Source organism: Bosea sp. OAE506, assembly GCF_040546595.1.
Lineage (GTDB): Bacteria > Pseudomonadota > Alphaproteobacteria > Rhizobiales > Beijerinckiaceae > Allobosea.
This window is the reverse complement of the sequence record NZ_JBEPOB010000001.1, coordinates 2012427-2123055: the sequence shown is the minus strand read 5'-3', so window position 1 is coordinate 2123055 and position 110629 is coordinate 2012427. Positions and strand designations below refer to the sequence as shown.

At 68.6% G+C, this 110629-nt stretch carries 111 protein-coding genes, 2 tRNA genes and 2 pseudogenes (2 of these 115 only partly in view); 40 read left to right on the top strand and 75 right to left on the bottom strand.

Annotated elements, in window-relative coordinates:
* Positions 1-2345, top strand: partial view of a hybrid sensor histidine kinase/response regulator gene (locus tag ABIE41_RS10310; RefSeq protein ID WP_192644378.1) — the 3' portion only. 1204 nt of this gene lie to the left of the window's left edge; only the last 2345 of its 3549 coding nucleotides appear in the window; the start codon falls outside the window, past its left edge; it ends in the stop codon at positions 2343-2345.
* 25 nt (positions 2346-2370) lie between these two features.
* Here ABIE41_RS10310 and ABIE41_RS10305 read toward each other — a convergent pair whose 3' ends face one another.
* Positions 2371-3627, bottom strand: a complete 1257-nt coding sequence (locus ABIE41_RS10305) for a class I SAM-dependent methyltransferase (protein WP_192644377.1) — start codon at positions 3625-3627, stop codon at positions 2371-2373.
* A gap of 213 nt (positions 3628-3840) precedes the next feature.
* Here ABIE41_RS10305 and ABIE41_RS10300 point away from each other — a divergent pair, with 213 nt between their 5' ends.
* The gene (locus ABIE41_RS10300; protein WP_192644376.1) at positions 3841-4254 is read left to right on the top strand and encodes a DUF2177 family protein; all 414 of its coding nucleotides are present in this window, start codon (positions 3841-3843) and stop codon (positions 4252-4254) included.
* Here ABIE41_RS10300 and ABIE41_RS10295 read toward each other — a convergent pair.
* Genes ABIE41_RS10295 through ABIE41_RS10280 form a run of 4 tightly spaced genes read right to left on the bottom strand, consistent with a single transcriptional unit; the run spans position 4251 to position 7337 of the window.
* Positions 4251-5276 carry an SAM-dependent methyltransferase gene (locus tag ABIE41_RS10295; protein WP_192644375.1) on the bottom strand — a complete coding sequence of 342 codons (1026 nt, stop codon included), beginning with the start codon at positions 5274-5276 and terminating at the stop codon, positions 4251-4253. The genes ABIE41_RS10300 and ABIE41_RS10295 overlap by 4 nt on opposite strands.
* A gap of 8 nt (positions 5277-5284) precedes the next feature.
* The gene (locus ABIE41_RS10290) at positions 5285-6091 is read right to left on the bottom strand and encodes a DUF1295 domain-containing protein (RefSeq protein WP_192644374.1); all 807 of its coding nucleotides are present in this window, start codon (positions 6089-6091) and stop codon (positions 5285-5287) included.
* Complete coding sequence (locus tag ABIE41_RS10285) at positions 6088-6717, bottom strand: ChrR family anti-sigma-E factor (protein ID WP_192644373.1); 630 nt, start codon at positions 6715-6717, stop codon at positions 6088-6090. Before ABIE41_RS10285 ends, ABIE41_RS10290 begins: the two co-directional genes overlap by 4 nt.
* A complete protein-coding gene (locus ABIE41_RS10280) occupies positions 6714-7337 on the bottom strand; it encodes a sigma-70 family RNA polymerase sigma factor (RefSeq protein ID WP_354191879.1) in 624 nt (207 codons plus the stop codon). Before ABIE41_RS10280 ends, ABIE41_RS10285 begins: the two co-directional genes overlap by 4 nt.
* 174 nt (positions 7338-7511) lie before the next feature.
* Between ABIE41_RS10280 and ABIE41_RS10275 the strand changes: the two genes are divergently transcribed.
* Positions 7512-8864: an NAD(P)/FAD-dependent oxidoreductase gene (locus ABIE41_RS10275; protein WP_192644372.1), complete on the top strand. Its 1353-nt coding sequence runs from the start codon at positions 7512-7514 to the stop codon at positions 8862-8864.
* Positions 8861-9664, top strand: coding sequence for a DUF1365 domain-containing protein (locus ABIE41_RS10270; protein ID WP_192644371.1), 804 nt, complete (start codon positions 8861-8863; stop codon positions 9662-9664). Before ABIE41_RS10275 ends, ABIE41_RS10270 begins: the two co-directional genes overlap by 4 nt.
* 92 nt (positions 9665-9756) lie before the next feature.
* Here the strand turns inward: ABIE41_RS10270 and ABIE41_RS10265 are convergent, their stop codons facing one another.
* From ABIE41_RS10265 to pdxH, 7 genes and pseudogenes are all read right to left on the bottom strand, one after another.
* A complete protein-coding gene (locus ABIE41_RS10265) occupies positions 9757-10629 on the bottom strand; it encodes a hypothetical protein (protein WP_192644370.1) in 873 nt (290 codons plus the stop codon).
* Positions 10630-10826: 197 nt separating this feature from the next.
* Positions 10827-11150, bottom strand: coding sequence for a hypothetical protein (locus ABIE41_RS10260; protein WP_354191878.1), 324 nt, complete (start codon positions 11148-11150; stop codon positions 10827-10829).
* A 40-nt stretch (positions 11151-11190) separates the two neighbouring features.
* The gene (locus ABIE41_RS10255) at positions 11191-11487 is read right to left on the bottom strand and encodes a GNAT family N-acetyltransferase (protein WP_192644369.1); all 297 of its coding nucleotides are present in this window, start codon (positions 11485-11487) and stop codon (positions 11191-11193) included.
* Positions 11488-11622: 135 nt separating this feature from the next.
* Positions 11623-11892: a hypothetical protein gene (locus tag ABIE41_RS10250; RefSeq protein ID WP_192644368.1), complete on the bottom strand. Its 270-nt coding sequence runs from the start codon at positions 11890-11892 to the stop codon at positions 11623-11625.
* A gap of 216 nt (positions 11893-12108) precedes the next feature.
* The gene (locus ABIE41_RS10245) at positions 12109-13017 is read right to left on the bottom strand and encodes a TIGR02301 family protein (protein ID WP_354191877.1); all 909 of its coding nucleotides are present in this window, start codon (positions 13015-13017) and stop codon (positions 12109-12111) included.
* Between the two features lie 15 nt (positions 13018-13032).
* Positions 13033-13810: pseudogene (locus ABIE41_RS10240) on the bottom strand (SDR family NAD(P)-dependent oxidoreductase).
* 14 nt (positions 13811-13824) lie between these two features.
* A complete protein-coding gene (gene pdxH, locus ABIE41_RS10235; RefSeq protein WP_354191876.1) occupies positions 13825-14439 on the bottom strand; it encodes a pyridoxamine 5'-phosphate oxidase in 615 nt (204 codons plus the stop codon).
* Between the two features lie 127 nt (positions 14440-14566).
* On the opposite strand from pdxH, the gene ABIE41_RS10230 reads away from it, so the two are divergent.
* From ABIE41_RS10230 to fabI, 3 genes are all read left to right on the top strand, one after another.
* Positions 14567-15028, top strand: a complete 462-nt coding sequence (locus ABIE41_RS10230; protein WP_192644365.1) for an RT0821/Lpp0805 family surface protein — start codon at positions 14567-14569, stop codon at positions 15026-15028.
* A gap of 136 nt (positions 15029-15164) precedes the next feature.
* On the top strand, positions 15165-16079 hold the full coding sequence (locus tag ABIE41_RS10225; RefSeq protein ID WP_192644364.1) for a DnaJ C-terminal domain-containing protein: 915 nt from the start codon (positions 15165-15167) through the stop codon (positions 16077-16079).
* Positions 16080-16168: 89 nt separating this feature from the next.
* Positions 16169-17011: an enoyl-ACP reductase FabI gene (fabI, locus tag ABIE41_RS10220; RefSeq protein ID WP_192644363.1), complete on the top strand. Its 843-nt coding sequence runs from the start codon at positions 16169-16171 to the stop codon at positions 17009-17011.
* Between the two features lie 7 nt (positions 17012-17018).
* Here the strand turns inward: fabI and folK are convergent, their stop codons facing one another.
* The 3 genes from folK to folP are packed head-to-tail and all read right to left on the bottom strand — an operon-like array spanning position 17019 to position 18740.
* On the bottom strand, positions 17019-17534 hold the full coding sequence (gene folK / locus ABIE41_RS10215; protein ID WP_192644362.1) for a 2-amino-4-hydroxy-6-hydroxymethyldihydropteridine diphosphokinase: 516 nt from the start codon (positions 17532-17534) through the stop codon (positions 17019-17021).
* A complete protein-coding gene (folB, locus tag ABIE41_RS10210) occupies positions 17524-17898 on the bottom strand; it encodes a dihydroneopterin aldolase (protein WP_192644361.1) in 375 nt (124 codons plus the stop codon). Before folB ends, folK begins: the two co-directional genes overlap by 11 nt.
* The gene (gene folP, locus ABIE41_RS10205) at positions 17895-18740 is read right to left on the bottom strand and encodes a dihydropteroate synthase (protein ID WP_192644360.1); all 846 of its coding nucleotides are present in this window, start codon (positions 18738-18740) and stop codon (positions 17895-17897) included. Before folP ends, folB begins: the two co-directional genes overlap by 4 nt.
* 152 nt (positions 18741-18892) lie before the next feature.
* On the opposite strand from folP, the gene ABIE41_RS10200 reads away from it, so the two are divergent.
* Positions 18893-19489, top strand: a complete 597-nt coding sequence (locus tag ABIE41_RS10200) for a histidine phosphatase family protein (protein WP_192644359.1) — start codon at positions 18893-18895, stop codon at positions 19487-19489.
* A 6-nt stretch (positions 19490-19495) separates the two neighbouring features.
* Here the strand turns inward: ABIE41_RS10200 and ribB are convergent, their stop codons facing one another.
* From ribB to ABIE41_RS10180, 4 genes are all read right to left on the bottom strand, one after another.
* Positions 19496-20773 carry a 3,4-dihydroxy-2-butanone-4-phosphate synthase gene (ribB, locus tag ABIE41_RS10195; RefSeq protein ID WP_192644358.1) on the bottom strand — a complete coding sequence of 426 codons (1278 nt, stop codon included), beginning with the start codon at positions 20771-20773 and terminating at the stop codon, positions 19496-19498.
* Between the two features lie 107 nt (positions 20774-20880).
* Positions 20881-21999 (bottom strand): chorismate synthase, encoded by a 1119-nt coding sequence (aroC, locus tag ABIE41_RS10190; RefSeq protein WP_192644357.1) that lies wholly within the window; start codon positions 21997-21999, stop codon positions 20881-20883.
* Between the two features lie 72 nt (positions 22000-22071).
* Positions 22072-26094 (bottom strand): Pls/PosA family non-ribosomal peptide synthetase, encoded by a 4023-nt coding sequence (locus tag ABIE41_RS10185; RefSeq protein ID WP_354191875.1) that lies wholly within the window; start codon positions 26092-26094, stop codon positions 22072-22074.
* A 241-nt stretch (positions 26095-26335) separates the two neighbouring features.
* Positions 26336-27265 carry a histone deacetylase family protein gene (locus ABIE41_RS10180; RefSeq protein WP_192644356.1) on the bottom strand — a complete coding sequence of 310 codons (930 nt, stop codon included), beginning with the start codon at positions 27263-27265 and terminating at the stop codon, positions 26336-26338.
* 226 nt (positions 27266-27491) lie between these two features.
* Here ABIE41_RS10180 and ABIE41_RS10175 point away from each other — a divergent pair, with 226 nt between their 5' ends.
* Positions 27492-28088, top strand: a complete 597-nt coding sequence (locus ABIE41_RS10175) for a L,D-transpeptidase (protein WP_192644355.1) — start codon at positions 27492-27494, stop codon at positions 28086-28088.
* Positions 28089-28116: 28 nt separating this feature from the next.
* On the opposite strand, the gene ABIE41_RS10170 is transcribed toward ABIE41_RS10175, so the two are convergent.
* Together ABIE41_RS10170 and ABIE41_RS10165 are read right to left on the bottom strand one after the other, a co-directional pair.
* Positions 28117-28959, bottom strand: a complete 843-nt coding sequence (locus tag ABIE41_RS10170; protein ID WP_354191874.1) for a metallophosphoesterase — start codon at positions 28957-28959, stop codon at positions 28117-28119.
* Positions 28960-29437: 478 nt separating this feature from the next.
* Positions 29438-30817: an aspartate aminotransferase family protein gene (locus ABIE41_RS10165; RefSeq protein WP_192644353.1), complete on the bottom strand. Its 1380-nt coding sequence runs from the start codon at positions 30815-30817 to the stop codon at positions 29438-29440.
* Between the two features lie 230 nt (positions 30818-31047).
* Between ABIE41_RS10165 and ABIE41_RS10160 the strand changes: the two genes are divergently transcribed.
* Positions 31048-31572, top strand: a complete 525-nt coding sequence (locus ABIE41_RS10160) for an RING finger protein (protein WP_192644352.1) — start codon at positions 31048-31050, stop codon at positions 31570-31572.
* A 7-nt stretch (positions 31573-31579) separates the two neighbouring features.
* Here ABIE41_RS10160 and ABIE41_RS10155 read toward each other — a convergent pair whose 3' ends face one another.
* Entirely contained in the window at positions 31580-31981 is a 402-nt protein-coding gene (locus ABIE41_RS10155; RefSeq protein ID WP_192644742.1) for a MarR family winged helix-turn-helix transcriptional regulator, read from the bottom strand.
* A gap of 186 nt (positions 31982-32167) precedes the next feature.
* Between ABIE41_RS10155 and ABIE41_RS10150 the strand changes: the two genes are divergently transcribed.
* Positions 32168-32944 (top strand): DUF1499 domain-containing protein, encoded by a 777-nt coding sequence (locus tag ABIE41_RS10150; RefSeq protein ID WP_192644351.1) that lies wholly within the window; start codon positions 32168-32170, stop codon positions 32942-32944.
* A 3-nt stretch (positions 32945-32947) separates the two neighbouring features.
* Here ABIE41_RS10150 and ABIE41_RS10145 read toward each other — a convergent pair whose 3' ends face one another.
* The gene (locus tag ABIE41_RS10145; RefSeq protein ID WP_192644350.1) at positions 32948-33862 is read right to left on the bottom strand and encodes an MBL fold metallo-hydrolase; all 915 of its coding nucleotides are present in this window, start codon (positions 33860-33862) and stop codon (positions 32948-32950) included.
* Positions 33863-33988: 126 nt separating this feature from the next.
* Between ABIE41_RS10145 and ABIE41_RS10140 the strand changes: the two genes are divergently transcribed.
* Positions 33989-34615 (top strand): biotin transporter BioY, encoded by a 627-nt coding sequence (locus tag ABIE41_RS10140; protein WP_354191873.1) that lies wholly within the window; start codon positions 33989-33991, stop codon positions 34613-34615.
* Positions 34616-34710: 95 nt separating this feature from the next.
* Here ABIE41_RS10140 and ABIE41_RS10135 read toward each other — a convergent pair whose 3' ends face one another.
* A complete protein-coding gene (locus ABIE41_RS10135; protein WP_192644349.1) occupies positions 34711-34848 on the bottom strand; it encodes a hypothetical protein in 138 nt (45 codons plus the stop codon).
* Between the two features lie 138 nt (positions 34849-34986).
* Between ABIE41_RS10135 and ABIE41_RS10130 the strand changes: the two genes are divergently transcribed.
* Positions 34987-35640: a hypothetical protein gene (locus tag ABIE41_RS10130; protein WP_192644348.1), complete on the top strand. Its 654-nt coding sequence runs from the start codon at positions 34987-34989 to the stop codon at positions 35638-35640.
* 78 nt (positions 35641-35718) lie between these two features.
* Here ABIE41_RS10130 and ABIE41_RS10125 read toward each other — a convergent pair.
* Positions 35719-35795, bottom strand: a tRNA-Pro gene (locus ABIE41_RS10125).
* Between the two features lie 204 nt (positions 35796-35999).
* Here ABIE41_RS10125 and ABIE41_RS10120 point away from each other — a divergent pair.
* A tRNA-Gln gene (locus ABIE41_RS10120) sits at positions 36000-36074 on the top strand.
* Positions 36075-36399: 325 nt separating this feature from the next.
* Here the strand turns inward: ABIE41_RS10120 and ABIE41_RS10115 are convergent.
* The 4 genes from ABIE41_RS10115 to ABIE41_RS10100 all read right to left on the bottom strand — a co-directional run bounded on the left by ABIE41_RS10115 (position 36400) and on the right by ABIE41_RS10100 (position 41210).
* Positions 36400-36726: a hypothetical protein gene (locus ABIE41_RS10115; protein ID WP_192644347.1), complete on the bottom strand. Its 327-nt coding sequence runs from the start codon at positions 36724-36726 to the stop codon at positions 36400-36402.
* A 750-nt stretch (positions 36727-37476) separates the two neighbouring features.
* Positions 37477-38814, bottom strand: coding sequence for an HlyD family type I secretion periplasmic adaptor subunit (locus ABIE41_RS10110; protein ID WP_192644346.1), 1338 nt, complete (start codon positions 38812-38814; stop codon positions 37477-37479).
* Positions 38811-40547, bottom strand: coding sequence for a type I secretion system permease/ATPase (locus ABIE41_RS10105; protein WP_192644345.1), 1737 nt, complete (start codon positions 40545-40547; stop codon positions 38811-38813). The genes ABIE41_RS10110 and ABIE41_RS10105 overlap by 4 nt, the downstream gene beginning before the upstream one ends.
* 180 nt (positions 40548-40727) lie before the next feature.
* Positions 40728-41210 (bottom strand): transposase, encoded by a 483-nt coding sequence (locus ABIE41_RS10100; protein ID WP_192644344.1) that lies wholly within the window; start codon positions 41208-41210, stop codon positions 40728-40730.
* Here ABIE41_RS10100 and ABIE41_RS10095 point away from each other — a divergent pair.
* A protein-coding gene (locus tag ABIE41_RS10095; RefSeq protein ID WP_354191872.1) for an IS3 family transposase occupies positions 41209-42308 on the top strand; the annotation gives its coding sequence in 2 pieces (ribosomal slippage) (positions 41209-41461 and positions 41461-42308; 1101 coding nt in all). The two genes, ABIE41_RS10100 and ABIE41_RS10095, sit on opposite strands and share 2 nt — an antisense overlap.
* On the opposite strand, the gene ABIE41_RS10090 is transcribed toward ABIE41_RS10095, so the two are convergent.
* Entirely contained in the window at positions 42221-42727 is a 507-nt protein-coding gene (locus ABIE41_RS10090) for a hypothetical protein (protein WP_354191871.1), read from the bottom strand. The two genes, ABIE41_RS10095 and ABIE41_RS10090, sit on opposite strands and share 88 nt — an antisense overlap.
* 53 nt (positions 42728-42780) lie before the next feature.
* On the opposite strand from ABIE41_RS10090, the gene ABIE41_RS10085 reads away from it, so the two are divergent.
* A complete protein-coding gene (locus ABIE41_RS10085; protein WP_354191870.1) occupies positions 42781-42924 on the top strand; it encodes a hypothetical protein in 144 nt (47 codons plus the stop codon).
* Between the two features lie 125 nt (positions 42925-43049).
* On the opposite strand, the gene ABIE41_RS10080 is transcribed toward ABIE41_RS10085, so the two are convergent.
* The 3 genes from ABIE41_RS10080 to bigR are packed head-to-tail and all read right to left on the bottom strand — an operon-like array spanning position 43050 to position 44181.
* Positions 43050-43490 (bottom strand): DUF6691 family protein, encoded by a 441-nt coding sequence (locus tag ABIE41_RS10080; RefSeq protein WP_192643781.1) that lies wholly within the window; start codon positions 43488-43490, stop codon positions 43050-43052.
* Positions 43487-43894, bottom strand: coding sequence for a YeeE/YedE family protein (locus ABIE41_RS10075; RefSeq protein ID WP_192643782.1), 408 nt, complete (start codon positions 43892-43894; stop codon positions 43487-43489). Before ABIE41_RS10075 ends, ABIE41_RS10080 begins: the two co-directional genes overlap by 4 nt.
* On the bottom strand, positions 43891-44181 hold the full coding sequence (gene bigR, locus ABIE41_RS10070; RefSeq protein WP_192643783.1) for a sulfite-sensing transcriptional repressor BigR: 291 nt from the start codon (positions 44179-44181) through the stop codon (positions 43891-43893). Before bigR ends, ABIE41_RS10075 begins: the two co-directional genes overlap by 4 nt.
* A 167-nt stretch (positions 44182-44348) precedes the next feature.
* Between bigR and ABIE41_RS10065 the strand changes: the two genes are divergently transcribed.
* A complete protein-coding gene (locus ABIE41_RS10065) occupies positions 44349-44828 on the top strand; it encodes a TspO/MBR family protein (protein WP_192643784.1) in 480 nt (159 codons plus the stop codon).
* Positions 44829-44840: 12 nt separating this feature from the next.
* On the opposite strand, the gene hemC is transcribed toward ABIE41_RS10065, so the two are convergent.
* The 5 genes from hemC to ABIE41_RS10040 form a co-directional block, all read right to left on the bottom strand.
* Positions 44841-45785 (bottom strand): hydroxymethylbilane synthase, encoded by a 945-nt coding sequence (hemC, locus tag ABIE41_RS10060; protein WP_192643785.1) that lies wholly within the window; start codon positions 45783-45785, stop codon positions 44841-44843.
* 115 nt (positions 45786-45900) lie between these two features.
* Positions 45901-47406 carry an alpha/beta fold hydrolase gene (locus tag ABIE41_RS10055; protein ID WP_354191869.1) on the bottom strand — a complete coding sequence of 502 codons (1506 nt, stop codon included), beginning with the start codon at positions 47404-47406 and terminating at the stop codon, positions 45901-45903.
* A 68-nt stretch (positions 47407-47474) separates the two neighbouring features.
* Positions 47475-48359 (bottom strand): chlorophyll synthase ChlG, encoded by an 885-nt coding sequence (gene chlG, locus ABIE41_RS10050; RefSeq protein WP_192644299.1) that lies wholly within the window; start codon positions 48357-48359, stop codon positions 47475-47477.
* A gap of 38 nt (positions 48360-48397) precedes the next feature.
* Complete coding sequence (locus ABIE41_RS10045) at positions 48398-52162, bottom strand: magnesium chelatase subunit H (RefSeq protein ID WP_192643787.1); 3765 nt, start codon at positions 52160-52162, stop codon at positions 48398-48400.
* 1 nt (position 52163) lies between these two features.
* Positions 52164-52397 (bottom strand): hypothetical protein, encoded by a 234-nt coding sequence (locus ABIE41_RS10040; protein WP_192643788.1) that lies wholly within the window; start codon positions 52395-52397, stop codon positions 52164-52166.
* A 418-nt stretch (positions 52398-52815) separates the two neighbouring features.
* On the opposite strand from ABIE41_RS10040, the gene ppsR (ABIE41_RS10035) reads away from it, so the two are divergent.
* Complete coding sequence (gene ppsR / locus ABIE41_RS10035) at positions 52816-54252, top strand: transcriptional regulator PpsR (protein WP_192643789.1); 1437 nt, start codon at positions 52816-52818, stop codon at positions 54250-54252.
* 15 nt (positions 54253-54267) lie between these two features.
* Here ppsR (ABIE41_RS10035) and ABIE41_RS10030 read toward each other — a convergent pair whose 3' ends face one another.
* The 5 genes from ABIE41_RS10030 to ABIE41_RS10010 form a co-directional block, all read right to left on the bottom strand.
* Positions 54268-54537 carry a hypothetical protein gene (locus ABIE41_RS10030; protein WP_192643790.1) on the bottom strand — a complete coding sequence of 90 codons (270 nt, stop codon included), beginning with the start codon at positions 54535-54537 and terminating at the stop codon, positions 54268-54270.
* Positions 54537-55712, bottom strand: a complete 1176-nt coding sequence (locus ABIE41_RS10025; protein ID WP_192643791.1) for a geranylgeranyl diphosphate reductase — start codon at positions 55710-55712, stop codon at positions 54537-54539. Before ABIE41_RS10025 ends, ABIE41_RS10030 begins: the two co-directional genes overlap by 1 nt.
* A gap of 44 nt (positions 55713-55756) precedes the next feature.
* Positions 55757-57097, bottom strand: a complete 1341-nt coding sequence (locus tag ABIE41_RS10020; protein WP_192643792.1) for a BCD family MFS transporter — start codon at positions 57095-57097, stop codon at positions 55757-55759.
* Between the two features lie 182 nt (positions 57098-57279).
* Positions 57280-58638 (bottom strand): transcriptional regulator PpsR, encoded by a 1359-nt coding sequence (gene ppsR / locus ABIE41_RS10015; RefSeq protein WP_354193422.1) that lies wholly within the window; start codon positions 58636-58638, stop codon positions 57280-57282.
* Between the two features lie 166 nt (positions 58639-58804).
* Positions 58805-59584, bottom strand: coding sequence for a cobalamin B12-binding domain-containing protein (locus ABIE41_RS10010; RefSeq protein ID WP_192643794.1), 780 nt, complete (start codon positions 59582-59584; stop codon positions 58805-58807).
* A 610-nt stretch (positions 59585-60194) separates the two neighbouring features.
* On the opposite strand from ABIE41_RS10010, the gene bchF reads away from it, so the two are divergent.
* From bchF to hemA, 14 genes are all read left to right on the top strand, one after another.
* Positions 60195-60713, top strand: a complete 519-nt coding sequence (gene bchF / locus ABIE41_RS10005; protein ID WP_192643795.1) for a 2-vinyl bacteriochlorophyllide hydratase — start codon at positions 60195-60197, stop codon at positions 60711-60713.
* Positions 60710-61999, top strand: a complete 1290-nt coding sequence (locus tag ABIE41_RS10000) for a ferredoxin:protochlorophyllide reductase (ATP-dependent) subunit N (protein ID WP_192643796.1) — start codon at positions 60710-60712, stop codon at positions 61997-61999. The genes bchF and ABIE41_RS10000 overlap by 4 nt, the downstream gene beginning before the upstream one ends.
* Positions 62000-62001: 2 nt before the next feature.
* Positions 62002-63615 (top strand): ferredoxin:protochlorophyllide reductase (ATP-dependent) subunit B, encoded by a 1614-nt coding sequence (gene bchB, locus ABIE41_RS09995; protein ID WP_192643797.1) that lies wholly within the window; start codon positions 62002-62004, stop codon positions 63613-63615.
* Entirely contained in the window at positions 63590-63796 is a 207-nt protein-coding gene (locus ABIE41_RS09990; protein ID WP_192643798.1) for a hypothetical protein, read from the top strand. Before bchB ends, ABIE41_RS09990 begins: the two co-directional genes overlap by 26 nt.
* 95 nt (positions 63797-63891) lie before the next feature.
* Entirely contained in the window at positions 63892-64722 is an 831-nt protein-coding gene (bchL, locus tag ABIE41_RS09985) for a ferredoxin:protochlorophyllide reductase (ATP-dependent) iron-sulfur ATP-binding protein (protein WP_210321031.1), read from the top strand.
* Positions 64722-65423: a magnesium protoporphyrin IX methyltransferase gene (gene bchM, locus ABIE41_RS09980; RefSeq protein WP_192643800.1), complete on the top strand. Its 702-nt coding sequence runs from the start codon at positions 64722-64724 to the stop codon at positions 65421-65423. Before bchL ends, bchM begins: the two co-directional genes overlap by 1 nt.
* On the top strand, positions 65420-66853 hold the full coding sequence (locus tag ABIE41_RS09975; RefSeq protein WP_192643801.1) for a BCD family MFS transporter: 1434 nt from the start codon (positions 65420-65422) through the stop codon (positions 66851-66853). Before bchM ends, ABIE41_RS09975 begins: the two co-directional genes overlap by 4 nt.
* Positions 66854-66892: 39 nt before the next feature.
* Positions 66893-67669 carry a photosynthetic reaction center subunit H gene (gene puhA, locus ABIE41_RS09970; RefSeq protein ID WP_210321018.1) on the top strand — a complete coding sequence of 259 codons (777 nt, stop codon included), beginning with the start codon at positions 66893-66895 and terminating at the stop codon, positions 67667-67669.
* Positions 67666-68328 (top strand): photosynthetic complex putative assembly protein PuhB, encoded by a 663-nt coding sequence (gene puhB, locus ABIE41_RS09965; RefSeq protein ID WP_192643802.1) that lies wholly within the window; start codon positions 67666-67668, stop codon positions 68326-68328. Before puhA ends, puhB begins: the two co-directional genes overlap by 4 nt.
* Positions 68329-68338: 10 nt before the next feature.
* On the top strand, positions 68339-68812 hold the full coding sequence (puhC, locus tag ABIE41_RS09960) for a photosynthetic complex assembly protein PuhC (protein ID WP_192643803.1): 474 nt from the start codon (positions 68339-68341) through the stop codon (positions 68810-68812).
* 26 nt (positions 68813-68838) lie between these two features.
* On the top strand, positions 68839-69129 hold the full coding sequence (locus tag ABIE41_RS09955) for a hypothetical protein (protein WP_192643804.1): 291 nt from the start codon (positions 68839-68841) through the stop codon (positions 69127-69129).
* Positions 69126-70205 carry a magnesium-protoporphyrin IX monomethyl ester (oxidative) cyclase gene (gene acsF, locus ABIE41_RS09950; RefSeq protein WP_192643805.1) on the top strand — a complete coding sequence of 360 codons (1080 nt, stop codon included), beginning with the start codon at positions 69126-69128 and terminating at the stop codon, positions 70203-70205. Before ABIE41_RS09955 ends, acsF begins: the two co-directional genes overlap by 4 nt.
* 12 nt (positions 70206-70217) lie before the next feature.
* Positions 70218-71084 carry a putative photosynthetic complex assembly protein PuhE gene (gene puhE / locus ABIE41_RS09945; RefSeq protein WP_192643806.1) on the top strand — a complete coding sequence of 289 codons (867 nt, stop codon included), beginning with the start codon at positions 70218-70220 and terminating at the stop codon, positions 71082-71084.
* A 29-nt stretch (positions 71085-71113) separates the two neighbouring features.
* Positions 71114-72325, top strand: coding sequence for a 5-aminolevulinate synthase (hemA, locus tag ABIE41_RS09940; protein WP_192643807.1), 1212 nt, complete (start codon positions 71114-71116; stop codon positions 72323-72325).
* Between the two features lie 6 nt (positions 72326-72331).
* Here the strand turns inward: hemA and ABIE41_RS09935 are convergent, their stop codons facing one another.
* Entirely contained in the window at positions 72332-72871 is a 540-nt protein-coding gene (locus tag ABIE41_RS09935) for a TetR/AcrR family transcriptional regulator (protein ID WP_192643808.1), read from the bottom strand.
* A gap of 118 nt (positions 72872-72989) precedes the next feature.
* Here ABIE41_RS09935 and ABIE41_RS09930 point away from each other — a divergent pair, with 118 nt between their 5' ends.
* On the top strand, positions 72990-73430 hold the full coding sequence (locus ABIE41_RS09930) for a DUF4267 domain-containing protein (protein WP_192643809.1): 441 nt from the start codon (positions 72990-72992) through the stop codon (positions 73428-73430).
* A gap of 83 nt (positions 73431-73513) precedes the next feature.
* Here the strand turns inward: ABIE41_RS09930 and pufM are convergent, their stop codons facing one another.
* From pufM to ABIE41_RS09875, 11 genes are all read right to left on the bottom strand, one after another.
* A complete protein-coding gene (pufM, locus tag ABIE41_RS09925) occupies positions 73514-74482 on the bottom strand; it encodes a photosynthetic reaction center subunit M (RefSeq protein ID WP_192643810.1) in 969 nt (322 codons plus the stop codon).
* A 75-nt stretch (positions 74483-74557) separates the two neighbouring features.
* Complete coding sequence (gene pufL, locus ABIE41_RS09920) at positions 74558-75382, bottom strand: photosynthetic reaction center subunit L (protein ID WP_192643811.1); 825 nt, start codon at positions 75380-75382, stop codon at positions 74558-74560.
* A gap of 127 nt (positions 75383-75509) precedes the next feature.
* On the bottom strand, positions 75510-75710 hold the full coding sequence (gene pufA, locus ABIE41_RS09915; RefSeq protein ID WP_192643812.1) for a light-harvesting antenna LH1, alpha subunit: 201 nt from the start codon (positions 75708-75710) through the stop codon (positions 75510-75512).
* A gap of 15 nt (positions 75711-75725) precedes the next feature.
* The gene (pufB, locus tag ABIE41_RS09910) at positions 75726-75944 is read right to left on the bottom strand and encodes a light-harvesting antenna LH1, beta subunit (RefSeq protein ID WP_066726453.1); all 219 of its coding nucleotides are present in this window, start codon (positions 75942-75944) and stop codon (positions 75726-75728) included.
* Between the two features lie 127 nt (positions 75945-76071).
* The gene (locus ABIE41_RS09905) at positions 76072-76308 is read right to left on the bottom strand and encodes a hypothetical protein (protein ID WP_192644343.1); all 237 of its coding nucleotides are present in this window, start codon (positions 76306-76308) and stop codon (positions 76072-76074) included.
* A gap of 67 nt (positions 76309-76375) precedes the next feature.
* Positions 76376-77827 (bottom strand): chlorophyllide a reductase subunit Z, encoded by a 1452-nt coding sequence (gene bchZ / locus ABIE41_RS09900; RefSeq protein WP_192643813.1) that lies wholly within the window; start codon positions 77825-77827, stop codon positions 76376-76378.
* Entirely contained in the window at positions 77827-79365 is a 1539-nt protein-coding gene (gene bchY, locus ABIE41_RS09895) for a chlorophyllide a reductase subunit Y (RefSeq protein ID WP_192643814.1), read from the bottom strand. The genes bchZ and bchY overlap by 1 nt, the downstream gene beginning before the upstream one ends.
* Before the next feature lie 8 nt (positions 79366-79373).
* Complete coding sequence (locus tag ABIE41_RS09890; protein WP_192644301.1) at positions 79374-80345, bottom strand: chlorophyllide a reductase iron protein subunit X; 972 nt, start codon at positions 80343-80345, stop codon at positions 79374-79376.
* Between the two features lie 41 nt (positions 80346-80386).
* The gene (bchC, locus tag ABIE41_RS09885) at positions 80387-81319 is read right to left on the bottom strand and encodes a chlorophyll synthesis pathway protein BchC (RefSeq protein WP_192644302.1); all 933 of its coding nucleotides are present in this window, start codon (positions 81317-81319) and stop codon (positions 80387-80389) included.
* 111 nt (positions 81320-81430) lie between these two features.
* The gene (locus tag ABIE41_RS09880; protein ID WP_192643815.1) at positions 81431-82597 is read right to left on the bottom strand and encodes a methyltransferase; all 1167 of its coding nucleotides are present in this window, start codon (positions 82595-82597) and stop codon (positions 81431-81433) included.
* A gap of 2 nt (positions 82598-82599) precedes the next feature.
* Positions 82600-83469, bottom strand: coding sequence for a polyprenyl synthetase family protein (locus tag ABIE41_RS09875; protein ID WP_192643816.1), 870 nt, complete (start codon positions 83467-83469; stop codon positions 82600-82602).
* 96 nt (positions 83470-83565) lie between these two features.
* Between ABIE41_RS09875 and crtD the strand changes: the two genes are divergently transcribed.
* Together crtD and ABIE41_RS09865 are read left to right on the top strand one after the other, a co-directional pair.
* Positions 83566-85104 (top strand): 1-hydroxycarotenoid 3,4-desaturase CrtD, encoded by a 1539-nt coding sequence (gene crtD, locus ABIE41_RS09870; RefSeq protein ID WP_192643817.1) that lies wholly within the window; start codon positions 83566-83568, stop codon positions 85102-85104.
* 155 nt (positions 85105-85259) lie between these two features.
* Positions 85260-85973: a hydratase gene (locus tag ABIE41_RS09865; protein ID WP_354191868.1), complete on the top strand. Its 714-nt coding sequence runs from the start codon at positions 85260-85262 to the stop codon at positions 85971-85973.
* On the opposite strand, the gene ABIE41_RS09860 is transcribed toward ABIE41_RS09865, so the two are convergent.
* From ABIE41_RS09860 to dxs, 8 genes and pseudogenes are all read right to left on the bottom strand, one after another.
* On the bottom strand, positions 85951-86127 hold the full coding sequence (locus ABIE41_RS09860) for a hypothetical protein (RefSeq protein ID WP_192643818.1): 177 nt from the start codon (positions 86125-86127) through the stop codon (positions 85951-85953). The two genes, ABIE41_RS09865 and ABIE41_RS09860, sit on opposite strands and share 23 nt — an antisense overlap.
* 15 nt (positions 86128-86142) lie before the next feature.
* Positions 86143-87214, bottom strand: a pseudogene (locus ABIE41_RS09855) (phytoene/squalene synthase family protein).
* Entirely contained in the window at positions 87195-88739 is a 1545-nt protein-coding gene (locus ABIE41_RS09845) for a phytoene desaturase (RefSeq protein ID WP_192643820.1), read from the bottom strand. The pseudogene ABIE41_RS09855 and the gene ABIE41_RS09845 overlap by 20 nt, the downstream one beginning before the upstream one ends.
* Positions 88733-89626, bottom strand: coding sequence for an alpha/beta fold hydrolase BchO (gene bchO / locus ABIE41_RS09840; protein ID WP_192643821.1), 894 nt, complete (start codon positions 89624-89626; stop codon positions 88733-88735). Before bchO ends, ABIE41_RS09845 begins: the two co-directional genes overlap by 7 nt.
* Positions 89623-91395 carry a magnesium chelatase subunit D gene (locus ABIE41_RS09835; RefSeq protein WP_465247086.1) on the bottom strand — a complete coding sequence of 591 codons (1773 nt, stop codon included), beginning with the start codon at positions 91393-91395 and terminating at the stop codon, positions 89623-89625. Before ABIE41_RS09835 ends, bchO begins: the two co-directional genes overlap by 4 nt.
* On the bottom strand, positions 91392-92396 hold the full coding sequence (gene bchI / locus ABIE41_RS09830) for a magnesium chelatase ATPase subunit I (RefSeq protein WP_354191865.1): 1005 nt from the start codon (positions 92394-92396) through the stop codon (positions 91392-91394). Before bchI ends, ABIE41_RS09835 begins: the two co-directional genes overlap by 4 nt.
* Before the next feature lie 164 nt (positions 92397-92560).
* On the bottom strand, positions 92561-93526 hold the full coding sequence (gene ispH / locus ABIE41_RS09825) for a 4-hydroxy-3-methylbut-2-enyl diphosphate reductase (RefSeq protein ID WP_192643823.1): 966 nt from the start codon (positions 93524-93526) through the stop codon (positions 92561-92563).
* Positions 93523-95499, bottom strand: a complete 1977-nt coding sequence (dxs, locus tag ABIE41_RS09820; protein WP_192643824.1) for a 1-deoxy-D-xylulose-5-phosphate synthase — start codon at positions 95497-95499, stop codon at positions 93523-93525. Before dxs ends, ispH begins: the two co-directional genes overlap by 4 nt.
* Positions 95500-95749: 250 nt before the next feature.
* Here dxs and ABIE41_RS09815 point away from each other — a divergent pair, with 250 nt between their 5' ends.
* The gene (locus ABIE41_RS09815) at positions 95750-96142 is read left to right on the top strand and encodes a c-type cytochrome (RefSeq protein WP_192643825.1); all 393 of its coding nucleotides are present in this window, start codon (positions 95750-95752) and stop codon (positions 96140-96142) included.
* A gap of 80 nt (positions 96143-96222) precedes the next feature.
* On the opposite strand, the gene ABIE41_RS09810 is transcribed toward ABIE41_RS09815, so the two are convergent.
* The 10 genes from ABIE41_RS09810 to ABIE41_RS09765 form a co-directional block, all read right to left on the bottom strand.
* Positions 96223-97128 carry a DUF6282 family protein gene (locus tag ABIE41_RS09810; RefSeq protein ID WP_192643826.1) on the bottom strand — a complete coding sequence of 302 codons (906 nt, stop codon included), beginning with the start codon at positions 97126-97128 and terminating at the stop codon, positions 96223-96225.
* 13 nt (positions 97129-97141) lie between these two features.
* Positions 97142-97879 carry an amino acid ABC transporter ATP-binding protein gene (locus tag ABIE41_RS09805; protein ID WP_192643827.1) on the bottom strand — a complete coding sequence of 246 codons (738 nt, stop codon included), beginning with the start codon at positions 97877-97879 and terminating at the stop codon, positions 97142-97144.
* On the bottom strand, positions 97857-98543 hold the full coding sequence (locus ABIE41_RS09800; RefSeq protein ID WP_192643828.1) for an amino acid ABC transporter permease: 687 nt from the start codon (positions 98541-98543) through the stop codon (positions 97857-97859). The genes ABIE41_RS09805 and ABIE41_RS09800 overlap by 23 nt, the downstream gene beginning before the upstream one ends.
* A gap of 34 nt (positions 98544-98577) precedes the next feature.
* Positions 98578-99252 carry an amino acid ABC transporter permease gene (locus ABIE41_RS09795; RefSeq protein ID WP_069056313.1) on the bottom strand — a complete coding sequence of 225 codons (675 nt, stop codon included), beginning with the start codon at positions 99250-99252 and terminating at the stop codon, positions 98578-98580.
* 187 nt (positions 99253-99439) lie between these two features.
* Positions 99440-100051 carry a transporter substrate-binding domain-containing protein gene (locus tag ABIE41_RS09790; protein ID WP_354191864.1) on the bottom strand — a complete coding sequence of 204 codons (612 nt, stop codon included), beginning with the start codon at positions 100049-100051 and terminating at the stop codon, positions 99440-99442.
* Positions 99999-100250, bottom strand: a complete 252-nt coding sequence (locus tag ABIE41_RS09785; RefSeq protein ID WP_354191863.1) for a hypothetical protein — start codon at positions 100248-100250, stop codon at positions 99999-100001. Before ABIE41_RS09785 ends, ABIE41_RS09790 begins: the two co-directional genes overlap by 53 nt.
* Positions 100251-100330: 80 nt before the next feature.
* On the bottom strand, positions 100331-101320 hold the full coding sequence (locus tag ABIE41_RS09780) for a dihydrodipicolinate synthase family protein (RefSeq protein WP_354191862.1): 990 nt from the start codon (positions 101318-101320) through the stop codon (positions 100331-100333).
* Entirely contained in the window at positions 101298-102467 is a 1170-nt protein-coding gene (locus ABIE41_RS09775; protein WP_192643830.1) for an NAD(P)/FAD-dependent oxidoreductase, read from the bottom strand. Before ABIE41_RS09775 ends, ABIE41_RS09780 begins: the two co-directional genes overlap by 23 nt.
* Positions 102464-103891 carry an FAD/NAD(P)-dependent oxidoreductase gene (locus ABIE41_RS09770; protein WP_192643831.1) on the bottom strand — a complete coding sequence of 476 codons (1428 nt, stop codon included), beginning with the start codon at positions 103889-103891 and terminating at the stop codon, positions 102464-102466. Before ABIE41_RS09770 ends, ABIE41_RS09775 begins: the two co-directional genes overlap by 4 nt.
* A 1-nt stretch (position 103892) precedes the next feature.
* Positions 103893-104180 carry a (2Fe-2S)-binding protein gene (locus ABIE41_RS09765; protein WP_192643832.1) on the bottom strand — a complete coding sequence of 96 codons (288 nt, stop codon included), beginning with the start codon at positions 104178-104180 and terminating at the stop codon, positions 103893-103895.
* Positions 104181-104326: 146 nt separating this feature from the next.
* Between ABIE41_RS09765 and ABIE41_RS09760 the strand changes: the two genes are divergently transcribed.
* From ABIE41_RS09760 to ABIE41_RS09750, 3 genes are all read left to right on the top strand, one after another.
* A complete protein-coding gene (locus tag ABIE41_RS09760; RefSeq protein WP_192643833.1) occupies positions 104327-105139 on the top strand; it encodes a transporter substrate-binding domain-containing protein in 813 nt (270 codons plus the stop codon).
* 122 nt (positions 105140-105261) lie between these two features.
* Entirely contained in the window at positions 105262-106308 is a 1047-nt protein-coding gene (locus ABIE41_RS09755; protein ID WP_210321020.1) for a phosphotriesterase family protein, read from the top strand.
* Positions 106301-107182 carry a DMT family transporter gene (locus ABIE41_RS09750; RefSeq protein WP_192643834.1) on the top strand — a complete coding sequence of 294 codons (882 nt, stop codon included), beginning with the start codon at positions 106301-106303 and terminating at the stop codon, positions 107180-107182. The genes ABIE41_RS09755 and ABIE41_RS09750 overlap by 8 nt, the downstream gene beginning before the upstream one ends.
* Before the next feature lie 24 nt (positions 107183-107206).
* Here the strand turns inward: ABIE41_RS09750 and ABIE41_RS09745 are convergent, their stop codons facing one another.
* Positions 107207-107872 (bottom strand): GntR family transcriptional regulator, encoded by a 666-nt coding sequence (locus ABIE41_RS09745; RefSeq protein ID WP_192643835.1) that lies wholly within the window; start codon positions 107870-107872, stop codon positions 107207-107209.
* An 82-nt stretch (positions 107873-107954) separates the two neighbouring features.
* Positions 107955-109403 carry a dihydropyrimidinase gene (hydA, locus tag ABIE41_RS09740; protein WP_192643836.1) on the bottom strand — a complete coding sequence of 483 codons (1449 nt, stop codon included), beginning with the start codon at positions 109401-109403 and terminating at the stop codon, positions 107955-107957.
* Positions 109404-109650: 247 nt separating this feature from the next.
* Between hydA and ABIE41_RS09735 the strand changes: the two genes are divergently transcribed.
* On the top strand, positions 109651-110629 hold the 5' portion of the coding sequence (locus ABIE41_RS09735) for an acyltransferase family protein (RefSeq protein WP_192643837.1). The gene runs 137 nt beyond the window's last position; 979 of the gene's 1116 nt are visible here — the first part of the coding sequence; it begins with the start codon at positions 109651-109653; its stop codon lies beyond the right edge, outside the window.

Genomic DNA, 110629 nt, shown 5'->3' with positions numbered 1-110629 from the left:
AGGGCGAGATCATCCGCTGGATCGGAACCAACACGGACATCCACGAGCAGAAGCTCGCCGAGGTCGAGACCACGCGGGACCGCGACCGGCTGTGGAAGCTGTCGCAGGAGCTGATGCTGGTCTGCGACTACGAAGGCCTCGTCACGGCGGTCAATCCCTCGGCCGAACGCCTGCTCGGCTGGACCGAATGCGAGATGGTGGGCCGCCCCCTCGCGGACTTCGTCCATCCCGACGACCTCGACAGCACGGCCGCCGAGGTCCTCAAGCTCTCGCATGGCGCCACGACGCTGGCCTTCGAGAACCGCTATCGCTGCCGGGATGGCAGCTACCGCCTGCTCGACTGGACCGCCGTACCGGATGACGGGCGCATCCACGCCATCGGCCGCGACATCACCGAAGAGCGGCGCGCCACCCGCGACCGCGACCGGATCTGGAACCTCTCGCCCGTGCTCAAGGTCGTCGCCGCGCGCGACGGCACCGTGACCGCCGCGAACCCGACATGGACAAAGGTCCTCGGCTGGTCCCCCACCGAGACCATCGGCCGGACGATCCTCGATTTCGTCGAGGCGGCAGATCGCGAGGCGGCTGCCGCGCGCCTCGCCCGGCTCGCCGAGGGCGCCCCGATCATGTCCTCCGAAAGCGTGATCCTGACCGCCGATGGCGGCCGGCGCCGGATCGCCTGGACGAGCGTGCCCGACGGCGACACGATCTACGCCTTCGGCCGCGACATCACGGCGGAAACGGAAGCCGCCGCCGCGCTGGCCAGCAGCGAGGCCGCCCTGCGGCAGGCCCAGAAGATGGAGGCGATCGGCCAGCTCACCGGCGGCGTCGCCCATGACTTCAACAACCTCCTGCAGGTCGTCAGCGGCAACCTCCAGCTCCTCGCCCGCGACGTAGCCGGCAATGAGAGGGCGGCCCGCCGCATCCAGAACGCGATGGAGGGCGTGGCCCGTGGGTCCCGGCTCGCCTCGCAGCTGCTGGCCTTCGGACGGCGCCAGCCTCTGGCGCCCAAGGTCATCAATCTCGGCAAGCTCATCCGCGGCATGGACGAGATGCTGCGGCGCGCGCTCGGCGAGACGATCGAGATCGAGAGCGTCGTCGCCGGCGGGCTCTGGAACACGCTGGTCGACCCCAGCAATGTCGAGAACGCCCTGCTCAATCTCGCTATCAACGCCCGCGACGCCATGGAGGGCCGCGGCAAACTGACGATCGAGGCCGGCAACGCGGTGCTCGATAGCATTTATGCCCGCGCCCATCCCGATGTCACGCCGGGCCGCTACGTCATGCTCGCGGTCACCGACACCGGCTCCGGCATCCCGCCCGAGATCGTCGACAAGGTCTTCGATCCCTTCTTCAGCACCAAGCCCGAGGGCAAGGGCACGGGGCTCGGGCTCTCCATGGTCTACGGCTTCGTCAAGCAATCCGGCGGGCATGTGAAGATCTACAGCGAGCCCGGCGAGGGCACCACGATCCGCCTCTATCTGCCCCGCTCGGCCGAGGGCGAGGACGAGCTCGTCACCCTGGATTCAGGCCCGATCGCCGGCGGTACCGAGACCATCCTCGTCGCGGAAGACGACAAGGGCGTTCGCGAGACGGTCATCGAGACGCTGACGGATCTCGGCTATCGGGTCCTGCAGGCGCCGGATGCGAAATCGGCGCTCGCCATCGTCGAGAGCGGCATCCCGATCGACCTGCTCTTCACCGATGTGGTGATGCCGGGCCCGATGAAGAGCACGGAACTCGCGCGCAAGGCGGTCGAGCGCCTGCCCGGGCTGAAGGTTTTGTTCACCTCGGGCTACACCGAGAATTCGATCGTCCATGAGGGACGGCTCGACGAGGGCGTCGAGCTGCTCAGCAAGCCCTATTCGCTGGAGCAGCTCGCCCGGAAGGTGCGCCACCAGCTCGCCAATGCCGCGCAGCAGCGGCAGGCGACCGAGCTTCCCCCGGCCGCGGAGCCGGCTCCGGCACCGGTCGCGGAGCGCAAGCTCTCGATCCTGCTCTGCGAGGACGACGCCCTGATCGCCATGGCGACCGTCGACATGCTCGAGGATCTCGGCCACTCGGTCATCGAGACGGGGCTGGCCCGTGACGCGCTCGCCATGCTGGACAAGGCGCATGTCGACATCCTGCTAACCGATGTCGGTCTGCCTGACATGCCGGGAACGGTGCTCGTCGCCAGGGCGCGCGAGAAGCGACCGGACCTGCCGGTGGTCTTCGCCACCGGGCATTCGCGCGTCGAGGGCGTCGAGATCGACGACAGGACTGCGCTGGTGGTGAAGCCCTATCAGCCGAGCCACCTGGCAGCCGCGGTCGCGAAGATCGCAGCGCTGCTGGGCCGCGGCTGAAGTACGCCCGGTCGCGGCCGCCGCCTCAGGCGACGGCCTTCGCCTTGCCGTCGCTCACGGTGATCGCGAACAGGCCGACATCGGTGGCCGCGCTGCGGAAGCCGCCCTCGCAATAGCAGAGATAGAACTCCCAGAGCCGGCGGAACGGCTCGTCGAAGCCGAGCGGGCGGATCGACTGCCACTGCACCAGGAAGCGCCGGCGCCATTCCTGCAGCGTCAGCGCGTAGCTGTCGCCGAAGCTGAAGCGGTCGGCGAGGTTCAGTCCTGCCGCGGTGATCTGCTCGTTCATGGCGCTGTGCGACGGCAGCAGCCCGCCCGGGAAGATGTAGTGCTGGATGAAGTCGGCGCCGCTCGCATAGGAGGCGAAGCGGCTGTCTTCGATCGTGATCGCCTGCAACACGATGCGGCCATCCGGCTTCAGGCAGTTGCGCAGCGTCGCGAAATAGGCGGGCCAGAACTCGCGGCCGACCGCCTCGATCATCTCGATCGAGACGATGCGGTCGAACTGGCCGGTCACGTCGCGATAGTCCTGCAGCCGCAGATCGACCTGCTCGGCAAGGCCGGCATCCGCCAGGCGCTTCTGCGCATAGGCCAGCTGCGACGGCGAGAGCGTGATGCCGGTGACATGGCAGCCTTCGCGCGCCAGCCGCTCCGCCAGAGCCCCCCAGCCGCAGCCGATCTCCAACACGCGCTCTCCGCCCTTGAGCTGGAGCCGCTCGACGATCAGGTCGAGCTTGGCGGTCTGGGCCTGCTCGAGCGTCTGGCCGGGCTGCGTGTAGAGCGCCGAGGAGTAGGTCATGCTCTCGTCAAGCCACTGCGCATAGAAGGCATTGCCGAGATCGTAATGGGCGGTGATGTTGCGCTTGCTGCCGCGGCGCGTATTGGCGCGCCCCAGATGCAGCATCCGCGTCAGCAGGCGGGCCGGCCAGCTTCCCGAGATCAGGGCGCGCAGCGTGTGGTCGTTGACCGCCGCGAGCTCGATCACCGCCGTCATGTCCGGGCTGCTGAAATCGCCGTCGCAATAGGCGCGCGCGAAGCCGATATCGGCTTGCAGCACGAGCCGGCGGATCGCCCGCCAGCGCTTGAGCACGATCACCGCCTCTGGTCCGGGCTCCGGCGCCTGTTGCACGATCACCGACCCGTCGGGCGTCACAACCGTCAGTCGGCCCCGCGCCAGCCGCGCCATCAGCTTCGCCAGGAAGGCTCGCGACAGTCCTAAGCTCCAATCGGTGCCGCTGCGTGCCCGACGATCCTGAGGCTGCTGCCGTACTTCATCTGTCATCGCCAGTGTCCGACCGTTTCCGCTGGAACGCCACCCCGGTCCGAACGTTGGAGGCAGGGGCTTGCTGCCACGCATCCTTCGCCGTTGGTGGTTTTGTGACTCCATACGCTGCGACACGGCAAACAGATTTGCGAATGCAGACTTGAACCCGTCCGGGACGCGATCTGCAGCCCCGACCTCGACGTATCACGACGACACAATCCGGAGAGCAGAATGACCTTCCTTGCAGGCTACCTCGTCTTCCTGCTCGTCTTCGGGGTGATCGATGTGATCTGGCTCTCGCTGATGGCGGGGGCGCTCTACCGGCCGGCTTTGGGCGATGCCCTGCTGGAGAAGATCCGCTGGGTGCCGGCCCTGCTGTTCTATTTCGCCTTCCCGGCCGGGCTGATCCATTTTGCGCTGATGCCCGCCCTGGCTGGCGGCTCGGCGATGGCGGCCTTCGTCAACGGCGCCCTGCTCGGCCTGCTGGCCTACGGAACCTACGACCTCACCAACTACGCCACGCTCCGGCGCTGGACGCTGGGTATCACCATGGCGGACCTCGCCTATGGCAGCCTGGTGGCCGGCGTGTCGACGCTCGCCGCCTATGCCGGCGTCGTGACGATGCGCGGCTGGGGGTGGCTCTAGGCCGGCTTCAGCCGGTAATGGCCGACGCCCCAAGAGTCGCCGCCCGCATAGCCGAACAGCCCGCTGGTCGCGAGGAAGAACAGCCGCCAGCGCCGGCGCCAGAGCGCCGCGTCCGCGCCATAGACCTGGGACAGGATCGGGTCGATGACCGGGAGATTGCGGTCGAAATTGACGAGCCAGTCCTCGGCGGTCCGCTGGTAATGCTCGCCGCTCCAGTGCCATTCCGACTCGACGTCGAATAGCTCCGGGAAGCCATGCACGAGGCGCCGGCTCGGCATCAGCCCACCGGTGAAGAAGTGCTGCGCGATCCAGTCCGACTTGTCCTCGACATCGAAGCGGTAGCAGGCCGAGCGGTGGGTGAAGACATGCAGGAACAGCCGTCCCTCCGGCTTCAGCCAGCCGCGCGCACGCGAGAGCAGCTCGGTCCAGTTCGCCATATGCTCGAACATCTCGACCGACACGATGCGATCGAAGCCGCCCAAGGTCGAAAAGGCGTTCATGTCCGCGGTGACGACCCGCAAATTGGAGAGCCCACGCGCTGCGATCTCGCCTTCGATGAAGGCTCGCTGCGAGGCGGAGTTGGACACCGCGAGGATTTCGGCGCTGGGCAGCTTCTCCGCCATGAACAGCGACAGCGAGCCCCAGCCGCAGCCCAGTTCGAGGATGCGCTGCCCGTCCTGCAGATCGGCATGCTCGAGCGTGAGTTCGAGCGCGCGGACCTCGGCCTCGTCCAGCGTCGTCTGAGCCGTCTCGTAAAAGCAGGACGAATATTTGCGCCGGGCGCCGAGCACGGCCTGGAAGAAGGCGGCGGGCACCTCGTAATGCTGCTCATTGGCGGCGTCTGCATGCTGGGCGATGGGGTAGTTCCCCATCGACGCGACGAAGTCGCTGTCAGGCAGGGCGTCGCCCTGCTGCAGCTTGCGGTCGGTGCGGCCGACCAGCGTCGCGATCCCGGCACGGGTGACGAAATCCGGAAGCGGCAAACGCTCGCCCCAGTTGCCCAGGTGGTCGAGTATCGTCATCGGAAACCTCAGCCGGCGGCCGGAGGCCAAGGCAGCAGGGCGCTGGTCCGCCGCTGATAGGCCCGGTAGGCGTCGCCATGCTTGGCGACCATGTGCTCTTCGAGCGGCGGAATGCCGGAGATCCGCGTCAGGAGCAGTGTCATCGCGAGCGGTGCGAGCAGGGCGACGAAGCCGAAGCCATAGCCCGACGCCGCAATGGCGATCACGGGATAGGCGCTCCACAGCACGCATTCGAAGAAGTAGTTCGGATGGCGCGACCACGCCCAGAGCCCTTCGTCGCAGATCCGGCCCTTGTTGGCGGGATTACGGGCGAAGGCCCGCAACTGCCGGTCGGCAATGGCGCCGCCCCCGACGCCGATGGCGAAGACCAGCACGCCGACGAGATCCTGCAGGCCGAGCGTCGGCGCGGGATGATGCGCCGCCAGCACGATCGCGATCGCCAGCGGCGTGCTCGCGAGGGCCTGCAGCATCAGGAAGCGAAACATCTGGCGGTCTTTGTCGGCCCCCCAGTCGCGCTTCAGCTTGGCGTAGCGCGGATCGTCCGAGATGCCCCGGGTGCGCGAGGCGACATGCAGCCCCAGCCGCAGCGCCCAGGCCGCAGCGAGCCCTGCAACGAGCAGGCGGCGCGACATCGGCCCCGCACCGAAGGGCAGCAGGGCGCCGACCATACCGGCTGTCCCCAGACCGAAGGTCCAGACCGAGTCGATCCAGCCCGAATTGCCGGTGCGCCGCTCGACCAGCCAGGCTCCCGTCATCGCCACGACCATCACGACTGCGACGGTCGCCAGCGCGAGCAGGAACGAAAGCGCCGTCACAGCCGCACCAGCGGTTGCAGCAGCCGGCCGAGCCAGCCCCGGAACTGCACTTCACCCGTCAGCGCGACGATGCAGGTGCAGCCCTCCACGGCATCGACATGGGGGTGGTGCTCGTGGTTCTCGTTCGCCTCGTCGAAGTCGCCGCGGGCAAACCGGCCATATTCGTGCTCGTAGGCGCCGGACAGGATCGTGGTCCACTCATGGCCGCTATGGCGATGCTCGGGCAGCCGCGTTCCGGGTGCCGCGCGCAGCATGAAGACGCGCGCTTCGGCACCGGGGACATTGACGCGGCGCAGCGCCACGCCGAGCCCGATCGGCTGCCAGCGGCCGAGCTCGTAGGGCTGCAGCACGCGCGGGAGTCCCCGCTCAACCGGCCGGACCGGGGCCGGTACATCGCGCCCCTCCCGCTCCAGTCGAGCCAGCGCGTCCTCCGCCGAGGTGAGCATCGGCACGGCTTCGCCGGTGGCCAGAACCCCGCCGCCGACCGCCTCGATCTCGCGCAGCGCCCTTGCGGCGGCGGCATTCATCTCGACATGCGCCGCGACCACGAGCGACATGCCTTCGTCGAGCCGGCCTGCGGCGAAGCCGGCCAAGGTCTCGTCCGACGGGAGATGCCGGGCGTTCATCGCAGATCCTCCAGATGTCGGCGCAGATGCGCCATGGCCAGTCTTAGCCGCGACTTCACCGTTCCGAGCGGGATCGAAAGCTTGTTGGCCACGTCCTGGTGGCTGAAGCCCTCGAGGAAGGCGAGTTCGACGACTCTGTATTGCTCTTTGGACAGTCCCTTGAGCGCGACGCGAACCCGCGCGTCGCGTTCGGATCCGGAGAGCACGTCATCGGGCTGCTCCGGCCCCTCTTCATCCTCGAGGATGTCGAAGACCTGCGAGAGGCGCGAGCGCTTCTCCCGCCTTGCGTAATCGATCCTGAGATTGCGCGCGATCGTCGCAATCCAGGTGCTGGCGCCGGCCTTGGCGGGGTCGAACAGCGCCGCCTTGCGCCAGACCGTCATCAGCGTTTCCTGCGCCAGCTCCTCCGCCAGATCCGGCGGAGTGCCGCCCCGCATCAGCAGCCCTTTTACACGCGGCGCGAAATGGTCGAACAGTCGCGCGAAGGCTTGGCGGTCGGCGGAAGACGCGATGGCCTGAACAAGGGCGTCTGCATCCATGGGGACGGTGATCGAACCTCTCCGCACCCCGGCCGGAACCGAGGCTCGTGACTTTTGTCCTGTTGCGGGCGTTGCGAACATGGCCCTTCTACGCGGCCCGTTCGCATCTGGATCAGAACGCCAGCCGCGAATGCCATCTCCCTCCCGGGACGGTGGCTGGAGGACCGGCTACCATTCCCTGCCCTAAGGATAAAGACTGAACCGTTTGGGACGGCCGGTCGTAACCCTTCGGTCTGCCGCGACAAAGGTCGGTTCATGCACGGCTCCTTTCCCCAGCCCCTCCGTATCGCCGTCATTGGCTCCGGTATCTCGGGGCTCTCAAGCGCCTGGCTGCTGTCGCAGCGACATGACGTCACGCTTTATGAGAGCGCGCCGCGGCTGGGCGGGCACGCCAACACGGTCGATGTCGCGCAGCGCAGTGGCGGGGATGTCCCGGTCGACACCGGCTTCATCGTCTACAACGAGGCGACCTATCCCAACTTCACCGCGCTGATGGCCCATCTGGGCGTTGCCACCAAGGCGACCGAGATGTCGTTCGCCGTCTCGCTCGACGAGGGCCGGCTGGAATACAGCGGCACCAGCCTGTCGGGCCTGTTCGCCCAGCGTCTCAACCTGCTCAGCCCGCGCTTCTGGTCGATGCTGTCAGACCTGCGCCGCTTCTATGCCCAGGCGACGCGGGACGCGCAGTCTTCGGCGCTCGCCGGCCAGTCGCTCGGCGATTATCTCGATGCCGGCCGCTATGGCCAGGCGTTCCGCGAGGACCACCTTCTGCCCATGGCGGCTGCGATCTGGTCGGCCCCCTGCAACGAGATGCTGTCCTACCCCGCGGCCGCCTTCATCCGCTTCCACCACAATCACGGCCTGCTGAAGCTGACCAATCGCCCGGTCTGGCGCACGGTCGATCGCGGCAGCCGCTCTTATGTCAAGCGTCTGCGTGAGGCGTTTCGCGGTGACATCGTGCTGGGCAACGCCGTGCGGCAGGTGACCCGCCTCGAGAGCGGCGTGAGCGTCGAGACCGTGGATGGCGAGGTACGCGGGTTCGACCACGTCGTGCTGGCGACCCATGCCGACCAGGCGCTGGCGATGCTCGCCGATCCCTCGGCCGAGGAGACGACTCTGCTGGGCGCGTTCCGCTACAGCTGCAACCGCGCCATCCTGCACACCGATGCGACGCTGATGCCGCGCCGCCGCAACGCCTGGGCGAGCTGGAACCATCTCGGCGAGCGCAGGGCGCCGGACGCACCCTGTGCCGTCACCTACTGGATGAACCTGCTCCAGGGTCTCGAAACCGAGCAGCCCCTCTTCGTCACCCTCAACCCGCCGCGCGATCCGGCCCCTGGCACGGTGCTGCGCGAGGAGATGTACGAGCACCCGATCTTCGACGGGCCGGCCCTGGCCGCGCAGGAGCGGCTCTGGTCGCTGCAGGGCGGCCGGAACACCTGGTTCTGCGGTGCGCATTTCGGCGCCGGCTTCCACGAGGACGGCCTGCAGGCCGGCCTCGCGGTCGCGGAGGATCTCGGCGGTCTGAAACGCCCCTGGAACGTGGCAGACGACTCCGGCAGGATCGTCCGCACGCCGGTGACGGCGGGGCTGGAACGCGCGGCATGACGACGGAGACCGCCTCGGCGCTGTATGTCGGCCGGGTGCGGCACCTGCGGTTTCGGCCGCGCCGGCACAAGCTCGCCTATCGTGTTTTCTGGATGCTGCTCGATCTCGACGAGATCGACGGCCTCGCGCAGCGGCTGCGCGTCTTCTCCCGCAACCGCTTAAATCTCTACGCCTTCCGCGATGCCGACTACGGCGACCGCACCGGCGCGCCCTTGCGCCCGCAGGTCGAGGCCCTGCTGCGCGAGGCGGGGCTCGATCCCGATGGCGGGCCGATCCGCCTGCTCACCATGCCACGCATCCTGGGCTACGCCTTCAATCCGCTCAGCACCTGGTTCTGCCACCGCCGCGACGGCACGCTGATGGGGATCGTCTACGAGGTGCACAACACCTTCGGCGAGACGCACAGCTATGTCTCGAAAGTCGTGGAGACGGACGGCCCGGTCGCCCAGGAAGCCCCGAAGCGCTTCCATGTCTCGCCCTTCATGAACCTCGCCATGGACTATCGCTTTGCGGTGGCGCCACCGGCGGCCACGATGTCCGTCTCTATCGACGGCTCCGACGCCGAGGGGCGGCTGATCGCGGCAACGATGAGCGGCGAGAGGCAGCCCATCTCCGACAGCGCGCTGCTCGGCCTCCTGGCGAGCCACCCCCTGCTGACGCTGAAGGTCACGCTCGCCATCCACTGGCATGCGCTGAGACTGGTGCTGAAGCGCATCCCGCTCGTCCGGCATTCGCCGCCGCTGCAACCGAACGTGACGCTCGGACACCCGCTTCCTGCACGCGAGACGGGGCGCTCCTAGCCGCAGCTGGGCCGTCGGCAGACCCCACGCGACGACACACGAAAAAGGGCGCCCGGAGGCGCCCTTTCGCTTGGTTCAATCGGAACCGAGGATCAGCGACCGCCGAAGAGGTCGATCTCCTCGTCGCGATGGCGGCCACCCAGCATCGCGGCGAGATACGCCGCCGCAGCACCGACCAGCAGCACGGCCGCCGTCAGGAAGGCGACGATGATGCCCGTGCGACGGGCCTTCTCGGCCGCCTGCTTGGCGGTTTCCTTGGCCTGGTTCAGGCCCGCATAGGCGTCGTCGATGCGCTTCTCGGCTTCGGCCTGCGGGATGTTCATCCGCGCCGCCATCCGCGAGGCGACATACTGGCGGTCGCCGGCGTCGAGGCTGCCATTCGCCAGGCTGCGCACGAGGATGCGCGAGGCTTCCTCCCGCTCGCCCTGCGTCGGCGGGGTGGCGCCGTTGGAGCGCATCACGGTGTCGAGCGCCGAGGCGAGCGGATCGGCCTGCTGGCTGACCAGCGAGGAGGCACCACTCGCAAGCGAGGCCGCGCCCGAGGCCGCCGTCCGCGCCGCGCCCATCAGGGAGGACGAGGTCAGGAAGGCGACGAGAAGCGCACCGACCGCCCAGACGACGAGACCGTGGGCTCCGTCGCGCACGCCGCGCTCATGCGCGCTGGCATCCCCGAGCGGCTTGCGCATGCGGCCGGCGAGATAGCCGCCTGCACCGCAGGCGGACACCGTGACCCACAGCGCCCAGAGGGCGCCGGCGATGGCGAGCGCCATCAGGCTGGTGGAGCGCCCCGTCTCGGCCGAGACGAGCGACAGGCCGATGGCGGAGCCGAAGGCGGCCATGATCGTGGAGATCGCGGCGGAGAGCACCGCTCCGCCGAGGATGGGGCTCCATTCGAGATAGGAGCCCGCCGCGGTTTCGGAACCGGGTGGTGAGACGACGACGACGTCAGTTGAGCCGAGCGACATGGCGGACCTCACCGGAGTCCGAGGAAGGACAGGATCGCGAGCACGACCACGACGAGACCGACGAGATAGATGATACTGTTCATGACAGCCCCCATTGAGCAGGCGCGCAAACGCCGATGCCCGCTCAACGAAACGGCCGGACAGAAGTTCCGCTCTCGACGCCGCGGGGCCGGCACGCAGCCACCGCGGCGATGGCGTTATGGGGAGCGCCGTCCCTGCCAGCTTTCGACGCGGTCGATGATCCACATTGTGAAGCGGGCCATCGGCCGCTGCAGAAAGGGAACGTCGGCCGCGATCAGCATCAGCCCGAGCGGCAGCATCCAGACGCCGAGCAGCGGCAGGAAGGAGAACACGCCGCCGAGGATCAGCAGGAGCCCGGCGGGCAGCCGCGCCCAGCGCGAAGCCGGATGCCGCAACCAGCGCAGCCCCGAGGCCAGGCGCGCCGGCAAGATTCGCTCCAGCCGCTTGAAGGCGGCGCGAAGCTCCTGCTGGGCGCTGAAGAGAGGCTGCGTCTGGCTCATCGTCGCTCTGTAGGGTTGAGGGGCTGGGCGGGACCGAGCCCTAATGGGCCAGCACTTCGGCGAATTCAGGGTGACGGCGCGCCCAGGTCGCGACGAAGGAGCAGGCCGGGACAATCCGGCGGCCGCTGTCGCGGGCCGATTCGAACAGGCCACGCACCAGCTGCGAGCCGATTCCCCGGCCTTCATGGGCAGCCGGCACTTCGGTGTGGGTAATGATCAGCCGGTCGCCGTCGCGCCGGAAGGATGCGAAGGCGGTGCCGCCGGGAAAGCTCATCTCGAAGCGGCCGGCGGCTGCGTTCTCGATGACGATGCCGGTCTGTCGCTCCTGCGCTGGCATGATAACTCCCGTCGCTCCGGCCGAGAATCGGCGCGGGTCCAGAACGGGATATGGGGCCGCGATCCCGGCCCGCAAGCGATGGATGGTCCCGGCCGCGCCTGCTGGACGGCTCAGGCGCGTGCCGAAACGGCTGCGCTAGTGGCGCGTCCCGTTGCTGAAGGCGCCGGTCCGGATCTTGTCGGCCAGCCCTTCGGCGAAGACGGCGGTGGCCTCCTCGCCATAGGTCTCGACGAGCGTGCGGAAGGCCGCGAACAACGCGGCATGGGCGAGCGCATCGCTGTCCAGCCCATCCTGCTGCGCCTCGGCGAAGGCGTCCTCGACATAACCATAGGCGACGCGCCGGGCGTCATGCGTATCCTCGACCGAAACCAGATCGAGCGGCAGATCGTCGGAGATGATGGACATGAAGGCGAGGACTCTACGGCTTGCTCGGATCGGCGTCTTGTCGCGCGGCGCTGGCGCTGATGTCGCAAATCGTGCCGGTTTGGGCGCGCTTCGCGAGGGATCGCGTTCAAAGCGACCATAGGGCGTGCCAGAGCGGCACGCTACTGCCCCCTTTCGAAAAGGTTAATGCCCGGAGCCAAATCGCGCGCAACGGCGAAGTTGGCGGGCGGCTGTCACCTATCCGCCATAGCGTCCGGCCAGCGAACGCGCGAGCCGTTCGCCCTCCGCCGCCAGGCGGGTCGAGGCCTCCTGGCTGCCCTCGGTGCAGGAGCGGTGGGTCAGCGAATAGGCGCGGAAACCCCGGTTATAGGCGCTCGTCAGCCTTTCGCGCCGCCCCGCACTGCGCCCCTCCGCCTCGACGAGCGCGGCCATGCGCTCGCGCCAGCCCTGCGCCTCCGACCCTGCGCAGAGCGTCCGCAGATAGGCGAGCGACCCCATGATCTCGGCGAGCTTCAGCAGTTGCGGCTCATAGGGAGGCGGGGGCGGCTCCGGCGCGGGGGGCGGCTCGGCCGGCTTGGCCGCGGCAGGCGCGCGCGGCTGTTGCGCGAACGCCGCCTGCGGTGCCGCGCCGATCAGCAATGCGAGCAGCCACAGTCCGGGCCACCTCATGCGGGCGCGTCCTCCCAGCAGGATGCGCTGCGCCCGCCGCACCACGTCGGCGAGCTCCCGCGTCGTGGCGAGCCCGCCGAGCTTGAGCGGGTCCGCCCACATCACGGCCCCCGCCTCCGGCCCCGGCGTCGGCTCGCCGGAAACCCATTCGCCGACGAAGGACGCGACCACGAAATGATGGGTGATCGCGCCGCTCTCGTCGCGCCCGAAGATCTCGACATGGCGGTTGAAGCCGAGGATGCGGGCGCTGACGCCCACCTCCTCCTCCAGTTCGCGCAGAGCCGCCTCTTCCAGCGTCTCGCCTGCCTCGACCTTGCCGCCCGGCAGCGACCAGAGCCGGTCGGCGGGCGGCTTGGTCCTGGTCGCGAGCAGCACCTTGCCCTCCTTGAAGACGGCGACCGATGCCGCCAGCACCGGGCGCGCCGGAGCCTTGCCCGGCGCCGGGAAGCGGATGACCTGCGCGCCGTCGCCGCTCATCTCAGCCGGCCCGGATCATACGTGCTGGCCGCCATTGATGTGGAGCTCCGCCCCGGTCACGTAGCTCGAGGCGTCGGTGCAGAGGAAATGGATCGCGCGGGCGACCTCCTCCGTCCGCCCGAGCCGGCCCAGCGGCAGCGTCGCGACGATCTTCTCGGTTCCGGGCGACAGGATCGCCGTGTCGATCTCGCCCGGCGAGATCGAGTTCACGCGAATCCCGAGCGGTCCGAAATCCGAGGCCATCTCGCGCGTCAGGCTGGCGAGCGCTGCCTTGGAGGTCGCATAGGCCGCCCCCGCGAAGGGATGGACTCGCGAGCCCGCGATCGAGGTGACGTTGACGATCGTGCCCTTCGCCGCCGTCAACTCGTCCAGCAGCCCGCGCGCCAGCATGATCGGCGCGAAGAAATTGACCTGGAAGACCTTGTGCCAGTCGTTGAACGAGGTCGTCGCCGCGCCGAGCCGCGCGCCCTTCGGCCCCTTCGGCGAGATGCCGGCATTGTTGACCAGCGCGTTGAGCTTGCCGCCCTCCGCCGCCCAGCCGCCGCTTGATTTCGGCGATGCCGCGCATCGTGTCCTCGGGGTCGCCGAGATCGATCTGGACATGATCGTCTGCCCCTGACGGCCAGGGGCACTTGTCCGAGAATCCCTGCCGCGAGCAGGACAGGATGCGCCAGCCCGCCATCGCGAACTGCATCACCGTGGCATGGCCGATGCCGCGGCTGGCCCCGGTCAGCAGCATCACCGGACGTTTGCCCGGCTCGGTCTTGGGAAAGTCGAATTTCGGCATCGCCATGGCGCTATCGATCCTCAGGGGTAAAGGCGCTCGCGCGTCCAGGGCTGGTCGACGGCGGGGCGGCGGAAGACGACACGATCATGCAGCCGGAATGCGCCGTCCCGCCAGAATTCGAGATAGACCGGGCTGATGCGAAAACCCGTCCAGTGCGGCGGCCGCGGGATCGTGCCGACGCCGAACTTCGCCGCCTGCAGGGCAACCGCCTTTTCCAGGGCGAAGCGGCTCTCGAGCGGGCGCGACTGCTGCGAGGCCCAGGCACCGATCCGGCTGTCGCGCGGCCGCGAGTTGAAATAGGCGTCCGCCATTTCGTCGCTGACCAGCGACACGGCGCCGCGGACGCGAACCTGCCGGCGCAGGCTCTTCCAGTGGAACAGCAGCGCAGCCTTGGGCTGCGCCAGCAGCTCGGTGCCCTTCTGGCTCTGGGTGTTGGTGTAGAAAACGAAATCCTCGCCGTCGCGGCCGTTGAGCAGGACCATGCGGCTGTTGGGCAGCCCCTCCGAATCGACCGTCGAGAGCGCCATCGCGTTGGGGTCGTTCGGCTCGCTCTTCTTCGCCTCCTCGAACCAGGTCTGGAACAGGCCGAAGGGGTCCTGCTCCTGGGTGAAGTCACCGCTCGTTAACTGTTCCACGTGTCTAATCCTCGACGAATGAAGCACTGCGTTTGGGCGAGCGCGAGCGGTGAAACCGGACCGATCCGAGGGACTATATAGGACAGGCTACGAGCCGTCCCAAAGCCATGTGCGGCGCAGCGGCGCCATGCGTGCGCTTGCCCTTGCCGGCGCGGTGCTCACCGGCCTCGCCGTCGCCGGCTGCTCGGTCTCATTCCCGATTATCGGCCTCTCCAGCAAGGCGGAGGACGAGATCGCCACGACATCCTCCATCCTGCCCGCCCGCGGCACCACCAAGCCCGGGCCCCTCGCCTCGCTCTCCTCCGAACTCGGCCCGGAGGATCTCCGCCGCGCCGAGGGCGCCATGGCCGTGGCGCTCGATCCGCAGGGCAACGGTGCCGCCGTCTCCTGGGACAACCCGCAGAGCAGCATGAAGGGCTCCTTCACCCCCGTCGGCGGCCCTTTCCTGCGGGCCGACGAGATCTGCCGCGCCTTCATCGCCCATGTCGCGACGCAGACCGGACCGCAGCGCCTGCAGGGCACGGCCTGCCGGCCCTCGGGCGGCGAATGGGCGGTCAAGGACATCGGCCCGTGGAAGGGCACCGGCTGAACCGGATCGTTCTGTCGAACTTGTCCGCCGGGCTGTTGCGCTCAGGCCACACCATTCCCAGATAAGGCTGCGAGATCAGGATACCCGCCGGCCCGCCTCCGGCGCGGCGGTCAGCAGTGCCACATGGGGTTCAGGAATGCGCGACCCGTACCAGATTCTGGGCGTCGCCCGCTCGGCCAGCGAGGCCGACATCAAGAAGGCCTATCGCCGCCGCGCCAAGGATCTGCATCCCGACCGCAATCAGGACGATCCCAAGGCACAGGACCGCTTTGCGGAGCTCAACGGCGCCTATGAGATCCTCGGCGACGAGGCCAAGCGCAAGCAGTTCGACCGCGGCGAGATCGACGGCGATGGCAAGCCGAAATTCTCCGGCTTCGAGGGCATGGGCGCAGGCCGCGGCGGCCGCGCCGGTGGCTTCGAGTTCAATTTCGGCCAGGGCGGACACCCCTTCGGCGCCGGCGGCGGCGCGAGCGCCGGCTTCGACCCGTCCGACATCTTCGGCTCCCTCTTCGGCGATGCCGCACGCCGCGCCGGCAAGGCCCGCCCCGAGCCCCAGAAGCCGCCGGAACAGAGCTTCACCCTCGAAGTGACGCTGGCCCAGGCCGTCGCGGGTGCGACGCGGCGCGTGCGTCTGCCGGGCGGCCGCGAGGTCGAGGTCACGATTCCCGAGGGCGTCGCCGACGGCAAGGTCATGCGCCTGCGCGGGCTCGGCCAGACGGACCCGTTCTCGGGCCAGACCGGCGACGTGCTGATGACCATCAAGGTCAAGCCGGATCCACGCTTCACCGTCGAGGGCGACGACCTGCGCACCCGCGTGCCTGTGCCTCTCGCGCGCGCCGTTCTGGGCGGCCCTGTCCACATCCCTACGCTGACGGGCGCAGTCGAAATGACGATCCCGCCCCTGACCGGAACGACGCGCTCCTTCCGCCTGCGCGGCAAGGGTCTCAAGGGCGAAGGCGACAAGCCCGGCGATCTCTTCGTCTCGATCGACATCGAGATGCCGGAAAGCGATGCGGAGCTGACGGCGCTGCTGAAGGCGCGGGTCGAGTGAGGCTGCGCGCATTGCGGGCAAATCCGGTTTCCACTTGCCGCGCCATGCTCTAAGAAGCGCCCTCGTCTTTTCCAGTTCGCGGGTCCCCCATGCCTGAATCAAACGCTCTCGCCCGGCCGACGGCCAATCTCCTCAAGGGCAAGCGCGGCCTCGTCATGGGTGTCGCCAACAACCGCTCGATCGCCTGGGGCATCGCCAAGGCCGCGGCCGACGCCGGCGCCGAACTCGCCTTCACCTATCAGGGCGACGCGCTGAAGAAGCGCGTCGAGCCGCTCGCCAAGGAACTGGGCGGCCATGTCGTCGGCCATTGCGACGTCACCGATTCCGCCTCGATCGACGCCGTCTTCGCCGAAGTCGAGAAGCTCTGGGGCAAGCTCGACTTCGTCGTCCACTGCATCGCCTTCTCCGACAAGGACGAGCTGACTGGCCGCTATGTCGAGACGACCGAAGCGAATTTCACCAAGTCGCTGCTGATCTCCTGCTACTCCTTCACCGCCGTCACCCAGCGCGCCGAGAAGCTGATGACCGATGGCGGCTCCATGCTGACGCTGACCTATTACGGCGCCGAGAAGTGGATGCCGCATTACAATGTCATGGGCGTCGCAAAGGCCGCGCTTGAGTCGAGCGTGCAGTATCTCGCCGCCGATCTCGGCCCCTCGAAGATCCGCGTCAACGCGATCTCGGCCGGCCCGATCAAGACGCTCGCCGCCTCCGGCATCGGCGATTTCCGCTACATCCTGCGCTGGAACGAATACAACTCGCCGCTGCGCCGCACGGTGACGATCGAGGAGGTCGGCGAGACCGCCGTGTTCCTCGTCTCCGACATGTCGCGCGGCATCACCGGCGAGATCCTGCATGTCGATGCCGGCTACCATGTCGTCGGCATGAAGGTGCCGACCGCGCCGGACATCACCCTCGACAAGGCCGAGTGAGGCGAAGCTAGACCGCCGGCAGAGCCCGCAGCCGCTCCGTTGCAGCCGGGTCCCGGCGGATGGTGTCGTCGATGACCGCTTCGAGGAGGTCCGTGACTGATCGCCCACCGATCTCCAGCCCCGGCGCGATCTCCGCCAGCGGTGCCAGCACGAAGGCCCGCTCCGCGATCCGCGGATGCGGCACCTGCAAACCGGGCTCGTCGATCGCCTGCCCGCCATAGGTCAGGATGTCGATGTCGAGCGTGCGCGGCCCCCAGCGCTCGCGCCGCTCGCGCCCGCCCTCGCGTTCGAGGGACAGGCAGAGGTCGAGCAGCGCGCGGGCCGACAGCCCGGTCTCGATCAGCACCGCCATGTTCAGGAATTCCGGCTGGTCTAGCTTGCCCCAGGGCGCCGTCCGGTAGACGCTGGACGGGCGAACCAGCGAAACCGCCTCATGCGTCTCCAGCCGGCGAAACACAGTCGCGAAAGCCGCAACCGGATCGCCCAGATTGCCACCGAGGCCGAGCGTGGCCTCAACCCTCACGCGCAAAACTCAGCTTGATGCCGACGCTGGCGAGCGTCGCATGGATTGGCGGGGCCGGCTTGCGCAGCGTGACCTCGACGCGGGTGACGGGGGGAAAACGCTCCAGAACGGCCATCGCCACCGCGCGGGCGGCCGCCTCCAGCAGGTTGAAGCGGCGCGTGGTGAAGACCTCCGTCACCACGCCGACGACGGTGCCGTAGTTCACGGTATCGGCCAGCGCGTCGCTGACGGCGGACGGCCGCAGATCGGTTTCCAGCGCGAGGTCGAGCACGAAGCGCTGCCCCAGCCGTTCCTCCTCGGAAAAGAAGCCGTGATAGGCGTAGATATCGAGCTTCTCGATCAGAATGACGCCGGTTTCGCTCACGCGCTTGGCTCCGAAGACTGTGACAGGGCGGCCCAGACCTTGAACGCCTGCACATGCGGGGCGATGTCATGGGCGCGAATGATGGCCGCTCCCTGCGTCGCCCCGAAGAGATGGGCGGCGACGCTGCCGGCGACGCGCTCGGCGGGAACACTCTGGCCCGTGACGACACCGATCACCGATTTCCGCGAGGCCCCGAGCAGGACCGGGCATCCTAGGCTCTCGAGCTGTGCCAGTTCGCGGATCAGGCGCAGCGACTGCTCCGGCGTCTTGCCGAACAACCCGATGCCGGGATCGACGACGATCTGCTCGCGCGGCACACCCGCCTCGCGCGCAATCGCGATCGACCGTTCGAGGAAGCGCAGCACGTCGGACAGGATGTCGAGCCCGGGGTCGGTCGTCTCGCGGTTGTGCATCAGGATGATCGGGGCGCCGTGCCGCGCGGCGACACCGGCAATGGCCGGGTCGCGCTGCGCGCCCCAGACATCGTTGACGATCGAGACGCCCGCCTCCAGCGCCACCTCCGCCACTTCGGCCTTCCAGGTGTCGATCGACAGCGGCGTGCCGACCCGCTCGCGCAGGCCGGCGATCACCGGCAGCACACGTCCGAGCTCGGTAGCCGCATCGAGCGGCGCATGGCCGGGCCGCGTCGATTCCCCGCCGACATCGACGATGTCGGCGCCCTCCTCCACCAGCCTGACACCATGCGCGATCGCCTGCTCGGCGTTCTGCAGCATCCCGCCATCGGAGAAGGAATCGGGCGTGATGTTGACGATCCCCATCAGCAGGGGGCGGTCGTTCAGGGCGAGCCTGCGACCATCGGGCAATGTCAGGGCCGGCGGCATGAAGCGGCATCCGAAAGGGACGGAGAGCCGCCTATAGACCGGCGACTGCGACAGGCCAAACAAAACGGCGGCGCGCCGCCATGGCTGCGACGCATGGCCCCGCATCTGGCAGATGCTTTGACCTCGCGCCCGGCACGGTGCAGAAGCCCGGCATGGTCCCGATCACGCTCCCGCACCGGCTCATCCTCATCCGCCACGGCGAGACCGACTGGAATCGCGAGGGCCGCCTCCAGGGCGGCCAGGACATCCCCCTCAACGATCTCGGCCGGCGTCAGGCAGCCGAAGCGGCCGAGCGACTGCGGACGCTGGCTCCCGGCTTTGCTGCGCTCGACTATATCGGCTCGCCGATGAAGCGGGCGCGCGAGACGATGGACATCCTGCGCGCCACGCTGGGGATGGAGGCAGGCGCCTACCGCACCGACGACCGGCTGAAGGAGCTGACCTTCGGCAGCTGGGAGGGCTACACCTGGCGCGACATCCGCAAGGCCGAGCGCGAGCAGGCGCAGCTGCGCGAGCGCGACAAATGGAGCTTCGTGCCACCCGGCGGCGAGAGCTACGCCATGCTCGCCGAGCGCATCCGGCCGGTTCTGGAGGGGCTGCCCGGCGAGACCGTGGTGGTCAGCCATGGCGGCGTCGCCCGCGCCGTGCTCGCCCTCGTCGGGGCCGTGCCACCGGCCAAGGCCTCGATGGTCGAGATCTGGCAGGGCAAGATCCTGGTCGTCACCGGCAACCGCGCCGACTGGGTGTAGCGCCGCTCACGTCAGCGGGCGGGTTTCCGCGATCTCGATGCCGAACCCGCTGAGCCCGACGAAGGAGCGCGGCGACGAGGCCAGGTTCACGATCGAACGCACGCCGAGATCGCGCAGAATCTGCGCCCCGAGGCCGACCTCGCGCCATTGCTGGCTGCGCTGCGCATCCGCCCCCTCCTCGACCGGCTTGATCGGCACGCCGGCCGAACCGTCGCGCAGATAGACCAGCACGCCGCGCCCATCCTCCTGGAAGGCCCGCAGCGCACACTGGATAGCGCCCGCTCCGCCGATCACATCGGCCACGACGTCGGCGCGGTGCAGCCGCGACGGGATGCGCTCGCCTTCGCCGATCTTGCCCATCACGAAGGCGAAATGCTGCGTGTCGTCGAACGGTGTCACATAGACATGGCCCGTCATCTCGCCGAAGGCGCTCTTCACCGGGAAGGAATGGACCCGCTCGACCAGCTTCTCGCGCGACTGGCGATAGGCGATGAGGTCCGCCACCGTGATCTGCTTCAGGCCGTGCTTCTCGGCGAAGGCGACGATCTGCGGCCCCTTCATCACCGTGCCGTCGTCATTGGCGAGTTCGCAGATGACGCCGACCGCCGGCAGATCGGCGAGCTTGCACAGGTCCACCGCCGCCTCGGTATGGCCCGAGCGCATCAGCACCCCGCCCTCCTTGGCGATCAGCGGGAAGACATGGCCCGGCCGCACGAAGTCGCCCGCGCCCATATTGCCGTTCGCCAGCGCCCGCACCGTGTTGCAGCGCTGCTCGGCCGAGATGCCGGTCGTCAGCCCGTGCTTGACGTCGACCGTGACCGTGAAGGCCGTGCCCAGCGGCGCGTCGTTCGAGGACACCATCGGGTCCAGTCGCAGGCGCCGGGCTTCGGATGCGGTCAGGGGCGCGCAAACGATGCCGCAGGTGTTGCGGATGATGAAGGCCATCTTCTCCGGCGTGCAGAGCGAGGCGGCGACGATCAGATCGCCCTCGTTCTCGCGATCATCGTCATCGGTGACGATGACGATCTCGCCGCGGGCGAAGGCCTCGATGGTAGCGGTGACGTTGTTGGGCATGGCGGCCTCGCGCGGCCTGACCAGGCCGAGGAAATCATTGGGGGTGACGGCGCCGCCGGTGGCGGCGGCGATGCGCTCGGCGCTTTCGCGCGAGATCCAGGCGCTCTGGTCGTTGCAGAGCGCCGTCACGCTGGCCGGCGATAGGCCGACCAGCCGCGCAAAGGCGCTGCGGCCGATCTTGTTGTGTGACAGCCAGGCATCGAGCTTCATACCGACAAGTTAGGGCAGCCGCCCTTCATCTGCAATGAAGCAGGCGCGCAATTTCAGTATGGCTGAAATGCAAGGACGCTATCGGGTCACGCGCGCGATGCGCACCGTCACTCTTGGAAAGGCCAGCGCGCCTTGACCACGCCGACCTGCGCCCGGTGGCGCAGGAAATGATCGGCCAGGACGCAGGCGACCATGGCCTCGCCCACCGGCACGGCACGGATGCCGACGCAGGGATCGTGGCGGCCCTTGGTGAACATCTCGGCCTCGCCGCCACTGCGCGTCACGGTCGCTCGCGTCGCGAGGATCGACGAGGTCGGCTTGACCGCGAAACGCGCCACGACCGGCTGTCCCGTCGAGATGCCGCCGAGGATACCGCCGGCATGGTTGGAGAGGAACAGCGGCCGGCCGTCATTGCCCGCCCGCATCTCGTCGGCGTTCTCCTCGCCGGAAAGCGCGGCCGCGTCGAAGCCGTCGCCGATCTCGACGCCCTTGACGGCGTTGATGCTCATCAGCGCCGCCGCGATCTCGGCGTCGAGCTTGCCGTAGATCGGCGCGCCCAGCCCAGCGGGGACGCCCTCCGCGACGATCTCGAGAACCGCTCCAGTCGACGATCCGGACTTCCGCACGCCGTCGAGATAGCCCTCGAAGAAGGCGGCCGCCTTCGCATCCGGGCAGAAGAAGGGATTGCGACCGACCTCCTCCCAGTCCCAATTGGCGCGGTCGATCTTGTGCGGCCCCATCTGGACCAGCGCCCCGCGGACGACGAGCCCCGGCACCACCCGGCGCGCGATCGCCCCCGCCGCCACCCGCATCGCCGTCTCGCGCGCCGAGGACCGCCCGCCGCCGCGATAGTCGCGGATGCCGTATTTCACGTCATAGGTGAAATCGGCATGGCCCGGCCGGTACTTATCCTTGATCTCGGAATAGTCCTTCGAGCGCTGGTCGACATTGTCGATCATCAGGCCGATCGAGGTGCCGGTCGTCACCTGCACGCCGTCGCTCTCACGCGCAAAGACGCCCGAGACGATGCGGACCTGATCGGGCTCCTGGCGCTGCGTGGTGAAGCGCGACTGGCCGGGCCGGCGGCGATCGAGATCGCCCTGGATGTCGGCCTCGCTCAGCGGGATCAGCGGCGGGCAGCCATCGACCACACAGCCGATGGCCGGCCCATGGCTCTCGCCGAAGGTCGTGACGCGGAAGAGATGGCCGAAGCTGTTGTGGGACATGGAAACCTGCACAGAAATCCGTGCAGGCTCATAGTCCCGGGCAGGACTGGCGGTCAAACACCATGCTGTCGCTCAATGCCCCGCAGGCACCGGCGCGGGCACCGCAGGCGCCCCCTCCCAGCGCGTATGCGCCGGCAGGTTCTCGCCCTTCATGATGACGGTCAGCAGCCCGACCTGTGCGTAGTCGCCGACATGGGTGTCGTAGAGCACCGTCGCCCCGGCCCCGACGCAGACGCCCTTTCCGAGCTTGACCCGGCCGACCTTCATCACCCGGTCCTCGTAGAGATGGGTCTGCAGGGCGGAATGGGCGTTCACGGTGCAGAAGTCGCCGACATCGATGCAGTCGAACTCGGTGATGTCGGTCGAGTCGAGCCAGACGCCCTTGCCGTATTTCGCGCCGAACAGCTTCAGGAACCAGGGCAGGAAAGGCGTGCCGCGCAGGTAGTCGAACAGTACCTTGCCGCCGAGCCCCCAGTAGAGCACCGCCACCGCCTCGGTGCGCATCGCCCACCAGGACCACATCGGCTTCATCACGGGCTTGTAGACGCCCATCATCAGCCACTTCATCGCGGCGCAGATCAGCGCCTGGATGACAGCGATCAGAACCGCGACGCCCATGAATGAGAGCACCAGCCCGACCCAGTCCTGCTCGTTGATGCGCTGCTGCAGCACGAGATCGACCGCGATCGTGCCGAAGGTGATGAACAGCATCGCCGGGAAGGAGGTGTGCAGGGCCTCGAAGGCGCCGCGCGCCATCTGCTTGCGCAGCGAGGGCTTGTAGGTCCAGTCCGCGCCAAGATCGACCTTCTGCCGGTTCGGCAGCTTGATCGGCGGCGAGCCGAACCAGGTGTCGCCGGGCTGCATCCGGTCATTGGCCGGTGGCTTCGACTTGATGCCGATCAGCACGCGGTCGGGGATGACTGCGCCCGGCGGCACGACGGCGTCGTTTCCGACGAAGACCTGCTCGCCGGTGCGCGTCATGTCGAGCCGCATATAGCCGCGGCGCATGTCCTCGTCGCCGAAGACGACCTCGTCGGCGATGAAGTTGCCCGCCCCGATCCCGGTCAGGTCGTAGCGGCCGGAGAGATTGGTCGAGATTTCGGCACCGGAGCCGATGCGGGCGCCCATCAGCCGGTACCAGGCACGCATGTAGATGGTGGCAAACAGCGAGGACAGTGTCTCGAGCGTGACCTCGGTGGCCAGCGCCACCGTCCATTTGCGGGCATAGAAGCCGGAATGGATAGAATAGGAGCCGGAGGTCACCCGCGGCAGGATCGCCCAGCGCAGCCCCGCCATCAGGAAGACGGTGAAGGAGATCAGTCCGATCGCGGTCGGCCAGGTCAGGAGTGGCAGATACCAGAGATAGCTGATCTCCGACCAGGTCGAGATCCAGTCGTCGATCTGGTCGAACAGCCAGAACGCCGGGAAGATCGGCAGCAGGCTGATCGGCGGCACGACGACGAGCATCAGCACGTAGAAGGCGGTCAGCGCCGAACGGCGAGCCGGGCCGGCCTCGGCCTGCGGCGGCAGGGCCGCGAGATCGACCATGCCGGTCTTGCGGGCCGGCGAGCCGTCCCAGATCTCGGCGTCGGCGATGCGCGCCTTCGGCGGGATCGGGGTCAGGTCGGCGATTTCGGCATGGTCGCCGATCACGCAGTCATGGCCGAAGACGACCGACGCGCCGGCGCAGACGTCGCGCCCAATGGTGATGCGACCGATGATCAGCTTGTCGCCGATCGCCTCGCCATTGGCGAAGGTGGTCTTGGAGCCGAAGCTGGTCCCGTCACCGATCTCGATCAAGTCGATCGCGCCGGCCTCGTAGTCGGAGATGATGACGTCGCGCCCGACCTTGGCACCCAGGAGCCGCCAGTAGACCCGCATCACCGGCGAGCCCTGCAGCCATTTGATGTGGACGAGCCCGGCGACGCGCGCCGCGAACCACCAGCGGAAATAATAGACGCCCCAGAGCGGATAGACGCCGGGCTTGGTCCGCCCCAGCACGATCCATTTCAGCGCGATGGCGATGAGCCCGGTGACGATGGTGATGGCGACATAGACGCCGAGCAGCGCGAAGATCTGGCCGACCAGCGGCAGATCCTCGCCCGACAGCAGCATGTAGGTGACGAAGATGCCGAGCCACTGCGCCGTCGAGAGGCCGATGATCAGCGGCAGCGCCACCGCCTGGGCCAGCCCGCAGAGGAAGCGGCGCAGGAAGGGCGGCGGCGTGAAGGAGAGGTCTTCAGCCGCGGCGATGCCGCGACCGTCCAGGAGCGCCGCCATGCCGCGCAGCGTGCGGGCGCCATAGACGTCCTGCAGCGTGATGCCGGCATAGGACGGGTTCTCGCGGACGATCGAGATGAAGCGCGCCGCCAGCAGCGAATGCCCGCCGAGATCGACGAAGAAATCGGCCTCCAGCGGCAGGCTGGATGCGCCCAGCACGCGCTTGGCGGCGTCGAGCAGTGCGGCCTCGGTGGCGTTGCGCGGCGGCTCCTGCTCGCCCGGCGCGCTCGGCGCCGTCAGCGGCGCGGCCTTCAGCATCCGCCGGTCGACCTTGCCGGAGACCATGCGCGGCAGCGAGCCCACCGCCTCGAAATGCGCCGGCACCATATAGGGCGGCAGTTTCTCCCGCAGCGCGGCGCGCAGCACCGCGCCGTCGACGGCGACGCCGGGCTCTGCCACAACGAAGGCGACGAGGCGCTCGATCTCGTCGTCGGTCCGCATCACCACGGCGGCCTGATGCACGCCCGGCTCATCGGCGAGCTTCGACTCGATCTCGCCGAGCTCGACACGGAACCCACGAATCTTGATCTGGTCGTCGATGCGCCCGTGGAAGACGATGTTGCCGGCCTCGTCGAGGCTGACCGCGTCGCCCGAACGGTAGAGCACCGGATCCTCGGGGCCGAAGGGCTGGCCGAACGGATTGGCGATGAACTTCTCGGCCGTGAGCTCGGGGCGGCCGTGATAGCCCTGCGCCACGCCCGGGCCGCCGATCAGCAACTCGCCCTGCTCGCCGGGGCCGACCAGCGCCATCGCCTCGTTGACAACATAGGCGGTGTAGTTGGCGATTGGCCGGCCGATGGTGACGGTTTCTCCGGGATGAACCTCCGCAGCCGTGGCCACCACTGTGGCCTCGGTCGGGCCATAGGTGTTGAGGATGCGCCGGCCCGGCTTCGACCATTTCTGAACGGTCGCCGGCGGCAGCGCCTCGCCGCCGAGCAGGATCAGCTTCAGCGAGGGCACGTCGGACGGCAGGATGCCGAGCAGCGTCGGCACCGTGTCGATCACGGTGACGCCGGCCTCGGTGAGGATCGCCGGCAGCTTCTCGGCATCGCCCATCATCTCCGGCGAGGCGACGAAGAGCGTCGCGCCCGCCAGATAGGGCGTCCAGATCTCCTCCATCGACAGGTCGAACGCGACCGAGGCGCCCTGGAAGACGACGTCCTCGGGGCCGATCCCGTAGAGGGCGTTCCCCGAGCGCAGGAAATGGCAGATGTTGCGGTGGCTGATGACGATCGCCTTGGGCGTTCCCGTCGAGCCGGAGGTGTAGATCAGATAGGCCGGATGCTCGCGCGTCAGCCCAGGCGCCCGGGCGGGCATCGGGTGGCCGTCATCGCCCTGGGCGAGCGCGTCCGGCGTCCAGACGCTGCGCTCTGTAGCAGCGGCGCGGCCGGTCCACGCCTCGCAGGTGACGATGCCCTTGGCCTGCGCATCGGCGAGGCAGACCGCGATGCGGTCCACGGGTGCTTCGGCGTCGAAGGGTACCCAGGCCGCTCCCGCGCGGGTGATCGCGATCTGCGCGATCAGCAGGTCGATGCCCCGCGGCATCCAAAGGCCGACGAGATCGCCGGGCCCGACGCCCTGGCGCGAGAGCCCGCGCGCCTGCCGGCCCGCCTGCGCCCAGACCTCCTCATAGCTCAGCCGGCGGCTGCCATCGACCAATGCGGGATGGCTGCCGCGGCCCTCGACGGTGGCGGCGAGGACTTCGCCCAGCACCTCGTCGCGCAGCAGATCGGCACGCTTGTCGCCCGCCATCATGGCGACGACGGTCGGGCTCGCCTGGTCGGTCGTTCCCGACAGGATGGTCATGTCGTTCATCGCGCCCTGTTGCGCACGGCGCGTCAGTCTCGCGAAGCGGCCGCCACTGGCGCCCTCCCCGATCTGACGCAGCCTCACGCACCCCGTTGTTGCTGGAAAACGCGCGACCCGACGCCGTTTTCCCAGTCGATTCCCCCGGCCGGGCGAGTGCCGCAACGCGGCCCCGCACTAGCACGCTTCTCCTGCCCGCACACCTCTGAACCCATGATGAACGCTACTCACGGGCCGATGCGACGCAGCGTCATCCCCGCATCAGCGCCATCACATGGGCGGCCGCGGAACGGGAGAGACCCTCCAGATCGTAGCCACCCTCCAGCACCGAAACGACGCGCCCGCCGCAGCAGCGATCCGCGATCGCCATCAGCTCCTGCGTCGCCCAGGCGAAATCGGGCTCCTTCAGGTTCAGATTGGCCAGCGGATCGCGCCAATGAGCATCGAACCCCGCCGAAATGATGATCAAATCCGGCGAGAACGCGGCGATGCGCGGCAGCAGCACGCTCTCCATCGCCTCGCGAAAGGCGTCCGACCCGTCGCCGGCGCTCAGCGGGGCATTGACGATGGTGCCATGAGCGCCGCGCTCGGAGAGGGCACCCGTCCCGGGATAGAGCGGCATCTCGTGGCTCGAGGCGTAGAGCACGCTCGCGTCGTCCCAGAAGATCTCCTGGGTGCCGTTGCCGTGATGAACGTCCCAGTCGAGGATCGCGACCCGCTCCGCGCCGTGGCTGCGCTGGGCGTGGCGGGCGGCGATGGCCCCCTGGTTGAAGAAGCAGAACCCCATTGCCTTCACGCTCTCGGCATGGTGGCCGGGCGGCCGTGTGGCGCTGAAGGCGTTGGCGACGCGCCCGGTCATGACCTCGTCCACCGCCTGAACCGCCCCGCCGACACCGTGGAGCACCGCCTCGACCGTGCCGGGCGACATCGTCGTGTCCGCGTCGAAGGGCACCAGCCCTTGCTCGGGCGACGCCGCCAGCACAGCCTCGATGAAGGCGCGCGGATGGCACAGGCCGATCTGCTCCAGCGTGCCGCGCGGGGCGGCCTCGCGAATCAGCGGCGCGAAGCGCTCGGTCTCGAGCGCCGCCTCGACGGCCCGCAGGCGATCGGGACGTTCGGGATGGCCGAGCGGTGTCTCATGCGCGAGGCTGGCGGGGTGGGTCAGCAGGAGTGTCGTCACAGGCGGGTCCCCTCGGGACGGTCGGAGAAAGGAAACGTGACAAGATGGTCACGGTGCAGTGCGAAACGCGTGATTCGCCGCGCCCAAGCGGAACCCAAATTGCGCGGCGTCCGTTTGCGCCCTAGACCATGCGGCGACGCCCAGAGGTCGAGCTGAAGCCGACGGATACGAAGCGTTAACCCTGAATTCATCATAAAGATCGCCTTTGGGCCGTCTGGTGGACGTCATGAAACAGACCGCGATCCTTGCCTTGGCGCTCTCGACCCTGCTGGGAGCCTGCCAGTACAAGAGCGTCAACGCTCCGGCCCTGTCGCAGAGGGATGCCGAATACATCGCCCTGGTGCCGACCTTCGAGCACCATCTCACCCATCTGCCCTACGAGATCGCCGACCCGACCGGCCAGCCGGCCGGCACCATCGTCGTCGATACGCGAGAGAAGTATCTCTATTACGTCCTGCCGAACAAGAAGGCGATCCGCTACGGCGTCGCCACCGGCGACGAGGCCTTCGGCTGGACCGGTGAGGCGATCGTGCAGCGCAAGGCGGAATGGCCGCGCTGGACGCCCCCGGCCGAGATGATCGCGCGCTGGCCCCATCTGGCGCCCCGTGCCGGCGGCATGGAGGGCGGCCCCGACAACCCGCTCGGCGCCCGCGCCCTGTATCTCTACCAGAATGGCCGCGACACGCTCTATCGCATCCACGGCACCAACGAGCCCGAGACGATCGGCCGCTCGGCCTCCTCGGGCTGCATCCGGATGCGCAACATCGACGTGATCGACCTGTTCAACCGCGTGCCCAACGGCACGAAGGTGATCGTGACCTGATCTGAGAGGGGGCGGCGTCGTCAGGCGCTCAGCCGAGTTCGATCAGAACGATCTCGGGGGGAATGCCGAAGCGGATCGGCAGCTGGCTCGTGCCGATGCCGCCCGAAACGACGAGATCGCGCCCCTCCTCGCGGACATGGCCATAGGCGTAGCGCCCGCCATAGCGCGACGGCACGATCGGCGCCCAGCCCAGAAAACGAACCTGCCCGCCATGGGTGTGGCCCGACAGCGTCAGCGTCACGCGGTCCGGCATGCGGGCGAAGACGTCGGGCTCATGCGCCATCATGATCACCGGCAGCCCGTCATCCCCCACCTGCGCCAGCGTGCCCTCGAGATCGTCGATGCCCTGCGCCCAGCCCCGGCGCTTCGGCAGGAAGGCGATCTGGTCGCCGAGCCCGGCGAGCCAGAGCGGGCCAGCCGCCGTATCGAGCCTGACGGCCTTGTTCTCCAGCACGGGAATGCCGGCGCGCTCCAAGGCGAGACCGACCTGCGTCGGGCCCTTGCGATGGGTCTGCGTCGGCTCGTCATGCCACCAGTCGTGATTGCCCAGAATGCCGAAGACGCCATCGCGTGCCTCGAGCCGGGCGAGTTCGGTGGCGAGGTCCGCAAGCGCCGGGTCTGAGGCGATGCGCCGGCGGCTGGCGACGAAATCGCCGAGCAGCAGCGTCAGATCAGGCTTGAGCGCGTTGGTCGCGGCAACCAGTTCGGAGACGCGCGCCAGCGGAACATGCAGTGACCCGACATGGAGATCGGACAGGATCGCCAGCCGCAGGCGGCGCCCCTCCGGCCAGCCTCTGGGCGTGAGCCGGTAGCGCGTCAGGTTCTGCCGCCCGGGCTCCCAGACCGCAGCATAGGCCCCCGGCCCGGCCATCGCCAAAAAAAGACCGGCGAGAGTCCGAAGAACTCTGCGCCGGTCAAGCATGGAGGGTCTCGAATGGGTCTAAGAAGTCAGTCGTCGAAGCCGTGGCGAAGGACACCGGCAAGCCGGGATGGTGCATCCTTCGCACGGTGATCCAACGCAGCCGGGGCGCGCCTTGTTCCAGCGGCCAGAGCGGGAAGCGCGATGGGCTTGAACCAGGATGCGTAGGCCTCCCGGGCATGGGCATCGTGGAAACTCGCATGGGCAGGAATCGAGCGGCGGGGTTGAGACGGGGTGGTCATGGGTTCCGGTTGGGTTGGCGTCCGTGGCGGCGACGGGTTCGTCGCCGCACCAGAAACTGACCCAGGATCGGGACTCCAAAACGGCATCATCGTGATGCGTTCGCGGCGATTTGTGTCGCACCGTCACATTGCGCCACAATCATGAACGACCTGCAGTGCACGCGATGCGGCAGAGTGCCGCCTCCGCGTCAGGCTGCGAGCAGGCCTTCCGCCTTGGCCCAGGCCAGCGTCTTGTCGAGGGCGCGCTCGTAGCGGTCGAACATCTCCTCGATCTCCGCCTCCTTCATGATCAGCGGCGGGCAGAAGGCGACGCGGTCGCCCATGGCGCGCAGGATCAGGCCTTCCTGCTGGGCAAACAGCACCGACTTGGGGCCGACGCCCTTCTTGATCTCGAAGGAAGCCTTGGTCGCCTTGTCGCGGACCAGCTCGACGCCGCCGATCAGGCCGACGCCACGGGCCTCGCCGACGAGCGGGTGCTCCTCGAGCTTGGTCAGTCGGCGCAGGAAGGTCGGCGAGACGCTGCGGACATGTTCCACGATCTTGTCACGCTGGTAGATCTCCAGCGTCTTGACCGCGACCGCGCAGCCGACCGGGTGGCCGGCATAGGTGTTGCCATGGCCGAAGGTGCCGATCTTGCGGCTCTGCTCGACCAGGACCTCGTAGACCCGCTCGTTCATCATCACCGCGCTCAGCGGGAAATAGGCCGAGGTGATCTGCTTGGCGCAGGAGAGCGTGTCGGCCGCAAGCCCGTAGGTCGTGGTGCCGAACATGTTGCCGGTGCGCCCGAAGCCGGTGATGACCTCGTCGGCGATGAACAGGATGTCGTATTTCGCCAGAACGGCGTTGATCTTCTCGAAATAGCCAGCGGGCGGCGTGATCGCCCCGCCCGCGCCCATCACCGGCTCGGCGATGAAGGCGGCAACGGTGTCGGGCCCCTCGCGCAGGATCATCTCCTCGAGTTCCGCAGCCATGCGCGAGGAGAAATCCTGCTCGCTCTCGCCGGGCTCGGAGAAGCGGTAGTGATGCGGGCAGGAGGTGTGGAGGATGCCGGGCAGCGGCAGGTCGAAATCGATATGGTTGTTCGGCAGGCCCGTCAGCGAGGCCGAGGCGACGGTGACGCCGTGATAGCCCTTCAGCCGCGAGATGATCTTCTTCTTCTGCGGCCGGCCGAGCGCATTGTTCATGTACCAGACGATCTTGATCTGGGTGTCGTTCGCATCCGATCCGGAGGCGCCGTAGAACACCTTGGAGATCGGCACCGGCGCGATCTCCTTCAGCTTCTCGGCCAGCTCGATCGCCGGGTCGTGGCTGCGGCCGCCGAAGATGTGCTGGAAGGGCAGCTTCTTCATCTGCTCATAGGCAGCCTCGATCAGCTCCTGGTTGGAGTAGCCGAGCGCGGTGCACCAGAGGCCCGCCATGCCCTCCAGATACTCCTTGCCGCTGCTGTCATAGACATAGACGCCCTTGCCGCTCTCCAGCACGAGCGGCCCGGTTTCGCGATGCGCCGCGAGGTTCGTATAGGGGTGGACGAGAGTCTCGATGTCGCGGACGGCGAGGTTGGACAGCATCGTGCGGATCCCCCTGATGCGAGTGGCGTCTTCTGTCAGCATAGACCGGCACCCGCGCAAGCGCTGAGCGAATTTATCGCAACCCGAGGCAGACTCTGCCGCAGGGCCGGCCCGCTTGGGGCGGATCCTTCGCGGGGCGTCGCGGGACCGTCCGCTCCCGGACGGACTTGTCAGGCGGCTCCGGCCCCGGCATCGTCGCCTCCTGTTTGGAAGGGTTCGGAAGAGGCCGCATGATCGACCCGGCAGCGATGGTGAACCGGCCTGCCGCGGGCCGGGACTGCGGCAGTTGCACGCTATGCTGCAAGGTCTACGAGGTCCCGGCGGTGGAGAGCCAGGCAGGGACCTGGTGCCGCCACTGCCTGCCGGGTCGCGGCTGCGGCATCCACGAGACGCGGCCGCAGCATTGCCGTGCCTTCTTCTGCCTCTGGATGACGCAGGATTTCCTCGGCCCGGAATGGAAGCCGGACCGGGCCCGCTTCGTCCTTACCATGGACCCGGTGACGCGCTGGCTCTTCGTCCAGGTCGATCCCGGCGCCGCGCAGGGCTGGCGCAAGGACCCCTATCTCGGCCAGCTCAGGCGCTGGGCGGCGGCGGGCGACCGGCCGGTGATCGTCTTCGTCAACAAGGTCGCGACCGCGATTTTGGCGCAGGGCGAAATCGCGCTGGGTGAGATCGGCGCGGATGAGCGCCTCGTCCTGCGCGAACTCCCCGGCGGCCGCAAGACCCTCGAGAAGGTGTCGCGGGTCGGCGCCTGACCGGCCGTCAGTCCTCGTCGGCGGCCCGGGCCAGATCGCGCCAGGCCAGCACCAGCCGGTCGAGCTCGGCCAGATCGTCCCCCGGCAGCTTGCCCAGCGTCTGCGCCACGAAATCGCGCTGCGCCTTGATGCCGGCCTCAGCCAGCCTTCGCCCCTCCGGCGTCAGGTGCATGGCATAGGAACGCCGGTCCCCGGCGATCGCGCGCCGCTCGACGAGGCCGGCCTGCACCAGCCGGTCGACCAGCCCCGAGACATTGCCCTTGGTGACGTAGAGCCGCTCCGCCAGCTCGTTCTGGCTGATGCCCTCGCGCTCCGTCAGCGTCGACAGCAGGTCGAACTGCGGGATCGACAGCCCAAGCGCCCTGATCCGGCCCGTCATCTGGCCGAGCATGCGCTGGTGCAACCGCATGAACCGGAACCAGACGCGATCGGGTTCGGTCGCATCGGCACGCGGCGCTGTCTTCGAATCCGTCACGGGTTGGTCCTTTGTCACGATCGATCACGCCTAAACCATCTCACGGTTGCAGGCGAGATGATCGTGACGGCAGGACGAAGGCGCCTTGCCTCCGTGGCTTCGTCGCGTCATCGATGGCCCATGCATCGCCGTCTCGTCTTCGAGGAACCCGTCTCACGTGCCGCGCTCTGGAGCCGGCGCCTGGCCTGGTTCGCGCTGGCGGTGCTGCTGCTCGCCCTGCTCGTCTTCCGCAGCGGCGAGCCCACGCTGGAAGGCCTCGCTCCCGTCGCCGCTGCCTATGGGCTGGCGCTGCTCGCCCTGCTCCTGTCGCTCCTCGCCTTCGCGCGGATCTGGCAGACCGGCCATCGCGGTGTCGGCATGGCGGCCGGCGCTTTCCTGATGGGCGTGCTGATGCTGGTTCCGGCCGCCTATGTCGTCTTCAAGCTCGTTACCCTGCCGGCGCTCGCCGATATCTCGACCGACATCGACGATCCCCCCGCCTTCAGCCGCTCGCGCATCGCGCTCGACGCCCGCGCCGGGCGGGTGCCGCCTGATGTTCCGGCCGAGCGGCGCCGCCTGCAGCGCCGGGCCTATCCGAAGACGGTGCCGATCGTGCTCGAGGTCCCCGCCGAGACGGCCTTCGACATCGCCCGCCGCGCCGCCATCGCCCGCGGCTGGCAGGTGCTGGAGGCGACGCGCCCCGGCGGGCGCAGCGGCGCCGGGCGCATCGAGGCGGTCGCCCGCGCACGCCTGCTGCGCACGGCCGAGGACATCACCATCCGCATCCGCCCGCGGGCCGACGGCAGCCGGATCGACATCCGTTCGGCATCCCGCATCGGCCCCCACGACCTCGGCATCAACGCCGCCCGGATCGCCGCCTTCGCCGATGAGGTCGAACTGCTGGTCGAATCGCGCTGAGGTTCAGGCGGGTCGGTAGCGGCTGCCGAGCCCCGGCACCGCCTCGTCGCAGGTGACGGTTCCCCGCAGCACGAGATCCTCGAGCTGCGCCAGCACGGAGAGGGCCGCAGCGGCGTGCAGTGCCGGCGGCAGCCCCTGATAGATCGGCGGCACCATCGCTGAAATCCGCTCGTCACCGGCCCGCAGCCGGCCGAGGATCGCCGCCTCGCGCTGCCGCCGGTGCTGCACCAGCCCGCGCAGGAAGCGCTGCGGCTCGGTCACCGGCCCGCCATGGCCGGGCCGGTAGAGCGCATGCTCCATCCCGCGCAGCTTTTCGACCGAGGCCATATAGGCCGCCATCGACCCGTCCGGCGGGGCGACGATGGTGGTCGACCACGCCATGACATGGTCGCCCGAGAACAGCGTCGCCTCCTCGGGCAGCGCGAAGGCGAGATGGTTGGCAGTGTGGCCGGGCGTCTCGATCGCCAGGAGGCTCCAGCCCGGCCCCGTCACCGCGTCACCCTCGGCCATCAGCCGGTCCGGCGCGTGCTCGGAATCGGCAGCGGCGTCCAGGCGGGTCGCCTCGCCCGCGGCGAGTTCGCGGAAAGGCCGGTGCGGCCCGCAGCCGACGATCTCGGCGCCCGTCGCAGCCTTTAGCGCCCGCGCGCCGGGCGAATGGTCGCGATGGGTGTGCGTGACCACGATATGGCTTACCGTCTCGCCGGAGACCGCCGCGAGCAGCCCCGCCAGATGGGCTTCGTCCTCCGGCCCCGGATCGATGATCGCGACCCGCCCCTGCCCGACGATGTAGCTGCAGGTGCCGGTGAAGGTCATTGGCCCGCCATTGCCGGCGATCAGCCGCCGCACCAGGTGCGAAAGCTGAACCACCTCGCCGGGAGGAGCGGTCGCGCTGCGGTCGAATTCGATGTCGTCGCTCATGCCTGTTTCCGCAGGGCCGCCGGGCAAGCCTGCGCGGGCCGCGCGGCTTGTGGGGCTTTGCCGCATTTTCTATAGACGGAAAAGCCGGCCGCGCAGCGCGGCCATCGCAGACAGGACGACAAGCCCATGGCGCAGATGCTTCCCCTCCAGGCTCCGACGCTGGCCCATGCGGCCCTTCCCGCCGTCTCCGGCCCGCGCGCCGCGCTTCTGCGCAACATCGCGCTCGCCGTCGCCGGCAGCCTGCTGCTCGTGCTGGCCGCCAAGATCAAGGTGCCGTTCTGGCCGGTGCCGATGACGCTGCAGACGCTGGTCGTCTTCGGCGTCGGCGCGGCCTATGGCTCGCGGCTCGGCGCCGCCACCGTCGCGCTCTACATCGCCTATGGCCTCGCCGGCCTGCCGGTCTTCACCAACACCCCGCCGGTCGCCGCCGGCCCGCTCTACCTCGTCGGCCCGACGGGTGGCTTCCTGGTCGGCTTCGTCGCCGCCGCCGCCATCGCCGGCTGGGCTTCCGTTCGGGGCGCCTCGCTGGCGCGCCTCGTCGGCGGGCTCGTCGTCGCCGAGGTCGTGATGATGGCGCTGGGCTTCGGCTGGCTGGCGCTGGGCGCCCAGATGGCAGCCGGCACCACCGGCATCGGCTTCGCCAAGGCCTTCGCCTTCGGCGTGCAGCCCTTCCTCCTGGGCGATCTGCTCAAGCTGGCGCTGGTCGCCTGCCTCGCCCGCGCCGGCTGGTCGGCGCTGCAGCGCCGCGGCTGAACGCTTCGCACTGACGAGACGATCGAGGCCGGGCGCAAGCCCGGCCTTTTTCATGTCTGCCTGGTTTCCTGCTCGCCTGATTCGGGGGGAGACGCTCAGCCCTGCGGCGTCGAACTCGTGCAGGTCTTCTGGTCCGGCCCGGTGAAGAAGGGACCGAGATTGCCGCATTTGTCGCAACCCGCGAGCAGGGTCGCGAGGCCGAGGATGCCGAGGAGCTGGAAAGCGCGCTTCATGATGATGCCCGTGATGCTGTCGGGCGTTTCTAGAGCCTCCCCGGGCAAATGACCATCACCGGAGCGAAGGCCACCTCTCTTGCCGCCCCGGCCGGCGGAGGCGATGATCCCAGGAGAAAGGCCTTCTGGAGGATGACCATGATTGCGCGCCTCGCCATCGCCATGACGGCTCTCGCGCTGGCGCCCTGCCCATCGGCCTTCGCCCAGGATCGCACCGTGCCGGTCCGGTTCCAGCCCGGCGCGACCGCGGCGAGCGTGAAGGGTACGGTCCGGGGGCAACAGGGCATCAACTACACCTTCGAGACGACAGCCGGGCAGACGCTGCAGGTGCTGTTCACGCCGTCGAACCGCTCCTGCACCGTCAATGTCTACGCACCGGGCGCCGACGAGGCGGTCCATATCGGCTCGGTCGCCGGCAACGAATTCGGGCAGACGGCGACGCAGGCCGGGACCTATCGTGCGCAGGTCTCCCTGGTGAGGAATGCGGCTCGCCGCAACGAGACCTGCCGCCATACGCTGTCGATCGAGATCACCGGCCGACCCGGCGGGAGCAGCGCCGGCGTCTCGGACGCGATGCTCCGCGACCGCTGCCGGGCCGAGGCGGCGCCGATGTATGGCGTCGCCCCGCGCCGGATCGCGCTTGCGTCAAGCGTCGGGCCCTCGGCCGAGGGCGGCCTTCAGATCGACGGCACCGTCGACAAGGGACGCGAGGGCCGCAAGAAGCTGCGCTGTCTCTTCACGCGCGAGCGCGGCTTCGACCGCGTGATGGCGATGACGCCGGACGGGCGCTGACGGCCGCCAGGGCCGGTGCCAAAGAAAAAGGCCCGTGAGGGCCTGTCTCCGAACGTCTTGCGATGTCCCGGGAAATTTTGGTCGGAGTGGCAGGATTTGAACCTGCGACCCCCTCGTCCCGAACGAGGTGCTCTACCAGGCTGAGCCACACTCCGATCAACTGGTGGCGGGCTTATAGCCAGCGCCGCGGCGCGGCGCAACAGGCGCGGCGGCCTCGCGTGACGAATTATCCGCTGGCCCTCCCCGCACCGTCGCTCGCGCAGGTGTCGCGCCACCACCGAAGCCCCGCGCAGAGGGCCTCTCGCGACGATCTGGCCGGTTGCGCGCGCTCCCGCCGCGTTCTAGAAGGCGCGACGCGTTGGGGCGTCGCCAAGCGGTAAGGCAGCGGTTTTTGGTACCGCCATGCGGAGGTTCGAATCCTCCCGCCCCAGCCAGCCATAAACGCCGAACCAGATATTCAGCCCCGGCGGCACTTCCTGCGACAGTGTCGAGGGTTAGCTGGGCCTGCTTGGTCTGAGGGTGCTGCGGCCGGCCGGTAATCCGCTATTTCTGTCCGATTTCTGGCCATGGTCTGGCGGGGGGCTTTTTCGTGTTCCGTGGGGATTGGCGACAGAACTGTTCGCAATCCTTTGCGCAGAGACCGGTTCGACAATCCGGCCGCCGCAAGCAAATCAGCGCGCGGTGGCCCGCGCGCCGTTACACTATCCATTCTCGGACTAAAATTAGCTGGCGGGTAGACGCTGTTCCTGGTCGGCCCAGTCATGGGGCAGAGCTGCCGTCAGCCGGCTGATAGTGAGATTGCTTTGGCGCGGCGCCGTCGGCGATGGCGCGGATGATGGTTGGCGAGAGGCAGGCGAGTGGCAGGAGTTTTCGAACATTGCGCTCGCCCCTGCCTTCGCTCTCGTCGATTGCATCCGTCGAGGCGAGCGATCCGTCGATCAGCCCAGACATCCAACGGCGCGCTTGCGCGATCGTCGTGAGGATCTCTTGGGGCGTATCGTGATCGAGCCTTGGCAGTTGCGATGGTTGATTAGCGACGCCCTTGCGCCGGCCCTGAGGCTGCCAGGAAAACGGCGCGATGATCACGCCATGATCTTAGGCCGCACCGTCCGCATCATCGTCGGATCGACAGTCGATGCTTATGCGGTCGGGGTGAAGGGTGATGCGGGCAATGGCGTTGGGCGTCGTGGTCGCCATCACCGCCGCTTCGATCTTGGGCGCCTAGACTCTCGCAACCGAACCAGCCGCCCCCTTGCGATGCTGCAGCACGGCCTGCAAGACGTAGTAGCGGTAGCGCACGCCGTCTTGACGTTAGGGCGAGACATAAAAATTTCCTTCCATGCAGTAAAACGGGAATAGCCCCGTCACCAACTCGATCCCGCCTCGGCGCATAGCCGGCAGGGTTCTTTAGGAGAGTGGCGCGCTCACCGCCGCGCCGTCGGACATACCAATGCTCGACAGCACAACGAAGTCCAGTCGGTTTACGCGGCTTTATGTGAGGTTGGGATCGACGCCCTCTGCCGGCGTCCTATTGCCGTCCGGCGCTAGTTCGTCGCACCAAGTGATCATCTCGCCGAGTTCGGCGTCGCCCAACGTTGCTGCGATCAACAAGTCATTCAGCTACAGGATGATATCTCAAGGGTATTTAATACGAGACTTGGTGACGAAACGCGGTAATTTGATAACTTACGGCTCCGCAGGTGAAAGGCTTTTGCCAGCCTGTCTATGGGCGCCGAGCAAGACTAACGATAATCTGGCTACCAGCCCGTCTGTTCGCAGGATCGAGCGTCCGTGCTAGATCATTGAGTGGCGGCAAATTGGCTATATGTAGTATTTTTACCGTTCCCTGAACGTCCTGTCGAACTGTGTGGTGATTGGTTTCAGCAGAAAGGCCAGCGGCGTGCGCGGCACGGTCTCGATATAGGCCTCGGCCTGCATGCCCGCGATGACCCTGACCGGGGCCAGCCGCTCCATCTCACTGCGCGGCAGAGCGACCCGCACAGTGTAGTAGACAGTGCCTTGGCGCTCGTCGCGGCTGATGTCGGCGCTGATGCGCGAGACCTTGCCGATCAGCTCGGGATTGGAGGCCTGGTTGCCCGCCTGGACCTTGACCCTGACGGTCTGGCCAAAGCTGATCTGGTCGATATCAGTCGGCGCGACCCTTGTGTCGAGCTGGAGCTCGTCATCGGCCGGGACGATCAGCATGGCCGGCTCGCCGGGCTGGAGCACGCCGCCGAGCGTGTGAACCGTCAACTGATGCACCGTGCCGCTGCTGGGGGCGCGCAGATCGATGCGCTTGAGCTGGTCCTGAGCCGCCGAGCGGCGCTCGACCAGCTCGCCTTCGCGGCCCTGGATCTCTCGCAGCTCCTTCATCACCTCGGCGCGCTGGTCCTCGTCGATCTGGATGATCTGCAATTCGATCTCGGCGATCTTGCCTTCGGACTGTGCGATGTTGGCGACGAGCTGGCCACGCTGGCCCTCGATCGAGGCCTGGTCGCGCTGCAGCGCGCTCAGTCGCGTCAACTGGATCAGGTTGCGTCTGTAGAGATCCTCTACGCCGACCAGCTCGACAGCGATGATCGCCGCCTCGCGCTCCTTGGCCGACTGCTGGGCCGTCAGTCCCTTGATCTCGTCGCGTAACTGGGCGACGCGCTTGCGCAACTGGGCGCGCTGGCCATAGCGAGCGGCACGGCGCACCTCGAACAGCCTGGTCTCGGCCGCGACGAGCTGGGCGATTTCGGGAGTGGCCTTGCGGGCCTCGATCTCCGGCGTCAGGCTCAAAGCCACCCCACCGTCGCGCTCAGCGGCGAGACGCAGCGAGCGCACCGCGAATTCGTCGATCTGCTTTGAGACGATCTGGTAATTGGCGCGGGCCACCGTCTCGTCGAGACGCAGCACGACATCGCCTGCCCAGACGCGGTCGCCCTCGCGCACCATCAGCTCGCCGACGACGCCGCCGGTCGGATGCTGCACCTTCTTGACTTCGCTGGCGACGACGAACTGGCCGGTAGCCGCGACCGCGCCCTGCAAGGTCGTCGTCATCGACCAGACGCCGAGCGTGCCGGCAAAGAAGCCGACGACGGAGAGGCCGATCAGCTGCTGCTTGCGCAGGGACCGGATATAGTCCGGCTTGGACTGGCCGGGCGGAGGCTGGTTGGCTGTCAGTTCGGTCATGCGGACACCACCCGGGCTGGGCGCGCCATCGGGCCGGACACGGGCTGAGCAAGCGACTGCAGAACCTCGTCGCGCGGACCGGCCGTGCCAATGCGGCCGTCCTTGAGGACGGCGACGAGGTTGACGGCGGCGAGCCCCGACGGGCGATGGGTGATGACGACGGCGATGCCGCCGCGCGCGCGGACCGAGCGGATCGCCGCGTTGAGCGCCTCATCGCCGGCGTTGTCGAGATTGGCGTTGGGCTCGTCAAGCACGACGAGGAAGGGATCGCCATAGAGCGCGCGCGCCAGCGCAACGCGCTGGCGCTGGCCGCCCGAGAGCGAAGCGCCCGCCTCGCCGATGCGGCTGTCGTAGCCCTTGGGCAGTTCGAGGATCAGGTCATGGGCGGCGGCCGCGCGGGCTGCCGCAATGATCGCCTCCGGATCGGGAGTTGCCGCGAACCGAGAGATATTCTCGGCCACCGTGCCGTCGAAGAGTTCGACGTCCTGAGGTAGATAGCCGATATGGCGGCCGAGCTGATCGCCCCACTGGTCGAGCGCCGCGCCGTCGAGTCTGACCTTGCCCTTATGGGCCGGCCAGACGCCGACCAGCGCGCGTGCCAGCGTCGATTTGCCCGAGCCGGTGGGGCCGATGACGCCGATCGCATCGCCCGCCGTCAGGCGCAGCGAGACGCCAACGAGCACGGGCGTGGGCTGACCTGGCGGGCCGACGACAAGGTCCTTGGCCACCAGGTGCCGGGCCGGGGCAGGCAGCGGCAGGCGCTGCTCGTCGGCGGGCACCAGCGCGAGGCTGCGCTCGAGGCGGCGATAGCTCTGGCGGGCAGCGACGAACCCCTTCCAGTGAGCGACGGCGGTCTCGATCGGCGCCAGCGCCCGCGAGGTCAGGATCGACGCGGCGATGATCACGCCGGCCGAGATCTCGCCCTTGATGGCGAGATAGGCGCCAAGCCCGAGAGATGCCGATTGCAGGATCAGCCGAAAGACCTTGGCGAAAGCGCCAAGCCCGCTGACGACGTCGCTCGCCTTCAGCGTCTCCGTGACATGGCGTTCGCTGATGGCGCTATAGCGAGCCAGGAAGGCCGGCCGCATGCCGAGCGCGCCGACGACCTCGGCGTTGCGCCGGGTGGTCTCGACGAGATTGTGTCGATGCACTGAGACCTCCGCCAGAGCCCGCGCCGGCGGCTGGCTGCGCCGCTCGGTCAATAGGGTCAGCCCGATGATGACGACCACGCCGCAGACCGTCAGCCAGCCGAGCCAGGGATGCAGCTGGAAGATAACGATTAGGAAGATCGGCATAAAGGGCGTGTCGAAAAGCGCAGTGGGACCGAGTCCCGAGAGGAAGCCGCGGACCTGGTCGAGATCGCGCACGGGAGCCACGACCTCGGAGCCGCGCACTCCCTTTAGCGGCAATTCGGCGACGACCTGATAGACCCGCGGCGCGAGCAGCTCGTCGAAGCGCGCGCCGATCCGCGCCAGCATGCGCGTGCGCAGTCCGTCGAGCACGCCCTGCAGCAGAAAAGCTGCGAGCACGATAAGCGAGAGCGCGACCAGCGTCGGCACTGAACGGCTGGTCAGCACGCGGTCATAGACCTGCAACATGTAGAGCGAGCCGGTCAGATAGAGGATGTTGACCAGCGCGGAGAAGACTGCGACGCCGCCAAACCAGCGCGTACACGCCCCGAACGCCCGGCTCACCTCAGGCGAGCGCGCGCCATCTTGAAAGGAATTGCTCATCAGTTCCCGCTTGATGTGGTACGGATGCATCTAACTAAGCTGGGCGGCTCGAAGAACGTCAATTTTTTTCGTGGGGGCTTATGCATTCCCGGCGTGGCACAGAGGTCCGTTGCTGGAGGTAGGCTCGACCTTGAGGCGTGCAGTCTGAGTGTCGGGGGCGTCAGCTGGCGCTGACGTCGCTTATGTTCCGGCGGTTCGGTTAAGCCAGACGAGCCGGCGGATGTTGTAGGCGTGATTGGCGATGCCGATCTTGGTTTTGGCCCTTGCGATGCCGATCGTGCGCACAAAGAGGCCCATCCTCGCCTTGTGCTGTGCGCAGACATGCTCGACGAGGGAGCGGACCTTCGACTTCGCGTTGTTTGCGTGCCGCGTCGCCTCCGGCATGGGCCTGCGCTTGGGCTTCTTGCGATGAATCATGCTGACGAAGCCGTGCTTGTCGAGGAAGTCCTCGTTAGCTGCGGAGCGATAGGCGCTATCGGCCCAGACGGCCTTTGACGTGTTGGTGGTATCGAGCAGGCCCCCGCGTAGCCGCGCGCCCTCATAGGCGGCCACATCCGTCACCAGCCAGCGACGGATCAGGCTGACGTGCTCCCCGAAAACCCGGCCAGTCTGAACTGGAATTTTCCATTTATGATCCCGCGATCGGGACGAGGAGAGTTCCATGAAGGCATCGAAGTTCACCGAGGCGCAGATCGCGTTCGTTTTGAAGCAGGCTGAGGGTGGCGTGCCGATCGCGGAGGTCTGTCGGAAGGCCGGCATTTCGGACGCGACGTTCTATAACTGGCGCAAGAAGTACGCCGGGCTGATGCCGTCGGAGATGAAGCGGCTGCGGCAGCTTGAGGAAGAAAACGCGAAGCTGAAGCGGATCGTGGCGGACCTGTCGCTTGACAAGGCCATGCTGCAGGATGTGCTCTCAAAAAAGCTCCGAGGCCTGCACGCAAACGCGAGCTCGTGGACAAGCTGCGAGGTGAGTGGAAGGTCTCGACGCGGCGCGCCTGCTCGGCACTGCGGATCGACCGCTCGCTCTACGTCTACAAGTCGAAGCGGGGCGCGCAGGCCGAGCTGACGCATCGGATCAAAGAGATCTGCGAGACGCGTGTGCGATATGGCTATCGCCGCGTGCATATCCTGCTGCAGCGGGATGGCTGGGCGGTGAACCCGAAGCGGATCTATCGCCTTTACAAGGAGTTGGGCCTGCAATTGCGCAATAAGGTGCCCAGGCGCCGGGTCAAGGCGAAGCTGCGCGAGGACCGTCAACCGGCGACGCAGACGAACGAGACCTGGGCGATGGATTTTGTCCACGACCAGCTCGCGACGGGCCGCAAGATCAGGGTCCTGACCGTGGTCGACATCTTCTCCCGGTTCTCGCCGGCCGTAGATCCGCGCTTCAGTTATCGCGGCGAGGACGTCGTCGTGACGCTTGAGCGGATCTGCGGCGGCATGGGCTACCCCCGGAGCATCCGCGTCGACCAGGGCTCGGAGTTCGTCAGCCGCGACCTCGATCTCTGGGCCTATCAGAAGGGCGTCGTGCTCGACTTCTCGAGGCCGGGCAAACCGACCGACAACAGCTTCATCGAGTCCTTCAACGGCAAGTTCCGGGCCGAGTGCCTGAACACGCACTGGTTCATGAGCCTTGACGACGCCCGGGCAAAAATGGAGGCTTGGCGTAGAGACTACAACGAGGTCCGGCCACACAGCGCCATCGGCAACAAGCCGCCGATATCGCTGATGAACGGCTCTCCGGCGCCCCCGCCGGCATGAGCCCTAACCCCGGACGATTCCAGCTCGCGCTGGCCCAAAATCGGGGAGCACGTCAACGCGAAGATGATGGCGCCGGAGTCGCCAAAGCGTTTGGCCGATCGAACGAGGGCCTTGAGGAAAACCGTGAACTCCGTCTCGGTCATCTTGCCTGCCGCCATCGCAAAGTCGCGGTGATCGTGCAACTTGCTCTTGCTGACATTGCCCCGAATCCGAACGTTGGAGGGCGGATCCGTGAAGACGACCTGCGCCATGTCGTTTCCAAGGACTGCGACTAAAGACGCCAACGCCTGCGCATCGCCGCATAACACGCGGTGGGCGCCAAGGTGCCAGAGATCGCCGGGACGCGTCACGGCGAGCGTGAGAGCGGATTCTTCCCGCTCTGCTTTCGCCTTCTTCGGACGGTCGATAATGAGATCCATCTGAGGCGTGTCAAGCCGATCGCCTCGACATCAAAGTCTGGCAGCACGATCAGATGCTGCAGCTCAATCGCCAGGATCTCCGGCTCCCACCCGGCCAGGAGAGCCAGCTGATTGTCGGCGATGATATAGCAACGCTTCTCATCGGCACTGAGATGACAGAGCCGGACGACCGGAACTTCCTGAAGGCAAGCTCATGAGCAGCCTGCCAGTGGCCGTGACCGGCGATGATGACATTGTCCTCGTCGATCAGAATTGGACTGTTGAAACCCCATTTGCGGATCGAGCGCCCCAGCCAGCGTTTCTCAGCCGTCGATCGACCGCCTCAGCCTGCAGCGCGGGCCAAGACGCGGTCGTGCAGCAACATCCCTGCGATCATCGCCAGGACGAACAGCAGCACCGGGGGCAACCCGGTGCTCAGCGCCGTCACCGCCGGGCCGGGGCAGAAGCCGGCCAGCCCCCAGCCGGCCCCGAACAGCAGCGAGCCGGCGACGAGCCGCCGGTCGATCCGCTCGCTCGGCGGCATGTGGAACTGCGTGTCGAGCAGTGGCCGCCCCAGCCGCCGCTGGAGCGCGACACCCAGCGCCGCGACGCCAACGGCCCCGCCCAGTACGAACATGAGGCTGGGGTCCCACCGCCCGCTGGCGAGGTCGAGGAAGCCCAGCACGCGGGCCGGATCGATCATGCCGGACACCGAAAGCCCCAGCCCGAACAGGATCCCGCAGAAAAGGGCTGCGCCGAAGCGGGCGAATGCGAGCGCCGTCACGACAGGAGCCCGATCACGGTTGCGGTGGCGACGCCGGCAGCGAGGAAACACAGCGTCGCGACGAGCGAGCGTCGCGACAGGCGCGCCAGCCCGAGGATGCCATGGCCGGAGGTGCAGCCCGAGCCCATGCGGGTGCCGACGCCGACAAGGAGCCCGGCTGCCACCACAGCAGGCCAGGACGCCGCGACCGTCAGCACGGGCGTCGCCCCGGTCAGGGCGTGATGCAGCGGCAGACCCGCCAGCAGCCCGAGCAGAAATCCGACGCTCGGACCGCCCTGCCCCGCCAGTGAACGACCCAGCATCCCGCTGATCCCGGCGATCCGGCCATTGAGCAGAAGCAGCAGCGCAGCCGAGAGGCCGAGCAACGCGCCGCCGAGCAGCGCAAATCCATAGGAACTCATCATGACTCCTGGGTCCGGCAGAAGATGGCGTAGAGCGCCTCGATCAGCTGGGCCGCCTTCTGCTGCGTCAGCCGGTAGTGGATCTGCTTGCCGTCGCGGCGGGTTTCGACGATGCCGGCCTCCCGGAGCACGCCAAGCTGCTGGGAAAGCGCCGGCTGGTGGATGTCGAGCAGCCGCTCGAGTTCGCCCACGGCGTATTCGCCCTCGGTCAGCTTGCAGGCCAGCATCAGGCGGAGCGGATGCGCCATCACCCTGAGCAGCGCGGCGACCTCGACCGCGCGCTCCGCCATGAGCGCCGCGCCGGGATCGGCCCGACCGTCTTTCTGATCATTATACATTATCATATAATATATATTGAAAACGGCGAAGGCAAGCGACTGCACGGTCTTTTCGCAGGCACCCACACCGCGATGTGCTAGCGTCGGCGCCTCTGCCCACGGGGCTTCGGATACAGCCGATGAATGCGATGGACGGCTTGGGTTTGGCGGGGTTCGTCGTGGCCTGCGTCGCAGCGGCGAGTTCGGGCGCGATCTTCAAGCCCGGCGCCTGGTATGAGGGGCTGGCGAAGCCCTGGTGGCGGCCGCCCAACTGGCTGTTCCCGCCGGCCTGGACGCTGCTCTATTGCATGATCGCGGCGTCCGGCTGGCTGGTCTGGCGCAAGGCGGGCTTCAGTGGCGCCGCCCTGCCGCTGGCGGTCTACGGCGTCCAGCTCGTCCTGAATGCGATGTGGTCGGGCGTGTTCTTCGGCCTGCGCCGGATGGACCTCGCCTTCGTCAACGTGTCGGCGCTGTGGCTCTCGATCGCGGCGCTGATCGTGCTGTTTGCGCCGATCGATTCGCTCGCGGCCTGGCTGCTGGTCCCTTACCTGGTCTGGGTCAGCTTCGCGGCATTCCTGAACTTCACCGTCTGGCGGATGAACCCGAACGCCCCGGCCTGACGGCGCCGTTCGTCAGGCGCCGACATATTTGAAATGGGCGCCGACGCTGCGGTAGGAGGCTTCCAGCACATCGACACCGCCGGCGAGCCGCAGCGCTTCGGCGGCCACGAGACCGAGCTCGACCGCTTCCCGGCCAGGACGATCGTCGCTGGCCGTGATGCGCTGCGATCCATCATGGGCGGTGATCTGCGCGTGGAGGAAAAGCCGGTCGCCCTGCCAGGTCGCGCTGGCTCCAACGGGCAGGCTGCAGCCGGCGCCAAGCGCATGCAGCAGCGCCCGTTCGCAATCGACCTCCGCGCGCGCCTTGGGGTCCTCGATATCCTTGAGCATGGAAAGGATCGTCGGGTTGTCGTCGCGCGCCTGCACGCCGAGCGCGCCCTGCCCGATCGCATAGGGAAACAGGATCGGGTCGAGCAGCTCAGAGGTCGCGCCCTCGAGGCCGAGCCTCTGCAGTCCGGCCTGGGCCAGGATCACCGCATCCAATCCGTCATCGCCGTTGATCTTGGCTAGACGCGGCCCGACATTGCCGCGGATCGGCACGACCTCGACATCCGGACGCAGGCTGAGGATCTGCGAGCGCCGCCGCAGCGAGCCGGTGCCCACGCGCGCGCCCTCGCGCAGATCGGCCAGCGTCGAGCCGCAGAGCACGTCGCGCGGATCGACCCGCTCGGGCACCGCCGCCAGCACCAGCCCCTCGCGCAGCGTCGTCGGCAGGTCCTTCAGCGAATGCACGACGATGTCGACCTCGCCCGAGGTCAGCTGGTCCTCATGCTCGGTCGAGAACACGCCGATGATGCCGAACTGGTGGAATTCGGAGACGCGGTCCTTGTCCGCGATCGTCGCGATCGGATGCAGCGAGAACTCGGTGTCGGGATGCTTCGCCTTGATCAGCGAGGCGATGTAGTTCGTCTGCGCGATGGCGAGGGGGCTGCGGCGCGTACCGATTTTCAGAAGCATGGACGAATGACCTAAGCCTGGGCCCGGAGGGCGCACTCGTGAACGATCGAAGTCTCTATCAGCCGAGCAAGTCGCCGAGGCAACGTCAACTGCTTTCCCATCCCGGACCGCACCGTCATCGCGCCACCAGCGGGAAGGCGGCAGCGATCGCCCAGGCGAAGGCGAAGGCATTGGCGAGGCCGGCCATGAAAGGGTGGCCGCAGCGCCTGAACGCCCAGGCGCTGAACAGCCCGTAGACGAGGAAGAACAGCACGATCACCGGGACGATGATCAGCAGGAAGAACAGCCGCTGGAAATCGAGCGCGACCGCCAGGCCGAGCGAGACCAGGAAGGCGAGCTTCGAGGCGAGGAACGCCCCGCGCGCCGCCCCCTCCCCGCGCGTCAGCCATTCATCGGCGAGGAAATAGATCAGCGTCCCCGCCAGCGTCGCGGCAAAGAGCGGCAGGCGGTGGCCGGCCGGCACGAACGCCGTCACGAAACTGTGGACCGGCCAGGCGAGCGCGACGAGCCCGAACAGCATCAGCGCAGCCGTCCCGGCCGCAAGCCGTCCCCGCGACACGATCGAAAGTGGAGCCGAGCGCCCGCGCTTGGCGAAGGCGATGCAGAGCGCCGTCAGCACACCGTAGGTGGCGAAATGCACGGCGAGATAGTCGCCGACGATGACGGGCAGGAAATTCGTCGGCACGAGGCGCAGCAGGACCGGCGTCAGCAGCGCCGGCAGGATCAGCGGCAACGCTATCTTCCTCCAGCTGAGCCCCGCCCCCACCGGCGGCGAGGCTGCACGCGGCAGCAGCGCCGATAGCGGCCAGGCCAGCAGCACGACGCCGGCGAGCTGCAGCAGGATCCAGACGCCCCGGCTGTCGAGATCGGGGTTCGCCACAGCAGGCCGCCCAAAGCTCGCATCGAGCCAGGCCAGCGCCTCGCGCAGGCTCGCCTCGTTGTAGAGCACACCGACATGCTCGGCCCGGGGGCTGACCGCAGCGCGCCGCGCGGTCCCCGCGGCGATGTCGCCATAGGTAACGCCCGCCTCGGGGGATACCGGCGCCGAGACCAGCCCGACCGCGCGCAACGCCTCGCGCCTCAAGCCCCCCTCCCATTCCCCGGCTATGACCAGCAGGTTGCGCGGGCTCGTCGCGGTGACGGCCGGCGAGAACATCGAGACCGCCACCGTCGCAGTGACATCGGTCCGGCTCTGGGCGACGCGGACGATGATGTCGGTCGCCATCGAATGACCGAGCAGGGCGAGCCGCCCGTCGCCCAGCCCTTTGGCCCGATCGACGACATTCGCGGTCTCGTCCACTAGCCGGCGCGTCGCACCGTCTTCCCGGGAGATGCTGCCTGTAAGCGGCATCGGATTGGCGCCATGGCCGGCGAAATCGAAGGTCACCGCGACATAACCGGCACGCGCGAGCGTGACCGCGAAGGGCTGCATCAATTGCTGCGAGCCGGCGAAGCCATGCGCGATCACGACGACCGGGGCAGCGCCCTCGGCCCGGAGCGGGCGGAACACCGTCATCGGCGTGTCCTCCGCCGTCATCGTCTCGGTGGTGATGCCGCGCCGCGCATCCTGCAACTGCGCCAGGGCGATCCCGATCGCGACGACGGCGAGGCCTCCGAGCAAAAGCTGGATCCCTCCCAAGGCTGGCCGGCCCGGATCGCGCGACCTCATCCCGCGCGCACGCCCATCATCTAGAATCCCGCGGGCAGGCTGCGCACCGCGACCGCCGCAGCCATCATGCCGAAGACGAAGAGCGGCACGCCGAAGCCGCTGTAGAACAGCGCCTTGCCGACCGGATCGCGCAGGAAGCGCGCCATCAGGACGCCCTGCGCCGCGAGCAGGGCTGCGACGATCGCCGCCTGCACCGGCCGCTGCCAGTGCAGCAGCAGCGCGATGACAACGACCTGCGGGAGCGCCATGGCGAGGCAGGCGATTTTCGCCGCGCCCGGCGCGCCGAGCAGCACGGGCAGCGAGCGGATCCCCATCTGCCGGTCGCCCTCCATCGCCTTGAAGTCGTTGAGCGTCATGATGCCGTGGGCGCCGAGGCTGTAGAGCAGCGCCAGCAGCAGCACCGGGGCCGGCGGCAGCGCGCCACCCAGCATCACCGCGGCGCCCGTCACCCAGGCCAGCCCCTCATAGGAGAAGCCGCAGGCCGCATTCCCGAGCCAGCCATTGCGCTTGAGCCGCAAGGGCGGCGCGCTGTAGGCCCAGGCGAGGAAGAGGCCAAGGCAGGTCGCGATCAGCACCCAGGAGCCGAGCAGCGAGGCGACCGCCAGCGACAGCACACTCCACAGCGCGGCGATGTAGAGGCCCCAGCGCCCGGGGATGCGGCCCGAGGGAATCGGCCGGTGCGGCTCGTTGATCGCATCGACCTCGCGGTCGTGCCAGTCGTTGATCGCCTGGCTCATCGCGCAGACCAGCGGTCCGGCGAGCACGATGCCCAGCAGGGCGACGGGGGCGTTCGCTATCAGCGGCACGCCGGACGACACCACCCCGCAGGCGAAGGCCCACATTGGCGGAAACCAGGTGATCGGCTTCAGCAGTTCGAGCACGGCCGACGGCGCCGGGTAGGCCACCGCGCCAGCGCCGGGCCTGAGCGTGGCGCCGGTCTCGCTCACGCCGCAGCCTCCAGCCCGATGCCTTCGAGACGGTCTTCCAGCGCGTCGCCGGCCTCCTGAAGCGCGGCCAGCGTCGCTGCATCCGGCTGCCAGTATTGCCGCGCCTGCGCCTCGATCAGGCGGTTGGCGAGCTTGGCGGAAGCCGTCGGGTTCAACGCCGCCAGCCGTTCGCGCATGGCCGGATCGAGGAGATAGGTCTCGGTCAGCTTCTGGTAGACCCAGGGCTCGACCTGCCCTGTCGTCGCCGACCAGCCCATGGTGTTGGTGACATGGGTCTCGATCTGCCGCACGCCCTCATAGCCGTGCTTGAGCATGCCCTCGTACCATTTCGGGTTGAGCATGCGGGTGCGCGTCTCCAGCGAGACCTGCTCGGAGAGCGTGCGAACCGTGCCCTCGCCGCGCGTCTGGTCGCCAATGTAGACCGGTGTCGCCGCGCCCCCCTTGGCCCGGCGGACGGCGCGGCTGATGCCGCCCAGCGTATCGAAGTAATTGTCCACCGTGGTAACGCCGAGCTCGACCGAATCGAGGTTCTGATAGGCGAGCTCGACGCCGCCGAGCACGCTGCGCAGAAGCTCGGGCTGCTGCACCGCCCGCCCGCCGCGCCCATAGGCGAAGCCTTTGCGGCGGCTGTAGGTTTCGGCCAGCTCGTCCTCGTCCTGCCAGCGCCCGCTCTCGACGAGGTTGTTGACGTTGGAGCCATAGGCGCCCTCGGCGTTGCCGAAGACGCGAAGCGACGCGGTCTCGAGGTCGCAGCCATGCTCGGCCTGGTAGGCGAGCGCATGCTTGCGCACGAAGTTGCTCTCGGACGGCTCGTCGGCGGAAGCCGCGAGGAAGGCCGCTTCGGCCAGAAGGCGGATCTGCAGCGGCAGCAGGTCGCGGAAGATGCCGGACACCGAGATGACCACGTCGACGCGCGGCCGGTCCAGCGCCTCCAGCGGCAGCAGCTGCGCGCCCGCCAGCCGGCCATAGCCGTCGAAGCGCGGCTCGGCGCCCATCAGGGCCAGCGCCTGGGCGATCGGCCCACCTTCGGTCTTGAGATTGTCGGTGCCCCACAGCACCAGCGCCACCGTCTCCGGCAGGGCATGGCCGTCCGCGACATGCCGGTCGAGCAGCCTTGCGGCCTGCCGCGCCCCGTCCCTGACGGCATAGGCGCTGGGGATGCGGAAGGGATCGAACCCGTGCAGGTTGCGCCCCGTCGGCAGTACGGCCGGCGTCCGCAAGAGGTCCCCGCCCGGCGCCGGCCGGATGAAGCGTCCGTCCAGCGCCCGCATCAGCCCGTCGAGTTCGTGATCGCGCGCCAGCAGGGCATCCGTCGCGGCGAGCTCGGCGAGGCCGGCCAGAAGCGTGTCCTCCGGTTCCAGACGGGCCGCACGCAGCGCCTGCTCCGGGCTGAGCCCGGCCACCAGCCCCTCGACGACGGCCCGCGCCGGCCTGACGCCGGAGCCCGAATCGACGATCGCCATGAGCATGTCGGTGCGCTCGGCCTGGGAGAGCGGCTCGCCGACGACATGCAGCCCGTGCGGGATCAGCGTGTATTCGAGTTCCAGCACCGCCTCGGCGAGCTTGCCGATGCGGGCATGGCGCTCCTCGCCGCTCCAGTCCGGCTCGGCCGGCGCCAGATCGAGCGCCGAGGCCTGCGCCTGGATCAGCACCGCCAGCTCCGCCGCTTCGCGCATCTCCTCGGGCGCGAGACCGCGCCAGCGGTCCAGCGAGCCCTTGAGCTCGATCAGCCCGCGATAGAGCCCGGCCGAGGCGACAGGCGGCGTCAGATAGCTGACGAGGGTCGCAGCCCCGCGCCGCTTGGCGAGCGCGCCTTCGGACGGGTTGTTGGCGGCGTAGAGGTAGATGTTCGGTAGGTCGCCGATCAGCCGGTCAGGCCAGCACTGGGCCGAGAGCCCCGTCTGCTTGCCCGGCATGAACTCGAGCGCGCCATGCGTGCCGAAATGCAGCACGGCATCGGCGCCGAAATCCTCCCGCATCCAGCGATAGAAGGCCGAGAAGGCATGCGTCGGCGCAAAGCCCTTCTCGAAGAGCAGCCGCATCGGGTCGCCCTCATAGCCGAAGCCGGGCTGGATGCCGACGAAGACATTGCCGAAGCGCTCGCCCAGCACGAAGAGGGAGGAGCCGTCGCTCTGCTGACGGCCCGGAGCTGGGCCCCATTGCGCCTCGATCTCGGAGAGCCAGCGCTCGCGGCGGATATGGTCGCCTGCACCGATCCGGACATGGACATTCGCCATCGCGCCGTAACGCGCCGCATTGCCCTGGATGATCGCTTCGCGCAGCGCCTCGACGCTGGCGGGCACCTCCACGGCATAGCCCTCGCGCTGCAGGGCGCCGAGCGTCCGGTGCAGCGATTCGAACACTGAGAGATAGGCCGCCGTGCCGGTGTTGCCGGCATTGGGCGGGAAGTTGAACAGCACGATGCCGATCTTGCGGTCGGCACGGCTGCGCCGCCGCAGCGTCACCAGCTTCTCGACCCGCGCCGCCAGCGTTTCAGCCCGCTCGGCGCAGACATGCATGTCGCGCTGGCCTTCGCTGGCAGGGAAGGTGCAGGCACGGGCGCAACCGCTGCACCGGCCCGGCTGGTCTGTGCGTCCGCCGAAGACGATCGGCCCGGTCGCGCCGTCGAGCTCGGGAATCGCGATCATGATCGTCGATTCGACCGGGAGCAGGCCGCGATCCGAGGCGCCCCACTGGTCGAGCGTCTGGAACTCGGCCGGATGAGCGGCGATATAAGGCACGTCGAGCCGGGCCAGCACCTCCTGTGCGGCGCCAGAATCGTTGTAGGCGGGCCCGCCGACCAGCGAGAACCCGGTCAGCGAGACCAGCGCGTCGATCACCGGCCGCCCGTTGCGGACGAGAAAGGCGTCGATCGCCTCGCGTGCATCAAGGCCGGTGGCGAAGACCGGCAGGACGGAGAGCCCGCGTGCCTCCAGGCTGCGGATGACGCCGTCGTAATGCGCCGCATTGCCCGCCAGGACATAGGAGCGCAGCACGAGCAGACCGACAGTGCCCTTGGCGCCGGCGACGGCCGGCAGGGCCTGCGGATCGGTGCCGACCCGGCCCGGCATGGCAGGGTGATAGATGCCGGTCTCGGGATAGGCGACCGGCTTTCCGACCTTCAGCGAACCGCGCAGGGCGCGCCGCGGCCCGTCGGCATAGCGGTCGACCAGCAGCCGCACGAGATTGGCGATGTTCTCCTCGGAGCCCGCCAGCCAGTACTGCAGCGCCAGGAAATAGGCGCGCACGTCCTGAGCGGTGCCGGGAATGAAGCGCAGAATCTGGGGCAGGCGGCGCAGCATCTTCATCTGGCCGGCGCCGCCGCTGGCGGCCTTGCCCTTGCTGCCGCGCAGGCGCTTGAGCAGGGCCATGGGCCCGCTCTGCGGCCCGTCCATGCGGAAGCGCCCGACGCGGGTGAGCTTGGTGATCTCGCCGGCCGACATCAGGCAGACCATCGCGTCGCAGCTCTCGCGCCGCGCCTGCAGCGCCGGAACCAGCGGCAGGAAATGGTCCTCCATGAACAGCATCGTGGCAACGACGATGTCGGCGCTCGCGATGGCGTCCTGGCAGCGGGCGAGCAGGCGCGGATCCGCCGACCATTCGGACGCCGCATGGACGCTCAGTTCCAGCCCGGGAATGTCCCGCTTCAGCGCGGCGTGAGCCCGCAGCGTGGCGCTGGCGACATGCGTGTCCATGGTGACGATGACGACGCGGACCGGCGTCGCATCACCCGCTGAGCCCTTCGCCGCGGACCCGACCATGTCACGACCGCTCGTTTGCGGACGCGGCGGCGAAGCCGTCTTCGGCCTGCGGAGACCCGCCGGCAGCGACGGCCATGCGCCAGCCCAGCAGCCTGCGCGTAGGACAGGCATGAAGCGCGTCGTAGAGGGGTTCGCGGTGCGCGGCCGCATTCCTGTCCGTCGCGGAATAGGCAGACGGCACTGTTTTCGCGCTGCGGGAGGAAACCGACCGGCTCAGTTCTGCGTGAAACGTCATGGGACGCCTCCTGCCGACGCCGTCAACCGGATGGCGGTTGCGCTCGCGGCAAGGGAGAGGCTCGCTCCGTGGGCGGCATATGTCAAGTTTGATTGACGGTTCAAGACGCCATAAATGTATATTTGCCTTTACATTCGGACGTCTTGCGCTACCTTCCCTCAACGGGATCGGTTCGCGGCGGCGCTTATCGGGCGCAGTCGCCCAGGCGCGTGACCCCTGCCGGCGGAGCCGGCACCGAGCGGCTTCGTTTCAGGGTTGTGTTCGGCGCAGCGGAACGGCGAAAGCCGCCCTTTGCGAGCCGGCCTCGCTCGACGAGCTGCGGGGGGAAGATCAGGACCATGCCGACGGCACCGGCCTTCCCGGTGCTTTGGAACGCCTTCCGTCCATGCAGGCCGACAACGGAATGGGCCTCGTTGCCATGTCTTCTCCGCCGCCCCGGGACCACACCGCGCAGCCACCGGCCGAGGCATGGCCGGCGGGCGATCCGGATCTTGCGCGCGCCGTCATCGATGCCGCAGCCGATCTCGTGCTGCTGGTCGATGCCGACGGCGTCATCCGGGCAGCGGCCGGCAGCGCGCTCGCTGCACTGACCAGCCGAGCCCCCTGGGTCGGACGCGCCTTCGTCGACACCGTCGCGCCGGACAGCCGCAGCAAGGCCGAGGGGCTGGTCGCGACCCGGCTTCCGCCCCCCAAGGGGGTCGGCGAACTCAACCACCTCGCCCCGGAAGGCGGCCTTCGCCCCTTCGGCTACCGCGTCGTCTCGCAGACCGGCGCCGGCCTGCGCTGCCTCGTGGGGCGCGATCTCGCTGCGGTCGGCGCGCTGCAGCAGCGCCTGCTCGAGGCCCAGCAGGGCATGGAGCGCGAATATGCGCGGCTGCGGCTCGCCGAAACGCGCTACCGCATGATTTTCCGCTCCGCCCCCGAACCGATCGTCATCGCCGAGGCGGCGAGCCTGAGGCTGGTCGAAGCCAATCCAGCCGCTCTCGACGAACTCGGCCTGCGGGCCGACCGGCTGGGCGGGGTCTCGCTGACCTCCCTGTTCTCGCCCCTGAGCGGCGACGCGCTCGCCTCCATGCTGGCGGCCGCGCGGCATTCCGGCGAGGCGGCGGAAATCGAGGTCTCCCGGTCCGGCAGCGCGCGCCGCACCTCGATCCGCGCCATCGCGTTTCGACAGGACGGAGCGGTGCATCTGCTGGTCCGGCTGGGGATCACCGCTCCGGAAGGCGCGGGCGTGGCGGCCGACCCCGCCCTGCGCCATGTCCACGGCATGGTCGAGCAGACGCCGGATGGCTGCGTGATCATGAGCGCGGACCGCCGCGTGCTCCACGCCAACCGCGCCTTTCTCGAACTGGCCCAGCTCTCCTCGCGCCATCAGGCGCTCGGCGAGCCGCTCGACCGCTGGCTCGGGCGGCCCGGGATCGACCTGCCGCTGATCCAGGGGACGCTCGCCGACCACGGCGTCGTCCGCAATTTCCCCACCATCGTCCGCGGCGCCTTCGGCAGTGTCGAGGCGGTGGAGTTGTCGGCGGTGACGGCCTGGGCCGGCGAGACGGGCTCGACCGGCCTGATCATCCGCAGCAAGGGCGCGCAGCTCATCGTGCCGCCGCAGCGCGGCCCTACCCTGCCACGTTCGGTCGAGCAATTGTCCCAGCTCGTCGGCAGCGTGCCGCTCAAGGACATCGTGCGCGAGACCAGCGACGTCATCGAGAAGCTCTGCATCGAATCAGCGCTCGATCTCAGCCGGGACAACCGCGCCGCTGCGGCGCAGATGCTGGGCCTCAGCCGCCAGGGCTTCTACGCCAAGCTGCGCCGTCACGGGCTGGGAGATCTCGTCGAGCAGGACGAGCCGGTCTGAACGAGCCCGACACGCTTACCGCGCGCCGGGGCGACGCAGCCGCAGCACGAGATCCGCGATATGGGCGAGGCCGCCGAAGCTCAGCGCCGCCAGCGTCGCGCCCGGCGCCGCCCCCGCCAGCGCGCTGCGCAGCGCCAGCAGCAGTCCCAGGCCCGACAGGACCGTCGGCAGCAGCGAAAGCCGCGTTTGGCCGGGGCGCCGGACCGACAGCCCGATCAGCACAAGCTCGACGACGATGATGGCGAGCGCCAGATCGACGACGCTCGCGAGCCCCGGCAGCGCCATCAGCGCGCCATGCCGAGCAAATGGCTGAGATCGTTGAAGAAGACCCGGACATGCGCCATGAACTTGCCGCGCACGAGCTGCTTGTTCATGTAGGAATCCCAGGTCAGCTTCTGCACGTCCGGGTTGCGGCAGAGCTTGACGAACTGCTCGCGGCGCTTGTCGTTGCGGTACCAGATCCGCTGCATCAGGCCGAGAATCCAGAACACCCGGCCATGATCGGCCATGAAGCGCTTGCGGGCGGTGGCCAACGCGCGTGCATCGCCGGTCTTCAGCGCAAGCTGGACGGCCTCGCCGGCCAGCCGCCCGCCCAGCATGGCGTAGTAGATGCCCTCGCCCGAGGCCGGCGCGACGACTCCGGCCGCATCCCCGGCCAGCAGCACGTCGCGGCCATTGTCCCATTTCCGCAGCGGCTTCATCGGGATCGGCGCCCCCTCGCGCCGGATCGTCTCGGCGCCTTCGAGCCCCGCCTCGCGGCGCAGCACGCTGACGGCGTCCTTCAGCGAGAAGCCCTTATGGGCGCTGCCGGTGCCGATGCTGGCCGTGCCGCCATGTGGGAAGACCCAGCCATAGAAATCGGGCGAGATCCGCCCCTGATAGACGACGTCGCACCGCTTCGCGTCATAGCCGCCGCCGGCCTGGGTCGGGACACGGACGATCTCGTGATAGGCGAAGACGAAGGGCGGTCGCTTGCTGCCGGGCATCGCGGCACGGGCCAGGGGCGAATTGGCGCCGTCGGCACCGATCACCATCCGCGCCCGCAGGCTGAGCGGCGCCTCGCCGTCGCGGGGCCGCAGATGCAGCCGCGCCGTCCCGTCCGGGTCGCGCTCGAAACCCTCGAAGGTCGCGGTGACGCGCCGCGCGCCCGACTGGGCCGCCCGTTCGCGCAGCCATTCGTCGAAGGGCTCGCGATCGACCATGCCGACATAGCCGTCGTCGATGGGCATGTCGACGCTGGTCGCCGAGGGCGCGACCATGCGGGCGCAGGCGATGCGGGCGACGATCTGCGAGGGCGGGATCGCGAAATCGCGGATCGCGCGGGGCGGAATGGCACCTCCGCAGGGCTTGATCCGCCCGGCGCGGTCGATCAGCACGACGCTGTGTCCCGCGCAGGCGAGATCGTGGGCGGCGGTCGCCCCCGCGGGCCCGCCGCCGACGACGGCGACATCGTAGGTCATCTCCGGTTCGTCACGCAAAGGCGGCTGGACCTGATTCATCGCGGTCACCCTGGGTTGGGAAGGAGAAGTCCGTCACGGTCGCGCGGTGCGCGGCGCTCGCGCTCCGTCGCCTGTCGCGCCACCGCCAGAGCGAGCGCGGCCGAGACGACGAAGAGCAGCGCCTCGACCGCGAAGACACCGGCATAGGCCACGGCCGGTGTGCCGGTGAGATGCCGCGCGAGGTCCGTTGCGCCCGCGCCGCACAGCCCGCCGAGGCCGAAGGCGACGCCCTGCGCCGCACCCCAGAGCCCCATGCGGACACCCTGGCGCTCGGGCCGGCCCTCGCCGACGAGGCGCATCATCGAGCCGATCGCCGCCACCGCGTAGGCGCCGTTGGCGAGCCCCAGCGCGAAGACGGTGCCGCGCAGCGGAAAGCCGCTGCCCGTGAAGGGCGACAGGGCAAGCCCCGCCAGCGCCAGCGCCGAGGCGATGCAGCCGCCGACGGCCCAGAGCCGCAGCGACCCCGCCCGCGCTCCGGCCAACGTCGTGACGACGGCGACGAGAACCATCCCGGCGAGAACCCCGCCGTTCTGGACCCCGGCAAGCCGCGTGCTCTCCCCCGGCGTGAAGCCGAAGACGGTGCCGGCGAAGGGCTCGAGGATGAGGTCCTGCGCGCTGTAGGCGATCATCGAGACGAAGATGAAGATGGCGAAGAGCCGGGCCTGCGGCTCGTCCCAGACCTCGCGCAAGGCGGCGCGGAAACCGGTATCGATGGCGCCCGCGGATTCGGCCGCGGCAGCGCCGCCGCCGGCTATCTCGACGCCGCGGACCGCCAGCACGGTGACAGTGAATGCGATCGCGCTGACGGCACCGGAAATGGCGACAAGCCGGCCTGTCGAGAACGGGTCGAGCAGATGGCCGACGAGCCCGGCCGTGACGATGAAGCCGGCGATCATCATCACCCAGACCACGGTCGCGGCGGCCGGGCGGCGCGCATCGGCGACGCGGCGCGAGAGCAGGATCAGCAGGCAGGTGCCGCTGGCGCCGACACCCATGCCGATCGCCGCGAAGGAGAAGGCAGCGAGCAGGACGCCGGGCCAGAAGGCGCTTTCCATCAGCGCCGTCGCCACCGCGGCACCAAATCCGCCCAGTGCCAGCACGGCCATGCCGCCGATGATCCAGGGCGTCAGCCGCCCACCGACATCGGAGCCATGGCCCCAGCGTGGCCGCAGGATCTGCACCGCGTAATGCAGCGCGACCAGCAGCCCCGGGAGGACCGCCGGCAATGCCAGCTCGACGACCATGACGCGGTTGATGGTGGAGGTGGTGAGAACGACGATGGCACCGATCGCCGTCTGCACGAGGCCCAGGCGCATGATGCCGACCCAGCCCAGCGGCGCGCTCATCGCGCGGCTCCTTCTGTCCGCCCGGCGCAGGCTTTCACAGCCGGTGGGGAGCTCGAAGGGAGGGTAATGGCCTGAGGGCGCTTCATGACCCAAGGCTAGGCCCGCAGGCCTCAGGTCGTCAATCTAAACTGACAGATTTGAGATCAAAAAATGTCAACTCAACATGACAATCAGCAGCTGCGTTAGTTCAGATCGCTGCCGTCGTCCTCGCCGTCGTCGAGATCGCCCAGGCCGTGGCGGCGCAGCTTGGCGTAGAAGCTCTGGCGGCTGAGCCCGAGCATGTTGGCGGCCGACGCGCGGTTGTCCTTGCTCAGCTCGAGAGCGGCTTCGATGCAAAGCTTCTCGATGACATCCGTGGTTTCGCGCACGAGTTCGCGCAGCGACACGCGCCCGACCAGCTCGGTCAGATGCTCGACCGAGCGCGGCAGGCCGCGGCTGCGCTGGCCGGCCAGCGCGTTGCGGACGCCGAGGCTGCGAATGACGAAGCCATAGGAGGGCGTGCTGCCGCTCAGCGCCGGCACGGCCGAGAGTTCGACCTCCTCCACGGTCCCGAACTGGCCGCGGATGATGGTGTTGAAATTCCGGACGACGCCATGCTCGGTCAGCGTCACCATCAGCAGTTGCAGGTCGATGCCGGGCCGGCCGAGCCAGCTGTCGAGCGGCTCGCCCAGCGCCTGGTGCTTGCTCGAGAGCTGCGCCAGATCGAGGAAGGCGCGGTTCGCCTCCAGAACCTTCAGATCGGGGCTGATCACCACAAACCCGTCGGGCAGTTGTTCCAGCAGGCCGACAATGCGGCTCTCGGAAGCGGATTCGGCGCCCCCCGCACCTGCGACCGGCGTCAGCCGGATCAGCAGATAGCCGGCATTGTCCTGGCGGAAGGCCGAAGCCAGCGCCCGAAACCGCTTCGCACCGGATGCGAGCGTGATCTCGGTCTCGTCGGCGCGGCCGGTCGCCTGGACGGCGCGCAGCATGCCCTGCAGGGCCTCGCCGCTCTCGGGCGCAAGCCCGGCCAGAATCGAGGTGTTGGCCAGCTTGTCGGCCGGAAGCTCGAGCTGCTGCTGAGCCGCCGGGTTGGCCTCGACCACGCGCAGCTGAGCGGTGTCCACGATCACCACCGGCTCGGATGTGAGATGGAAAAGCATGCGATAGCGGGTTTCCGCCATCCGCAGCCGCGCATATTCGCGCTCCATCGCCTGCTGCGCCTCGACGAGCTGCTGCTGGAGATGGGTGAGATTGCGCAGGTCGCGGCCAAGCGCGACGATCGTACCGTCCTCGCCGACCTGCATGGCCGAATAGCGCACGGGGACGTCACCGCCCTCCAGGACGTGGGTCAGTTCGCGAAACTGGATCGAGGTTTCGCTGCCGGCGTTTGCGATGAGATCGAGAACCTTCGGCCGGCTTTCGAGGGACACGACATCGACCCAGTTGCGGCCGATCCAGTCCCGATGCCCGCTGCGTCGCAACTGCTCGGTGCCGACCGAGACGTCGAGGATGACGCCGGCACTGTCGAGCACAAGCGCGATGTCGCTTGCCGCGGTAATCAGGCTTCCGGCAACCTCGGGCGCAAGCCTACCCAGCCATCCGGACTGACCCTTGAAACCGAGTGTAGGAGCCTGGGGAGCAAAGACGTTCATAACGACGGGTACCCGGTTCCTGCCTACGAGGGGCGGTCTGGAGGCCGTTAGCAGATAACGACGCCCCCGGTCATCAACAAGTAATCTTTTTCGTTTCGAGCATCCAGTCGACGCGCTTGACCGCTTCCGCTGCGTCGCGCGCTCCGAAGTCGGCACCGAGCGCAACCGCCAGCGCCGGGTCGTCCACGAACAGGTTGCCGCCGAGCATGATGTGGACGGATTTGTTGCGCGAAGCCGCACGGACGGCCGTCACCACCGATGTCACGCCGGCGGCCGAAACCTCGCCGCTGGCGGAGAGCCCCACCAGATCGAACCATTCGGTGCGGACATGCTCGATCAGGATCGGCTTCGAGGGCAGGAATTCGGACTGCACATGCCAGCCGGCGCGACGGAAGAACTCTTCGACGACGGCCAGACCGAATGTGTGCTGCTCGCCCGGCACGACGGCCAGGAGAATCCTGCCTCGCTCGACGGTCGGGGCGGGGGTGACCTCGAAGGCCGGCCCGTAGACACGGAGCAACTGCTGCAATCGGGAGAGCCCGACGGTCACGTCGACGAAGGTGCAGCGGTCCTGCTCCCAGAGCACACCGAGATGGCGCGCTGTGGCCGAAAGGATCGTGGTGATCAGCGCCTCGGCCGTCAGACCGCGATCGCGCATCCCGTCAAGATGCGCCCGAGCCGCACTCAGCGGCTTGTGGACGACCATTTCGGCGAAGCTTGCGACATCGGCATCGGTCATCGTGATGGCATCGCCCGCGCCGGCCGGGCGTGGCACCACACCCGGCGCTCGATGCGCCAGCATCAGCCGCGGAATGATCTCGGTCTCGATGGTGCGCGCCAGGTCAGCACGCAAGCCTGGCTCCGGCACGGGACTGACGGAATCGAGGGGACACCAGTTGGTTCCCGGTAAATCTGGCAGGCTGCACACGTCGTCTGAATAGGTCGATCGTGCAGCCAGGGATGAGCGTCCCGAGTCAGGCATGAGGCCACCTCCCTCAGGCAACCGTCCGATCCAGCCAGGAACTCTGTCGGTCCTGTTACGTAGTGGCCGCCGAGGCGTCCCACGGTCTGGAAGGCAGTTCCTTTGACCTATGTCAAAGAGTGAAGCACGACCTTGCCCCATCCGCAATCATGAAATGATTATGGATCAAATCTGTATTCGCCCAAGAGCAATGCCGTTATTCCACGGCAAAAACTGTTGCGAAAACAACAAAAGGACCAGCAAAACCAAGCTGATCGGCCCCTCCTGACCCAGAGGCGGAGGGCGGCCCTTGGGGGGCGCGCGGCGCCACTCACGATGCGGCGATGTCACCCTAGGTTGGCTCGCCGCGTCTGTCCACTTATTTTGACATTGCATTGCAGCAAAGTGTCATGATGAGTTGACACTTGTGCGATGGGGCGCCAATCTCCCCATATCGACGCCGCGGCGATCCGCCAGCGGCGCAGCGGACCGGAGACGTCCGATGCCGGCAGGGGCCAGGGAAAGCAGCGCCAAGACGCTCTACACGCCGGAGCAGCGCCGGCGCCGCGACGCGTCCCGCTGGACACTGGTCCAGGGCGTGCTCGCGCCTCTGCAGTTCCTCGTCTTCCTGTGCAGTCTCGCGCTGGTGCTGCGCTATCTCGCGACCGGCGCCGGGCAGGACGCGGCGAGCGTCTCGATCATCGCCAAGACGCTGGTGCTCTACACCATCATGATCACCGGGGCTTTGTGGGAGCGCGATGTCTTCGGCGTCTATCTCTTCGCCCCCGCCTTCTTCTGGGAAGACGCGGTCAGCTTCGTCGTCATCGCCCTGCACACCACCTATCTCGTCGCCCTGCTCGGCGGCTGGCTGACGCCGGTGGAGCAGATGCTGATCGCGCTCGCCGCCTACGCCACCTATGTCGTCAACGCCGCGCAGTTCCTGCTGAAGCTGCGCGCGGCCCGCCTTCAGGCGGCGGCCGCCCCCGGCGCGCTGGACGACCGGCTGGAGCTTGCGTCATGAACGCGCCCCTGCTCGCCACGCCGGTTCCCGCCTCGGGCTGCGACGCCCCGCCGATCCTGCGCGAGCGCGGCCAGCGCGAGGTCTTCTGCGGCCTGACCGGGATCATGTGGCTGCACCGCAAGATCCAGGACGCCTTCTTCCTGATCGTCGGCTCGCGGACCTGCGCCCATCTGATGCAGTCGGCCGCCGGCGTGATGATCTTCGCCGAGCCGCGCTTCGCCACGGCGATCATCGAGGAGAAGGACCTCGCCGGCCTCGCCGACGCCAATGCCGAGCTCGACGCCGTGGTCGAGCGTCTGCTCGCCCGGCGCCCCGAGATCCGGATGCTCTTCCTCGTCGGCTCCTGCCCCTCCGAGGTCATCAAGCTCGATCTGTCGCGGGCCGCGCTGCGGCTCGGCCAGCGCTTCGCACCGCAGGTCCGGGTGCTCAACTATTCAGGCAGCGGCATCGAGACGACCTTCACCCAGGGCGAGGATGCCTGCCTGACGGCACTTGTCCCCATCCTGCCGGAAGAGCCCGCAGGCGCGCAGGCCTCGCTGCTCGTCGTCGGCGTGCTGGCGGATGCAGTCGAGGACCAGTTCCGCCGCCTCTTCGCCGCGATGGGCATCACCCGCCTCGCCTTCCTCCCCGCACGCCGGGCCGGCGAGATGCCTGCGGTCGGTGCGAACACCCGCTACCTCCTCGTCCAGCCCTTCCTGGGCGAGACGGCCCGCGCGCTGGAAAACCGCGGCGCGACGCGGCTGCCGGCGCCCTTCCCGCTTGGGGCCGAGGGCACCACTGCCTGGCTGCGCGCCGCCGCCGACGCCTTCGGCGTCGCGGATTCCGTCTTCGAGGCCGCCATCGCCGCCCCGCGCGAACGGGCCAGCAAGGCGCTGCAGCATTCGCGCCGGGCCTTGCGCGGCCGGCGCATCTTCTTCTTCCCCGACAGCCAGCTTGAGATCCCGATCGCGCGCTTCCTGTCCCGCGAACTGGAGATGGAGCTGGTCGAGGTCGGCACGCCCTATCTGCACAAGGAGCATCTCGCCGCCGATCTGGCGCTGCTGCCGGCCGGCGTCCAGCTCAGCGAGGGCCAGGACGTCGACCGCCAGCTCGACCGCTGCCTGGCAGCGGCGCCCGACATCACCGTCTGCGGGCTCGGCCTCGCCAACCCGCTGGAGGCGCGGGGCCTGACGACCAAATGGGCGATCGAGCTCGTCTTCACCCCGATTCAGGGCTTCGAGCAGGCCGGCGATCTCGCCGAGCTGTTCGCGCGGCCGCTGAACCGGCGCGCGGCGCTGGAGGTGTAGCGATGCAGCTCACCGTCTGGACCTATGAAGGCCCCCCGCATGTCGGCGCGATGCGGATCGCGACCGCGATGACCGACGTGCACTACGTCCTGCACGCCCCCCAGGGCGACACCTATGCCGACCTGCTCTTCACCATGATCGAGCGGCGCGGTGAACGCCCGCCCGTGACCTACACCACCTTCCAGGCACGCGATCTCGGCGGCGACACCGCCGACCTGTTCCAGCGCGCCGCCCATGACGCCTATGAGCGCTTCAAGCCGGCGGCGATGCTGGTCGGCGCCTCCTGCACCGGCGAGCTGATCCAGGACGATCCGGCCGGTCTGGCGCGCGCGCTGGGCCTACCGATCCCGGTGATCCCGCTCGAATTGCCCTCCTATCAGCGCAAAGAGAACTGGGGCGCGGCCGAGACCTTCTACCGGCTGGTGCGGGGCCTCGCCGGCCCGCACATGCCCGCACCGGGAACCGCCCGCCCTGCCCGCAAGCCCGGCGAGCCCGCCCGCTGCAACATCCTCGGGCCGACGGCGCTGGGCTTCCGCCACCGCGATGACGTCCGCGCGGTCACCGATCTGCTCTCGCGCCTCGGTGTCGTGGTCAACGTCACCGCGCCCTGGCAGGCGAGTGCCGCCGACATCGCCCGGCTCGGCGACGCCGACTTCAACGTCGTGCTCTATCCCGAGATCGCCGGCCAGGCCGCGCAATGGCTCAAGCGCGCCTTCGGCCAGCCGACCGTCGCCACGGTGCCGATCGGCGTCGGGGCCACGCGCGACTTCGTCACCGAGGTGGCCCGTCTCGCCGGTGTCGACCCCGCCCCGGTCCTGGCCGATGCGGCCTCGCGCCTGCCCTGGTATTCACGCTCGGTCGATTCGACCTATCTGACCGGCAAGCGTGTCTTCGTCTTCGGAGACGCGACGCATGCGATCGCCGCCGCCCGAATCGCCAGCGAGGAGCTGGGCTTCAAGGTCGTCGGCCTCGGTACCTATTCCCACGAGCAGGCCCGCGATGTCCGCGAGGCCGCCGCCCGGCTCGGGCTCGAGGCCCTGATCACCGACGATTATCTCGAGGTCGAGGCGGCCTGCGCCGAGCTGCAGCCGGAGCTCGTGCTCGGCACGCAGATGGAACGCCACATCGCCAAGCGCCTCGGCATCCCCTGCGCGGTGATTTCGGCCCCGGTCCATGTCCAGGATTTCCCGGCGCGCTACTCGCCGCAGATGGGCTTCGAGGGCGCCAACGTCATCTTCGACTCCTGGGTCCATCCGCTGATGATGGGCCTCGAGGAACACCTGCTCGGCATGTTCCGCGACGATTTCGAGTTCAACGACGGCGCCGGCTCCTCGCATCTCGGGCATGGCACGAAGCACGCGGCCGGTCGCCCGGCCCCGGTTACCGACGCCGTCGAGCGCGCCCCGGTCGTCGCCGCGATGGAGGCCCCGGTGCTGGTCGCCGAGAGGCCGATCGTCCTCAGCTGGGCGCCCGATGCCGAGCTTGAACTGAAGAAGATCCCGTTTTTCGTGCGCGGCAAGGCGCGGCGCAACACCGAAAAATTTGCAGGCGAGCGCGGGATCAGCCCGATCACGGTGGAGACACTCTACGATGCCAAAGCCCATTTCGGCCGCTGATTTCGTCCCCACTCTGCTGGCGATGGTCATGATCGACCGGCGCCGCGCCCTGATGGGCGACGGCGCCATCGCCCCCGACGCCCCGCGCGGGGCGGAGCAGGCTTCCGGCCACCGGCCGAGCCACGCGGACCGTCAGGCCCGCGATCGGCGCGGCGAGCATTCGAGCGAGGCCCGGGCATGACCGTCCTGTTCCAGCATCCCGGCCTCAAGGCCGACTACCGCGCCAAGACACCGCCGCCTCCGGGCGAGGACGGCGAGGGCTCGGTCCAGGTCCAGATGGACCAGCTCATGGCCTGCGAGAGCGCCAAGGTCTTCGCCGTCTACGGCAAGGGCGGCATCGGCAAGTCGACGACCTCCTCCAACCTGTCCGTCGCCTTCTCGAAAATGGGCAAGCGCGTGCTGCAGATCGGCTGCGACCCCAAGCACGATTCCACCTTCACCCTGACCAAAAAGCTGATGCCGACGGTCATCGACGTGCTCGAGACGGTAAACTTCCATTCTGAAGAGCTGCGCGTCGAGGATTTCTGCTTCGAGGGCTACAACGGCGTCATGTGCATCGAGGCCGGCGGGCCGCCGGCCGGCACCGGCTGCGGCGGCTATGTCGTCGGCCAGACGGTGAAGCTGCTCAAGGAGCACCACCTGCTCGAGGACACCGACGTGGTGATCTTCGACGTGCTCGGCGACGTCGTCTGCGGCGGGTTCGCGGCGCCCCTCCAGCATGCCGAGCGGGCGGTCATCGTCACCGCCAACGACTTCGACTCGATCTTCGCGATGAACCGCATCGTCGCCGCCATCAAGGCGAAGTCGAAGAACTACGAGGTCCGCGTCGGCGGTGTCATCGCCAACCGCTCCGCCGGCACCGACGAGATCGACCGCTTCAACGCCGCCACTGGCCTGAAGCGCCTCGCCCATTTCCCCGATCTCGACGCCATCCGCCGCTCGCGGCTGAAGAAGGCGACGCTGTTCGAGATGGGCGACGCGCCCGAGGTCGTCGCCGTCCAGCGCGAATACATGAACCTCGCCGAGCAGCTCTGGGCCGGCGGGCCGGCGCTCGACGCCCGCCCGATGAAGGATCGCGAGATCTTCGATTTCCTGGGGTACGAGTGATGGCGGACGCCAACTACATCCAGCGTCGCGGCGAGTTGCAGACCTATTTCGACCGCACCGCGGTCGATGCCTGGGCGCGGCTGACTACCGACGCGCCCGTCAGCGGCATCCGGGCCACGGTGCGCGCCGGCCGCGACGCCATGCGCAACAAGCTGCTGGCCTGGCTGCCCCATGACATTCGCGGCGCCCGCATCCTCGACGCCGGCTGCGGCACCGGGGCGCTGGCCGTCGAATGCGCCCTGCGCGGCGCCCATGTCACCGCCATCGATCTGTCGCCGACGCTGGTCGCGCTGGCGCAGGACCGCAGCCCGCGCAAGCTCTGCGGCGGTTCGATCAGCTTCCGCACCGGCGACATGCTCGACCCGGCGCTGGGCCGCTTCGACCATGTCGTCGCGATGGATTCCCTGATCCACTACAAGGCCGCCGACATCGTCGGCGCGCTCTCGCGCCTGGCCGAACGCACGGCCGGCTCGATGCTCGTCACCCATGCGCCGCGCACGCCGGCGCTGACGCTGATGCACTGGGCCGGCCTCGCCTTCCCGCGGGCGGACCGTGCGCCTGCGATCGAGCCCGTCAGCTCGGACAGCCTCGCTCGGGCCATCGCCGGCGAGCGCAGCCTCGCGCCGTGGCGGATCGGCCGCAGCGAGCGGGTCTCCAGCGCCTTCTACAAATCTCAGGCCCTGGAGCTCGTCGCCCGATGAACCCGGTTTCGGCCGCCTTCGTGAAGGGTCTGACGCGGATCGGTCCGCGCTGGCTGCCCTTTGCCGATGCGGCCTCGCCGGAACTGCCGCTGGGCCGGATCCTGCGGCTCTCGCTCTTCCAGATCGCGGTCGGCATGGCCACCGTGCTTCTGGTCGGCACCCTCAACCGGGTCATGATCGTCGAGCTCAACGTCTCCGCGACGCTGGTGGCGGCGATGGTCTGCCTGCCCTTCCTGTTCGCGCCGTTGCGCGCGCTGATCGGCCACCGCTCCGACATGCATCGCTCGGTGCTGGGCTGGCGGCGGGTGCCCTATATCTGGTTCGGTTCCCTGCTGCAGTTCGGCGGGCTCGCAATCATGCCCTTCGCGCTGCTGGTTCTCTCCGGCGACGGCGTCGGCCCGGTGCTCTACGGGCAGATCGGGGCGGCGCTCGCCTTCCTGCTGGTCGGTGCCGGCCTTCACACGACGCAGACGGCGGGGCTCGCGCTCGCCACCGATCTCGCCACGCCCGCGACCCGCGCCCGCGTGGTCGCGCTGCTCTATGTCACCCTGCTGCTCGGCATGGTCGCGAGCGGGCTGGTCTTCGCCTGGCTGCTGGCGGATTTCTCGCCCCTGCGCCTGATCCAGGTCGTCCAGGGTGCCGCCGTCGTCACGATGGCGCTGAACGTCATCGCGCTGTGGAAGCAGGAGGCCCGCAACCCGGCCCTGACCCGCGCCGATCGCGAACGCCCCGCCTTCGCCACCATCCTGCGCAGCTTCGTCGCCCGGCCGGGAGCGACGCGCTTCCTCGTCGCCGTGGCGCTCGGGACCGCGGCCTTCAACATGCAGGACGTTATCCTCGAGCCCTATGGCGCCCAGGTGCTGAAGCTCAGCGTCAGCGGCACGACGATGCTGACCGCGCTGCTCGCTCTGGGCTCGCTGGCCGCCTTCGCCCTGGCCGCGCGCGCCCTGAATGCGGGCGTCGATCCCTACCGTCTCGCCGCACTGGGCCTCGTCTTCGGCCTGGTCGCCTTTCCCTGCGTGATTTTCGCGGGCACCATCGAGACACCAGGCCTGTTTCGCTTCGGAACGGTGCTGATCGGCTTCGGCGGCGGCCTGTTCTCGGTCAGCACGCTGACGATCGCCATGGAGCTCGACGACGGCCCGCAGACCGGTCTCGCCGTCGGCATCTGGGGAGCCGCCCAGGCCACCGCCGCGGGAATAGCCATCGCGCTGGGCGGTGCGATCCGGGACGGTTTCGCCGCGCTCGCGAGCAGCGGCGCGCTCGGGCCGGGCCTGTCCGATCCGGCCGCTGCCTATAATGCCGTCTACCACATCGAGGTCGCGCTGCTCTTCGCCACGCTGGTCGCCATCGGCCCGCTGGTGCGAAGCGCTGCCGTCGCGCGGCCTCTTCCCCCGACACGGTTCGGCCTGGCGGAGTTTCCAGGATGACCGCGACCCGACCGAAGACCCTGCAAGGAGGGCTCTCTGATGCGTGAGATCATGGGATATATCGACGTCGCCCAGGTCACGATCTGGTTGTTCTGGCTGTTCTTCGCAGGGCTCGTGGTCTATCTGCGCCGCGAAGACCGGCGCGAGGGCTATCCGCTCGAATCTGACACCCATCCCGGCAAGTTCCTGCCGCCGAGCCTTGTCTTCTTCCCGGCGCCCAAGACCTTCCGCCTTTCCAACGGCACCTCCGTCCAGGCGCCCAACGGCCGGCCCGACGGGCGGGTCCTGGCGGCGCGGCCGACCGCGAAATTCCCTGGCGCCCCGCTGGCCCCCACCGGCGCCAACCCGATGCTGGATTCGATCGGCCCCGGCTCCTGGGCCGAGCGGGTCGACGCTCCTGAGATGAGCTACGACAACCACATCAAGATCCTGCCCGTGCGCGTCGCCACCGGCTACGCGGTCTCGGCCGAGGAGGATCCGCGTGGCTATGACGTCATCGGCGCGGACATGAACGTGGCCGGCAAGGTCGTCGATCTCTGGGTCGACCGCTCGGAGGCGCTGCTGCGCTACTTCGAGGTCGCGCTCCCGAGCGGGCGCAACGTTCTGCTGCCGGTGACCTTCTCCGACATCAAGCGCGGCGTGAAACCCGGCATCGGGCGCATCAAGGTCGAAGCGCTGCTGGCCAGCCAGTTCGCCGACGTGCCGGCCCTTCGCAAGCCCGACTCCGTCACGCGGCTCGAGGAAGAGAAGATCTGCGCCTATTACGGTGCCGGCACCCTCTATGCGACGCCTCACCGCGCGGAGCCGCTGCTATGAGCCAGGACGACTTCGCCTTCGAGCCGATCCCCGGCCTGCCCGCCCTGCCGCCGGAGGGCGAGACGATCCTCTGGCAGGGCAGCCCCGACTGGCGCGGCCTCGCCTGGCGCGCCTTCCATCTGCGCGAGGTCGCCTGCTATTTCGGCGCCCTCGTCGCCGCCCAGCCGGTGCTAGCGCTGGTGCAGGGCACGCCGCTCACCGCCACGCTGCTGCCGATGACCTGGCTCGCCCTGGCGGGCAGCGTCGCGGCGGGCCTCCTCGCCGGCCTCGCCTATCTGGCGGGCCGCGGCACCGTCTACACCATCACCAGCCGGCGCCTCGTGCTGCGCTTCGGCATCGCCCTGCCGATGACGATCAACCTGCCCTTCTCACTGGTTGCCCAGGCGGGCCTGAAGCTGCGCCGCGGCGGCAGCGGCGACATCCCGGTCAGCCTCCTGCCGGGCGAGCGCGTCTCCTACATCGTGCTCTGGCCCCACGCCCGGCCCTGGCGGCTAGGCCGCCCGGAGCCCATGCTGCGCGAACTGCCCGAGGCCGAGCGCGCCGCCGCCATCCTCGCCCGTGCGCTCGCCGCCCATGCCGGGAGCGCGGTTTCCCTGCCCCAGCCCGCGACCGCCGCCAACGATGCGCGGCTGCCGCAGGGCATGGCCGCCGCGAGCTGAGGAGGCGGCGATGAGCGACACCGCCCTTCCCCCTCAACCTGCCGCCAGCCTGTCGCCCCCGCGCTGGACGCTGGTCGGCATGGCCCTGCTGGTCGTCGCGACGATCGCCATCGCCGGCCTCGCGCGCCAGACCGGCATCGGCGCCACCGGCATCCCCGACAGCCCGACCGTCGCGCGGGCCGATCTGCGCTTCGAGGACCGCGAGGACGGCTCTGTCCTGGTCCGTGACGGCTCCGGCCGGGTGATCGAGACGATCGCCATCGGCGCCGACGGCTTCATCCGCGGCACGATGCGCAGCCTCGCGCGCCAGCGCAAACAGGCCGGCCTGCCGCGGGACTTGCCCTTTCTCCTGGAGCGCCGCGAGAATGGCCGCCTGAGCCTGAGCGATCCCGCCACCGGCGGCCGAATCGAGCTCGACGCCTTCGGCCCCGGCAATGCCGCCACCTTCGCGCGCTTCCTGTCCTCTCGGGAGAACCGCTTATGACCGACTTCACTTTGACGGAAAGAACCATGGCCGAGCCGAAGCAGTTCGACGTCGGCTGCACCATCGAGGTGTCGCACACCTTCGAGAGCCTGCACGCCCATGTCACGCTGGACGGCGACGTGCGCATTCGCCCCGGCGACGAGGTCATCGTCCATGGCGAGCCGATCAAGGTGCCCTATGGCGAGGTGCAGACCTTCCGCCGCATGGCCACCGTCAAGCGCGCCGGCTGGCTGGAGCAGCTCTGGACCAAGATCTCCGGCCGCGCCGAATTCATGGAGCTGCTGGAATTCAGCTTCTCGGAAAGGACCAAGCTATGACCGCTGCAACCCTTTCGGCCGGCGCCATGCGCGCGGCCCCCAATGAAGCCACCCGCATGGCCCAGCAGGACACCATGCTGACGCCGCGCTTCTATACCACCGATTTCGACGAGCTCGACAAGATCGATGTCACGCCCGTCCGCGCCGAGTGGGACGTGCTGATCGCCGAGATGAAGAGCGACCCCAACAAGGGGCATTTCACCCGCAACGCCGACTGGAAGCTGGAACTGGAGAAGATCCCCGAGCCGCTGCGCAAGGAGTTCATCGACTTCCTGGTGTCGTCGCTGACGGCCGAGTTCTCCGGCTGCGTCCTCTATGCCGAGATGCGCAAGCGCGGCACCAACCCCGACATCTGCGAGCTGTTCAAATACATGAGCCGCGACGAGGCCCGCCATGCCGGCTTCATCAACGACGCGCTCAAGGAGTTCAGCATCGGCGTCGATCTCGGCTTCCTGACGAAGGCCAAGAAATACACCTTCTTCAAGCCGAAATTCATCTTCTACGCGACCTATCTCTCCGAGAAGATCGGCTATGCGCGCTACATCACCATCTTCCGGCACCTCGAGCGCCATCCCGACAAGTGCTTCCACCCGATCTTCCGGTGGTTCCGGGAGTGGTGCAACGACGAGTTCCGCCATGGCGAGGCCTTCTCGCTGCTGATGCGGGCCAACCCGCATCTGCTGACCGGCGGCAACAAGCTCTGGGTGCGGTTCTTCCTGCTCGCCGTCTACGCGACGATGTATGTGCGCGACCATGTCCGGCCGGAGTTCCACAAGGCGCTCGACATCGACCCGACAGAGTATGATTTCGAGGTCTACCGCATCACCTCCGAGATCTCCCGCCAGGTCTTCCCGGTCGTGCTCGACACGCAGAACCCGAAGTTCCGCGCCGGGCTCGAGCGGGTCCGCATCCTCGCCGGCAAGATCGCCGAGGCCTCCGAGCAGGGTGGACTGGCCGCGCAGATCCGGATGCGCGCCTATCAGGCCCAGGTCGGCTACGCGCTGCTGAAGCTCTACCTGCTGCCGACGATCAAGAACGAGATCCCGCGCACCAGCCGCCTCCAGCCGGCCTACTGAGGGAGCCGCGCCTTGGTCACCATCGGCCTGCCGATCGTCGCGACACTGATCGCCTGGTGGTTCTCCACCGGGGCGATCCTCTATCTCGACGGGCTGCCGAAGGCGACCTTCCGCTGGAGCATGGCGGGCGGCACGCTCGCCTTGCTCGCAGCCCTCTGGGGCCTGGACGTCACCGCCAGCGACACCAGCGTCGCCGGCGCCTATCTCGCCGTGTTCTGCGCCCTCGTCGTCTGGGGCTGGAACGAATTGGCCTTCCTGCTCGGCTATGTCGCCGGCTCGACCCGGGAACCCTGCGACCCGACCTTGCGCGGCTGGCCCCGCTTTGCAGCGGCGACGCGGGCGATCCTGCATCATGAGTTGGCGCTGCTCGCCTCGCTGGCGCTGGTTGCGCTGCTCACGGCCGACGGGGCCAACCGGTTCGGCCTGGCCACCTTCGCGCTGCTGTTCGCCATGCGGCTCTCGACCAAGCTCAACATCTTCCTCGGCGTGCCCAACACGACGGTCGAGTTCCTTCCCGACCACCTCGCCTATCTGAAGAGCTATTTCCGCCACCGCGCGATGAACCTGCTGTTCCCGCTCTCGGTCACCGCCGCGACGCTGATGAGCGCGTGGCTCGTCCACAGCGTGGTGCGCGCGAGCGACCCCTTCGCCGTCACGGGCTTCGTCCTTCTCGCGACCTTCGCCGTCCTCGGGCTCCTGGAGCACTGGTTCCTGGTGCTGCCCCTGCCGATCGCCGAGCTCTGGGCCTGGGGCCTGCGCTCGCGCGATGAAGCCGGCTCCGAGCCCGCAGCGCCCGCGACCCGGCCGTCCCTGCCCGTTCCCTCCACCACCGGCCTCGCGACCCCGCGCGCCGTTCCCCCGCCAACCCTCGTCGCATAGCGCGACAGCGCGCTCCCAGGAGGCCGCCGATGGACTACGAGATGTTCTTCCGCAAGGAACTCGACGGGCTCCACAAGGAAGGCCGCTACCGCGTCTTCGCCGATCTGGAGCGCAAGGCCGGCCAGTTTCCCCGCGCCACCTTCCATGGCACGGACGGGCCGCGCGACGTCACGGTCTGGTGCTCCAACGACTATCTCGGCATGGGCCAGAACCCCGACGTGATCGCGGCCATGCATGGCGCGATCGATGGCTGCGGCGCCGGCGCCGGCGGCACGCGCAACATCAGCGGCACCAATCACTACCATGTGCTGCTCGAGCGCGAGCTCGCCGATCTCCACGGCAAGGAAGCCGCGCTGCTGTTCAACTCGGGCTACATGTCGAACTGGGCCTCGCTCTCGACCCTGGCCTCCCGGATCCCGGATTGCGTCGTCGTCACCGATGCGCTGAACCACGCCTCGATGATCGAGGGCATCCGCCATTCGCGCGCCGACAAGGTCGTCTTCGCCCATAACGACCCCGACGATCTGCGCCGAAAGCTGCAGGCCATCGATCCGCGCCGGCCGAAGCTGCTCGCCTTCGAATCCGTCTATTCGATGGATGGCGACATCGCGCCGATCGCGGAATTCTGCGACCTGGCCGAAGAGTTCGGCGCGATGACCTATATCGACGAGGTCCATGCGGTCGGGCTCTACGGCCCGCGCGGCGGCGGCGTCAGCGAGCGCGAGGGCATCAGCCACCGCCTCGACGTGATCGAGGGCACGCTCGCCAAGGGCTTCGGCATCATGGGCGGCTACATCGCGGCCAGCGCCGCCACCTGCGACTTCATCCGCAGCTTCGCCTCGGGCTTCATCTTCTCGACCTCGCTGCCGCCGGCCCTGGCAGCAGGCGCCCTGGCCTCGGTCCGTCACCTCAAGACGAGCCAGTCCGAGCGCGCCGGCCAGCGCGACCGCGTCGCGGCCGTCCGGGCGCGGCTGGATGCCGCCGGCATCCCGCACATGCCGAACCCCAGCCACATCGTGCCGGTGATGGTCGGCGATCCCGTGCTGTGCAAGCGCATCAGCGACGAGCTGCTCGAGCGCTTCGACATCTATGTCCAGCCGATCAACTATCCGACCGTTCCGCGCGGCACGGAGCGGCTGCGGATAACACCCTCGCCGCTTCATTCCGACGCCGACATCGAGGCGCTGGTCGGCGCCCTCGGGGCGATCTGGGGCCAGGTCGGGCTGCGCCGCGCAGCCTGAGACGGTTCAGGCCGTGGCGCGGGAACGGCAGGCGCTCAAGATCGCCTCTGCCAGTGCCGGGTCAGCCACGGCACGCGCCAGCAGGATGCCGCCGGCGCACAGAGCCAGGATCGCGAGCGCGCTTTCGCGCTCCTCCGGCGGCGCCAGCATCGCCGCGACCTGATCCATCCCCTGCGCGTAGATTTCGCGCGTCGCCGTATCGGCACGCGCAATGTCCGCGCTCAGCGCCGGTAGCAGGCAGCCCTGCTCGACGGCGTCGCGGTGCTGCATCGACAGATAGCGCTGCGCGAAGCTGATGGAATCGCCGCCAGCGGCGCGTTCAGCCTCCGCGCTGGCCAGCAGGCGGAGCATTCCCTCCTCGACCACGGCAGCAAACAGTTCGGCCTTCGAGCCGAAATGCGCATAGACCGCGCCCGAGGTTTGGCCGGCCTCCCTGGCGAGTCCATCGATCCCGATCCCGGTCATCCCCTCCCGCCGAAACCGCTTTGCCGCCGCCGCGACGAGCGCTGCGCGCGCAGCCTGCTTCTGGTCCGGACGCATCCGCATGAAACCTCCAACAATAACGATCGCTATCTTTAAATTGACAGATAGCGATCGTTATCTTATCCAGAACCCGTCTTGTCGAGCCCGCGCCGCGTCTTCGACAGCTTTCGGGAGCATTCTCATGACCTCCAGCCCTTCCGTTGCCGCATCACCTCACCAGCTGCATTACTGGCGATCGCCGGCGATCTGGATCGCCCTCATCGCCGCCCTCGCCTTCCTGGTCGCTGGCCTGCGCTTGATCATGCTGCCCTCCGCTGCGTCGGCCTCGTTCGGCATGCCGATGGTCAGCGACAGCGAGACGCTCTTCGTCCAGGTCTACGGCTCACGCACCGTCCTGTTGGCGCTGGTCGCGATCGCACTCATCGTCGCCCGACAGCTCGTCGGCCTCGTCGCGCTGCTGACGCTGGCGCTGCCTCTGCCGCTCTTCGACATCTGGTTGCTCTCGACCCGCCATGGCTTCGGCCCTGAGCTCGGCCGCCATCTCGCCTATCTGGCCTTGCTGGCGCTGACCGTGGGGATGCTCTGGTGGAAAGTCCTGGGCGACCGTCGGGCCAGGGTCTGACCGCTCGCCACGAAAAAGGGAGGCCGTTGCCGGCCTCCCCAGGGATCGTCCGCTCGGTCGCGGTCGAGGATGATGCGGCTGGCTCAGGGCCGCGCGGGAGGGACCGGCGTCGCCGGCCACATCGTCGGGTCGCTCGGCGCGAACCGGTGCTTGATCGCCCACTCGTACCAGTTGTCGACGGCGGTGCCCGTGAGCAGGATGCCGATGCCGCCGGTCAGCGTGCACAGCACCGCGAACCACCAGGCCCAGCGATGGATCGACTCCATCGTCGCGTTGAAGCCCATCGTCCAGCGCCAGAACAGGGCGGCGCGCTCCGAGGCCGTGCCGCGGTCGACGATCTGCTCGATCTCGCGATCGCCGCCATAGCGCGAGACCGCCAGGATGGTCGCGCCATGCATCGCGAAGAGCAGCGCCGAGCCGTAGAGGAAGGCGATCGAGAGCGCGTGGAACGGGTTGTAGAAGAGGTTGCCGTAGCGCAGCGAGAAATTCTGCGTCCAGTCGAGATGCGGGAAGATGCCGAAGGGCACCGCCTCGCTCCAGCTCCCCATCAGCAACGGCCGGATGAAGCCGAGCACGAGGTAGAGCCAGATCGCCGAGGCGAAGGCCCAGGCCACATGCGTTCCCATCCCGAGCGCCCGCGCCCGGTTATAGGTTCGGACCCACCAGAGCAGGATGGAGGTCGTCAGGAAGAAGCCGGCAAGCAGCCACCAGCCGCCCTCCTTCAGCGGCGGCAGGATCTTGAGCCCATGTTGCGGCAGCGGCGCCGCGAGCTGGAGCCAGAACAGCTCGCGCACGAACCGGATCGGGTCCCAGTTCACCGAGGCCAGCATGTTGAGGCCGATGATCTCGAAGGCGATGATGCCGCAGACGATCGAGGTGACGCCGGTCCAGCCGAGATAGATGGGGCCGACCTGCGCGTCGCCGATCATGCCGAAGAGGTGGACGACGCGGGTCGCCGAGCCGCGCCGCGTGCCGCGACCGGGGATCGGGACGCCCAGATCCGGCGCGCCATGGATCTGAACCCGGGTGAAGATGTTCTGGTAGGTTGCCATCGCCTTGATCCTTGGAGAACCGGGATGAGGTGGGTGGCGGCGCGCGGCGTGGCCGCGCGTCGCGGGAGAGCGGGCTCAGCGCCAGATCGAGAAGTGGCGCGACAGGTCCCACCACTCGGCCCAGCCCTCGCTCCAGTAGGGCCCGCTGATCACGATGCAGACCGCGCTCCAGAAGGAGGCCGAGACCGCCAGGAAGAGGCCGAGCCGGTGAACGCCGAGCGTGCCGATCGAATAGCCGATCGTGTCGCGGAAGAAGCTGTTCTCGTGCTCCGGCGTCTTCACCGGCTCGCCGCGCTTCGGGTTCGTGGCCGACAGGATCAGGCCGCCATGCAGCGAGAGCGCCAGCGCGCTGGTGAAGAAGAACGACACGGCGATCATATGCGCCGGGTTGTAGTGGAACTGGAGATACTGGTAGCCGACATTCGACACCCATTCGAGATGGCTGAAGATGCCGTAGGGAAAGCCATAGGCCCAGGATCCGAGCAGGAAGGGCCGCACGATCACCAGCGTCACATAGGCGAGGATCGCGAAGCCGAAGGCCACGGGTACGTGATAGCCCATGCCGAGCTTGCGGCAGATCTCGACCTCGCGCAGCGCCCAGGAGACGAAGGAGCCGGTCGCGCAGATCGTGATAATCTGCCAGAGCCCGCCTTCCTTCAGCGGCGCGAAGCGCAGACCGTATTCGGGCTGGGGCGGGTTGATCGAGATCAGCCAGGGGTTCCAGGTCGGCCCGATCGCCGCGCCGTAGAACACCAGGGCCGTGCCCAGCGCCGCGAAGAACACGGTCGCGACACCGAAGAAGCCGACATAAAAGGGGCCGACCCAGAAGTCGAAGAGATCGCCTCCGATCAGCGTGCCGCCTCTGACGCGGTATTTGCGTTCGAAATTGAGCAGAGCCATCGTCGCATCCCTCCGCGGGCGCCGGCATGCATGGCCGCGCCTCGTCTGAACGGTTTGGTCCCGGCGCGAGCCGGTCGGAGCGGCAGACGGGACCGGGACGAACCCTGCACCCCGTCCGCCAGTGTCGTCAGCCGATCCGCGAGATCGTCACATCCGAGGTCGGAGCCTCGATCTGCAGCACGGCGGCGGCTTTCTTCGGCCCCTCGATCCAGTTGAACCTGTTCGTCGAGAGCAGGATGAAATGGATCAGGATGGCGAGCCCGAAGAGGAAGGTGAACAGCGCGATCAGCGTGCGACGCGGATCGAACAGCAGCCAGATTTTCCACATGGTTCCGCTCCTTCCTTATGAGATCAGCGAAACGGCGGTGGTCAGGGCCGTCTTCACGCCTTCATCGAGGGACGCATATCCGTTGGGTCCGGGCAGCCAGGGCCGCCATGACCAGACCAGGAAATGCGCGATCACGGCGATGACCGTGAAAGCGATGAAGCTCGTGATGAAGAAGCCGTGGAATTCCTTGGCTTCCGCTTCGGTCAACCCTGACAGTGAGTCTCTCTCTGTCATGATCTTCTCTCCTTTGGCCTTGCGGCCGTTACCGCACGAAGCCGTGCGGCTGGCTGCCGGGCTTTGACCCCCGGCAGTTCCTCCCGCCCGAACCGGGCGAAAGCGCTTGCCCCCTCGCGTCCCGGCTTCAGCCCATGAACATGAAGGGAATGGTGGCGTTGGCCTGGGCGCGAGCCTGGGCGACGAGCGAGATCCGCGGGCCGGCGGGGGCAGGGCTGACGAGCCTCTGCACCAGCGCCGCCGCGAGGAAGAAGGGCATCGAGAGGGCGGTCAGCCGCCGGCACATGCGCCGGTCGGAGGCCAGCGACTTCACCCGGCGGAGATGGTCCTGCTCCGAATGGCGCGCGGTGAACTGCATGGTCATGCGAATCTCCTCCCCTCGGGAACGGTTCTGGTGCGGCGGTCTTGCCGCCGAAGCTGGCTCGGTGCGCTCATGCGAAGGCTCCTTCGCGGCTGGCGACACGATCGACATGGTCGGCCTGGACCCGGGCGGCGCCGGCCTGCCGGGCGCGGGCCTCGGCGGCATCGCGCAGGCGCTTGGCGGCGGAAATCCGCACCAGCACCGGCTGCCGCTCCAGGCAGTCCTCGAGCAGAGCCTTGGCCTCTTCCGACCAGGGCAATTCGCGATGCAGGCGCGCAGGCGTCGCCTCGACGGCGTCCATCTGCGTGCCCAGCGGCAGGATGTGGAAGAGCGCGTCGAACAGTGCGTTGCAGACCTCCTGGACCAGGTAGGTCGCGCCCGCATAGCCCATGAAGGGCGTGCCGGTGTGCCGGCGGATCACGGCGCCGGGGAAGGAGGCGGGGATGTAGATCCCGCGCCCGCCGGCCTCGGCCATGTACATGCGCTCGTTGAAGGAGCCGAACAGCACCAGCGGCGGCTTCTCCTTGAGCGAGGCGCGGACGGCGTCGTTGTCGGATTTCTTGCCCGCGCAGCGCGACGCCGAGAAGGTGCAGGGCAGGCCCATTTCCGTCTCGAGGAAATGGCGGATGCCGCGCGCATAGGTCTCGTTGGCGACGATGGCGAAAGAGGCTGTACCGAAGAAATCCTGCGTCACCGAGCGCCAGAGATCCCAGAGCGGCTTGATCGTGGTGTGCTTCTCGCGCTCGATGAAGGGCTCCGGATCGAGCCCGAGCAGCTCACCCAGCGAGCGCAGGAAGGCGGTCGTCGAATGCAGCCCGATCGGCGCCTGCAGATAGGGCCGCTCGAGCGCCTCGCAGAGCAGGCGGCCATATTCGCGATAGAGGCAGACATTGACCTCGGCATCGGCCAGCCGCTGCACCTGCGACAGATGCGAGCCGAGCGGGAAGGTCATGTGGACCTCCGCGCCGATGCCCTCGATCAGGCGGCGCACCTCGGCGAGGTCGGAGGGCATGTTGAACATGCCATAGGCCGGGCCGATGATGTTGACCTTGGGCTTAGCGCCCTCCTTGCGCGGCTTCGCCTTGGGGACGATGCCACGCTTGGCGCCATATTCGCCCCAGAGCCAGAACAGCGCGCGGTCGGCGCATTGCCACTGGTCCTCGTCGATCGTGCGGGGCAGGAAGCGCTGGATGTTGGTGCCTTCCGGCGTCACGCCGCCGCCGATCATCTCGGCGATCGACCCGGTGACGACCACGCTCGGCAGATGCGGATCGAGCACCGCATTGGCACGCTTCATCGCGCCCTCGGTGCCGTGCTGACCGAGTTCCTCCTCGGCGAGGCCGGTGACGACGATCGGCAGCTCATGCGGCGGCAGCGCATCGGTGTAGTGCAGCACCGATGTGACCGGCAGGTTCTCGCAGCCGACCGGGCCGTCGATGACGACCTGCAGGCCCTTGATGGCGCAGAAGACGTAGACCGCCCCCCAATAGCCCCCGGCCCGATCGTGATCCTGGATCAGCATCACGGAATCTCCTCGGCCGCCGCCTTCGCCTTGGCGGCGCGGCGGGCGAACTTCTCGCGGAAATCGGGATGCAGTTGCGGCGTGTCCTGCCAGGTGCCGGCGGTGTCGCCCTCGCCGACGCCGGCGAAGAAGGCCTTCATCGCGTCCATGCGGCCCTTGTTGCCGATGGCGGCATTGACGACCTGGGCGAGCGAACCCGCGCCGGCGGGCCCGAAGAGTGGCCGCGCCGAGATCAGGTTGGTGAAGTAGAGCGCGGGAATGCCGAGCTGCTTGGCCTTCTGCACCACCGGCGTGGTGCCGATCGCGAGATCGGGCTGGAACTCGGCCATCGCCGCGAGATCCTGCTCGAGCGTGGCGCGGAAATTGACCATCACGCCGCGTGCCGCCAGCCATTCCCGGTCGGGCTCCGACCAGGGCGTGCGCGGGCAGGCGGTGCCGACATAGCGCAGGTCGGCGCCGCTCTCGACGAGCAGCCGCGCGACCAGAAGCTCCGAACCCTCATAGCCCGACAGCGTGATCCGGCCAGTGATCGGCATCGCGGAAAGCGCGCCGCGGATCGCCGGGACCAGCCGGTTCTGCGCGGCCTCGACCAGGGGCTTGGCGACGCCGCAGGCCGCGCCGATCGCCGAAAGCCAGGCGACCGTGCCCTCGACGCCGACCGGGCCGGAGCCGACGATGCTGCGACCGGCCGCTTCGAACTCGCGGATGGAAGCCGTGTAGAAAGGGTGGATCGCCGCGACGACCGCGCAGTCGAGCGCGGCATAGAGCTCGCGCCACTCCCGCGTCGGCACGACCGGGCCGGCCGCCAGACCCAGAGGCTCCAGCATCATGCCGATGCCGACGGGGTCGGCCGGAAACATCTCGCCGAGCAGGGTGACCGTCGGACGCTCCTCGCGGCCGGCGCGCGGCGCCTGGACCGGGCCGGCCTCGGCCTCCTTGCGGGCGTAGGACAGCATGGCGCCTGCCAGCACGTCCTTCGCCTCGGCATGGGTCGGCACGCCGAAGCCCGGCACGTCGATGCCGATGATGCGGACGCCGTTGATCTCCTTGGGCAGCAGTCGCAGCGGCACGCCCGACGCCGACGGGACGCAGAGATTGGTGACGACGATCGTGTCGTAGAGCGCGGGGTCGGCGAGTTGGAACACCGCCTCGCGGATGTCCTCGAACAGCTTGCCGGTGACCAGCGTCTCGGAATTGAACGGCACATAGCCGACCGAGCGCCGCGCGCCGTAGAAATGCGAGGTGAAGGTCAGCCCGTAGACGCAGCAGGCCGAGCCCGACAGCACCGTCGCAGTGCGCCGCATGCGCAAGCCCACCCGCAAGGAGCCGAAGGCCGGGCACATGCTCTGCGGCTTGTCATGGGGCCCGACAGGATAATCCTTGGCAAAGCGCTCCAGCATCTCGGCATTGCCGGCCGCGGTCGCTGCGCTGCGCATCGCCTCCTTGCCGGAGTGGCAGCCCAGCCCGTCGCCTTTCGTCGCCGCCGCGTTGATCGCGGGGGCGGTGGCGGCATCGGGAAGAGGCTGGTGCACGGTCATGATGCGCCTCAGACCTGGTCGTAGACGACTTCGAGGGTCGCCTTCTTGAGGGCGGAGGGGCCGCACATGTCTTCCAGCGTGGCGGGCACCAGCACGACGTCGCGACCGGTGCTTTCGCTCGAGAACAGGGAGAGCAGCGCGTCCTGCGTCAGCGGCGTCGGCCGCACCGGCGGCGCCTCGGAGACGTTCAGTCCCAGCTCCTCGAACAGCGGCGCCCAGACATCGCCGGGCCGTCCGATGATCTCGTAATTGGCGCTCTTCTTGCGGATGTCGTCATTGGCGGGAATGGCGGCGAGAACCGGAATCCCGACCTTGTCGCAGAAGGCCTGCGCCTCGCCGGTGCCGTCATCCTTGTTGATGACCATGCCGGCGACGCCGACATTGCCGCCGAGCTTGCGGAAATACTCCACCGCCGAGCAGACATTGTTGGCGACGTAGAGGCTCTGCAGGTCGTTGGAGCCGACGACGATGACCTTCTGGCACATGTCGCGGGCGATCGGCAGGCCGAAGCCGCCGCAGACCACGTCGCCGAGGAAGTCGAGCAGGACGAAATCGAAGCCCCAATCGTGGAAGCCCAGCTTCTCCAGGAGCTCGAAGCCGTGGATGATGCCGCGCCCGCCGCAGCCGCGGCCGACCTCAGGTCCGCCGAGCTCCATCGCGTAGACGCCGTCCCGCTTGAAGCAGACATCGCCGATCTTGACGTCCTCGCCCGCCGCCTTCTTGCGCGAGGAGGTCTCGATGATGGTCGGGCAGGCCTTGCCGCCGAAGAGCAGCGAGGTGGTGTCGGATTTCGGATCGCAGCCGATCAGCAGGACCTTCTTGCCCTGCTGGGCCATCATGTAGCTGAGATTGGCGAGCGTGAAGGACTTGCCGATGCCGCCCTTGCCGTAGATCGCGATGATCTGCGTTTCCTTGGTCGGGGCGGTCGTGACGACCGCGTCCTGGGGCTGGGCGGCCTCGTCGCGCAGGCGGGCGGCCATGGCGGCGGCGGGCGAGGGAACGGGATTTCGGATCTGGATGTTCACGAGCAGGCACTCCAGTCCAGGATCATCTTGAGGCAGGACGGATCGCTGAAAGCGGTGCGATAGGCGGCCGGCGCGTCATTCGCCGGGGCGCTGTGGGTGATGAGCCCGTCCAGCGAGAGCCGTCCGTCGGCAATCAGCGTCATGACGATGTCGAGGTCGGTCTGGCGCCATTCGGCGGCGACGCGCAGCCGCGCCTCGCGCATGAAGGCGGGCGGGAAGGAAAAGGCGATCGGCTGGTCGTAGAAGCCCGCGAGCACGATCTCGCCCTGGGGCGCCAGACTTGCGATCAGCGTGTCCAGCAGCGAGGCGTCGCCGCTGACGTCGCAGATCACGCGATAGTCCTTGCGGGCGTCCGCCTCGGCGGAGACGACCGTGTAGCCTTGCGCCTGCGTGGTCCGCAGCGGGTTGCTTTCCCAGACGACCGGCTGGCCGCCATGGGCGAGAACGAGCCGGGCGAGCAGCCGTCCGAGCACGCCATGGCCGATGATCAGCTCGGGAAGCGCGCCACCGGCCAGCGCATGCTGGGCCGTGGCCGCAAGCGCCAGCAGCACGCCGGACGGACCGAGCGTCTCGGGGATCGGCACGGCCTTGGCGCCGGCTACGACGAGATGAGAGGAGGCACCGCCGAACAGGCCGCGCGCTTCCTTGAAGCCGCGGGAGCCGGGCACGAAGACGAGCTCGCCGACGCTGCGTCCAGAGGACTGGCCCGCCTGGATGACCCGGCCGACCGATTCGTAACCCGGCACCAGCGGATAGCCCATGCCCGGGAAGGGCGGCATCCGGCCCGACCAGAGCAGGCGTTCGGTGCCGGTCGAAATGCCGCTCCAGGCCGTCGCGACGACGACGTCGCCATCGGCAGGCGCAACGAGTTCCAGTTGGCTGAGAACCAGATGCTCGGGCCTTTCGACGAGGACTGCCAGCGCATGCATCGGGGACAACTTTCGGGGTCGGGGAGCCAGCCGCTCTGGCCGCGCTCCGTCGCCTGAGTGTCAAGCTATCGGAACACAGTCATGTGTCAATCTTAAATTACACATGAGTTGTCAGGCAGCGCGGGCGGTCATGCCGCCGGTCAGCAGCGGCCGCCGCGTGCGCAGTGTGCGGATGTCGGTGAAGCCGGCCTCCTGGAGGAAAACCGTCAGTTCCTCGGGGCTGCGGGCACGGCCGCTGCCCATGGCGAGCAAATAGAAGGCGAAATAGGCCTCGGCCATGCGCCGGGTCACGGGCGAGCCAGCCATCGGCTCCGCGATCAGCAGCGTGCCTCCGGGCGCGAGCGCGGCGCGCACCCGCTTCAGAAGCGCGCGCACCGCCGCGTCGTCATGATCGTGAAGAACCCGAACCAGCGTCGCGAGGTCGGCGCCTCCCGGCAGCGAGTCGCGGTGCATGTCGCCTCCCGCGACTTCGGCGCGCAGCGAAAGACCCTCCGCCGCGAAGCGCAGCCGCGCTCGCTCGGCAACGGCCGGCAGGTCGAACAGCATCAGCGCCGGTGCCGCGGCCTGGGCGGCGACGCGGCAGAGGAAGGCCCCCTCCCCGCCGCCGACATCGAGGATCCGGCGATGCTGCGAGAAATCGTAGGCCGCCAGGATGTCGTCGGCGACGAAATGCTGGGACTGCGCCATCAGCGCGCTATAGGCCGCGACCTCTGCGGGCGGCGCCGCCGCCGGTTGGTCGGCCGTTGCATAGGCCCAGTAACCCGACAGCGCGGTGGGCCGGCTCTCGCCCCGCAGTAGAGCCAGCGGATCGGCGAGATCGTCATAGAGCAGGCGGTGATGGGCGATCATGGCGCCCACGCCAGGATTGCCGAGCAGCGCGGCCCCCAGCATGGCGAGGCCATAACGTCCTCCGCTGCGCCGCTCGACCAGATCGAGCGCAGCCGCCGCGCCCAGCAGCCGCTCGGTCGCGGCCTCCGTCAGCGAGAGCCGGGGCGCCAGCTCGGCGGCGCTACGGGGCGCCTCGTCGAGGATGCGGAACAGGTCGAGCTGGATGCAGGCCTGCAGCACCTGCGCGTAGACGAAGCCGGCGCAGAGATCGAACAGCGCCTGCGACTGTCGCTGCGCGATCGGCTTGGTGAGGGGAAAGGAGGCGGCGAAGCGCTGGAAGCGCGGGCTCGCCACCAGGCGGTTGCGCCATCCCGCCAGCCGGTCGGCCAGCGAGACCGGCTGGGCCGGTTCCGCGACAGGCCCGGCGGCTGGGACCGAGGCCGGGCGCATGGTCAGGCCGCGCGGCGCTGCAGGCTCTCGGGCAGGAAGCTCTTGGCCGTGAGGCCGATCAGCGTGCCGAGATCCTGCCGGCCCGGGCAGGCGGGGATGGCGGCGATCGCCTCCAGCACCAGCGCATCGAGATGCGCGATCGCCGGGCCGAGGCCATGAGCCAGCGCATAGTTCGGGCGCAGATGCGCGGCATCCTGCCCGCAAGGCTTGCCCAATTCCTGCGGTGTCGCCGCCACGTCGCGGATATCGTCGGCGACCTGGAAGGCCTCGCCGAGCTTTTCGCCGAGCCAGCGCCAGTCCTGATGCGCGACGCCCGCGGCCGCAGCACCGGCCATCGTCGCGCCTGCAAACAGCGCCCCGGTCTTGGCCTGGTGATAGAGCGCGCAGTCGATCGCGGCCTCCGATTCCCAGGCCTGCCCGGCCACGATCCCGCCACGGCTGCCGACAGCGCCGCCGACGACCCGCAGCAATGTGCCGAGGCTCTGCGGCCGCCGCGCCGGCGCCTCGGCCAATGTCTCGAAGGCCAGCACGATCAGCGCATCGCCGGCCAGAACCGCCAGCGGCTCGCCATAGGCCTTGTGCAGCGAGGGCTTCCCGCGCCGCATATCGGCATCGTCGAAACAGGGCAGGTCGTCATGGACCAGCGAGGCGCAGTGCAGGAACTCGATCGCCGCCGCCGCCGCACTGGCCATGGCAGGGTCGGCATCTTCGCAGGCCCGCGCCACGGCCAGCGTCAGCCGCGGCCGGATGCGCGCCCCGCCGGGAAACACGGCATGGCGCATCGCCTGAGCCAGCAGCGGGGGGCAGTTCTGACGGTGACCCGCGGCCAGCGCCGCCTCGAGGGTCTGTTCGATCCGTGTCCCGGTATCCATGCGACCCTCCGAATGAGCGTTCTTTCAAACTGACATTCTATGTGTCAATAAGAGTGGACAGTTTCGCGATGAAGTCAACGGGGACGCGGAGGGCGAGTGAACACGCGACGCATCGTCGTCATCGGCGCCGGAATCGGCGGGCTGGTCTCGGCCCTGCTGCTCGCTGCCCGCGGCTTTGACGTCACCGTGGTCGATCAGGCGGCTGGCCCCGGCGGCAAGATGCGCGAGGTCGCCGTCGGCGGGCGCAGGCTCGATGCCGGCCCGACCGTGATGACGATGCGCTGGGTCTTCGACCGCGTCTTCGCGGAAGCCGGCGCGTGCCTCGACGATCATCTGGCCCTGACCCCGGCTTCCATCCTCGCCCGCCACGCCTGGAGCGAAGGCGAGCGGCTCGACCTCTTTGCCGACCGCGCGGCCTCGGCCGATGCGATCTCCGCCTTCGCCGGCCCCGCGGAGGGGCGCAACTACCTCGCCTTCTGCGACCAGGCGCGCGGCCTGCACGATGCGCTGAAGGACAGTTTCATGGCGCGCGAGCGGCCGAGCCTGCTCGGGCTGGTGCAGCATGCGGGGCTGGCTGGCCTGCGCCAGCTCTGGGGCGCGAGCCCCTTCGGCACACTCTGGGACGCGCTCGGAAACAGCTTTCAGGACCAGCGCCTGCGGCAGCTCTTCGGCCGCTACGCCACCTATTGCGGCTCCTCCCCCTTTGCGGCGCCGGCGACGCTGATGCTGGTCGCCCATGTCGAGCAGGAGGGCGTTTGGCTGGTCGAGGGCGGGATGCACCGGCTCGCACAAACCCTGGCCGCGCTCGCCGAAGCGAAAGGCGCAACGCTGCGCTATGGCGAGGCCGTCAGCGAGATCCTGGTCGAGGGCGGCCGCGCCGCCGGCGTGCGCCTCGCCGGAGGTGAGGTCCTGCGTGCCGACGCGATCGTCAGCAATGCGGACGTGAACGCCATCGCCATCGGCCGCTTCGGCCCCGACGCCAGCCGCCACGCGCCGCCGACGCGGCCGACGCAGCGCTCGCTCTCGGCGGTCACCTTCGCCATGGTCGCGCGCACCTCCGGCTTCCCGCTGCAGCGGCACAACGTCTTCTTCTCGAACGACTACGCCGCCGAATTCGACGCAATCTTCCGCCAGGAGCGGCTGCCGTCCGAGCCGACCGTCTATGTCTGCGCGCAGGATCGCGACGAGTCCGGCCATGCACCGCACGGCCCCGAGCGCCTGCTCGTCCTGGTCAATGCCCCACCGAGCGGCGACCGTTCCCGCTTCCCGCCAGAGGAGATCGAGACATGCCTGCACAGGAGCCTCGCGCGGCTGGCGCAATGCGGGCTGGCGGTCTCGCCCCAGCCGGATGCGACGCTGGCGACCCAGCCGGCGGATTGGGAGGCGTTGTTTCCCGGGACGGGGGGCGGTCTCTATGGCCGCTCGACGCATGGCGCGATGGCGAGCTTCGAGAGGCCGGGCTCGCGCAGCCGCCTGCCGGGGCTCTACTGGACGGGCGGCAGCGTCCATCCGGGGCCGGGCGTCCCGATGGTGGCGTTGTCGGGCCAGCTGGCGGTGCAGAGCCTCGTCGCGGACCTCGCTTCGACATCCCGGTCCCGTCCGGCGGCTATGCCTGGTGGTATGTCGACGCGCTGAGTGACGACGGCCGCTACGGGCTCAGCATCATCGCCTTCGTCGGCAGCGTCTTCTCGCCCTATTACGCCTGGGCGCGGCGGCGGGGACGGCACGACCCGCTGGATCATTGCGCGCTGAATGTCGGTCTCTACGGCCCCGGCGCCCGCCGCTGGACCATGACCGAGCGCGGCCGGCGCCATGTCGATGTCGGGCCTGAGCGCTTCGTCATCGGCCCCAGCGCCCTGCATTGGGACGGGTCGTCGCTGACCATCGCGATCGACGAGATCGGCATGCCGCTGCCGGTGCCTCGCCGGGTCCGCGGCACGGTCCGCGTCACGCCGCAGGCGATCACCGACCATGTCGTGACGCTGAACCCCGACGGCGCCCATCGCTGGTGGCCGGTCGCCCCGCTCGCCAGGGTCGAGGTCGCGCTGGAGGATCCCGCGCTGCGCTGGAGCGGCTCCGGCTATTTCGACATGAACCAGGGCAACGCGCCGCTCGCCGACGGCTTCCAGAGCTGGCACTGGTCGCGGGCCGCGACGGCCGGCGGCGCCGCCGTGCTCTATGGCGGCACGCGCCGGGACGGCTCGGCCTTCGATCTGGGCTGGCGATTCGACGACGGCGGCCGCGCGACCCCCCTCCAGCCGGGCCTGACCGCCGCCCTGCCCAGGAGTGGCTGGCGCATCGCACGCGAGACCCGCAGCGACCGTGGCCGGCCGGCCGCGCTGGTGGAGACGCTGGAGGACACGCCCTTCTATGCGCGCTCGCTGGTGAAGACCTCGCTCGCTGGCGAGAGCGTCACCGCCATGCATGAAAGCCTGTCGCTCGACCGCTTCGCCAACCCGGTCGTGCAGGCGATGCTGCCCTTCAGGATGCCGCGGAGGTCTTGACCGTCGGGTCGGCGCCCGCCCGCGCGGCCTCCGCCGCCTTGGCGGCGTCCTTGGCCTTTTCGCGGCGCAGGTCCCAGAGCTGGTAGAAGCCGAAGCCGAGGCACAGCCCGAGCGTCAGGACCATCTCGGCGATGATCAGCGCACTGGACGACATCGGACAATTCCTCCCTCACGGCCCTCTGACGACGGAGCGCTCGACCCGGCCGAGACGCTCGAACATCTCGATCACCGCCGCAGCCCGGCCAACCAGATTCCACCATGCGGGAGGCGCGCCGCGCAAGGCCGGGCGCGCCGCCTGCGACATCGCGGCCGCCGCGACCAGATAGGCCGTGCCCGGCAGCGAGGGCGCGGCCAGACCGTCCTCCCCCGAGCCGGTGACGAGCGCACCTGCGAGCAGCACGAGCTTGCGCCGCGCCGGCACGACGGCGCGCTGCGAGACGCTGTCATGCCCGCGCCGCGCCACCTCATGCCCGATCTCGGCATAGATCGCCCGCGCCGCCCGGATGCCGGGGCGGCAGGCGGCCGGCAGCGCCGCAATCCCCGCATCGGCACGCGCATAGAGCCGCTCGGCCTCCGCCAGCAGACGCGCCACGACCCCGGCGAGCGCCGGCGTGAACTGCGGCCGGGCCAGGAAGGCCTCGGGGTCGATGCCCGCCTCGCGCAGCCAGGCGAGCGGCAGATAGATCCGCCCCATCGCCGCATCGGTGCCGACATCGCGGGCGATATTGCTGAGCTGCATGGCCACGCCGAGATCCGCCGCCCGTGCCAGCACGTCCGCCGAGCGGCGCTCCATCAGCACCGCCATCATCACGCCGACCGAGCCGGCGACGCGCGCCGCATAGCTGCAGAGATCATCGAGCGTCTCGTAGCGCCGGCCCTGCGCGTCCCAGGAGAGCCCCTCGATCAGCGCCATCACCACGCTGCGCGGCACGCCGAAGCCGCGCACGGTCTCGGCGAAGGCGCGGTCGACCGGATGGTCGATGGGGCGTGCCGCATAGGCGCTCTCGACCCGCCGCTCCAGCCGCGCCACCGTCGCCGCATCGCCCGGCCCCTCATCGATTGCATCGTCCGCCAGCCCGGCAGAAGGCGTAGAGCGCCGTCGCCGGGCGCCGGATCGCCCGCGGCAGCAGCAGCGCCGCCGCCCGGAAGGATTTCGAGCCGTCGCAGAGCATGCGGTCGCAGGCCGCGAAATCCTCCGCCGAGAGGCCCGTAAGATGCGGATCAGACCAGTCGGGTCGCATGAGGCACCACCGTATCGAGAATGGCTGCAGAGGAGAGGACGCCGGGCAGCCCGGCGCCGGGATGGGTCCCCGCGCCGACCAGATAGAGCCGGTCGACCTCCTCGCTGCTGTTGTGTGGCCGGAACCAGGCGCTCTGCAGCAACCGCGGCTCCAGCCCGAAGGCCGCGCCATGGACCGAGAGCAGCTCGTCGCGGAAATCAGGCGGCATCATCAGCCGCGAGCTGACGAGGCTGTCGCCGAGCCCCGGCAGAAGGGTCGCCTCGAGCCGCCGCTGGATGCGGGCGCGGAAAGGCTCGGCCTCGGTCGCCCAGTCGGTGCCGCTCTGGAGATTGGGCACCGGCACGAGCGCATAGAAGGCGTCGCAGCCCTCGGGCGCGAGGGCAGGATCGGTCGCCGTCGGGCGATGCAGATAGAGGCTGAAATCCTCCGACAGCACCTTCCGCTCGAAGATGTCCTCGACCAGCCCGCGATAGCGCGGGCCAAACAGGATGCTGTGGTGGGGGACGCTGTCGTAGCGGCGGCGCGTTCCGAAATACCAGACCACGACCGACATCGAATAGCGCGCCCGCTTGAGCTTCGCATCGCTCCAGCGTTTGCGCGGCTGCGCCTTCAGCAGCGTGCCGTAGGTATAGGCGGCATCGGCATTGGAGACGACGACATCGGCCGCGATCGCCTGGCCATCCGCCAGCCGGACCCCTGTCGCAGCGCCATTGGCCACGGTGATCTCCGCCACCTCCGCGCCGTAGCGCAGCGTCGCCCCCTGGCCCTCCAGCAGCTTCACCAGCCCCGCGACGAGAGCCCCCGTTCCGCCTTGCGCGAAATGAACGCCGAACTTGCGCTCGAGATGGATCACCAGCGCGTAGATCGCCGTCGTCGCGAAGGGGTTCCCGCCGATGAAAAGCGGGTGGAAGCTCAGCGCCGTCCGCAGCCGCTCGTCGCGGACATGGCGTGCAGCGAGACCATAGACGCTGCGGTCGGCCCGTAGCCGTGCCATCGCGGGAAGGGCCTTCAGCATATCGACGAGCGTGCCGAAGGGCACATCCGCGAGCTGCTCGAAGCCGACCCCGTAGATCGCCTCGGCATCGCGCATGAAGGCCTCGTAGCCGGCGGAATCGCCGGGCGCGAAGGCGGCGATCCGCGCGCGCATCTTCTTCTCGTCGCCGCAGCAGTCGAGGCTCGAGCCGTCAGCGAAGATCAGCCGGTAGAAGGGATCGAGCGCGGTCAGGCTGACATCGTCCTCCATCCGCCGCCCGCACAGCGCCCAGAGCTCCTCGAAGAGATGGGGCGCGGTGACGATCGTCGGCCCGGCATCGAAGGTGAAACCGTCCTGCCGGAAGACGCGAGCGCGGCCGCCGGGCTGGTCGAGCGATTCCAGCACGGTGACGCGGTAGCCCCGCGCGCCCAGCCGGATGGCGGCCGCGAGCCCGCCGAAGCCGGAGCCGATCACCACGGCGTGGGGCCGGCGGTCGGCCTCGGGCTGGCGGGTGCCGGCCCCCAGGCTCGGCGGATGAAGCTCGCTCAGCATGACGCGACCGCCTCCCTGTGGCGCAGCATCTCGGCGCCGATCAGCGCCGCGATCTCCGCCGGCTTTTCCTCATGGACGAGATGGCCCGCGCCCGGCACCGTCTCGATGCGCGCATCGGGCAGGCGCCGCGCGACCTCGCGCGCATCGGCGGGCGGCACCGCCCGGTCGCCGGCGCCGACGACGAGCAGCACCGGCAGATCGAGGCGACCGAAGCCGCGCCCCAGCGTCTCGAGATCCCAGTTCGCCATCATCCCCAGCGTGGAGGCGATATGAACGCGGTTGGAAAACAGCCGCTGGTAGAGCTCCTGCCCGCGCGCATCGAGCCGCGAGCCGGTGCCTTCCAGCAATTGCGTCACCGCATCGGCACTCCCCGCCCGCCAGGCGAAGAAGCGCGGCACCAGCGGGTTGAGCACGAGCAGCCGCGCGACTGACGGAAAAAGCTGCGAAGCCACGCCCTTGAACGGCAGCAGCGCGCCATTCAGGCTGATCAGGCAGGCGGGTTCGATCGCCCGGGTCAGCACCATCTGCATCGCGATCGCAGCGCCGGCGGAATGACCGACGATCCCCTCCGGTTCGACTCCGAGCTTGCCAAGCAGCGCGGCGAGGCCGCGCGCCATCGCCGGCAGCGAGAGCCGGTCGCGCTCCGGCGCCTCGGTGAAGCCATGGCCCGGCAGGTCGGGCGCGACGACATGGAAATCGCGCGCCAGCAGTGGCAAGAGATCCCGCCAGGAATGGGTCGAGGCACCGGTCCCGTGCAGCAGCAGGAGCGTCGGCCCCCGGCCCGTCTCCTGAACATGCCAGGACAGGCCGCCGGCCTCGACGAAGCGACTGGCGGCGCGGTTCGGCCAGTCCCGCCCCTCGCTCGCCCAGGACAGCGCCGCGGTCATCGCGCGGCCGCCAGGGCCGCACCGACGGCGCGGCCGACGCCAGCCGCATCGGCCTGTGGCAGCGGCAGATAAAGCCCGCCCATCGCGGCCGCGATCTCGGCCGCCTGTGGCTGCGGCTGCGGCGAGGTGTCGATCAGGATCGCGTTGAAGCCTTCGCCACGCAGGCCCCGTGCCGCGGCCAGCGCGTCGGCCTGCGCCTGTGCTCGCCCCTGCCGCCCGGCGCGGTCGATATTGGCGCGGCCGTCGGTCATGAAGACCAGCGCCGGGGTTCGTCCCTTGCGCCTGACGGCATCGGCCAGCGCAGAGGCGGCCTCGATGGCGGTGGCGAGTGGCGTGGCGCCGCCACCCGGCAGGCCCGACAAAGCCCGCTCCGCCGCGACCAGCGAGCGCGTCGGCGGCAGCACGATCTCGGCTGCGCTGCGCCGGAAAGCGATCAGCGCCACCTCGTCGCGCCGCACATAACACTCCGCCAGCAAGAGCCGGACGGCGCCCTTCGCCTCGGCGAGCCGCTGCAGCGCCGAGGAGCCGGAGGCATCGACGACGAACAGCGTCGCGGTCTCGCTGCGCTGCTTGTGGCGCGCGACGCGGAAGTCCTCGCGGCGGACGATCAGCCCCTCACGGCCTGCCATCGCCGCCTCGCTGCGCCGCAGACGCTGCCAGGGCGCCGCGGCGCGCAGGGTCTCGACCACATCGAGCTTCGCCGCACCGCGCAGATCGCCCGCCTTCGAGCCGATGACACGGCCACGCCGCGCCGCCTTCTGGATCTGTCCGGCCCGCCCGGCCGCACGCGCCTTCACCCGTCCGCCCGAAGCGAGCAGCCGGGCGAGAAGCCCGGGCGGCAGCGCTGCACGCGCAGCCGCGAGCACGAGATCGTCAAGATCGCGCGGCGCCTCGCCGGAGGCGGTCTCGCCATCCTCGGGAGGCGGATCATCCTGCTGATCCGTCTGGGGATCGGATTCGTCTTCCGGCACGGCCGGAAGCCGCGTCGCGCGCGGCGCCAGAACCAGTGCGGCGGCCAGCGCCGCGTCGGCCTCCGCCACCGTGTCGCGTCCGGCGAGTGCAGCGCTCAGCCGCGCCACTTTCACCGCCTGAAGCGCCGCACGGAAGGAGTCGATCCCCAGCGCGAATGCGGCCGCGCACAGGCTGGCGAGCATGTCGTCGGCAATTGCAGCCGCCGGGCGGGCCCGCGCAGCCGCCATCTCCGCAGGCGAAAAGATGTCAGGCTCGATGTCGCGATGCGACAGCGGCGTCAGGTCGAGCCGCAGGGCCAGCCGGTCGGAGAGCGCTGTAGGAAGCCGTTCCTCCTTGGAGAGGCCCTCGTCCAGCGCCAGCACACCGAAGCGGCTAGGCAGCGTCAGGCACAGCCCGTCGCGCTCCACCGTCACCGCACCGGCATCGAGCACGGCGGCGATGCGGGCGGCCGTCCCAATCTCGAGCCGCTCGGCCATCGCGATCACGACAATCCCGCCATCGGCCTCCGCCAGCAGCCCGCGCTCGCCGACGGGGCGTCCCGCCGCCAGCGTCGCGGCCAGATCGAGCCCACCCAGCAGCCGTGCATCGCTAATGCCAGCCGGCATCCGCAGCAGCCGCTGCCCGCCCCCCAGAGCGGCGAGCCGGGCCAGAAATGCGTCACGGACCGGCCCTGCCGGCGCCCGCAATGTCATCCCACCAAGGGCAGCAGCATCGAGGGCCAGCAGGGCGGCCGCGTGCTCGGCCAGCCGCCAGGGCGACAGCGCCGGACGCTCCGCACCGGCGCCCACCGCGCTCACGGCCCGAACACCTCGGCCAGAGCGCGTTCGATCCGCACCGTCGAGCCCGCCTCGTCGAGCGGGTTGCGTCGCAGCCGGTGCCGCAGCGCGATCGGCGCGACGCTGCGGATATGGCTGTCACCAATCGCCACGTCGCCTTCCAGCGCAGCGAAGGCACGCGCCGCCCGCATCAGCGTCAGCTCGCCGCGTAGCCCGTCGGTGCCCAGATGCAGGCAGAGCTCGGCGACACGGCCTAGCGCGGCATCGGAGGTCTCGACCATGGCCAGCCGCTTGCGGGCGGCGACGAGCTTGCGCCCCAGCGCCGCATCGGCAGCCCGCCACTGCGCCGCAAAGCCATGCGGATCGCGATCATAGGCATCGCGCCGCTTCACCACCGCGATGCGGGTGGGCAGGTCGGCGGGCGTCGCAACCTCCACGGAGAGGCCGAAACGGTCGAGCAACTGCGGGCGCAATTCGCCTTCTTCCGGGTTGCCGCTGCCGACCAGAACGAAGCGCGCCGGATGGCGGATGCTCAGCCCCTCGCGCTCGACGACGTTCTCGCCCGAGGCCGCCACATCGAGCAGCACATCGACGAGATGGTCCTCCAGCAGATTGGCCTCGTCGATATAGAGGAAGCCGCGATTGGCGCGCGCCAGCAGCCCGGGCTGGAAGGCCTTTTCGCCGCTAACCAGAGCCTTCTCCAGATCGAGCGCGCCGACGACGCGATCCTCCGTCGCGCCCAGCGGCAGATCAACCACCGGCACCGGCACGAGATGGGTCTTCTGCCCGCGCGCTCCCGCCTGGGGAGCACAGTTATAGGGATCGCCGACGACGGCGCGCATCGGCGGCAGCAGGGCGGCGAGCGCCCGCACGGCGGTCGACTTGCCCGTGCCGCGATCGCCGAAGATCAGCACACCGCCGATGGTGGGGTCGATGGCGGCCAGCAGCAGCGCCCGCTTCATCTCCTCCTGCGCCACGATGGCGGAGAACGGGAAGGGCGGCGGACGGCCGCTGCCCTGCAAGGCCGTTTCCTTCTTTGAAGCGGACCCCCGCTCGCGGGTCGGCGCCGTCACCGGCGAGCCGGATGGCCGCCCTGCCTCCGCAGGCCCGCCCTCCTCGCCTCGGAGAACCTGTCCGACGACATCCGCATGATCCAGGGGCCCGTCCATCGCCGTCTTTCCCCGTTTCAGGACGCCATCGCCTCGACGAGCCGCGGCGGCAGGCGGAACACCACCTCCTCCTCGGTCCCATCGAGTTCCTTCACCGTCACCGAGCGGAAGCCGCGCAGCCGGTCGATCGTCTCCTGGATCAGCCGCTCGGGCGCCGAGGCGCCGGCGGTGAAGCCGACGGTCTCGACCGTCTCGAACCAGGCCGGCTCGATCGCATCCGGACCCTCGATCAGATGGCTCGGTACGCCGGCGATCGCGCCGACCTCGCGCAGCCGCGTGGTGTTGGAGGAGGAGCGCGAGCCGACGACGAGGATGAGATCGCAGTGCGGCGCCATCGCCTGCACCGCCGCCTGCCGGTTCTGGGTCGCGTAGCAGATGTTGCGGATGTCGGGTCCGACGATCGCCGGGAAGCGCGCGGTCAGCGCGGCGATGACCTCGCGCGTGTCCTGAACGCTCAGTGTCGTCTGGCTGATATAGGCGACCCGCTCCGGGTCGGCGACGACCAGCCCGGCGACTTCGGCGGCCGTAGCGACGACATGCAGCCGCCCGTCGATCTGGCCGCGCGTGCCCTCGACCTCGGCATGGCCCTCATGGCCGATCAACACGACGTCGTAGCCGAGCTGCGCATAGCGCCGGCCCTGGTTGTGGACCTTCTGGACGAGCGGACAGGTCGCGTCGATCACGTCGAGCCCGCGCGCCGCCGCGGCCGCCTCGACCCCGCGCGACACGCCATGGGCCGAAAAGATCGTCGTCGCGCCCGCCGGGATCTGGTCGACCTCGCCGACGAAGACGGCGCCCTGGGCACGCAGGCCCTCGACGACATGGGTGTTGTGGACGATCTCGTGGCGGACATAGACCGGCGCGCCGGTCTGCGCGATGGCGCGCTCGACGATCTCGACCGCCCGCACCACGCCGGCGCAGAAGCCGCGCGGTTTGGCCAGCAGCACCGTCAACGGGCGCTTGAAGGGCGTCACGGCGTTCATGTCGAGGCCTCGTGCAGCGGGACCGTTCCGGGCGCGATCGCCGGCACCAGCCGCAGGCCCGCCGCGCCTGCCATGGCGCTGCGGCGGGCAGCCGGCCGGCAGAGCCCCGTCGCCAACGCGACGATCGCATCCGCGTCGAGCCCGGCCTGCGCATAGAGCCGCGCCTGGCTGTCTTGGTCCTGGAAACGGTCCGGCAGGGTCAGCGTCTTGATCTTCAGCCCGGCCTCGAAGAGCCCGTCATCGGCCAGCGCATGCAGCACGAAGGAGCCGAAGCCGCCGACGGAGCCCTCCTCCACCGTGATCAGCGCCTCGTGATGCTGCGCCAGGCGCCGGATCAGCGCCCGGTCGAGCGGCTTGGCGAAGCGCGCATCGGCGACGGTGGTCGACAACCCCATCGCATCGAGCAGCTCCGCGGCCTCGAGGCATTCGCCCAGTCGCGTTCCATAGGAGAGGATGGCGACCCGCGTGCCCTCCCGCAGCACCCGCCCGCGGCCGATCTCGAGTGGCATGCCGGTCTCGGGGAGCGCGACGCCGAGCCCTTCGCCGCGCGGATAGCGCAGCGCGATCGGCCCCTCGTCATGGGCGCAGGCGGTGGCGACCATATGCACGAGATCGGCCTCGTCGGCCGCCGCCATCAGCACGAAGCCGGGCAGGCAGCCGAGATAGGCGGTGTCGAAGGCACCCGCATGGGTCGCGCCATCGGCGCCGACCAGCCCCGCCCGGTCGATGGCGAAGCGCACGGGCAGTTTCTGCAGCGCGACGTCATGAACGATCTGGTCATAGGCGCGCTGCAGGAAGGTCGAGTAGATCGCACAGACCGGCTTCAGCCCCTCGCAGGCGAGCCCGGCGGCGAAGGTCACCGCATGCTGCTCGGCGATGCCGACATCGAAGAAGCGGGAGGGATGCGCCTTCGCAAAGGCATCAAGCCCGGTGCCGGAGGGCATGGCGGCGGTGATGGCGACGATGCGCTCGTCGCGCGCCGCCTCGCGCAGCAGGGCCTGCGAGAAGACCTTCGTATAAGAGGGCGCGGCGGCCGGCGCCTTCTCCTGCTGCCCGGTCGCGACGTCGAAGCGGACGACGGCGTGGTACTTGTCCGCCGTCGCCTCGGCCGGGGCATAGCCCTTGCCCTTCTGCGTCACGACATGGACGAGGATCGGCCCGTTCGGCGCATCGCGGACATTGCGCAGCACCGGGATGAGGTGGTCGAGATTGTGGCCGTCGATCGGCCCGACATAGTAGAAGCCCAGTTGGTCGAACAGCGTCCCACCCGTCAGGTAGCCGCGCGCGTGTTCGACGGCACGGGTGATCTTGGAATCGAGCCCGCGTCCGAGCCGGCGCGTCAGCTGGCGGCCCTGGTCGCGCAGCGAGAGATAGGCCTTGCCGGACAGTAGCCGCGCCAGATGTGCCGACAGCGCACCCACCGGCGGGGCGATCGACATGTCGTTGTCATTGAGGATGACGATCAGCCTTTTGCCGAGCGCACCGGCATTGTTCATCGCCTCATAGGCCATGCCGGCCGACATCGCGCCGTCGCCGATCACGGCCACGACATGGCCGTCCTCGCCCTTGAGGTCGCGGGCGACGGCGAAACCCAGCCCCGCCGAGATCGAGGTCGAGGTGTGGGCGGCCCCGAAGGGGTCGAACTCGCTCTCCTCGCGCTTGGTGAAGCCGGAGAGCCCGCCGCCCTGGCGCAGCGTGCGGATGCGGTCGCGCCGGCCGGTCAGGATCTTGTGGGGATAGGCCTGATGGCCGACATCCCAGATCAGCGTGTCGCGCGGCGTGTCGAAGAGATGATGCAGCGCGACCGTCAGCTCCACCACGCCGAGCCCTGCCCCGAGATGGCCGCCGGTGACGGAGACGGCGTCGATCGTCTCCGCCCGCAGCTCATCGGCAAGTTGCTTCAGCTGAGGCTGCGACAGGCGGCGCAGATCGGCGGGAGAGGTGACGCCGTCCAGAAGCGGGGTCTCGGGCATTCCATTCCCCTTCGCGCCTCGATGTGTCAGCTTGAATTTACATATTGATGTCAAGCTGTCGATACACTACGAAGGAGTTGCACGACATGCAATCGCTTTGGTCGTGCTTTTTGGACGTTCGGCCCCCGACGATCCGCAAGAGGCGCGAGGCCTGAAGACCAGAATGAGCGACGATGGGTTGATCGGCGGAACCTTTTCCGGCGTATTGCCTTCGTTGGAATTGGACGAAGTCTCGGAAAGGTCACACGCCATGAGACAGCTTGCCTACGCAGCCACTGCCGCATTCCTCTTTTTCCTGCCCGCCACCGCACAGGCCCAGGATCTCGCCGCCGGCGAGAAGGTCTTCCTCCAGTGCAGGACCTGCCACCAGGTCGGAGAAACCGCGAAGAATGCCGTCGGCCCCGTCCTCAACGGGCTGTTCGACAACCGCAAGGCCGGAACGCACGAGGGCTATACCTATTCGGCGGCCTACAAGACGCTGGACAAGGTCTGGAACGAGGACAATTTCCGCGTCTACATCAAGGATCCGCGCGGCGTGACGCCGGGCACCAAGATGATTTTCCCGGGCCTCAAGGACGACACCCAGATCACCAATCTGGTCGCCTATCTCAAGCAGTTCGGCCCTGACGGGAAGAAGAAGTAAGGCGCCGCAGCGCCTCTCCAACGATCTCCCGACCGACTCGCGCCCGGCCTAAGGCCGGGCGCTTTTTGTTGGGCGCCACCTCAGGCGAAGCTGCCGATCCGGAACAGATCGACCGGGTTGGTGGTGTTCATCCGGCGAAGCTCCGCCTCGGAGAAGCCGTCCGATTCGAGGAGCACGAGGAACTCCCGGAAGGCCTCGACCGGCGGCGGCAGCAGATAGATGCCGGCATCGCCCGAGACGATGGCGCGGTCGCCAGCGGCGCGGATGCGCGGCGTCAGATCCTGCACTGTCTTCGACGGGGCGCGGTGCTTCTCCTGGTCGACATGGGTGAGCCCGACCTGTGTCGCATGGGTCAGGACGAAGAACGAGAACTCGCAATAGGCGCCCAGACCCACCAGCGTCTCGATGGTCTTGATATCGTAGCCGCCGGCATGCGTGCGTACGCGGGTGGCCCCGCGCTTCTTGGCCTCTTCCGCCAGCGCCACGGCCTCCCAGCCATCGACATGGCCGCAATCGAAGACGATGTCCCGCTCGGCGCAGAGGTCGATGATCGCGGGCACCGGGTCGGGCACCTTGCCACTCTCATGCACGCCGAAGGCAGCCTCCAGATAGAGCCCCGTGCGCCCCTCGCGCCGCGCCACCGCCTTGGTGTGATGCGTCGGCAGCGAGAGGAAGCGCGCGCCGGTGCCTGGCCCGTAGCCGTAATCGACCGCGTTGCGCGCCGCCTCATAGGTCACACCGCCGGCGGTGGGCTGCATGATCAACCCGCCGAAGATCTCGATGCCGAGATGGCCGAGCTCGGCCGCAGCCAGCGCGGCATAGCCCGACGAGTTCATGAAATTGTCCATCAGCCCGATGGCGCGCATCCCGGCCGCGGCCGCCTGGCGCACCGATTCGAAGATGTTGGCGCTGCGCCCGTTGAGATGCGGGCAGGTGTGGACGTGGCAGTCCACCGCGCCCTTCAGATAGTGCATGCCGTAGCTCATCGGGGCTCTTCCTTCAGTGCCGCAGGATGCGGCGGACGAAATCGGCGCAGCGCTCGGTCTGCGGCGCGTCGAAGATCTGCTCGGGCGGCCCGACCTCGACCACCTTGCCGTCGGCCATGAACACGACCTTGCTGGAGATCTCGCGGACGAAGCCCATCTCGTGGCTGACGATCAGCATGGTCATGCCCTCGGCGGCGAGCACGCGGATGGTGTCGAGCACCTCGGCGACGAGCTCGGGGTCGAGCGCCGAGGTCACCTCGTCGAGCAGCAGGATCTCCGGCTTCAGCGCCAGCGCGCGGGCGATCGCGACGCGCTGCTGCTGGCCGCCGGAGAGTTCGTCCGGATAGGCCTCGATCCGATGCGACAGCCCGACCTTCTCGAGCAGTGCGCGCGCCTCGCGCTCGACCTCGGCGGCGTCGCGCTTCTTCACGATGGTCGGCGCGATGGTGACGTTGCGCAGCGCCGTCATGTTCTGGAACAGATTGTATTGCTGGAACACGACGGCGAAGCGGTCGCGCACCTTCTTCAGCGCGGCCGCGCTGCCATAGTCGACCTGCGCCCCGGCGACATGGACGACCCCGGCATGCGGCTTCAGCAGCCCGGTCAGCACGCGCAGCAGCGTGCTCTTGCCCGAGCCGGAGGGGCCGATGATCGAGACGATCTCGCCGCGCTTGACCGACAGCGAGACATCCTGCAGGACCGGCGCCGTGCCATAATTGGCGCTGAGCCTATCGATGACGAGATGGGGCAAGCCGGCGCTCCAGATGCGATGCGAACAGGTTCAGCGGATAGCAGAGGACGAAATACAGGATCAGAATCGTGCCGAAGCAGATCGCCGCCGAGAAACCCTTCTGGTTCAGGATCTTGGCGGCATAGGTCAGCTCGACCACGCCGATCTGCGAGGCGATCGAGGTGCTCTTCACCAGCCCGACCGAATAGGTCATCGAGGGCGGGATGATGATCGCCCAGGCCTGCGGCAGGATCACCCGGCGCAGCGCTGTCAGCCCGCCCATGTTCATGGTCTCGGCCGCGTCCCACTGGTTCTTGTGCACCGATTCCAGGCCGGCGCGGATGTTCTCGGCCGAGAAGGCCGAGGCCGAGAGCGCGACCGTGGTGGCGGCGACCGCGAACATGCTGGCGTCGAAGCCGGCGAGCTGGAAGGCGAAGAACACCACCATCAGCTTCACCAGGAAGGGGATGCGCCTGAAGATCTCGACATAGATCGTGGCGAACCAGCGCAGCGGCGCGAAGCCGACGATGCGCTCGTTGCGCAGCACGGCGAGCCCGAAGCCGACGAGGAAGCCCAGCCCGCAGCCGACGAGCGAGAGCAGCGCCGTATAGGCGAAGGCCTTCCCGAGGAAGATCAGGTTGTAATAGCCGAAGAAGCGCGGCGCCTCCTCGATCAGCGAGGTCATCGGCAGCCCTCCGGCCTGGGACGACGCCGTTCCATCAGAAGACCTTGCCCTTGATGCGGAAGAAGTAGCGCCCGACGGCGTAGAGCGCCGCGCTCGCGACCAGGGTCAGCGCGATGTAGTAGAGCGCCGCGATCGAGAAGATCTCGAAGGAGCGGAAGGTCTGGGCGTTGATGTTGTAGGTCCGCCCGGTCAGTTCCTCGACGCCGAAGATCGCGGCGATCGAGGTCGTCATCGTCAGGATGATGTACTGGTTCGACAGCGGCGGGAACAGAACCTTGCCGATATGCGGCAGCACCACGTAGCGGATGATCTGGATGCGCGAGAAGCCCAGCGTCTCCGCCGCCTCGATCTCGGCCTTGCGGATGGAGCGGAAACCCGCCCGCTGGATCTCGGTGAGATAGGCGCCGGCATTGATCGCCATGCCCAGCAGCACGGCCTGGTAGGAGCCGAGCACGATGCCCCAGTCCGGCAGCGCGAAATACAGAAAGAAGATCTGCACGAGCAGCGGCGTGTTCAGGAAGAACACGACATAGGCCTTCACCAGCCAGCGCAGCGGTCGCGGCCCATATTCGAGCACCGAGGCGCAGACGAGCCCGATCGCCCAGCCGATCACGAAGGCGATCGCCGCCAGCTGCAGCGCGAGCCACGCACCGCCGGCGAGATAGCCGAGATAGGGCGTCACCTGCCCGTATTGGAGGGTGTAGGCCATCAGGACAGCGACCGGCTACATTGCAACACCCGCTCCGTCATTCCGGGCGCAGCGAAGCGGAGACCCGGAATCCATCCTAGAGCGTCGGCGCCCTTCGATGGATTCCGGATCGGCGCGGCTACGCCGCTTGTCCGGAATGACGGGGCTTGGGTCCGCAGGACCATCGGCTTGGGATGGCGCAGAGGCATCAGAAATACGGCGTGACGGGCACTTTCGTGTCCATCGGCTTGAGGAACCACTTCTCCCAGATCGCCTCGACCGTGCCGGCCGTGTGCAATTCGTAGAGCGCGATGTTGAGCCAGTCGCGGACCGAGTAATTGCCCTTGGCGACGCCGAAGCTCGAATAGGTGACGCCGTATTCCGGCGTCGCCACCACCTTCCACTTGATCGCCGGGAAGATCTTCAGCCGGTAGGCCACCGCGTCGATCCCGTCGAAGGAGGCGTCGCCGCGCCCCTGCGCCAGCGCCCGGTCGCGATCGTTGTAGTTGTCGAGCAGGACGAGCTTGGCCTTGGGCAGGTTCTTCTGGATGAAGGGGATCGCGGTCGTGCCGCGCACCTGGATCAGCGTCACGCTCTCGCTGTTGAGATCGGCGAGCTTGGCGAAGGGCTTCGCGTCGGTGGTGACGATCCCGTAATTCTCCGAATGGATCGGCGCGGTGAAGTCGATCACCTTGGCGCGCTCGGAGGTGCGGCTCATCGCGCCCATCACGACATCGACCTTGTCGGCCACGACGAAGGGGATGCGGTCAGGCGAGCCGACCTGGACCAGCGTGAGCTTGACGCCGAGCTTGTCGGCCACCCGCCTTCGCCAGCTCCGGCTCGAAGCCGTCGATCTCGTTCTTCTCGTTGAACAGCGCGCGCGGCGGCAGCGTCGGGTTGACGCCGACGCGCAGCTCGCCGGCCTTGAGGATGTCGTCGAGGGAGCGGGCGGAGACCGGCGCGGTCGCGCCCAATCCGAGGCAGGCGGCGAGCAGGCAGGCGAAGCGCGACATCGTCATTCAAGCCTCCTCAGAAGAGCACTGCAGCATTGTCATTGTATACGTTCGGCATGCAATGAGGCCATTGCCCGGCGCGATTGTCAACGCGGGGCGCCCGCTTTCTCGACATGGGCGAGCGCCTTTTCGAGCCGGCGGTATTCCTCCGGCGGCAGCGGCGCGAAAGGCGGGCGCACGGCATCGCAGGCGAGCCGCCCGAGGATCTTCAGGCAGGCCTTGAGGCGGGTGGTGGCGCGCCCGCCCGGCGCCTCGCGATAGACGGCGCAGGCGAGCGGATAGATCGCGTCATGCCAGTGGCGGGCGGCATCCCAGTCGCCGGCCTGCGCCGCGCGCCAGAGGGCCACCAGCGGGGCCGGCGTCACTGCCGCGAGGCTGACCTGGCTGCCCTCGGAGCCGATCAGATAGCTCGTCAGCAAATGCTCGTCGCCGGAGCCCAGCACCGCGAGGTCCGGCCGCAATCCCTTGGCGAGCCGCCGGTTGGCGTCATAGGTCGCCACCTCCCAGCTGCCCTCCTTGATGCCGCAGACCAGCGGCAGCGCAACAAGCCCCGCCAGCGTCGCCGGGTCATAAGGCATCGCGCCCGCACCCACCGGCGCCTGGTAGAGCAGGAAGGGCAGACCGCAGCCGGCGATGGCGTGCTGGTGGTGCAGCAGCGCCGAATCACGATCGCGAAACAGCCCCCAGGCATTGGGCGGGAACAGCAGGATGGCGTCGGCGCCGGCCTCTTCGGCGTCGCGCGCGTGCAGCGCCGCGTCGAGGCTCGATTCAGCGTTGACCCCACTGGTCAGGAAGACGCCCGGCCCCAGCACCTCCCGGCAGATCGCGACGACGCGGCGCTTCTCCTCGCGCGTCAGCAGGAAGTTCTCGCCAGCATGGCCGTTGATGAGCAGACCCTCGATGCCGTCATGCCCCGCGACCGCCGCGACATGGTCGGCGAGCGCCTGCTCGTCCATGCGGAACTCCGGCGTCATCGGGCAGATCGTCGCCGCATGGATGCCGGTCAGGCGCGCGATGGCGGCCGCAACCCGGCTGTCGGATGCAGTGGCGGGGTCAGACATGCTGTGGCTGTTCATCGGTGGCTCGGCCTGCATCGGCGGATGGAGTGGGCGAGGAAGCCGGCGACGTCAGCAGCCGGTCGATCGGGAAGAGCGGGTCCGCAGGCTCCTGCCCGAGGATGCGCTGGGCGAGCAGCCGGGCGATGTAGGGGCCGCTGGTGTAGCCGGAGTGGACGCTGCCGCAGATATAGGCGTCGGGGATGCCCGGGATCGGCCCGGCCGCCGGCAGTGCATCGGCCGTCTCGGCTTCCAGCCCCGCCCAGGCGCGCGCCAGCCTGGCATTCCGCAACGCGGGGATGGCGTGACAGGCGAGGCGCATATTGCCGATCAGGCTCTCGGGCACGAGTTCGACCCCGCCGCGCTGCCGGTCGCCCCGACCCTGCCAGCCGCCGCCGATCACCACCGTGCCATGCGGATACTGCTTGAGCGACAACAGCCCGCTGGCGATGCCGACGACCGTGCGCATGACGGGCGCCACGCGCTCGGTCACCGCGAGCTGGTTCACCAGCACCTTGATCGGCAGATGAATGCCGAGCCAGGCCGCCATCTCCTCGAGCCAGACCCCGCCAGCCAGCACGAGCCGCTTGGCCCGGACCGGGCCTGCCGCGGTCTGCACGGCGAAGCCGCCCTCCTCGCGTTCGACACCGGAGACGGGCGTCTCCTCGCGCAGATCGACACCGGCCTCGATCAGCGCGGCGCGATAGGCCTGCCCCGTCAGATAGGCATTGGCATAGCCGTCGACCTTGCAATGCCCGGCGAGCAGGACGCCGTCGCCGAGCCCCGGCTCCACCGCGCGCGCGGCCTGCTCCGAGATCAGCTCGATCGGCGCACCCGCCTCGCGGCGCTTGCCGGCCCGGAAGCTGAGCAGTTCCGCCTCGCGCTCAGTGAAGGCGAGCGAGAGCCCGTCGCAGACGACGACGCCGACATCATGCCCCAGCCACTCCCGCGCCGAGGCCCACATCGCATGGGCCTGCAGCGCGTAGGGGATCAGCGCCACCCGCGTCATCTGCATGGTCAGCGTGCCCGCATTCACGCCCGAGGCCTCGCGGCACAGCGCACCGCGCTCGAACAGCACGGTCCTCATGCCGGCCCGCGCGCAGAACAGCGCCACCGTCGCGCCATGGATGCCGCCGCCGACGATGGCGAGATCGTAGGGCGCGCTCATAGTGGGGCCGGCGTCGGCACGGGGATGTCGGCATAGTCGAACTGCCCAAGCAGATCGGCCAGCGGCACGGGGCGCAGCGGCGGCCGCCCGGTCCAGTAGCCCGCTGCCTCGCGCGAACCGACATGGCGGGCGAGCAGCGTCGCCGCCGTCTCGCCGCACATCCGGCCCTGGCAGGGGCCCATGCCGCAGCGGGTGAAATGCTTGAGCTGGTTGATCTCGCGCGCACCGGCCGCGATGGCGGCCTCGATCTCGCCGCGGCGGACATCCTCGCAGCGACAGACCACCGTATCGTTGGCAATCCCCTCGACCATCGCCGGCCGCGCCCGCATGAGCCGGTTGATCGCGCCGGCGAAGACCAGCGCCTTGTCAAGCGCGACGCGCGCCTCCCCCGCTTCCCGGGCAAAGACATCGTCCGACAGCCGGCCTGCATCCTGCGCAGCCGCCAGCCCGGCGAGACGCCCCGAGAGCCGCGCCGGCTCGGCACCCGCCACCGCCGTGCCGTCGCCGACGGCATAGAGCCCCGCGATCGAGCAGCGCCCGAAAGCGTCGCGCACCGGCGTCCAGCCGCCCGCCTCCGGCGCGAAGCGATGCTCCGCCCGCAGCAGCTTCGGGATCTCGCTGCCCGGCACCAGCCCGTGGCCGATGGCGAGTGCATCGGCAGCGAACACCCGTGACTTGCCGTCAGTGGGCCGCCCCTCCGCATCAACAGGCGCGACCGTCACCATCTCGCAGGCCTCGCAGCCGGAGACGGCCGTGACCGTATGGCGAAACAGCACCGGCACGCGCGCCGCGCCCAGCTTCAGTGCCCATCCAAGGCCCTGCCGCAGCAGATCCGGCCGGCTCGCCATCGCCGGAAGCGCCTTCAGCCAGTCGCCCGGCCCCGACAGATCGATGATCGCCGCGACCTCGCCGCCCCCCGCGACGATCTTGGCCGCCACCGCCGCCAGCAGCGGCCCGCAGCCCGCCACCACCGTGCGCCGACCCGGCACCATGCCCTGCGACTTCAAGAGGATCGTCGCCGCCGCGAGCCCGATCACGCCCGGCGTCGTCCAGCCCGGAAAGGGCACCAGCCGCTCATGCGCGCCGGTAGCGGCGACCAGCCGCGGCGCGGTGAAACTCTCGCTCCCCGCCTCCGTCACCGCATCGACGCGAAAGGCGCCCGAGATCGACCAGACCCGCGCGCCGCCCTTCCAGACCACGGATGAAGCGGCAACCGCCGCGCGCAGCGCATCCCCCGCCCGCTCGTCGGCGCCTCGCTTTTCGGGTGCGACCGAGAGGCCAGCAGGCGGCGCGCGATAGACCTGCCCGCCGGGAGAGGCGGCCTCGTCCAGCAGCACCACCGACAGCCCGGCAGCGCTTGCGGCCAGAGCCGCAGCGGCGCCGGCCGGGCCGGCTCCGATGACGATGAGATCGGCTGGCGTCATCTCAAAGCGAGCCCTTGAGTTCGACGACAAGCCCGTCCTCGACAGGCACCTGGCAGGACTGGCGCAGCACGCCGTCCACCTGCACCACGCATTCCTGGCAGACGCCCATGAAACAATAGGCGCCGCGCGGCGAGAACTCCCGCGGGCTGTGGCGCAGCCGGGTGATACCGGCTGCCAGCAGCGCCGCAGCGAGCGTTTCGCCGCGATGGCCGCCGACGGCCGTGCCATCCACTTGGAAGGTGACGGCAGCACCCCGCCGGAACCCGTCCGCAATCCGCAGAGCCGTCATCCGTTCGTCCGATTCCCCGCCCGCCGCCGCTTTACAAGGGCGACGCAGTGTATACAGTCCGTGGACAATCGGTGCAACATGGGCGGCCGTCAAGAGCAGGCCATGACAGCAGCCGAGGCGTTCAACCTGACTGTCTGAGGGGACCCATGCTCAACAAATTCGCGCTCGGCCTTGCCGCGCTGCTCGGCCTCGCCACCGCCGCGCTTCCCGTAACGGCGGAAGCCCGGACACTCGACGAAATCCTGAAATCCGGCACGCTCAAGGTCGGCGTCAACCCGACGCTGCCGCCGCTGGCCAAGTTCGACGAGAAGAACGAGATCGTCGGCTTCGACGTCGATTTCGCCACCGAGATCGCCAAGATGCTGGGCGTGAAGCTGGAGATCGTGCAGACCGGCTCGCCCGACCGCATCCCCTTCGTCGCCTCGGGCAAGATCGATCTCGTCATGGGCGCGATGACGCGCAATCCCGAGCGCGCCAAGGTCATCGACTTTACCGTGCCGGTTCACACCGAGGTCTTCGGCGTGCTCACGACCGAAGCCAAGCCCTACAAGGATTGGAAGGAGCTCGACAGCCCGAGCGTTACCCTGATCCAGGTGCGCGGCACCACGCCGGTGAAGTTCATCGAGGACAACCTCAAGCAGGCCAAGGTCACGCTGCTCGACAACTACCCCGACGCCGTGCGCGCCCTGGCGCAGGGTCGCGGCGATGCGATGATCGACGTGATCGATTTCGTCGGCGAGCAGATGAACCGCTTCAAGGACGTGAAGTGGAAGGTCGTCGAGACGCCGGTCGACGTCTATTATTGCAGCTTCGGCCTCGCCAAGAACGCGACCGGCCTGAAGGACTGGCTCAACGTCGCGATCTTCGAGATGCACCGCCGCGGCAAGACCGACGCGCTGTGGGTCAAGTGGTTCGGCATCAAGATGCTCAACCCGACCGGCTTCACGCCCTACTTCTGATCGCTCCGCCGTCATTGCGAGCGCAGCGAAGCAATCCAGGCCTCCACGTCTCCTGGATTGCTTCGTCGCTGCGCTCCTCGCAATGACGGCGTGCCTGTCCTCCGACCCGACTGACAGCGCCCGTGACTGCGCCGAACCGCCCCGCCGCCCCCGGCGAGATCCAGACCGTCTGCGGCCCGATCGCGCCCGCCGATCTCGGCCCGACGCTGATGCACGAGCATCTGCTCTGCGACGTCACGCCGCCGGAGCTCGCCGCCCAGGGCCTCCCGCAAGTCGAGATTACGCCCTGGAACGCCTCCGAAATCCGCTATCACTGGTGCCGGCACTACGGGAACCACATCCTCTCGGATGTTTCTGAGATGACGGAGGAGGTGCGGCTCTTCCGCGAGAGCGGCGGCCGCGCCATCGTCGAGCTGACCATCGAGGGCATCAAGCCTGACCCGCTCGGCCTGCGCGCGATATCGCAGGCGACCGGCGTCGCGATCGTCGCCGGCTGCGGTGTCTATATCGAGAGCTTTGCCGGCGAGGCCCTGACCACGCGCTCGACCGACGACCTCGCCGCGCTGATGATCGCCAGCGTCCGCGATGGCCTCCACGGCAGCGATGTCCGCGCCGGCATCATCGGCGAGATCGGCATCAGCGATCCGCCGACCCCGGGCGAGCTGCGCGCCCTCACAGCCGCAGCCATCGCCCAGCGCGAGACCGGCGCCAGCATCAACGTCCATCCCGGCCGCGACCCCGCCTCGCCCCTGCAGGTCGTCGCGCATGTCGCGGCGGCCGGCGGCGATGTCACGCGCCTGATCATCAGCCATCTCGACCGCACCTTCGCGACCCTCGACCAGGCGCTGGCGCTGGTCGAAACCGGCGCGATCGCGGAGTGGGATTTCTTCGGCATCGAATCCTCGCATTACCCCTTCGCGCCGATCGACCTGCCCAATGACGGCATGCGGCTGAACTGGATCGCCGGGCTCGTCGCGCGCGGCCATGGCGCGCAAGTGACGCTCTCGCAGGACATCTGCACCAAGACGCGGCTCAAGCGTCACGGCGGCCATGGCTATGGCCATCTGATCGAGAATGTGGTGCCGATGATGCGCCGCAAGGGATTCGACGAGGCCATGATCGACCAGCTCCTGATCGAAACGCCGCGACGGCTGCTCACCCTTGTCTGATTCCGGCGCCGAGGCCCTGCGGCGCAGCCGGCGCGACATCGTCATCGGCGCGCTGCTGATGGTGGTGGCGACCTTCTGCTTCGTCAGTCTGGATTCGATCCTGAAGGCGCTGGCGGCACGCCATGATGTGCTGTTCCTGGCCTGGGGCCGCAACCTGTTCCAGGTCGTCTATCTCGTCGCCGCGATGCCGTTTCTCGGCGCGCGGCGCATGCTGGTAACGCGACACCCCGTCATTCAGCTCTGCCGCGGCGCGGCACTGGTCGGCACCACCGTCTTCATCGTGCTGGCGCTGAAGACGATGCCGCTGGCGCAGACCTATGCGATCACCTTCTCGGCCCCGCTGATCGCCACCATCCTGGCGATGATATTCCTGAAGGAGCAGCCGTCGCTGCGGCGCTGGGCCTGCATTCTCGCGGGCTTCGCCGGCGTGATGGTCGCCTTGCAGCCGCAGGCCCCGGGTGCCGGCGGCTTTCTCGTCTTTCCGCTCGCCATGGCACTGGCGAACGCCGGCTATCATGTCCTGACGCGCGCGATCGCCGGAGACGAAGATCCGCTGGCGATGCTGTTCCATGTCGGCTTTTTCGCGCTTGCGATCACCTCGCTCGCTCTGCCCTGGTCATGGTCGCTGATGGCGCCGTGGGAATGGGGCCTGCTGGCGGTCGGCGGCGCCTTCGGTACGCTGGCGCATCTTCTGCTGATCGAGGCCTTCCGGCGCGCACCCACTGCGGTGATCTCGCCAATGATCTATTCCCAGATCATCGCCGCCTGCCTGATCGGCTATCTCGTCTTCGAGGAGGTGCCGACGCCGGCGACGCTTTTGGGCGCAGCCATCGTCATCGCCAGCGGCGTGGCGCTGATCCGCTCGCGGACCTGAGCCGGCGCGGAGGCGTCCGAAGCGTCAGGAGATATTGTCGAGCGAGAAGCGCGACAGGCTCTTGATATGCGCCTGGGCGGCCTTGCGGGCGCGCTTGGGGTCCTCGGCTTCCAGCGCGACAACGATCTCGAGATGCTCGACTGCATCCTGCCCGACGCGGTCGGCGAGCCGGGCGATCTCGAACAGCCGCGTCGTCACCCGCAGCGAGCGGATCATCTGCCCCATCACGGCATTGCCGCAGCCGTCGATATAGAGGCCGTGGACATTGTCGTCGGAGCGCCAGTGAGCGTCGGTGTGATAGGTCGTCGCCGCCATCAACTCATCGATCTCGCGATGGACCATGGCGAGCTTCGCCTGCGACAACCGGCCCGCGGCGAGCGCCGCCGCCTCGCCCTCGAGCAGTTCGCGCACCTTCAGGCTCTGAAGATATTCGCCGAGATCGACATTGCGCACCATGAAGGAGCGGTTGGCGGCCTTCACCACCAGGCCCTCGCCCTCCAGCCGCTGCAGCGCCTCGCGCAGCGGCGTCCGCGAGATGCCGAGCACATCGGCGAGCTTCGCCTCGACGATGACCTCGCCGCCCTTGAGCCGGCGCCCGCGCACCATGTCCGACACCGCCTTGTAAGCGAGGTTGGAGAGGTTGTAGCCGCCGGTCTGCTCGGGGGTCTCGCCCGGCTCGGTCAGGGTCATGCGCGAGTCTTCGTCCTCAGGTTGCAGGACCGTCTTTGGACGAGGCGGCGCCGGCCATCAAGTCCGGAAGCGGTACCGGCCATCACCGGTGGCGCCCGGCAGGCTCGAACCCTGTCGGAAGCTGGCCCGCCGGAGCCGCCAGCGCCGAGCGCTCGCGTGCGACATGCCCGCCCTGCCCCGGCTTCCCGACGAGCTCGCCGTCGCGCACCAGCACCTGCCCGCGCAGGATCGTGGTCACCGGCCAGCCCGTCACCTGGATGCCCTCATAGGGCGTGTAGTCGCTGCCATGGTGCAGCAGGGACTGGCTGATCGTGACCTCGCGCCTGGGGTCCCAAATCGCGATATCGGCATCCATGCCGATCGCGATCGAGCCCTTCTTCGTCAGCCCATAGGTCTTCGCATGGTTGGTCGCGGACAGCGCGACGAACTGGTTCAGCGTGATGCGCCCCTTGCCGACCCCTTCCGAGAACAGGATCGGCAGCCTTGTCTCGACGCCGGGGATGCCGTTGGGCACCCAGCGGAAGGAGGTCCTGCCCTTCGGGATCAGCTTGCCGGCGGGATCATCGTAGCGGAACGGGCAATGGTCGGAGGAGAAGACGTTGAAGATGCCGTTCGACAGGCCCTCCCAGCAGGCCTGCTGGCTGGCGGTGTCGCGCGGCGGCGGCGAGCAGACATATTTCGCGCCCTCCATGTTGAGGCCGTCCATGTCCTTCTCGGTCAGCACGAGATATTGCGGGCAGGTCTCGCCATAGACCTTGAGGCCCCGCGATCGGGCGCGTGCGATCTCCTCCATCGCCTCGCGGTTCGAGACATGGACGATCATCACGGGCACATCGACGAGTTCGGCGAGCGAGATCGCGCGATGCGTCGCCTCGCGCTCGACGGGAATCGGCCGCGACGTCCCGTGGAACTTCGGCGCGATGTGCCCGCCCCGCTCCAGCCGGTCGGTCAGGAAGCGGATCGCGTCGTAGTTCTCGGCATGGACCATGACGAGCGCGCCGGTCTCGCGCGCCACCGACATCACCTCGAGCATCTCGCGGTCGTTCAGCGCCAGCCCGTCATAGGTCATGAAGACCTTGAAGGAGGTGTAGCCGTCCTCGATCAGCGCCGGCAGGTCCTGCCCCAGCACCTGCTCGGTCGGCTCGGAGATGACGAGGTGGAAGGAGACGTCGGTGTAGCAGCGCCCCTCCGCCAGCTTGTGATAATCCTTCACCGTCTCGCGCAGCGACGTGCCCTTCTCCTGCATGCAGAACGGCATCACCGTGGTGTTGCCGCCGAACGCCGCCGAGAGCGTGCCGGAGGCGAAGTCGTCGGCCATGACGATGCCGTCACCGCTCGGCTGGGCAATATGGACATGGCTGTCGATGCCGCCGGGAAGCACGAGATGGCCGGTGGCATCGATCGTCTGCTTCGCCGGGCCGAGATCGTGCCCCATCGCCACGATCGTCCCGTCGCGCACGCCGATATCGCAGGAGAACGTGTCGGAGGCGGTGGCGACCGTGCCGCCGGCGATGACGAGATCGTAGCTCATGAACTATCCCTGGCAGGCGCTTCGACCCCTCGGGACGGCCCGACGGGATACAGACTGTATGCAGCCGGCATTTTGATGGTTCGGCATCCGCGCCGCAAGCGCGAAAGATGAGCGTGGACGATCGGGCGCTCTGCAGCCCCATCTACCGTTAACCATAACGCCACTCCGAGATGGGCGCCCGCCCGAATCCGGCGCACAGAGTTAATGCGGCGTTAAACCAGCCCCAACGGGCCGGCGGGAGTTCTCGATGATCGGCCTCAGCCGTCCGGTCCCCAGTGCGGGGGACATCCTGCGCGCGCACCGCGGCGAAGGACCCGGCTTCAACGCCCTGCGCCTCGGCCTCTCGATCCTGATCCTCGCCGCCCATTCCGGCTGGATCGCGGGCGCCGACGTCAGCAACGACTGGACGGGTCTGCGCGGTCTCCTGCTGCTCAGCCTGGTTCCGGCCTTCTTTGCACTGAGCGGCTTTCTCGTCACCGGCAGCGCGGTGCGCACGGCGGCGGTCACGCCCTTCCTCGCGCTGCGCATCCTGCGGATCGCGCCGGCGCTTCTCGTCGAGGTCACGCTCTCGGCGATCATTCTGGGGCCGCTTTTCACCACCTATCCCCTGATCGACTATGTCCGCGACATCCGCTTCATCGAGTATTTCGGCAACATCGTCGGCCGCATCCGCTTCGAACTGCCGGGCGTCTTCGAGACGAACCCTCTGCCCGGCACGGTCAACCAGAACCTCTGGACCCTGAAGCCGGAATTCTACTGCTACATCCTGATGGCGCTGATGATCGGCTTCGGCGCGCTGCGTCGCCGGCGGCTGCTGCCACTGGCGATCCTCGGTCTCGCCTGTGCCGGGACGGCGGCCGCCTATCGGTTCGGCTTCGGCGCCCAGCCCGGCAATTACCACTGGGCGGTGGCCGTGCTGCATTTCCTGACCGGCTGCGTCTTCTACCAGTGGCGCGACGCGCTGAAGATGCACTGGCTGCTCTTCCTCGGCGCCCTCGCCGTCGCCATGCTGCTGATGGCAGGCGACCGGGCGCTGGGCTTCCTCGTCGCGCCGTTCCTCACCTATTGCGTGATCTATATCGGGTTGCTGCCGCTGCAGCTGCCGAAGTCGATCAACCGGCTCGACATCTCCTACGGCATCTATCTCTACGGCTTCCCGATCCAGCAGGCGCTGATCGCCAAATTCGCCGTGCTGCATGGCTCCGGCCCGCTGCTCTTCGCGGCCT

What these genes read in the sequence shown, in the direction of transcription:
- ribB (WP_192644358.1), bottom strand. Translation starts at nt 20,773, where the DNA reads ATGAAGCTCGATGCCTGGCTGTCACACAACAAGATCGGCCGCAGCGCC.
- bchC (WP_192644302.1), bottom strand. Translation starts at nt 81,319, where the DNA reads ATGCATGCGCTGGCAGTCCTCGTCGAAAGGCCCGAGCATCTGGTTCTC.
- ABIE41_RS10075 (WP_192643782.1), bottom strand. Translation starts at nt 43,894, where the DNA reads ATGATGAGTTCCTATGGATTTGCGCTGCTCGGCGGCGCGTTGCTCGGC.
- bchY (WP_192643814.1), bottom strand. Translation starts at nt 79,365, where the DNA reads ATGACCGTGCACCAGCCTCTTCCCGATGCCGCCACCGCCCCCGCGATC.
- ABIE41_RS10020 (WP_192643792.1), bottom strand. Translation starts at nt 57,097, where the DNA reads ATGAGCGCGCCGCTGGGCTGGGTCGGCATCATGCGCCTGGGCCTCGTG.
- bchL (WP_210321031.1), top strand. Translation starts at nt 63,892, where the DNA reads ATGGACCAGCTCATGGCCTGCGAGAGCGCCAAGGTCTTCGCCGTCTAC.
- hydA (WP_192643836.1), bottom strand. Translation starts at nt 109,403, where the DNA reads ATGAGCTACGATCTCGTCATCGCCGGCGGCACGGTCGCCACCGCCTCC.
- ABIE41_RS10000 (WP_192643796.1), top strand. Translation starts at nt 60,710, where the DNA reads ATGAACGCGCCCCTGCTCGCCACGCCGGTTCCCGCCTCGGGCTGCGAC.
- bchO (WP_192643821.1), bottom strand. Translation starts at nt 89,626, where the DNA reads ATGACCGCGGCGCTGTCCTGGGCGAGCGAGGGGCGGGACTGGCCGAAC.
- ABIE41_RS09865 (WP_354191868.1), top strand. Translation starts at nt 85,260, where the DNA reads ATGACCGAGCGCGGCCGGCGCCATGTCGATGTCGGGCCTGAGCGCTTC.
- ABIE41_RS10100 (WP_192644344.1), bottom strand. Translation starts at nt 41,210, where the DNA reads ATGGAACTCTCCTCGTCCCGATCGCGGGATCATAAATGGAAAATTCCA.
- ABIE41_RS09760 (WP_192643833.1), top strand. Translation starts at nt 104,327, where the DNA reads ATGCTCAACAAATTCGCGCTCGGCCTTGCCGCGCTGCTCGGCCTCGCC.
- dxs (WP_192643824.1), bottom strand. Translation starts at nt 95,499, where the DNA reads ATGCCCGAGACCCCGCTTCTGGACGGCGTCACCTCTCCCGCCGATCTG.
- ABIE41_RS10225 (WP_192644364.1), top strand. Translation starts at nt 15,165, where the DNA reads ATGCGCGACCCGTACCAGATTCTGGGCGTCGCCCGCTCGGCCAGCGAG.
- ABIE41_RS10110 (WP_192644346.1), bottom strand. Translation starts at nt 38,814, where the DNA reads ATGACCGAACTGACAGCCAACCAGCCTCCGCCCGGCCAGTCCAAGCCG.
- ABIE41_RS10160 (WP_192644352.1), top strand. Translation starts at nt 31,048, where the DNA reads ATGATCGACCCGGCAGCGATGGTGAACCGGCCTGCCGCGGGCCGGGAC.
- hemA (WP_192643807.1), top strand. Translation starts at nt 71,114, where the DNA reads ATGGACTACGAGATGTTCTTCCGCAAGGAACTCGACGGGCTCCACAAG.
- ABIE41_RS09795 (WP_069056313.1), bottom strand. Translation starts at nt 99,252, where the DNA reads ATGGCCTACACCCTCCAATACGGGCAGGTGACGCCCTATCTCGGCTAT.
- ABIE41_RS09905 (WP_192644343.1), bottom strand. Translation starts at nt 76,308, where the DNA reads ATGACCATGCAGTTCACCGCGCGCCATTCGGAGCAGGACCATCTCCGC.
- ABIE41_RS10245 (WP_354191877.1), bottom strand. Translation starts at nt 13,017, where the DNA reads ATGAGCGGCGACGGCGCGCAGGTCATCCGCTTCCCGGCGCCGGGCAAG.
- ABIE41_RS10300 (WP_192644376.1), top strand. Translation starts at nt 3,841, where the DNA reads ATGACCTTCCTTGCAGGCTACCTCGTCTTCCTGCTCGTCTTCGGGGTG.
- ABIE41_RS10045 (WP_192643787.1), bottom strand. Translation starts at nt 52,162, where the DNA reads ATGGTCGGGTCCGCGGCGAAGGGCTCAGCGGGTGATGCGACGCCGGTC.
- folP (WP_192644360.1), bottom strand. Translation starts at nt 18,740, where the DNA reads ATGCCGCCGGCCCTGACATTGCCCGATGGTCGCAGGCTCGCCCTGAAC.
- ABIE41_RS10085 (WP_354191870.1), top strand. Translation starts at nt 42,781, where the DNA reads ATGCTGCAGCTCAATCGCCAGGATCTCCGGCTCCCACCCGGCCAGGAG.
- ABIE41_RS10230 (WP_192644365.1), top strand. Translation starts at nt 14,567, where the DNA reads ATGCGTGCGCTTGCCCTTGCCGGCGCGGTGCTCACCGGCCTCGCCGTC.
- ABIE41_RS10280 (WP_354191879.1), bottom strand. Translation starts at nt 7,337, where the DNA reads ATGTTCGCAACGCCCGCAACAGGACAAAAGTCACGAGCCTCGGTTCCG.
- ABIE41_RS10260 (WP_354191878.1), bottom strand. Translation starts at nt 11,150, where the DNA reads ATGAGCCAGACGCAGCCTCTCTTCAGCGCCCAGCAGGAGCTTCGCGCC.
- ABIE41_RS10065 (WP_192643784.1), top strand. Translation starts at nt 44,349, where the DNA reads ATGAATGCGATGGACGGCTTGGGTTTGGCGGGGTTCGTCGTGGCCTGC.
- fabI (WP_192644363.1), top strand. Translation starts at nt 16,169, where the DNA reads ATGCCTGAATCAAACGCTCTCGCCCGGCCGACGGCCAATCTCCTCAAG.
- ABIE41_RS10270 (WP_192644371.1), top strand. Translation starts at nt 8,861, where the DNA reads ATGACGACGGAGACCGCCTCGGCGCTGTATGTCGGCCGGGTGCGGCAC.
- ABIE41_RS10135 (WP_192644349.1), bottom strand. Translation starts at nt 34,848, where the DNA reads ATGAAGCGCGCTTTCCAGCTCCTCGGCATCCTCGGCCTCGCGACCCTG.
- puhC (WP_192643803.1), top strand. Translation starts at nt 68,339, where the DNA reads ATGAGCGACACCGCCCTTCCCCCTCAACCTGCCGCCAGCCTGTCGCCC.
- ABIE41_RS10170 (WP_354191874.1), bottom strand. Translation starts at nt 28,959, where the DNA reads ATGGCCGGGCCGGGGGCCTATGCTGCGGTCTGGGAGCCCGGGCGGCAG.
- ABIE41_RS09780 (WP_354191862.1), bottom strand. Translation starts at nt 101,320, where the DNA reads ATGAACAGCCACAGCATGTCTGACCCCGCCACTGCATCCGACAGCCGG.
- bchZ (WP_192643813.1), bottom strand. Translation starts at nt 77,827, where the DNA reads ATGCTGATCCAGGATCACGATCGGGCCGGGGGCTATTGGGGGGCGGTC.
- ABIE41_RS10090 (WP_354191871.1), bottom strand. Translation starts at nt 42,727, where the DNA reads ATGGATCTCATTATCGACCGTCCGAAGAAGGCGAAAGCAGAGCGGGAA.
- ABIE41_RS10165 (WP_192644353.1), bottom strand. Translation starts at nt 30,817, where the DNA reads ATGCTGTCCAACCTCGCCGTCCGCGACATCGAGACTCTCGTCCACCCC.
- ABIE41_RS10285 (WP_192644373.1), bottom strand. Translation starts at nt 6,717, where the DNA reads ATGAACGCCCGGCATCTCCCGTCGGACGAGACCTTGGCCGGCTTCGCC.
- ABIE41_RS09765 (WP_192643832.1), bottom strand. Translation starts at nt 104,180, where the DNA reads ATGACGGCTCTGCGGATTGCGGACGGGTTCCGGCGGGGTGCTGCCGTC.
- puhA (WP_210321018.1), top strand. Translation starts at nt 66,893, where the DNA reads ATGCGTGAGATCATGGGATATATCGACGTCGCCCAGGTCACGATCTGG.
- ABIE41_RS09770 (WP_192643831.1), bottom strand. Translation starts at nt 103,891, where the DNA reads ATGACGCCAGCCGATCTCATCGTCATCGGAGCCGGCCCGGCCGGCGCC.
- ABIE41_RS10275 (WP_192644372.1), top strand. Translation starts at nt 7,512, where the DNA reads ATGCACGGCTCCTTTCCCCAGCCCCTCCGTATCGCCGTCATTGGCTCC.
- ABIE41_RS09975 (WP_192643801.1), top strand. Translation starts at nt 65,420, where the DNA reads ATGAACCCGGTTTCGGCCGCCTTCGTGAAGGGTCTGACGCGGATCGGT.
- bigR (WP_192643783.1), bottom strand. Translation starts at nt 44,181, where the DNA reads ATGGCGGAGCGCGCGGTCGAGGTCGCCGCGCTGCTCAGGGTGATGGCG.
- ABIE41_RS10130 (WP_192644348.1), top strand. Translation starts at nt 34,987, where the DNA reads ATGATTGCGCGCCTCGCCATCGCCATGACGGCTCTCGCGCTGGCGCCC.
- ABIE41_RS10175 (WP_192644355.1), top strand. Translation starts at nt 27,492, where the DNA reads ATGAAACAGACCGCGATCCTTGCCTTGGCGCTCTCGACCCTGCTGGGA.
- bchB (WP_192643797.1), top strand. Translation starts at nt 62,002, where the DNA reads ATGCAGCTCACCGTCTGGACCTATGAAGGCCCCCCGCATGTCGGCGCG.
- ABIE41_RS10150 (WP_192644351.1), top strand. Translation starts at nt 32,168, where the DNA reads ATGCATCGCCGTCTCGTCTTCGAGGAACCCGTCTCACGTGCCGCGCTC.
- ABIE41_RS10030 (WP_192643790.1), bottom strand. Translation starts at nt 54,537, where the DNA reads ATGGCGCTGCCGGGGCTCGCGAGCGTCGTCGATCTGGCGCTCGCCATC.
- ABIE41_RS10105 (WP_192644345.1), bottom strand. Translation starts at nt 40,547, where the DNA reads ATGAGCAATTCCTTTCAAGATGGCGCGCGCTCGCCTGAGGTGAGCCGG.
- ABIE41_RS09785 (WP_354191863.1), bottom strand. Translation starts at nt 100,250, where the DNA reads ATGACGATGTCGCGCTTCGCCTGCCTGCTCGCCGCCTGCCTCGGATTG.
- hemC (WP_192643785.1), bottom strand. Translation starts at nt 45,785, where the DNA reads ATGCTTCTGAAAATCGGTACGCGCCGCAGCCCCCTCGCCATCGCGCAG.
- pufM (WP_192643810.1), bottom strand. Translation starts at nt 74,482, where the DNA reads ATGGCAACCTACCAGAACATCTTCACCCGGGTTCAGATCCATGGCGCG.
- ABIE41_RS09890 (WP_192644301.1), bottom strand. Translation starts at nt 80,345, where the DNA reads ATGGCCGCCCGCCTGCGCGACGAGGCCGCCCAGCCCCAGGACGCGGTC.
- bchM (WP_192643800.1), top strand. Translation starts at nt 64,722, where the DNA reads ATGGCGGACGCCAACTACATCCAGCGTCGCGGCGAGTTGCAGACCTAT.
- ABIE41_RS09955 (WP_192643804.1), top strand. Translation starts at nt 68,839, where the DNA reads ATGGCCGAGCCGAAGCAGTTCGACGTCGGCTGCACCATCGAGGTGTCG.
- ABIE41_RS09930 (WP_192643809.1), top strand. Translation starts at nt 72,990, where the DNA reads ATGACCTCCAGCCCTTCCGTTGCCGCATCACCTCACCAGCTGCATTAC.
- ABIE41_RS10040 (WP_192643788.1), bottom strand. Translation starts at nt 52,397, where the DNA reads ATGACGTTTCACGCAGAACTGAGCCGGTCGGTTTCCTCCCGCAGCGCG.
- ABIE41_RS10200 (WP_192644359.1), top strand. Translation starts at nt 18,893, where the DNA reads ATGGTCCCGATCACGCTCCCGCACCGGCTCATCCTCATCCGCCACGGC.
- ABIE41_RS10025 (WP_192643791.1), bottom strand. Translation starts at nt 55,712, where the DNA reads ATGACCTACGATGTCGCCGTCGTCGGCGGCGGGCCCGCGGGGGCGACC.
- ABIE41_RS09860 (WP_192643818.1), bottom strand. Translation starts at nt 86,127, where the DNA reads ATGTCGTCCAGTGCGCTGATCATCGCCGAGATGGTCCTGACGCTCGGG.
- ABIE41_RS09745 (WP_192643835.1), bottom strand. Translation starts at nt 107,872, where the DNA reads ATGACCCTGACCGAGCCGGGCGAGACCCCCGAGCAGACCGGCGGCTAC.
- ppsR (WP_192643789.1), top strand. Translation starts at nt 52,816, where the DNA reads ATGTCTTCTCCGCCGCCCCGGGACCACACCGCGCAGCCACCGGCCGAG.
- puhB (WP_192643802.1), top strand. Translation starts at nt 67,666, where the DNA reads ATGAGCCAGGACGACTTCGCCTTCGAGCCGATCCCCGGCCTGCCCGCC.
- pufB (WP_066726453.1), bottom strand. Translation starts at nt 75,944, where the DNA reads ATGACAGAGAGAGACTCACTGTCAGGGTTGACCGAAGCGGAAGCCAAG.
- ABIE41_RS09815 (WP_192643825.1), top strand. Translation starts at nt 95,750, where the DNA reads ATGAGACAGCTTGCCTACGCAGCCACTGCCGCATTCCTCTTTTTCCTG.
- ABIE41_RS10140 (WP_354191873.1), top strand. Translation starts at nt 33,989, where the DNA reads ATGGCGCAGATGCTTCCCCTCCAGGCTCCGACGCTGGCCCATGCGGCC.
- ABIE41_RS10265 (WP_192644370.1), bottom strand. Translation starts at nt 10,629, where the DNA reads ATGTCGCTCGGCTCAACTGACGTCGTCGTCGTCTCACCACCCGGTTCC.
- aroC (WP_192644357.1), bottom strand. Translation starts at nt 21,999, where the DNA reads ATGTCCCACAACAGCTTCGGCCATCTCTTCCGCGTCACGACCTTCGGC.
- pufA (WP_192643812.1), bottom strand. Translation starts at nt 75,710, where the DNA reads ATGTGGAAAATCTGGCTGCTGTTCGATCCGCGTCGCACGCTGATCGCG.
- ABIE41_RS09845 (WP_192643820.1), bottom strand. Translation starts at nt 88,739, where the DNA reads ATGCTGAGCGAGCTTCATCCGCCGAGCCTGGGGGCCGGCACCCGCCAG.
- ABIE41_RS10305 (WP_192644377.1), bottom strand. Translation starts at nt 3,627, where the DNA reads ATGACAGATGAAGTACGGCAGCAGCCTCAGGATCGTCGGGCACGCAGC.
- ABIE41_RS10250 (WP_192644368.1), bottom strand. Translation starts at nt 11,892, where the DNA reads ATGTCCATCATCTCCGACGATCTGCCGCTCGATCTGGTTTCGGTCGAG.
- ispH (WP_192643823.1), bottom strand. Translation starts at nt 93,526, where the DNA reads ATGAACGCCGTGACGCCCTTCAAGCGCCCGTTGACGGTGCTGCTGGCC.
- ABIE41_RS10155 (WP_192644742.1), bottom strand. Translation starts at nt 31,981, where the DNA reads ATGCGGTTGCACCAGCGCATGCTCGGCCAGATGACGGGCCGGATCAGG.
- ABIE41_RS09935 (WP_192643808.1), bottom strand. Translation starts at nt 72,871, where the DNA reads ATGCGGATGCGTCCGGACCAGAAGCAGGCTGCGCGCGCAGCGCTCGTC.
- ABIE41_RS10145 (WP_192644350.1), bottom strand. Translation starts at nt 33,862, where the DNA reads ATGAGCGACGACATCGAATTCGACCGCAGCGCGACCGCTCCTCCCGGC.
- pufL (WP_192643811.1), bottom strand. Translation starts at nt 75,382, where the DNA reads ATGGCTCTGCTCAATTTCGAACGCAAATACCGCGTCAGAGGCGGCACG.
- acsF (WP_192643805.1), top strand. Translation starts at nt 69,126, where the DNA reads ATGACCGCTGCAACCCTTTCGGCCGGCGCCATGCGCGCGGCCCCCAAT.
- ABIE41_RS09990 (WP_192643798.1), top strand. Translation starts at nt 63,590, where the DNA reads ATGCCAAAGCCCATTTCGGCCGCTGATTTCGTCCCCACTCTGCTGGCG.
- ABIE41_RS10185 (WP_354191875.1), bottom strand. Translation starts at nt 26,094, where the DNA reads ATGAACGACATGACCATCCTGTCGGGAACGACCGACCAGGCGAGCCCG.
- ABIE41_RS10295 (WP_192644375.1), bottom strand. Translation starts at nt 5,276, where the DNA reads ATGACGATACTCGACCACCTGGGCAACTGGGGCGAGCGTTTGCCGCTT.
- ABIE41_RS09875 (WP_192643816.1), bottom strand. Translation starts at nt 83,469, where the DNA reads ATGGATACCGGGACACGGATCGAACAGACCCTCGAGGCGGCGCTGGCC.
- ABIE41_RS09775 (WP_192643830.1), bottom strand. Translation starts at nt 102,467, where the DNA reads ATGAGCGCGCCCTACGATCTCGCCATCGTCGGCGGCGGCATCCATGGC.
- ABIE41_RS09880 (WP_192643815.1), bottom strand. Translation starts at nt 82,597, where the DNA reads ATGCGCCCGGCCTCGGTCCCAGCCGCCGGGCCTGTCGCGGAACCGGCC.
- ABIE41_RS09810 (WP_192643826.1), bottom strand. Translation starts at nt 97,128, where the DNA reads ATGAGCTACGGCATGCACTATCTGAAGGGCGCGGTGGACTGCCACGTC.
- ABIE41_RS09800 (WP_192643828.1), bottom strand. Translation starts at nt 98,543, where the DNA reads ATGACCTCGCTGATCGAGGAGGCGCCGCGCTTCTTCGGCTATTACAAC.
- ABIE41_RS10255 (WP_192644369.1), bottom strand. Translation starts at nt 11,487, where the DNA reads ATGCCAGCGCAGGAGCGACAGACCGGCATCGTCATCGAGAACGCAGCC.
- bchF (WP_192643795.1), top strand. Translation starts at nt 60,195, where the DNA reads ATGCCGGCAGGGGCCAGGGAAAGCAGCGCCAAGACGCTCTACACGCCG.